Below are 115,343 nucleotides of genomic sequence, written 5' to 3'. Positions count from 1 at the left end.
CAAGATGTTTTTTTATACAGTAAGTGAAAGGAATGAGAGAATAAATCTGCTTAGCACTTTCCAATACTTATTTCCTACCTTTAATATCCTTTTTGTTTGCACACCAAATTACTTAATTGTGTATTTGCTTGCTGTGCTTTGACATTATCCGCAATTTGTTCACAAACCGTTTTGAGCTGAGTCAAAGCCGCACAATGTGGTGTAATGGTTATTTTGGGATGCGACCAAAATACATGTGATTTAGGTAAGGGCTCTTCGGTAAATACATCCAATACTGCTGCTGCAAGTTCGTCTTGTTCAAGTGCTGTTAATAAATCTGCTTCATTTAAATGTTTGCCTCTAGCAACATTAATTAGCAAACAATGAGCTGGTAACTGTTTGAACACATCTAAGTTCAAAATCTCTTCTGTCTGTGGCGTTAGAGGCAATAAACACACCAATACATCAAGTTCTTTAAGAAAATCAGGTAGCTGAGCGTCACCATGAAAGTGGGTAATATGCGCTAATTGCTTTTCAGAGCGAGACCAACCGCTGACTTTAAAGTTATTGTTAACCAGCTTGTTTGCAACACTTACCCCTAGCTCTCCCATACCTAAAATACCTACATGCTGAGTCGCATGTGCTCGTTTTGGCTTCCATTGCCCTTGTTGCTGTTTTATTAGGTACTCTTTAATACGAAGCTTATGCGCCAAAGTATGAGCTAAGACATATTCAGCCATATCTTCTGCCAGTTGTGTATCTACAATACGAGTGACTTGAACGTGTTCAGGAATAAGACTTAAGTCAATTGCATCAACCCCCGCACCATAACTCTGTACTATTTGCAAATTAGGTAGCTGTGCCCAAAGCGTTTCAGGTGCTTTCCAAGCCAATACAAATTCGATTTCTGTTAAGTTTTCGCAGTGCGGCCACTCATATATTTTAACATTGGGTAACTGAGCGCTGAGTTCAGCAAGGAGTTTGTCGTTATTACGACCTGTGACACAGACTAAAACTGACATTTGTTATTCCTAATAAAGCAACTTGTTAGTCATCATATTGGCCAAGCAATTAAGACTCAAGCGAGGGTTTCATTAAAACCATAAAACAATGTCGGCTGTCATAAAAGCACCGTAAATTTGCAACAGCCTTGTCACACAGTGTTTTTAATCTACCAAAAACACTTAGAGTTGAGATTCACTATGATCAGTGTCGATAAGGTTATCGAAGCAAACTTACCCCAGCTAGAAAAGTCCCCAAAAGTAAAAGGACTAGTAAAAAAAGGCTTAGGTTATTTACTTCATGAGCAGGAATTTGTGGCATTTGCTGATACCTACCCGCACTTACAAGGGTTAGAGTTTGTCGAGCAAGTATTAGACGAACTGGAGTTTGATGCCCGTTATACCACCAAGCAGCTTGAGCATATACCCAGCGAAGGCTCAGTTGTGATAGTCGCAAACCACCCTATCGGCTCTTTAGATGCACTCGCTCTAGTTAAACTTATCAGCAAGGTACGAGGCGATTTAAAAGTGGTTGCGAATCGAATGCTAATGTCGCTAACACCGATGCATTCTCTATTGCTACCTGTTGATAATTTATCTGGTACAAGTCGCAAACAAGAGCTTAGCAACATTCATAAACACCTCAAACAAGGTGGCGCTTTATTGATCTTTCCTGCTGGTGAAGTCTCTCGATTAAGCCCTACTGGTGTGAAAGATTGTAAGTGGAATACTGGCTTTTTAAGAATGGCCAAACGAGCTAACTGCCCTATTTTGCCAATTAACATCAAAGCCAAAAATAGCCCTTTGTTTTATGGCACTTCCATGATCTACAAGCCTCTAGCCAGCCTGCTATTGGTAAAAGAAATGTTTAAGCAGCGTCAAAAGTTTTTAGAGTTCGAAATCGGTGCATGCATACCGCCTGAGTCTTATCTGCATAACAATGTAAAAGACAAAGAGATGGTCGCACTTATCCGCAAACAGCTATATCGCATTGGTACTAAAAAGTCGCTGCCTCTCACCACACAAACACCAGTTGCGCCACCAGAGTGTAAAAAAGCCTTGAAGAGTGCCCTTGAAGCCTGTGAGCGTATTGGCGAAACGCAAGATGGTATGCAGATCTATCTTTATCATTACACGGGTAGCTCTGTCATTTTTAGAGAGTTAGGTCGATTACGTGAACATGCATTTAGAGCTGTCGGTGAAGGCACGGGCAAACGCAGAGACATAGATAAATATGACATGCATTACACCCATCTTATTTTATGGGATCCTAATCAGCTCGAGTTAGTTGGCGCTTATCGTCTTGCCAGTGCTAAAAAAGTACTCGATCAGCAAGGTCGCGAGGGCTTGTACACAGATACCTTAGTCGATTACGACGATAAAATGCAGCCATACTTTGAGCACGGACTAGAGCTTGGCCGCAGCTTTGTTCAACCTAAATACTGGGGGCGAAAAAGCTTAGATTACCTTTGGTATGGCATTGGTGCCTTTGTAAAACGTTATCCTGAACACCGTTATTTATTTGGCGCAGTAAGTCTATCAAATGCCTTGCCCGAAGAAGCAAAAGCCATGTTGGTGTATCACTATCAGCACTATTTTGGCCATTTGCCCGAACATGCTATTGCTAAACACAAATACCGTTTAGACAGCGCTCAACAAGAGAATTATAAGAAGCTATTTTTAGGTAATAATATCAAAGAAGATTTTAGCGAGCTTAAGCATATTCTTGCCAATATGGACGCTCAAGTACCGACGTTATTTAAGCAATATACAGAGTTGTGCGAAGACGGCGGCGTGAACTTCCTGTGTTTTAGCGTCGACCCCGATTTTAGCAACTGTATTGATGGGCTCGTATTGGTTGATTTAGAGAAAATAAAACCTCAAAAGGCCAAACGTTATTTAGGTGAGTAGCATTTTGTAAAAATGAAATATGCGGGGTCTTAGCCACTGAAACAGATAGAAACATGTTTTTAGTTTCTATCTGTAATTTTCGATGTTAACGTCGGGTCTATTAAAATATAAAGGACCCAATACATTTCAAAGATGATCAAAAAAGTACTTCAATTAGCCGTTTTTGTCGTAATATTTATCGCAGTCACGGCATACCAAGAACTCGGTATGTTAGCTGATAATGGCGAGCAACCGGCGCCTTACTTCTCATTACCCACACTCGAAAATGAGCACGAGCAGATCAGTTTAAGTGAACTCGCTGGACAGCAAACCGTTGTGTACTTCTTTGCGCCTTGGTGCAGTATTTGTAAGTTCAGCATGCCAAATTTAGATAAGCTTCATGAACAACAAAAACTCAATGCCGTTGCCATTGCCCTAGATTATGACTCAAAAGAAGCGGTTGAAGCTTTCACACAAGATTTAGACTTGAGCATGCCTGTGCTTATGGGAAATCATCAAATCGCCGCCAACTTTAAGGTCAAAGCCTACCCCACTTATTATGTGATTGATGAAAACCTAAAAATAACCGAACGTTCCGTTGGGTATTCTACTGAACTTGGTTTAAGAGCCCGCTTATAAGTTTCCTTACCTTAATGCCTTTATAAGCAACTTTTGTAATAAAGTGTAGAAGTACCGCTACACTTTATTACCTAAACCCGCAACACACTTACAACTTATCTCCTTAAACTAGTCGCCAATTCATACCAACTCAGCTTGCAACAAGGATCCCAAATGAACAAGCTCGGCGCATTTTCAACTACCCTATTTAAGTTTTCACCGCTATTTTTAGCCATTTCACTGTCTGTTCATGCTGCTGAGCAAAAGCCACAGAACAAAGAAATGGAACACATTGAAGTACTTTACAAACGCAGTAGTATCACCAGTGAAATCACCGAAGACACTGAAAAGTTGATTGAAATGCCCGGTGCTCTTGGCGATCCGTTAAGAGCCGTATATGCACTTCCAGGCGTGGTTGCTGCTGGCGGCTCAATGAGCGAACCTGCAGTACGTGGCTCATCGCCCAGTGATAATATTTTCGAAGTGGACTTTATGCCTGCAGGCTATATCTTCCATGACTTTGGTAGTTCTATTTTCAATCGCCATATTATTCAAGATTTTCAGCTTTACTCAGCCGGTTATGGCGCAGGTTACAGCAACGCCACAGGCGCAGTGTTTGACGTAACATTACGCAACCCTAAATATCAACCCATTACCACAACGCTCGATTTTTCGATGTTTAACGCCGGTGTATTTGTTGAAGGACAGGCCACAGAGAATACCGCATTTTACTTTTCGGCCCGAAAAAGTACTCTGCCGCTATTTTTCTCAGAAGGAGAAGAACTTGAAGATGATGACGGCGAATTAACGGGGGTAACAATCAATGATGCGCCCGATGACCATGATTATCAGGGTAAATGGCTTTGGGATATCAATGCCAATAATACCCTAACTTTTAATTTCACTGGTGCAGAAGACTCAGCCGCAGCAGGCTTTAATGAACGTGCTGAACTTGCACAAAAGACACCTGAATTTCAGGGCGATGCACGATTTATCCGTGAGTTCACCAGCCAAAATATCTTATGGGATCACTACAACAAAAATTATCACTTTAGAGTAGGGTTAGGTGTGCTAGACCATTCAGGCCGACTTGAATATGGCAAACGAGCCACGTTAACGGAAGGATATTTCGAAGAAGAATCAGAAAAGCAAACAACACTCAAGGCCCAATTAAACTATAAGTTGAATACACATCATCGTGTCGTGACTGACTTTGCTTACTTCGATAATGAAACCACATATAAGTATGACTCTTTTCAATATTTATGTACTGAGCTAGATCCTGATTGTGACCTGAAAAAAGGCGAACGCATAACCGGTAAACAAACTGCTGGCGCAGATAGCGGGTTTGTTGGTATTACCCATGTTTGGCAAATCAACGACAAGCTACAAACTGAAACAGGCGTGCAATTTCAGCATAACAAACTCACCGATGAAAACTTTGTACAGCCTCGCCTTGCTTTAAACTATTACTTATCTGATTCAAGTACCATCACAGCCAAGTTTGGACAATATAATCGTCAGCAAGACATTGATTATATTTTGCCTGAAGTCGGCAATCCGAATTTAAAATCACAATCGGCAAATCATACAACGCTAGGGTTCGCACAAGAACTTGAAAATGAATGGTCTTGGTCTGTTGAAGCTTATTACAAAACCATGGACGACTTACCACTTGCCATTGCGGATGACGCACCTGATGCGCAAAACCTATATGCCAATGATGTTGAAGGCCGAGCCTATGGGGTAGACTTTCTGATCAATAAAAACAAAACCGATAACTGGTATGGATGGTTGGCATTTAGTTATGCCAAAAGTGAGCGTACGGATTTAAGAAATAATGTCACGCGTGACTACTATGCCGATACCCCTTTTGTGTTCAATGCGGTATTTAACTATGAAATTAATGAACTCTGGCAAGGTGGCTTTAACTTTACAGCACGAAGTGGTCAAGCATATACACCGATTGTTGGCGTGAGGGAAAACCCAGACTTCGATAATCGCTTTTTACCTACTTATGGCGAACCATTCTCAGAGCGTCACGATCTGTATCACAGACTCGATATACGTTTTGAACGTAAAACACGCGTGTTTGGCCTAGACGGTAAGCTTATTCTGGAATTAATGAACGCATACGGTCAAGATAATGTCAGCAGCATCGACCTTGATTACAAAAAAGTGAAGTCAGTAAATGACTTATATATAGAAGAAGAAACCGATGACTTTGAAATGCGCCCATCTATTGGGTTTAGCGTGACTTTCTAATATCACTTTTAAATTAGTTTTCGACCCTACTAGGGCTTGCCATATGTTGGTAAGCCCTCTATTTAGGAATCATCATTTTTATTGATGGTTTTGATTCAATTAATCAACTTTTACTTCTTATAAATTCCTCTAAACTTAGTTGCAGTTAAACAAAATCATCAACGAGGAATTCAATATGTTTACAGTTATTTTTGGTCGTGAAGGGTGTCCATTCTGTGTTCGTGCAAAAGAACTTGCTGAGCGTTTAAAAACAGAGCGTGACGATTTTAACTATCGCTACGTAGACATCATCAAAGAAGGTGTGAGCAAAGCAGATTTAGAAAAGTCAGCAGGCAAACCTTGCCCGACTGTGCCACAGATTTTCTTAGATCAATCTCACATTGGTGGATTTACCGATTTTGAAGCCTATGCAAAAGAAAATTTAGGTTTGTACAGTAATTAAACAACCCGTATTTGCAGAAAAGTAAAAAGCCCTAAAAGCCTTGAAATTGTTACTTTGCTGTAAATTTGCACAAAACGCACTGATTAAATTTCGTACAACATCAGTCACATATAAATTAGTTCTAATTTATACAAGCAATTGCTGGGCTTTTCCTATACAATGCGCGCCTCTTTAAATTCGTTGAGGCGCATTAATGTCAGAACCAGTCACGTTTGAATCTTTAGATCTTTCACCTGCAATTTTAAAAGCAGTCGAAGAGCAAGGATATAAGACACCATCTGAGATCCAAGCTCAATGTATACCGTTATTGCTAGAAAGAAAGGACGTACTGGGACTAGCGCAGACGGGTACAGGTAAAACAGCAGCATTTGCATTACCACTATTAAACAATATTGACCCGGCTACGAAGCAGCCACAAATTTTGGTGTTAACACCAACACGCGAACTTGCTATTCAGGTAGCAGAAGCATTTGAACAATATGCTAAATACACTAAAGGCGTTGAAGTACTAGCGCTTTACGGTGGTCAAAGCTACGGCATCCAGCTAAGTGCTTTACGCCGCGGTGCACAGATTATTGTTGCGACACCAGGTCGTCTTATCGACCACATCAACCGTAAAACGATTGATTTATCGCAGCTGAAAGCACTTGTATTAGATGAAGCTGACGAAATGCTTCGCATGGGCTTCATTGAAGATGTTGAAAACATCATGGAAAAAACGCCTGAAAACAAGCAAACTTGTTTGTTCTCAGCAACTATGCCTAAGCAAATTCAGTCTATCTGTAACAAGTACTTAGACAACCCTGAGCAAGTGCATATTTCTGCACGTAACTCGACAGTATCAACGGTTGAGCAAGTTTACTGGCGTTCAACTGTTCATAAGAACAAAGCAATCGTTCGCTTCTTAGAAGCTGAAGATTACGATGGCGCAATTGTATTCGTTCGTACACGTAACGACACTGTTCAGCTTGCTGAGCTTCTAGAGCATGAAGGTTTCTCTGCGGCACCATTAAATGGTGATATGAACCAACAAGCGCGTGAGCGTACTGTTGATCGCTTAAAGAATGGTCTAGTAGACATCGTTATCGCAACTGACGTTGCGGCACGTGGTCTTGACGTAGAGCGCTTAAGCCTAGTTATCAACTACGATATTCCGCAAGACAGCGAAGCATACGTTCACCGTATTGGTCGTACTGGTCGTGCTGGTCGTACTGGTAAAGCAATCCTATTCGTGAAAGGCAATGAGCGTTACTTACTACGTAACATCATGCGTCACACTAAGTCTGAGATTGCTGAAGTTGAATTACCAGATGCGAAAACAGTTGAGCAAAAACGTATCGCAGCATTACAAGCTAAGCTAGCGAATGCATTAGAGCACAAAGACATTACTTTCTTTAATGAAGTTGCTGTAGACCTTGCTCAAAAGCTTGAACTAAGCCCTGAAGACTTAGCGGGCGCGTTACTAGCACTTGCACAAGAATCTTCACCATTAAAAGTTGAAGAAATTAAGCGCGAACGTCGTGAACGTGATGACCGTAAAGGTCGTGATGGTCAGCGTAATGAACGTGGTGGTGAGCGTCGTGGTCGTGAGCGTGGTGAACGCGGTGACCGTGGTAATCGCAATAGCAGCCAAACACCAATGGATACGTACCGTATCGATGTTGGTCGTGATCACGGTGTACAAGTTAAAAACATCGTTGGCGCAATTGCCAATGAAGCTGATATCTCAAGCAAGTTCATCGGTGACATTCGTTTATTCAACGAACACAGTACCGTTCAGCTTCCGAAAGATATGCCAGCTGACGTATTAGGTCATTTCAAGAACGTATTTATCTGTAAGCGTCCTATGAACATGACTAAGAGCACGCACCCAGCTGATCAAGCAGGTGGCGGTCAAGAGCGTGGCTTCCGTGGTGAGCGTAACGATCGTGGTAACCGTGGTGAAGGTAAGCGTAGCTTCCGTGATAACCGTGGTGGCGACCGTAAGCCTCGTCGTGAAGGAGAGCGTGGTGAACGCAAAGAGCGTCGCCCAGTAAGCTTCACAGCTTAATAGCACAGCTATAAAAAAACCCGCACATGTTGCGGGTTTTTTATTTCTTAAACCTACCCTCTAAATTTAGCGAACTATTTTGAGAATTGGAAATAGGCTAGTTTCTTAAAAGTGGAAGGAAAAATTAGCACCTAATGCACTCTCTGCGTGACTATTGCCATACCACTTAGCATTACCATGCACAAACTCCAACATCACCGACGACCAACTATTGAATTGATATTCAAACCCAACATTCACACCATAGTTTGTGCCATCTGTCTGAAAATCATTTAAAAAGCAGCGCTGTGAGTTACTATCCCAGTCGCAGTCTAACTCAAAATTAAATTTATAGTTTTCGCCTGTCGCCTCACCGCGCTGATAAAATACCCCACCATAAATAAGTTTATCTGCCGCAACGCGATATCCTGTGACCCAAGCTAAATCTAAATAATCATAGCGCTGTGACCACCTGCGATCTTTTTTGCTACCTGACTGCTCTGGTGACTTCACATACCCAATAGAAATAGCTTGAGAGACATTACCTACTTTTAATTGCTCTTTCGGTGCGCCATAAAATTGATACTTTAATGCAACCTTAGTATCTGTAGAATAAAGGTAAGAAACCTCAACACCATTGCCTAGCGTGACGGCAACATCGGCTCTTAATGGATGATTATTACTTTCACTTAAACCATCTTCAGAAACAATGTTCTTGCCTTCGAGCCCTAAGCTTGCGCGCATCTTAAATGCTTCAGAATGAACTTCAGGGCTGTCGAATCTTGATAAACCAGGCTCAACCGTTGGCGTTGACTCACACCCTGTTATGCCTACAACAGCGGCCAAAACTCCCATTTTCTTTAACACCCACACTTCCTTAATTGAATTTTCCTAAATAAGAAACATGGATATTACCATATGGAAAGCTGATAAAAAGACCAGTTTTAAAGCAAATTCACTTGAGAGTATTCAGCTTTTCTAGCAATCTTTCTACTTCAAACTCAGCACCACAGATCAAACCACTGGCTCGATTATGTTGCCAAGGCTGGCCTATTTTAAAAACTCCCAAGGTTTCAGCTCCGCTGATGTCAAACTTATTATTGTCTTGATATAACTGAGGAATATGAATAAAGCTAAAGTCATCTTTATAGCCAATCGCGTTAATCATGATATCTGGCGCAAGCTTTTCTCCATTATCAAAAGTAATACACTCATCACCAACTGCAACGACCCTAGATTTTAAATCGACTCCCAAAGCTAGAAGTGCTTTGTTATTAATATCTGTATCTGGGAAAGGATCTCTACTTTTTAAAAACTGAGCAATTTTAAAGCTCTTAGGAAGCCTTAAAAGACCAAACCATTTCAGCAATGAAAACGTTTTAAGTCCCAAAATGTGCTCAGGAAATAGATTGCGTTCTTTGCCTTGTGCCAAGTAAACCTTGTTTTTATCACTAAGCTTTTTCGCAATTTGCCGACCAGAAGCACCATCCCCAACAACTAAGATTTGCTGGTTTTTGAAGTCCATTCTCTGTAATTGCTCTAAACCTAGCTGTAAGAACTGAGTATCTCCATTAAATAGTTTTACAGGCACATTAAAGGCACCGGTGGCTAAAACAATTTGCTTCGCTTTGATCTCCCCATGCTCGCTAAAAACAGAAAACTCATTCATTCCATCATGAGTTACCTTTAAAACATGACAATTTGTTTTAATTGCCAGCTTATGATGCAAGGCAAACTCTGATAAATAATCAGCAAACTCGTCTTTAGTTAAATAATCACCTTGAGAGTGCGGGATATAAAAACCAGGGAGTCGATTTAACTTATTCGGGGTAAATAGGGTTAAGCCCTGATAACGTTTCCTCCATTGGTCGCCAACGTGCTTGTGTTTATCAAGGATCAAAAAATCAATATTTAAGACTTTTAAACGGCTTCCAAGCGCGAGGCCCATGTGTCCTGCACCGATAATTAACACATTCGTTTTTATTTTCATAACCACTCCTAAATAAGAAGCGGCTATCTTAAGAGGCCTATATGGTTAAAGATTGAATAAACTGGTTATCGATTAATTGAACTGTGAAGAACTTACCTTTGGAGAGTTTAAATTCGAGGCCGTTAACTTAACGAGCCTCTCATAGGTTTCATGATAACCATGGGAAAGATCACCAAAGTTTATTCTTGCCATAAGCTGAGCCAATTTATCTAGCTCATTGAGTTGTTCATAAACTTCTGCTGTACGAATTAGAGTAAGCGCTAATAACCTTGGGTTATTTTGCTTTAATAATAATTCTTCAATACGTCTAAAGTGCTCAAGCGCCAACTCATGTTTATTCATTAATTGATAAGTTCTTGCTAGATTAGAGTAAGCCACTACTTTTTTAGCATCATGCTCAGTGTCTTTAATCCAATCTAGTGCTAGTTTGTAAAATTTCGCTGCACGTTCATAATTTTGCCAAATAAAAAAGATATGACCTTTGTTGGTATGTAATTCAAGGTGAAATACAGGATCGCCTCGCTTGCCAAACTTGTTTTCGGCCAATAACAATAATTGGTAGGCCTTTTGTCTATCACCAAACACATACTCCAGATTCGCAATTTCGACCATACGCATAGGATCTTCAAAGATATGATAGATTTTCTCTAATTTAGAAATAGCCAATTGCGCATAGTGTTTCGCTTGTTTTCTCTTACCAAAATAAGCCAATGTTTTTGAGTAGTAATAATTAAGTTGCAGCTCGAAAACATCAGGCTTATTTTCAATAACCAAAAGCGGGACAATTGTTTGTTCTAACTTCTTAAACTCACGTTTGTCGTAATAATAGTCGAGCTTATAAGAAGTAAGCTTAAACCAGGCTTTAGAATAAAGGGGCACAGCGTCACTTTGCTTTTTTAGCAAGGCTAAACAAGCTTGCTCATCTTTTTGAAGGCAATAAGACTCGTGATCACTAAAGTGCTCTGAAGCATTTGCAGTAATAGAAGAAAATAAGAGAAAAAGCAGCAACAAAACAATCATAAATTTAGCGTATCAGCTAACACAACTGCATTAGTCTAGACTAAGCAAAGTATAAAACTGATAAGAAAAAACTATTAAATATTTAATTCATTTACACGTCATTACAATAAAGAAACCCTAAAGAACTAACCAAAAACAAAAAGCCAATCCTTTATAACCAACCAAAGTCATACTCGACAATGAGTCAAGGTTAATTTGCTAGCGAACTATTTCATTTATTGCCAATAAGAAAAGTAAAAGATTGTAAACATGCACCTGCTTTTATTTCAAAAAAGTGCTTAAATAGCCGCCCTCTAAATACAGAGGCTATTGTTAATAAAAGGAAAATAACAATGTTTAATTATTCTAAAGTTGCGTTAGGTATCGCAGCATGTTTCGCACTGTCTGGTTGTCTTGAAGTTGAAGATAACAATAACAATAACAATAACAATAACGATGCATTAGTACAGCAACTCGAGCAGCAAAATCAAATCTTACAAAATCAGCTAGACTACACAAAACAAAAAGCTGAAGCATGGAAAACGGCCATCACACTAGTAGGCTCAGTAGAGCTTGCAACTGAAGGTGATACACTTCCTAGCGATTTATCTGTTACTTTTTACTACAACGGTCAATGGCATGATGCAGTTTCTCTTGCTGCAGACGGTTCGTTTGAAGTATCTGAACTTCCAGCAAACACTGACTTTATAGCAAAGGTAAGCAGTGCATCAAATGCGATTGTTAAGCGTCATTTCTTCTTTAAAACTCCAGCTAAAGATGACAAGTTTATTCAGAACTTACTCCCTTTAACTGTTGGCCAGCCTGAAACTATTGAGTTCACTGTTTTAGATGAGAAAACAAACTTACCGTTCAAAGAACTTCACTTAGAAGCGGACCTTGACGCAAGCAGCTATGGTTTTAGTACACTTAAACAAATTGCTGGTGACAATTTATCTAAAGCAACTCTCAATTCTGAAACAGGTATGTATGAGTTGGTAGCGCCTAAAGGCTTTAGCCTACCTCTAGAGCAAGACCGTGACCTAGATAATGATGGCATAGATGACGTTGATAAATTAGAAGTTTATCGTACAAACGATTTAAGCAAAAATAAGTTATTTTATTTAGATAAAGTACAAGCTGAAGAATTCAAGCTGGTACTAAATTTCATCAACAAAGATGGAGAAACTGTTAAGCCTGAACATGTATTTGCGACGAATAATAGTTTTGGTCAAGCAAACTTTGTTTACGATGAAGCACTAAAGACACACTCAATTGATGCTAACTTTTATAACTCTCTGAGGATCAATATTCCAGCGTTTTCAATCGAAGATACACTTTACCGTAGTAAAACTCTCTATATAGGTAATTATAACGATCAAACTGAATCATATTCTGTTTCCGGTGCAGTAAGTAACTATGGCGACAAGCAGATAGCTTTAGAAGATAATGTGCTGAGTGTTGTTGTTGTTCTACAAGAAAATTCAGAAAAAGACATTTCATTAGACCTCGTCACTCGCTCTGAGGTATTAAACCAAGAACAAGCATTCACTTATTTCTTTAATGCCCCTATTGCTATCAATGAAGAAGCAGTAGTTTCAATACAACAAGAAAACGTACTAGTTGCTACTCCTGGTAATGCATCTAAGGATGATTCAATCGATCCAGGCACGACTTACTTTGAATATAAGAATGTTGAAGTCGAGTCAAGCAACTCTCTTAGCTTCAATGACACAGCATTAACTTTAAAGCCAAACGCAAAATTAGAAGAAGGCTATAACTACCGATTCAATGTAGAAAAGGTTGTTAATAAGAAATCAGGTAAATTAGAGTCAATAAATTACTCACATAATGAGACTATTGAAAGCTCAGAAACTTTCTCTGAAGATGCATTTGTGGCTGACAATATGAACTATCGCAAAGCTGGTAAGTTAATTATAGCTACTAATTCAGCTGGAGAAGTGGCGGGTAATTATACTTCAAATGAAGGTTCGCCTTGTCTGCTGCTCAACAAAAAGTATAACGTTTTCTTCGAAAGCATTACACCAATAAGCGCTGTAGTTAATGGCGTTAGCACGACTTTAAGCGCTTCTAAAAATTGGGGGTATAATGACTATACTCTTCATCAGTTAGCTGATAATGAAGGTACAATTAACAAGTCTTGGTCTGTTCGCACTGGTGCAGCTCAAAATAATGGACTTTATATCGCATCTTGTTTCAATACAAGGGACACCAATGGTAACTACATCAGATTTGAAGACCATAGTGCTACCAATGAAAACAGCATTACTGTTGAAATTGAGTACTTTACTGATGAAAACGGTGAAAGAGAATACAAAACAGTTGAGAAGAAACTTTACATCGACTAATTGACTCTTTTATTTAGAATTTAAGCCGCGTAAATCGCGGCTTTTTTAATGTTACTATCTACTTTTTAAAATAATACAGCTGCCCTCTGCGGGAGACTCAACCGTCAAATTCAAACCATTCACACCACATAAGCGCTCGACCAAAGACAAACCAATGCCAAAACCGCTACTATTTTTGGCTTTCACTCCTTGCTGCTTTGCGTGTTGAAAATCAAACCCACAGCCACTGTCTTTTATTTCAAACATACCGTTTCGAGTGCGAATTTTAATCCCGCCTTGCTCGGTATAACGCACCGCATTTTGCACCAAATTTTCGATGATGATCTGCAAGCTTTGTGAGTCTGCATTTAATGTTGAACCCGGCTCTATCTCACACTCAATTTCGAGTTGCTTTGCGCTGATTTGCTCAGCGTAATTTAAAATACTTTGCTCAATGAGGGGCTCAACAAGTACTGACTGTTTAGCAAGCTGTGTTTCGCCCCGTGCAACGAGTAATAAACTCTCTACTGTCTTTTGCATATTCTCAGCAGCATGGTGAATACGCATAAATACACCCCGCTGTTGGGTTGTTAGTTGCTTGTCAGCCTGTAATAGCTCGCATGCACCCAAAATACTGGTGATCGGGGTTCTCAGCTCATGACTGGCATCTCGGGTAAACTGTAGTTCTCGCTCGACAAACTCAGACACCTCATTGAGGGCCTTTTCTAAACTATTAGCAAACGCACCGAGTTCGTTATTTGCAAACGGCGCAGCAAAGCCTTTAGGAAGGTGCTCAGGGTCGCATGAGCTAAGCAACTCGCTGAGCTCAGTAAGTGGCTTTAAAGCCCGTTTTGAGAAGAAATAAGCCAATAACGCACTCAACAAAAGCATGATTGCCGCCATGACGCCTAACACAATAAGCGCAGGCTGCGTAAAGCCTCTCACAACCAATAACTTACTCACTTCTGATACTAATAAAGCATCATCAAACTTTAATCGTTCAATATGATAGTGCAGACCATTATCGCCAAAGATCTCTTTCTCTTTTGGATACTGCTCAAGAGAGCGTTGGATCTTTTCGGGCAATGCTTGTCGGTTGTTATAAACCCTAAAATAGCTTTTGCTGGGTGAACTATACTGCCCTGTTGCCTCGTAGCTTTGCTCTAGGCGTTGTCGCTCTCCCATGACCTCACGGTGAATAAACACATCTTCTACCGTGAACATAAAAATAAAGCTCATACCGACAAACAGGCCTGAGTTGATCAGGGTAAATAACCCAAAATAGGCAACAAAACGGCTTTTTATGGTGCGAAACATTAACTTTCTACCTTCAACGACTTTCAACCTTAAAAGCAAAGCCAACACCGTGCAAAGTCGCCAACATATCATAAGCAAACGGCTTATCGAGTTGCTTACGAATTTGATAAATATGTGAGCGAAGCGCGTCTGACTCAGGTGGCTCAGCCCCCCATACCTTAGTCATCAAGTCGCTACGACTTAGAGGTTTAGGGTGAGACTCTGCAATGGCCAGCAAGATTTGATAATGTAAATTCGATAAGGGGATGACACTCTGCGCACGTTCAACAGCTTGAGTCTGTCGGTTGATTTTCAGCTCGCCAATTTCGAGGACATGATCTGTCGCAACCCGATGGCGCATTGATAACGCTTCAATGCGTACCAAGAGCTCTGCCAGTGCGAAGGGTTTTGTCAGATAATCGTCAGCACCTTGTTTAAAACCACTGAGCTTATCATCTAGCGTATCGCGTGCTGTCAGCATAATAATGGGAATATGACGGGTACTTTGGGCCCTTAACTGCTGGCAAACCTGTAAGCCATCAAGACCGGGTAACATGACATCTAATACGATGACATCAAAATAGTTATTCAGCGCCTGCTCAAGCCCTTGCGTGCCACTATAAGCAAAATCAACTTCATGACCTTGTGCCATCAAGTAATCCCCTATGTTAGCAGCAATATCAGTTTCATCTTCGACCACTAAAATTGATAATGCAGATGTCATACCCAATCCATTCTTATTCTTTTTAACCTAATGCGATACCTCGAGTATGCCATGTCACACCGTGAAGGTAATGTGAAATTCACTTTCACATCGTTTTCACACCTAAGCCTTTAAGCTAATTGCATCTCATTAAAGGAGCAATTGATATGGTTAAGAAAATACTTTTAAGTTTATTGGCTGTGGTTTTAGTTCTTATAGCAGCCGGATACTGGGCATACAGCCTAATAGACAGAGACGCCTTTAAGCATGATTTCAAAAATACTCAAAGAGCAGATCTGCCTTACATTACAGAGAACGTGCCTGAGCACAGAGGAAAAATATTAGCGGTGGTTACCAGTCATAGTGAACTAGGTAATACAGGTAAAGCCGTTGGCTATGAATTGACTGAGTTATCACGAGCATATTATGTGTTTGAAGCCAATGGTTTTAGTGTCGATATCGCCAGCCCACAAGGCGGCAAGCCACCGCAAGTGCTGGATGGCGACGATATGAATCAATACGACTATGCGTTTTTAAACGATGCAGCGGCAAACAAAAAGCTTGAGCACACCTTTAAGCTAAGTGAAGTAAACCCAGATGACTATCAAGCCGTGTATTTTGTCGGTGGTAAAGGCACCATGTTCGACTTTGTTGATAACCCTGATATCACTCGTCTTGTTGAGCATTTTTACAATAATAACAAGGCCATTGCCGCTGTTTGCCATGGACCTGCAGCCCTGATCGGTGCTAAGAACGCTCAAGGTGACTATATCGTTGCCAATAAAGCCATCACTGCCTTTACCAACGATGAAGAATTACTGCTTATTCCAAATGCGCCTGAAGTTTTTGGTCAATTGCTACAAGACACACTGACCGAGCAAGGTGCAAAATTCAGTGAAGGCGCTATGTACCTTGATAATGTAAAAGTCGATGGCAACTTAATTACTGGGCAAAACCCTTGGTCTGTCTGGACTATGGCAGAAGCCACCATTAAACAGTTAGGCTACACGCCAAAAGCACGTGAGATCACCGCAGAAGAACACGCCGTCACCATTATGAACACTTATCACCAGCAAGGCTCTGAGCAAGCCCTTGCCGTTGCAAAGTCTTTATTAGAAAAGCAACAGCCTTACATGCGTAACCTAGTGTTTATACATTCGCTCATGGCATTTATGCAGTTTGATGTGATTGAAGGGGTAAGCCTATTAGTCTTCGTACAGCAGTTGAAGAACTTAACTTAAACTCTAGTTAAACTTTTTTGGCCGTATAGACTGCTTTTTATTGCAATAGTTTGTACACTTGCAGCATCAAAATAATCGTTAAAAGAGAATCGTCATGACAATTGAGCGCAAGCACACAAAACAACGAATGAGCCGTATTGTGGTTCACAACAACACTGTTTATCTTTGCGGCCAAGTCTGTGCAGATGCCACGCAAGGCATTAAAGAGCAAACGCAAACCATGCTAGACAAGGTTGATGCCTTACTTCTAGAAGCGGGTTCTGATCGCGAACATATGTTAAGTGCTACGGTATACATTAAAGACATGCAATATTTCGCCGAAATGAATGAAGTGTGGGATGCATGGGTACCTGAAGGCCATGCACCTGCTCGTGCATGTGTTGAAGCTGCGATGGCACGCCCTGAGTTACTTGTTGAGGTATCAGTGGTTGCTGCGGTTAAAAACACTTAACCTTTTATTCGTTCAAACGAGCAAAACCCGCAGCTTTTTCTCATTTAATTTTTACTAATTTAACCTGAGCTTTGGTTAAGAGATTTACTAAAGTATTGATATTGAAATGATAAGTACTTTTTTAAGTCTGCAGCCGGAGACTTTTAGCGATACCAAGGCGAATTTACGCATCAATAGCTGGCCTATTGTAAGTAAATTCAACGCTGTTAGCGCTGAAAGTAGCCGCTGGAGATAGATTTATTATCCAAAGCTCAGGTTAATTTACTTAAATCACAATATTTGTCGGACGTTTCAGCTGTTCAAACACCTCATCAACACGTTTGACGCCCAAATCGAATTCAGCACGACTACTTGGCCCACCAAGGGTAAAGCGTAAACCATTTAAAGTATTATCTGATGGCTGTTTAGGGTTTTCAAACACGTCTAATGTACGCACTTCGACTTTGTTGGCTTTTAATTGCCCCGCCAAAGCATGCATATTCAATTCACTTGCCAATGGAATAAATACATTGAGCCCAGCAAATACCGCCGTCATATGATGCTTCTCGAAAATGGCTTTGAGCGCAGCGATACGATAGCGAATTTCATCAGCCAGTTTATCTTGGTTATAAGCAAACTCTTTGCTTTTTAGCGAGCGCATCAAAAGCTCGAAGTTCATCATAGACACCGCCCAACACTGGCTGTGAATTTGTTTTAATAAGGTTTGCTGCCACAGTACCGGCGCAAGCACATAGCCGGCTCGCAAGCCGCCTGCAAAGTACTTAGAAAAGCTCGCAATATAAAACACTCTATCTGGTGCTTGCTGCCAAAGCGGTAAACGCCAATTACCCGGCAAGCAGTAATTCACATCATCTTCCAGAATAAAGAAGTTGTAGCGACGACTCAGTGCTAACAGTTGCTGTAACTTCTCATCGCTATAGCGCACATTGGTGGGGTTTTGGCAGTTTGGGGTAATGTAAATGGCTTTCACCGAGTGAGTTTTACACGCTTGCTCGAGTGTTTCTAAATCTAAGCCGTCCTCTTTTACAGCAATACCCAAGGTATTTAAATTAAGTGCGTCACAGGCGTGATAAAAACTTGGATAACAAAGGTTTTCATGCACCACAAAATCATTGGGCTGACACACAGACGCCAAACTTGCGTAGATACCCTGCTGCGCACCTTGGCAAAAAATCACCTCATGTTGCTCACATTCAAGTCCTTTTTGCTGTAACCAACTCTTAAAAAAGCGTTGATGATGTGGCAAACCGTTAAGCTTGTAAGTCATTAGCTGCTCTAACTCTACTGGCTCATTAGCAAGAGATTGCATGGCTTTAGCCAGCACTTGCTGCTGCCCCATCATGGGTTGCATGCTCGAAGCAAAATCTGTTTCAGAGGCAAACTCACTGACCTGCTCTTTGACCGCAACAAAAGTGCCCGCGCCAAGACGAGCAGTCACCACCGCTCTTTGCTCTAACAAAGCATAGGCTCGTGTCACCGTACCATGGGTGATCGATAGTAAATCAGCGAGTTGTCGTTGTGGCGGTAATTTCTCACCAAAGACCAGTGCTTCTTCAGCAATCGCCTGCTCGATTAACTCTGCCAAAGCGCGGTACTTGGGGTGAGTTTGTGAAAGTGTATTAAACCTATTTAGATCTGGCTGCCAAATTGTATTCATAACAATAAAATCATTGCTGCTTTTTATGTATTATGACAATTAATAAGGCAAGTACAAAACAATTAATTGTATCAATACAATTTCAGGAGTGTTTTACTATGAGTGCCGAACTGCTTACTTTAATACCTGCCCTTATTTTATTTTGTTTCGCCGCAGCTTTTACGCCTGGGCCTAACAATATCTTACTGACTTATTCTGGCGCTAACTTTGGTGTGAAGCGCTCACTTAATCATGTCATTGGTATTCGCGTCGGTATGACCGCAATCCATATCATTTTGCTGTTTGGCTTGGGAAGTTTGTTCTTAGCCTTGCCTGTACTTCATGCCACTTTGCAAGTTTTGGCATCGCTATATATCGTTTATCTTGCGATAAAAATAGCCCGCACCAGCACGCTTAAAAAACAAGACTCTCTGCTTGCCGAGCCGATGAGTATTAAACAAGCGGCGCTGTTTCAAATCGTTAATCCTAAATCACTCACCATGATCATCTCAGTCTGTAGTGCACTGACCTTACCTGGCGACTTGTATTGGCACTCAGCCATTATGGGCTTAATCATTTTTAATATTGTTGGGATCTGCTGTGCATTATTTTGGGTGACAACAGGTAAGTACATTAGCAAGTACTTACAATCACCTCAGAGTCTAAAGCGATTTAACCTGATCATGGCGGTTTTATTACTTGGCTGTTTACCCCTAATCTTTATTGCATAGGAGGCGATGATGCAATTAGTTCACCAATTGACCCCATTACAATTTAAAGAAGTCTTTAGTTTTTTGTCAGAGCGTAGCTATTGGAGTAAAGGCATAGACGAAACGCGACTAAAAAAGCGATCGATCATTCTATGTGTTTTGCGCTAGTCGATGGCAAACAATTATTGGCTTTTTGCCGTGTAGTCACTGATCACGCTACCTTTGCTAATTTATTAGATGTGTTTGTACTTGAGCCCTATCGCGGCCAAGGGTTAGGTAAGAAGCTGATTGATGCGGTGATGACACACCCTGAGCTGCAAGGGTTAAGACGTTTTACGTTGGCCACCAAAGACGCTCATAGTCTGTATCAGCAATTCGGTTTCAGTGAATTAGCCAATCCAGATATTGCCATGGAGAAATACGTGACTAACATCTACAGCCACTCACTTTAGCTCAAAAAATGAGTAGCTTAGTTTAAGTAGTTACTGCACTTTAAAGCTGCCTACAAGGGTGTATAGACCTTTGCTTGAATTTGCCAGTTGAGTTTGGCAGCTCGCAATTTCAGTACTGCCCTTAATTTGTTGCTCAACGGTTTGCTCTAATGAATGTAACACTTGGTCGAGCTCTGCACTGGTTTGCGCCTGAGCACTCACCTGATCGGTGATCTCACCATTGGCGCTCACACATAGACTCACCTGCTGGGATATATCCGCAAAAGCAGCGTTCAGTTTATCAGAGTGTGATTCAAAAGCCTGCAACTGCTCGGTGGCATGCTGCATCATAGTCGATGCGGTTTCTGAGCTAGTTTGCAATTGCTCAATAATGGCTTGAATTTGATTGGTCGATGACTCACTGCGCGCAGCCAATTGTCTTACCTCATCAGCAACCACGGCAAAACCACGACCATTTTCGCCCGCTCTGGCCGCCTCAATGGCTGCATTTAATGCCAGTAAATTAGTTTGCTCTGCCACTGATTTGATCACATTTAGCACTTCACTGATATTATCTGACTCGTCTCTCAATTGACTCATCACACTATTGGCTTGCGAGAATTGCTCGGCAACAACCGCCAACTCTTGTTGATTATCTTTGATCATCAACTGCCCTTGTGCAGCCATGTCATTGGCGGCACTGACCGCCTGCTGAGCATTATTGGCTTGCGACTGAATACTTTGTGCTGATGTAGCAAGTTCACTCACTGCGCTGGCTGTAGTTTGCATGCTCTGCAACATAGTACGATTCATTTTGTCTGACTCTTGCGTTAAGCCATCAACATAGTTGATAGCCGCATCTAACTCTTGAGTCGAGACCACAATTTGCTGCACCATCTCTTGTAGGTGTGCAATGATTTGATTCACCGCCAAACCGACTCGAGCTGTTTCATCTTGCCCTTTTACTTCAATTCGCTTAGTTAAGTCACCGTTACCTGCAGCGATTTGTTCAAGGGCAAGTTGCACTAGTGTCAAAGGCTGACACAGTTTTTTGGTGATCACGCCAACTAGCACACTCAATATCACCATCAATAAAACTGACAAGACAATAAGCTGATAAACCGCTTGATTAACAGGTTCATTCACCACTTGTTTTGGTACCAATAATGCCAAGTGCCAGCCTAAATCAAACGCATCACTTTGTACTTTTAAAGTCGCGGCATAGTATTCGGTATCATTGTAAAGTAGTGTCTGCAAAGTATCAGAGCGGGTACTGAAAAGATTTCTAAAGCCAGAATTACGCGCGCTGTTATCAAACTCCACAATCAATTGACTCAGTTTAAAGTTATGATCTCCAGATAAGTGGATCAAGCGCCCTTTAGCATCGGCTAATAGCGCAACTCCCTCACCTTGAAAGTTAAGTTTATCAACAAATTGACTAATGCTCGGCAGTAGAATATCCGCCCCGCCGACGCCTAAAAACTCTCCCTGATGCAGTACAGGAAAGTTAATTGCCGCATAATTCTGTTTAAATTCAGGGTGTAATAATACTTCTGAGATCACGGTGTTTTGAGTACGTTTTATATCTTCCCACCAAGGGCGACCAAATACCGAATAACCGTCTTTAGTGTATATGCCCTTTTCAAACATATATTCGCCAGTGAATGCAGAGCCAAAGAAAATAGATAACACCTCTTTATCTGCCGAAGACTGCGCTGTCAATGCCGCGTTTAAATGCACTACATTGCTGTCTAGCTCTCCTTGCATTTGCCTTGCTTTGATTGCAGCAAGATTACTGGGCGCGCGAAATAAAGTGTGAAGTGCGGTGATTTTGTTTTCAAAGAATTGCTCTATTTGCTCAGCACTGGCCTGCATTTGCGTATTAATTTGAGACTGCACCTGTGCACTTCTTTGCTCAGCTAAATAATTAGCAAGCGCAATCGTAACGAACAAAAAGATTGCAAATATAGTGATAAAAATAGCAATAACGAGCTTTCGACTCATCGAAGTAGCAGAATTAAATGACAGCATAATGAAAAAAGATAATAACCTGTTAATAATTGTATAATATATACATTTAAAATAAATAAAACAGGCTAAAAAAGGAACATATGATATCTATCTATTTTTAAATAAGATCTTTTTTGAAAAAATTGCAATAGAGATGATTTGAAGTGTATACAAAGAATGAAAAATGAGCAGGCCAGTGTTGCTTTTAACTAAACTGATAGCCTGCTCTAATACGCTCTACCTTACTATGCTAATGCCTGTGCTCGTTTAGCCTGCTTCTTTGCGAAGCTTGCCAAATAGGCTTTTCGCCACAAGGCTTCAAGCGGGCCCTGTTTGAATTGACGAAGATACCAATTAGCAAAAGCAAGCTGGAAGAGGATCATTCCCACAGCCATTGCCAAGTAATCGGTCATCGACGCAGTTAAGTGAACCTCAGGGAAAACCCAACGAAGTAAAACCGCTAAAACGACCGATTGCATAATGTAAAGCGTAAACGCCATGCGGCCTGGCGCTTTGAAGACTTCTACCCAACGGTGGTTGTTTTTAAGTAAATAGATCACACCATGAATATATAAAATGGCCATGAAGATTGCTGAGATGCTCGCCAGCAAAGAGCTCATTTCACTGCCTACACTAAAGTAGCTCAAACGCATAAAAATATCTAAACCAGTTAAAGCAGCTGCAGCCAATGCAAAGGTTTTAAATTGGCTTGCTGTTAAGCCTCGCTTGAAAAAACCGCTGCGATAGAAGTAAACACCCAAAAGCATTAAACCAGCGACTTGCCAAAACACCCAAAGTGGCGAGCTTATCACTAAGAATGCTGCAAATATGGCTTGTATTGTCACTTGATAACCATAATTACCCATCCAGCTGTTATATTCTTCCAAGAACGCCTCAGAACCACGCACCATCTCCGGCTCTAAACCTACGGCTAAAGAAGCCAATATACTAAATAGTACATTTATAACGGTCCCGATAATCAACCACTTCTTAGCTTTACGAAACACTTCACGGGTCGGTAAAGTGAGCTTTTTAATGATAAACAATGCACACACTGCATACAGAAATAAAATGTCACCACCAAAAATAAACACGCCGTGAATGATACCGAAAATCATCAACCAATTAAGTCGTGATTTTAAGAAGTCTTGATAATTTAACCCTTTCTTTTCGCAGCTTTTTATTTGAATGGCTAAACCAGCACCAAATAAGATACAGAACAGCGTTCTAAAGCGTCCATCAGCAAAAATAGCATTGAAGGTATCGACCCAAATGTCGCTTTGAGGTGTGATGTCAAAAGGCACATAGCCCATACTCATAATGCCATGAAAGTAAATATTCATAAGCAAAATGCCTAATATGGCAATGCCCCGTAAAACATCAATAGATTGAATTCGCATGTTTTCCCTTACAAATTAGATATATCTAGTTCCATCATATCGCTTAGCGCCTAAAATGGCACAGCTAAGTTGTAAAGATTTGTCAAAGATATAGAAACAAAAAAACGCCCGAACCTTAATAATCCGGGCGTTTTCTAACTTTTCTATATATGCGTTTTAACTTTCTTGTTTGTCTTTACTCTTGTTATAAAGAATAGCGACTAAAAATGCCGGTAAAAAGCTAATACTGAGTAAGGTCGACACCAAAATACCGCTTAATACTATGATACCCACACCACGATATAGCTCAGTACCTTCACCCGGGATCAACACCAAAGGCGCTAAGCCAAAGATAGTGGTCGCCGTAGACATTAAGATGGGCTTGATACGCTTTTCGACTGCTTTTCTGACTGCATCAACCACAGATAGGCCATTATCGATAATAAAACGACGGGTTTGGTCAACAATTAAAATCGGGTTGTTCACCACGGTTCCAAGCAAGATTAAAAAGCCTAACATGGTGATCATATCAAACGGTTGATGGAAGGTTTGCATACCTAAACTCGCAAGCCCTGAGTTTAAGCCATTCACCATCACAAGACCCAGTAAGCCACCCGCCATACCTAGCGGCACAGTCGCTAAAATGAATAACGGATAACGCCAATGGGTGAATATAGCCACTAACAGTAAGTAGCTCAGCACCAATGCAATCATAAAGTTGCCAGATAAAGATGCTTTGGTTGCTTCGAGCTGATCGGCAGCGCCGCTAATACTCACTTTAATGCCTTGAGCGATTTTGCCCTGCTGCCAAAGTGTTGGCAGTAGCTCGTTGCGCACCTTCTCTTCTGCAACTTCTAATGCCACATCTCTAGGCGGAATAATGTAAACCGTCACCGTTCGATTGCCATCAACACGCCTAACTGAGTTACTGTTTTTGCTTTCAACCAAATCTGCTAGTGCATTAAGCGGTAAGACTTCATCTTGTGGCGTCACAATTGGCATACTTTCAAGCTGCTCTAGGGTTTGTTTAGCACCTGCGCCACTGAATAAAAAGATATCCACTTTGTCGTCGTTTAAAATAAACTCATCAACAAACGCCCCATCACTCATGGCCGCGACAGCATAACCGAAATCTCGGCTACTGATCCCAAGCTCAGCCAAACGATGCCAACGTGGTTTTATTTCTATCAAAGGTTGATCAAGGGTTAACGAGCCTGGGTTAGAATTAATCTGTGGGTTATCAAACACTTGATTTGCTTGCTCGTATACGGCCTCTGCTGCACGGTACAAGTCTTCAATGTCATTGCCTGCAATGTCTACCGCGACGGCACGCGTACCACCATCATTACTAGAGATAATCGAGCCGCGTGCCGAGAACGCCCGCATGCCTTCATAGCTTCTAAACTTAGTGGTAATGGCATCCATCATCTCGTTGATATGGTCTGGATCGACTGGCGCACTTAAAAACCAAATACGACCAATTGATACTGACATCGAATAGTAAGAAAGCGGTGGCATATCTGTTTCACCATTGGCGAAAGCGGCACCATCCGCTTTTACGTAATCAGCAAAATAGGTTCTTAACTCACTGCCAATGCGTTCCATTTCAGAAAGGTTGTAATTAGGCGGGGCTATCATCATAGAGAAGGCTTTTGGCTCTTCCCCTTCTGGCAGATATTCCGCTGCTGGCATCAGGGTATAAGCAGCACCTAAAATGACCAAAATAAATGACGCAGAGGCAATACGCGCTCGTTGTTTTGATTGAGTAAAGAATCTCGCACATTTCAGCCAAACTTGACCGTAAGCTTTGCTTTGCTTGGCGCTTTCGCTGGTGACTTCTTGCTTATCTAAACGCGCTAAGGCGACAGGGACCACAAAAATGGCCACCAGCATAGAGGCGATAATTGCGCCACAAATCGCAATGGCAATATCTGAATACAGCTGCCCAGCTTCTTGTTGCACAAATAAGATTGGCGCAAATACCAGTACGGTTGTCGCAGTAGAAGCCAGTACAGCAGGCCAAACTTCTTTCACACCGCTAATGGCGGCTTGGCGCTTTCCTTTACCTTGTTTTTTGGCTTGAAAAATCGACTCAAGCACGACTATGGTGTTATCAACCGTCATGCCAATCGCAAAGGCAACTCCCGCTAAAGAGATCACATTAATAGTGCGACCAAAACTCATTAAGGCTAAAAACGCGGCGATGGTACAAATCGGAATACCCAACACACCAATTAAGGTAGCGCGTCCTGATCGCAAGAAGAAATACATGACTAAGGTTGCGAGCAAGCCACCGAGAATAAGGTTAAACCATACGTTCTCAAGGGAGCTTCGGACATACTGCACGTCATCACTCATGAGCGTCAGGCTCAAGCCGTTTTGTTTTAGTAGCTGATGATTTAATTCATCAACAATTGGCAGCATATCGTCTTTAATCGCCAAAACATTTGAGCCACTTTCGCGACGTACGGACAAACTCAGTGTACGCTCACCCACATTGTAAGACAGGCTGCGTGTTTCAAAGTGATCTAAAGTCACCGTTGCCACATCTTTGAGGTAAATATTGGCGTTGTTTTCACTGCGAATAATCAGGCTTTCAAGCTCTGTAAGTTGCTCAAAGCGCCCAACTACGCGCAATAAATATCGGCTAGTGCCACTTTCAATATCACCTGCAGAGGCATCTCGGTTACGATTACGAATGGCATTGCGAAGCTCGCTTAAGCTGATACCACGTTGAGCAAGTTGCTCGGCATCAACCTTTATTTGAATTTGTCTTTGCGCACCACCACCCACTCTCACTTCAGACACACCAGAAACGCTTTCCATGCGCGGTCGAATAAAGTCTTCTGCAAAATCTCTTAATAAGTCGACATCCAGATTAAGTGGATTACCCGGCAGTGGCTTAAGCACAAAATACATAAACGCATTGCCCGAAAAAGAACTCGAAAATAACCTTGGCTGATCCACGTTTTCGGGGTAACTGGGCACCTGACTTAAAGCATTGTTTACCCGAATAAGCGCATCATTGGCATCGACCCCAAACGGAAACTCCAACTCTATTTCAGCACTGCCCATTCGCGCATAAGACACCATACGTTTTAAATTTGGTAGGCTCCTTAAATAACGCTCTTGCTCAATTAAGATTTCTTTTTCAACATCTTGAGGAGTTGCGCCCGCCCAGCCTGTTTGCACAGTGATGGTGCGTACTTCTAAATCAGGGATCATCTGCACGGGAATGTTTAACGCGCCAACCAACCCCAGAATACAGCTAATTAATACCACTACGGTGACAAGCACACCGCGTTTGACGGCACCTTCAATCATAGGGCATTACCTGCAACGCTTTTCACCGACACTTTTGCACCGCTTTGCAATAACTCAACCCCTGCTTTGATGTATTGCTGCGAGGCTGATGCCCCTTTTACTGCCACTCGCTCAGCTTGCTGCTGCGTCACTTCAACAAATACGCGCTCAGCAGTATTGTTATTAATTGCAAAAATACTATAACCACCATCAGGGTGACGCTTTAACGCTGACTTAGGTAACCACACCTGCGCATTGTCAGCAGCGGGTAATTGAATGGTCACTTTAGCCGAGCTGCCCATCACAAAACCACTGTTTTCAGGCACCGTCACAAATACCTTAAAAGTACGATTTGCTTTATTTACTGAGGCAATAACGCGCTCTACTTGGCTATTAATGACTACACTATTATTTTGCTGATTGTGGATACTTGCTTGGATTGCGCTTGCTTGTGAAAACTCAGCAAAATATTGCTGAGGCGCGGCAAGCTCGATACGTAATTTATCATTTGAGATGAGGCTAAATACTTTGTCTTGTGTGCCAATCCATTCACCCACATCTACCATACGATCTGTCACCACGCCCGCAAATGGCGCTTTGATATGGTGACGAGTTAATAACTCTTGTTGTAGTGCGAGCTTAGCCTTAGCATTTTTTAGCTCGGCATCCGCTTTACTGATATTGGCTTGTCGTTCAGCCAGTAAAGTTTGTGCAACTAATTGGCGCTTCGATAATGCTTTTAACTCTTGATGTAAACGCTGTGCTTCTTGTAAAGCCACCTCAGCAATATTGAGCTCGGCACTGGCTTGCTCAAATTGCAACTGCGCTAAGGTGTCATCTAATGAGAGTAACAACTCACCTTGTGTAACCTCATCACCCGCTTCAACAAAAATGTTAGCCACAATACCTGATTGCTGACTCGCCAATTGCGCATTATGAACTGCACTGACCGACCCTGTTAATATTAACCCAGCATCTACTGCTCGCTCGGGATAAACCACATCTACTTCAATAGACTCAGCTTTTACCGAATCACTATAAAAACCGACTGCCACTATGGTTACAAACCAAAGCACCGACAACTGCACACAACGCATAGCAAACCTCAAATGATAATTATTAGCAGTAATGTAATAGATTCTTATCCAATACTCAGCAATTTTGCGATAAGACTCTATTTATTATCTATTAACCTACAATCAGTTATGTCAAATTAATGTCTAAACAACCTGAGCTCAGGTTTAATACAATTAAAGGGTTAACACTAGACGATGGATCACCTGCAAGCACATGAATATTTAATCTCCAAGCCCGAGACTACCGTTAGCCAGCCTTTCGGTGAGGGAGTCGATGTTTATAAAGTGAAAGGAAAAATGTTCGCGACTTTGGCACTGGGAAAAATGGGCAAAGGCACTGAAACAACCCCATATTGGTGGATGAACTTAGGGCGTGCTTACCTTTGAGGTATGAATTTTGTTCAAATCAAAGGCTTTCAATACGCGAAATGAGCTGCGCAGCAAAGGTTGCCCCGCATAATGGGTTATGTAAGTGGCGAATGACAAAGTCGTGGAAGCCTTTGGTTGAACTCTTCGAGCAGCGCGAGTTGGATATTTATTCGACGTTATCAGCTGACTTACATAGAATAACTATGCTACGCAACCTCTGCGGGGCAGCCCCTGCCTTGCCTAAACACCCAACTCACTGCTGCAAAAACACACAGCAAAGGTAAACACGCCCTTAATGTAACCCCGACGAAGCTCATATATTAAGGGATATTTTCGATGCCGTGATCCCCGGCTATCACATGAATAAACGACTTTGGAACACCATCATACTCGACGGCTCTATTCCACAAGGTGAAATCGAACGCATGATAGACAACTCTTTTATGTTAGTGGTCGAGAAAATGCCGAAGAAAGCACAGACTTCGATTTTATTGCAACTGTCACTTTGATTAAAACGCATGTTCCATTAAGGTAACAGGCTCCATATGCTTAAAAGTGCTTATTGTGCAGTATCAAACATCAAATTACATTATTGACAGCAATGCCTTAACCGTTAAAACCCGTGATGGTGAAACGTTGACGATACGTCCTAAAACTTGTCAGCTTTTACTTTTATTAATTCGTAATGCTGGTCAACCGGTAAATAAGCAGGCTATTTTGGATGAGGTATGGGGCGACTCCGTTGTTGCTGAGCAAGTCGTTTTTCAGTCTATTAATGAGCTTAGACAGCTCTTTCAAAATGAAGATGTAATTAAAACTATCCCCAAACAAGGCTATGTTTGGCTCCCAACGGTGACAGAAAAGCCCCCTAAGCAATCGTCACTCAATAGAAAAGCTGCATTTTTAACTGTTACCTTATGTGCTTTTCTTTCCACTTTGTTTTTTGCGCTCACATCATTAAATCAAGCACCCAATGAACAGAGCAAGGTTCAAGGCTCTATTGTTATTTTACCGACGCAAAATCAAATTGAAGGAAACGACCATAGCTGGGTTCGTTTAGGGTTAATGGACCAGGTCATACAGCGTTTACCCAATAATCAAGAGCATGGTGTATTACAGACCGATTATGTGCTGGAAGTGCTAGAGCGAGCAGGCGCGCCCTTGAGCAATGTTCAACCTGAGCATATTAGACAAATATTTACCGTCTCTGGCGCCGAGCTGGTTGTCTCCTCAAAACTTTCTGGCTCACCGCATGACTATCAGCTAAGTTATGCGCTGCATTATAAGAACACCCAACAAAAAGGCGTGCTATTTGGTCGTAACATTCAAGATGTGATCGATGAATTTAGCGATAAAGTGGCAAAACAATTAGGCGAAAAAAGCTCCCTACAAGCCAACAACTATCATGCCGATTTTAATCATGAGATGTTAGGGGTTGCCATTGACCTAAAGCTTGAAGACAACCATCTAGCTGCAAAACCTCTTCTTGAGAGTATCATTGCGAATGATCCTGAAAACCTGACTGCTCAAAGAATTTTAGTCAGTACGCTATTTGCCCTAAAAGACTACTCTGCAGTAAAAAAACACCTGATGTTGGCTATTCCACTCGCTCAAAAACTCAATGATAAAAATGAGTTAAGTCGCTTACATTATCTCGATGCCATTCACGCCATAATTGAGGGAGATGACGAACTAGCTAAACCAAGAGTTGAGCAAGCTTTGCAAGTAGCCCAAAGCAATAATGATTGGCTATTTATGGCCTACTCGAAAGATTTGTTGGCACGAATTGCTCAGCACCAAGGTGAATACGAATTAGCTAAAACGTATTACCTCGAAGCCAAAAAACATCACCAAGTTTTACGCTGCCCGGTTGGCGAAAGCAGTGTTTGGGCCAGCCTTGCTTTACTTGCCAAAAAGCAAAACAAACTTGATGAGTTCAACACTTCATTAAACAAAGCCAAGCAGATAGCTAAGAGTCGAGCGCTTACAAATCAACTCAAATACTTAAACACTCTAAATTATTAACAATAAAATCAATAACCTTAGATAATTTTAGAAAGCTTTAGTGGCTTTTATTACCTCATGTAAGCGACAAAGAGGTAATTCAAAAGGAGTCACTATGTCATTTTTTAATGCCCGAGTATTTATCGGCACCCTATTATTTTTAGCCTTCATTGTGATGTTGGTTACCTCTGTATTGTTATACAGTCAACAGCATGATGTTGTTGTAGCGCTTATTCACACTTTAATTGGCGCAGCCATGATGTTGGTCGTCGTATGGCACTTATTTAAAAATTCAAAACCTCTCTTCGCTTATTTAAACCCATTAAAGAAACATATGGGCAAAGTCAGTTTGGCCATGCCGCTAGCCGTTTTATTGGTAGGTTATTTGTTGGCATCACCATTTTTCGCTCTACCACCCGCAATGCAAGTTTACACTTGGGGCCAAACCCTAAAAGCCGCAGATAAAGCAGACCAAGATAAAGAACTAAAATATGTCGAGCGTGTAATTACCCCTGCAGATGCCAGCGGACAAACAATTACCTTAGAACTGAAAAAAGGCCCTTACTTTATGTGGCCACAATATGCGTTTTGGTTAGAAACATTAGACGGTGAATTTGTTCAGCCGCTCTATGTCACAGAGAAAATCGCCACTAATAATTTCACCAATAAAGTCTCTAAAATAAATCCTGATCAAGTATTCGATGCGCATTTACTTATCGGCGAAAATGCAATCGGTAGAGAGGCATTAACCGGTGGTGAAGATAGTGATTCAAAAGACACCCGCATGCGCCCAGAGTCGCTGCCTGTGTTTTTGCATCAACTTGGTGTACAGGCCAGTAATGGCTTCTACCTGCCAACCGATAATAAACTGGTTGTCGACGGCTTTAGTGGTGCAACCATGACAGATAATTTCATTTATTCTATTCAGCTGCCGACCTCACTAACAGGTCAATACCGTATCCGTTTTGAGATAAACCATTCATTCGATTACAACTCTTACTACAGTAGTGACCGATTCCCTGACGATCCTGTATATTCAGGCGACGGCTATACTGCGCAACCCTCGCTTATTTATCAAGCCATCGTCGATTTTGACCAGCCAAGTACACTACAGCAAATGCAGCTTATCGGTCATGGTCACCACTCAGGAAAAGATGGCGATGTTCGTACTGATCTCAGTAACTTCACCACCGCACTAGAGTTAGTTGACAGGATCTTAGTTTCTCATTCCCTATAACAGAAAAGCGCAGCCAACTGGCTGCGCTTTCGTTTTAAATGAAGTTTGATTAATTGAAGTGCCCATCAAATAAGCGCTAAGTAACTTGTTCCTAAGCAAATTACTGCTGTGCTTTTAAAGCACGCATATCTGCGATCAATTCATCGAGCTTTTTAAATTGTCTGCCGTAAATGATATCTAAGTCTAAACGATACAAAGCTTCTGAGTATCGCACGACCAACAAAAACATCACTGTGATAACCGCCCAAACATAACCTGGAATATCTAAAAATACATACTCTGTCGGATAATGCTTCAAAAGCAAAGCCATCACTTTACCACCTGCATTACTCGCTAGCCCTTGTGTCACCATACCGATGTAAAATAACGGATAAAAAAACCGGTAGTATTTCGAGTAAGCATTTATTGAGTCTTTAAGCCAAGTATCAAAGCTTTCTAAATACTCTAGACTGCTCTGCCCTTTCGATAAGTTATGTGACTTGATGAGCTCTTTTTTTGCTATCAGTACAAGCGGCGTTAACAATGCGCAGATATACACGCCTAGCCACGGTGCACCAATTAAGCTCATTACCACCAGCATGACTAAAGCACCAATCACAATGGCTTTAATATTCACTGCAAACATCTTTTGCAGTTTATCTACAGTATTTTGCGACTTTCTATTGTATAAGTCGTTCACTTTTGGCGCTGATAGCTCACCTTCACTCACAAAACCTTGTTTCCACATTGCTTCAATAGACTTACTCATGCGTTCACTCCTGCGCTTGTATAAACTTGTTTAATCTTTCTTTAATACGCGTAATGCGTACGCCAATACTGTTTGTGTTAGCACCAATAATTTCGCCAATCTCAACGTAAGATTTCTCTTCTAAATAAAGCAAAATCACTGCTCTATCTATCTCTGACAAATGCTTAATTGCGTTATAAAGCAGGTTAATGTCATCAGAGCCAAATGCCTTGGCATCGTCATGGACTTCATCTGGTAAAGCATCAGACACAAACTGCTGCTGACCTTTTTTGCGCTGTTTTAAATGGGTCAAACAAACATTTAGAGCCACCTTATAAATCCATGTTGACCATTTAGACTCAGCATTAAAATTGTCTCTGCTACGCCAAATTTGCAGGCACACCTCTTGGTAGTAATCTTCAAAATCTTCTTGGCTATGGGTATATGCCCGACAAATTTTGATGATGATCCCCGCAAAAGGCAGTATTGATTGCTGATAAAAATCGCTTCCCATTCACCTCGTTCCATTTTGTATTTTTCTAGTTAGTAGATATCTGATGGAATTTATTACAGCTTATGGGAATTTTTTTTTCGAAGGAAAGGTTTTGTCAAACTAATAAGTCGCCAAGCCACTAAATCTAAAAGATGGCTTGGCTATAACAGGGCTAGAGTGATAATAATGTGGGTGAATTGGTCTGCGTTTGCTGTAAGCGTTGTTTGTAATCTTTTATTTCAGGAAAACGCTCAGCTAAGTCGAAGCTCAACATTCTATCCCACCCTAATATCACCGCGAGATAATAATCAGCCAGCGTTGGTAAGCTGCCCGCTAAAAATGGTTGTTTCTGAAGCTGCTGCTCAATCAACCCGAATAACTTTACTAATTCCTCTTCGGCATTGGCTTTTACCACCTCCAGCTCATTGGCAAAACGCTCTGGTTGGAATACACGAGAAAAATGCCCATGTACCGTTGATGCAACAAAGTTTAACCATTTGAGCGCGTCAGCGCCCTCAGTCGTTGCTAAGCCAGGGATCAAAGCAGCCTCAGGATGCTTTTGCGATAGATGGATTAATATCGCTTCACCTTGGGTTAAAATGTGCTTATCGGTTTTTAACACTGGCACTTTACCAAGTGGGTTTACTGCTAAAAACTGTTCACTAAATTGTTCATTCTGAAACAGGTCGATGATCTCAACATTATGCTCTACACCAATAATCTCTAAAGTAATTAACACGGCTGTAGAACAGGTAATGGGGCAATGATAAAGGGTATACATAATTCTTCCTTTTAATAAGTCACTTAGCTTTAGGTTAATTTAGGATTAATTTACGACTTTTTTTGAGGAAAAAAATTACTACTTTTTGCATATCTTTTGTGCAAAAATGCACAGATGAACTTAGATGATGATTATCAATATATTCTTGCACTGGCTACTCATGGCAGCTTGTCGGCCGCGGCTAAACAGCTCAATGTGACGCACACAACGGTTGCCAGAAGAATTCAAGCATATGAAGCGCGCTTCAATGCGACCCTGTTTGAACGGGTTCCTAAAGGTTATCAATTAACTAAAATTGGCCGAGAAGTGCTGCCCGACATTGAAAGTTTGAAAAGCTTGCAAGGTCATATTGAGCGACAGCTCGTAGGGCAAAACCAAAGCTTACAAGGAGAGGTGAGCATCGCCTTAACCCCTGAACTGGCGCATGATTACTTACTCCCATTACTTGATGAATTTTATCAGTGCTTTCCACATATTCAGCTCAATTTAATGATGGGCACCAGTCAAAAAGACCTCAATGCCAGAGAAGCCGACATTGCGCTCAGGTTTACACCTGAGCCAACCCAATCGGACTTGATTGGCAAAAAACTGTTTGCATCTAATTGGGGCGTCTATGCCAGCGAGAGCTACTTAAAGAAGTCAAAAGAAGTCGATAACCTATTACTATGGAAGCTAGAATTTGATAAAGATTGGTATCAAGGCCACTTTGACAAAACCCAAATCATCGCTCGATTTGATAACTTAGCAGCATTGATCAGTGCAACAGATCAAGGCTTAGGTATTGCTAAATTACCCTGTGGCTTAGCCGACCAATCTAAATACAAAAATTTAAGAAGACTCCAAATCACCTCGCCTCCATCCATTTGGAGTTTATGGCTGCTTTATCACTATGATTTAAAAGAAGCCGCCAAAATCATGGCTATTAAATCTTTTTTAATTGAACACTTTTCACAATTTGAACGAAGATTTTCAGGCGAAACAAGTCGTTATTATTAGAAGCTTGAGCCATTTAAGTTCTTCGCTCTTGATTAAAAGTCAATCTGTTCGCCTTGCCAGAGCCAGAAATTGGTCAATACTTAGGAATACTATTTCGCTATTCGACCCAAAGTTATGTGGCTACTCTCAAAAAAGATAATCCTCTTTGCTTCTCTTTTGTTTCTCATATCTTGCAAAAGCGACCCACCACAAACGTTACGTATCGCCATCAACCCTTGGCCTGGTTATGAAGTACTCCATTTAGCCCAAGAGAAAGGTTTTTTTGAAAAAGTTGGACTTAATGTTGAGCTTGTCAGAGTTGCCTCATTAGCCGATACACAAAGAGTTTATTTGAATAACAAGGTAGATGGTCTCACCAGCACCTTGATAGAAGCTATTCAAATTCAGTCATTTGCAGTGAGGCCACTCACCATTGCCTTGCTAGCAGACTACTCATTAGGAGGAGATGTCATTGTTGCTCACAGATCGATTGCTGAAATGACAGATTTAAAAGAAAACACAGTCGGTACTGAAGTCTCTTCATTGGGTATCTACATACTCCAAAGAGGCCTACAAAAACACAACCTAAGTTTAGATGACGTCAAAATTAAAAATGTTGAGCAAATGTCTGGTATCAAAGAGATGAATAAAGGCGAAATTTCGGCGTTTGTTACCTACCCCCCCATTTCAACAGAGTTATTAAAAAATCCCAATTACCATATCATTTTTGACAGTAGTGAGATCCCAAGAGAAGTGGTGGATATTGTCAGCATCTCTCAAAGCTATCTAAAAAAGCACCCTGACACATTAGAAAAGCTCTGGCAAGTTTGGCAGCTATCCTATGAGTTTATCCAAACTCATCCAGATGAAGCTATGACAAAAATGGCTAAATTAGAAGGTTTAGAGGTTGCTGATTTCTCTGATGCCTTCAACAACCTTGAGATGCAAACAGGTGATACACAAGCAGAATTAATTTCTCATAGCTTTCTTAAAAGTGTCACTGAGCAAGTCTGCGAGACTTTATGGCGCATTAAATCAATCGATAAGCCATGTGGTTTTGTGCCAAGTATGTTTCATATGCCACTAGAACAAAGTAAATGATAAAAAACTCGCTTTATCTTAAATCGACCATACCTTTGCTTTTGCTTGGTATAAGCTCCTTTTTGCTTTTCACACGCTTTATTGCTGACGAATATCGATTACAACACGAGCGCTTTATTGATTCTTTGGTGGATAACGTGATCACCAGCATGAGTATCTCTGCAGAAGTCGACGCCTCTAGAGAGAATTTACAGCGCGTGCTTGCTGCGCTATCTAGCAATAGCGCTATTCGAGATATTATGATCATTGCCCCTGAATCTCTTGATATTGTGGCATCTAAAAGACTATATATTCAAAAGAGAAGCTTACTTGACTCTGAAACACTAGGAAAAAAAGAGCTCGACGAATTATTACAACATAAGCACCAGCTAAATGACAAAGTTAGGGTGATTTATCACCATGATGAGAATTGGTATGCATTGTCTTGGTTGTACCTGGTTGACCCTGAAATAAGAAGATTACGGGCTTATTATTTTTGGATACATATAGATTCCACTCAACATGAAGAAAAGCTGAACCAGCAATTAGGCAGCTTCACGTTTAACTTTTTAATTATTATTTCTATTATGGTTGGGCTGTCGTTTTGGCTACTTAATTACTTTGTTACCAACCCCCTCACTAAAATTGGCGCGACCATTCGAAAAGGCCTGCCCATCCCTAAAGATATCATCAAACAACAAGGTGGGGATGTCATTGCGAGAGTTGCAATATCTTACAATAAAGCCATTAAGCAAGCGCAAGAAAGGGCTGAGCAATTAGAAAAAACGCGGCACTATATTGATGGGATCACACAGCATGTTCCCGTGCTCCTTACCTATGTCGATCGCGAACAAAAATACCGCTTTGCGAATAAACTCTACTGCCAGTTATTTAAGTTGAATGAAGACGAAATCGTAGGAAACACCGTCAAATCGGTTCTACCCGTTGATATTTATGACAGAATTCAAGATCACCTCTTTAATGCTTTAAAAGGCAATGAAACTGCATTTGAGATTGATGTCACAATAGGCGGCGTTAGAAAGTATCTAATTACCACCTACACCCCTGACTTTGCACTTAATGGCGATGTTGAAGGGGTGTTTGCCTGTATTGAAGATGTCACTGAGCTCAAAAACTCAGAAGAGCAATTGGCCAAATACGCCTCTGATATGGAGTTTAATAATTGGGCATTAGAAGAAGCCAAAGAACAAGCCGAGAATGCCTCAAAAGCCAAAGCTGACTTTTTAGCGACCATGAGTCATGAAATAAGAACGCCCATGAACGGCGTACTTGGTATGTTAGACTCTTTAAAAAGCACTCCATTAAACAAAGAACAAACCGAACAAGTTGATATCGCCAGTCGTAGTGCACTCTCGTTAATGCGCATTATTAACGATATCTTAGACTTTTCAAAAATTGAATCAGGTAAATTGGAAATAGATATCAATGAATTTGATGTCGTGAAATTAATCAAAGAGACCGCTACTTCGTTTGCCAAGCAAACCCATGAAAAGAATATCGCTCTTATTTTAGATATTGATGAAATTACTCTACCGATCATCTCTTCCGATTCTGTCAGAATAAAGCAAATACTCACTAATTTAATCGGGAATGCTGTCAAATTTACAGAGTCTGGTGAAATTATTGTCAAAGCTCAGTATGTATACTCGAAAGACCATCACGCACCAGAAATAAAACTCCAAGTATCAGATACAGGGATAGGCATACCCGAGGATAAATGTGACTTAATTTTCGAGCATTTTTCACAGGCAGATACATCCACGACAAGACAGTTTGGGGGGACGGGATTAGGGCTCAGTATTGTCAGTAAGCTTTGCGAGTTATTAGGCGGTGAAATAGTCGTAAAAAGTAAACTAGGGTTAGGCAGTACTTTTACCGTCACCTTGCCACTCTCAAGTAAACACTCAGAAAATCAGCAATTCCAGCATTGTATATTCCATGATTTCACAGCAAAACATTTCCACTTTGTGGACATTAATTCAAGCTTCTTCAATGCGTGTGAGCGAACTTTAAGTAAGTTTGATATCGCCATACATAAACATAAAAACATTACTTTGCTTGAAGAGGACATTAAAAAGCTCAATGAAGAGCAATTATCTTCTCACTTTTATGTACTAAACTGGTCAACAGAAGATAACTACGATATAGACAGATTTGTCTCTTCATACATCGCTAATACAGTCACCTTATTACCTTTTAATACCTCGATTGAAGGGCACTTTAAACAAGCTGATGTGCAACAAGTTAAATACTGTAAAACCCCATGCACTCTACTCGATATCGTGCATAGGCTAGCGCAAACCGAAGATAGCTATGCAACTGTGAGTGCGACTGCTCAAACTAAAGGTCAAACAACTCTGTTTAAGCATGTCCTCGTAGTCGAAGATATGCCAATTAACCAAATCGTCGTTACACAGATGCTAAACGGTGCCGTTGAACAACTTGATTTTGCAAATAATGGTCTAGAAGCGCTAACTAAATTAAAAGAGCATGAAGATAACTATTATGAGTTAGTCTTGATGGACTGCTTAATGCCCGTGATGGATGGCTACGAGGCAACGCGAAGAATTAGAAAACGCGAAGCCGGTGAGCATAATCAATATATTCCAATCATCGCCATGACAGCTAATGCTATGAACGGCGATAAAGAAAAGTGTTTTGACGCGGGCATGGATGAATATATTAGTAAGCCACTGATAAAAGAGGATCTTATCGCATTATTAGAGCGCTTTTCTATATAAACTTTATTGAGCCTAATTAGAGAAAGAGATAAGAATAGCTCCCATATTAGGCTATCAATTTAACCTAAAAGGAACTCTCAGTGAGTAACATCACTTTAAATCGTTTACCTTTGTTATTTCTCCTCAGCCTAGTTGCTACTTATGCTTGGTTTTATAGTTCTTCCTCTTTTCTCAATGAATATGGTAGCTACAAGCCTGAATGGCCGTTACTCCTTGATACTTTCATTACGCTTCCTTTGATTTGCTATGTTTGTTTAGCAGATAAGAAACAAGCAACAATTAAAGCTATAACCTATTGTGCATTGATCATTCTATTTGGCGCTTACTTCATACCTACTCAGCAAAAATTTATTTGGCACTATTTAGAGCAAGCGCGATATCTAGTATTAGCGCTAGTACTATTTATTGAACTTGTAGTGGTTGCATCTGTGATAGCTGCAATTAAAACGAATTTAAATACTCACGCTGATCCTGATGAGAGCCTGATAACCCCTTTAAAACGCTGGTTAACGTCAGCTCCTGTATTGAACTTAATGCAATTTGATATGCGAATGTGGGTGTTTTGCTTATTTGCCCATAAAATAAAAGGTGAAAACTATATTGGCGAACAACACTTTTGGTATGCCAACAAAGATGACGCGAAAGGCAATGCACTTGGGTTTATCTTTTTGATGGCACTCGAGATCCCGATTGCACACCTGGTTCTGCATTTTGTATGGTCACCTTTGGCTGCCAATGTTATCTCGTTGTTATCAATTTTTGGGTTGGTACTATTTATTGGTGAGTATCGTGCTATGTCTCGCCGACCTATTTCTCTCACTCAAACTCACTTAATCGTTAGATACGGTATTTATAATCCGCTTCATATTGCGCTGGATAATATTGAAAGCGTATCGCCGCATCATGAATTTGTGCCAAGAAGCAATGAAGTTAACAGGTATAATTTCTCAGGCGTGCCCAATATCGAAATAAAGCTAAGAAGCCCAATTGGTGGAAAATCTAAGATTTATCTAGGGGTAGATAGTCCATCAATGCTGTTAAACAGCCTTAACAAAGCATCTGATAAAACCACAAACTAAAAGCAACTGAGCAAAGCATGTCAAAAATTAAATTTATTCCCTATCAGTTAGTTCCTGCCAGCTTTAACCCTTGGCGAGACATCTTTTTAGACCTTGCACAAGCGGTTATTGCTGAGCTCGCGCACCCTGATTTTGAGTTTTTACACTTTGGGTCAAGCTCTTTTAAAGTGGCAGGTAAAGGCATTATTGATATTTCAATATTGTATAAAGCAGGTCAGCTAACTGAAGCGGTCGAGCATTTAAAAAGTATTGGATTTAGCGACCAACACAGTAATAAACCCTTTCCAGAAAACCGCCCTCGCAAAGATATTGCTGTTATTTTTAAAAATGAAACCTTTCAAGTTCATGCGCATGTCATTGAATTAGGCAGAGAAGAGCATTTAAAGCAAGTTAACTTTAAAACACACATGCTCAATAACCCAGATGCGCGTGCCCAGTACGAAGCGACAAAACAGCGGGTTATTGCTGATGGGCTAACTGTGCAAGATGACTACGGCAAAGCAAAATCACCTTTTGTGAAAAATGTTTTACAGGAGATGGCAAAACTATAATTTAACCTGAGCTTTGGTTAAGAGATTTACCAATATATTGTTATTATTTTCGGTATAGCGCTTTTCTCGCGTTCAAAACACATAGGGATTAATTTGTGAAAACACTAAAACTTTGCGCTGTTACTGCTTTCTTATGCTCTGCAATTAGCGTTTCAGCTCAACCAAGCACACCAATCAAAGTCATCGAAAACAATAACGCACAATTTAAATCAGATTCTATGCTGAGTCGCCACGAAGGCTATACGCTCGTCAATTATATTGTTAAAGCTGATGGTTCATTAGGTGAAGTGACCGTTTTATTCGATTCTGAAGTAAAGCCGACGACTGAAAAGGCCAAGAACTACTTAACCAATCTAGAGTTCAAAGCAGCTACTTATCAAGGCAAAGCCCATGATGCGGCACGCTTTTTCTCTTATACTTACTCAACAGCGCCAACTAAAAACTCAAACAATAATCGTGCTTCTAAAGGGTTTGTTAACGATTATGATGTCATTGATAAACTGATTAAAGCTCAGCAACTAGAGAAAGCATACAAACACTTTGAAGAACTGCAAAGTCACACTAAAAATCTCAATGAACAAGCGCTTTTTGCTTGGCTGAAATCTCAATACTTTTATGCATTACAAGACTGGCATAACTATGAAGAACAGCTACAACGCGCTTATTTCTTACGAGAGCATTTACCAAAAGAGTTTGCTGTACCATGTATTCAAAATCTGATGCAACTGTATCTTTATCAACAAGATTTCTTAAATGCAAAACGCGCTTTATTAGCACTTAATCATGTACCAGGCGTGAATATTTCAGAGCAAGCACAACAAAAAGCGATGGCCGACATTGCTGGACTTTACCAACAAACCCCGTCGATTACACAAAGTGTAAAGCTAGATAAAAACACGCCAAAGAGTGTTGGCGTTTCTCGTAGTGAAGTGACATTAAAAGGTAAAGGTCAGGCCCAACTTAGATGTGATACTTATCTTGAGCCTCGTATAGCACTGCCGACAAATATTACAGCTAAACCAAGTTATGGTCGCTGTAACCTTATTCTAAGTAGCAGCCAAAATTCAGATGTGACCATTACGCAAACAGGTAAGGCCGTTGTTAGTTTCTAAGTCTTGAGCTATTTAAGTTTGCGCTAACAACATAAACATTCAGAGAGAGCCGCTCATAATGTGGCTCTTTTTTGTTCTGATCAAACAAAGTAAAATCGCAGGACTATTTTGCAAGGAGCATGAATTTCAATGAAAACAATCACTTTAAGCGCTTTATTCTTGTTACTCCTGCTAGGCTGTGCAAGACAAACCGATAATCTGCAAGAATCACTTACGTTACAAGTGCAAAGTAATGCCGAGACACACGGTTTATTGGCACAAGCTGTATTAGTTAAGCACAATAATAATCTGGTATTTGCTCACGCAATGGGTGATACGGATATATCTCGTGCTAATCCAGTGACCAAAGGCAGCATTTTTCCGATTTTCTCGCTCAGCAAACTGTTCGCTAGCACTTTGCTATTTCAGCTTGTAGAACAAAACAAAGTTAATTTAGACGCACCTATCGGCCAGTATCTTGAGCACCTACCTAAAGTTTGGCGACCTATACCAGTAGCCCATTTTTTAAACCACAGTACTGGGTTACCTGAATATTTTGACTATGATGACAAGCAAGTCTTTGCGCCAAACAGTATTGATGCTGTTATTCAATCACTGAGTAATACGCCATTGCAATTTAAGCCAAATAGCGCCATTCGTTATAATCAAACAAATTATTTAGTGATTAAATTACTGCTAGAGAAAATCACTAAACAGTCTTATTCAACACTGGTTCAAACGCGAATTTTAACGCCACTGGAAATGCATCATACATTTATCAAGGGAATGAATACGACGTTTCAATCTGTGACGGCTTATTTACCAAATAGCGGTGATGCGTTACAGGTAAATCCATATACATTCCCTCCCTATGCGAATGTACATTCTGACGCTTATTCAAATATTCAAGACCTTAGTGTCTTTCTTTCTGCATTAATAAATGGCGAGCTGGTTGCTAAACCACTGCTTAAAAGTCTCTGGCAACCTGCACTGTTAGAGAGTGGTTCAAAAAATTATTTCGCCTCAGGCTGGGAATATGAAGAAGTTGGCAATTGGCAAGCAGTTGGTCATGATGGCGGAGGTGTTCTGAGAGTAAAATTGCTCTTCAAAGAAAACATGACCGACAGCATCATTGTTATCTACTTAACCAATGGTAATTTGGATGGCGTTTGGAGCCGCACACTTGTCAACACAATCGAAAGTAAAGTGCTTCCAGATCGTTACTCTAAATTTGCATCATGGTTAGGTGGGCTGTTTGATTAAACAAGGCCTGTTCGATTAAACAAAATCTATAAATGTTCTCTAAATTTTTCCTAGTGGTGTGATTGCCTGCACCTCAAGGGAAAATTTACCCGCTTGCTTTTCACTGATCATAAAGCCAAGAGATCTGACATCATCAAAGTTGAGTTGATAGTCAGCGTAAAAAGTACGGCCACGGTACATGAGCGTAAAGTCGTCCTCTGTGACAACAAGTGTTTGGGTTTTATTTGCTGTGGTTTGAAATTTATAAACAAAGGCTGGGCCGTCGAGGTATTGGTCGACTCTTAGCCTGAGCTGGTACTGCTTTCCATCACCTTTTACAACAACACTTAATTGTTCAGCGTTTTTATTTTCTAAATTAAATGGCGCACGAACAGAAGCAAAACCGCCATTATTGCGCAAAGACACATCGCCTTTAAATTCTACAGAGTGTGCACCAACAACTAAACGACTTTCAGAAAGGCCACCCATGACGGTGTCATTAACCACAAACCAATCAAGTAGAGTCAGTTTAGTTTCTGCCAAGACTGAAGACGACGCCATTAAAATTACCCCAAACAACACAGGTTTAAAACACATAACAATTCGCACATTATTGAATATAAATTTCAGTACGACCTAAGTAAGCATTCAGATTGCATTTACATATCAAACGCACAGACTCCCCCCTAACCCGTTATGTTTGCTTACATTTAAACGCAGTCAAATAATAGAGTGTTTCGTTAAACCTGTTAAAATCATGCAGAAAATTATAACAAGGAAATCTAATGAAGAAGTTAGCATTACTTTTCTCTTTAGCGACATTAGCAGGCTGTTCTGTCAGCAATCAGGTTGAAACCCTCATTCCTGAAAACGCGGTAGTCAAAAACAAGACCACAGAAGGTTATACCGACCGTTTCAAAAATATTTACGATGACTTTAAAGAGTATCCCATCACCTGTGATGAAGATTGTTACCCGCCGAGCCCAGTGATTGAATGTAGTGCTGAGATGCAAAATTGCGCTTTCACCGGCAGCAACCCAAAAATAGCCATTAACGCCGGATTCTCAGTACAGTGGCTTGGTCATGCTAGCTTCAAAATAAATACCGAAAATGGTCAACAGTTTTTGTTCGATCCGGTTTCTGATGACTTTGACTGGCCCGTCAATTGGGCGTTTAGCCTAGTTTCTGATATTAGTCGTACACCCAATACAACACTCACACAAAGTCAGCTGGCTGAAACTGACGCCATCATGTACTCGCATATTCATTATGATCATTTTAAAAAAGACGACCTCTCACACATAGGCCAAAACAGTGAGTTTTTAACGCCGCTTGGATTCGCTGATCACTTTCCTAATGACGGTTATAAAATCACAGAGATGGCTTGGTATTCGAGCAAACAAGTGGGTGAAGTGAATATTCACTTTGTTCCGGCTAATCACTTCAGCAGCCGTATTATGGTGCCTTTTATTCATGAAGATCACGACGCCACACTCTGGGGCGGTTGGGTGTTAGAGCACCAAGGTAAGAAGTTATTTTTTGCCGGAGATACTGGTTACTCACCGCACTTCAAAGACATTGCCAATAAATACGGTGATATGGACGTGTGCTTAATTCCTATTGCCTCTTACCATAGTGAAGAACACCCTAAATGGTATCGAAAAGTGCACACCACACCAGAAGATGCGCTTATCGCGGCAGCCGACTTAAATTGTAAAGTCATGCTCCCATGGGGCTATGGTAATTCTTCATGGCAAATGGGTGATAAAACATCGCACTCAGCACTATTTCGATTAATGCACATGTATGACAAGATGAATTCAAACATTCCGCTGCATGTGTTGAATGAAGGTGAATCCGTTAAGTTATAAAACAAGAAAAGCCCAAGCAAATTAGCTTGGGCTTTCTATTTTCTTACATTCTTTTACGCGAGCGCTAAATTCGTCTTACCTTTTAATCAAGTAAGTTGTCTTCTAAACGCTCTAACAGCTCAGCTTCACTGGTTTTACGAGTCACAATGGTGCTTGCAGATTGAATATGGAGCTTTCTTAAAATCGCTTGTGTTGCAGTCTTATTAGCTTGTTCTAAACGCTCAGCCAATAAATGGGCTTTGGCTTGGTAATAATTTGGTGCGTGCACAATAAACTGCCCGGTATGCCAAGCTATAATTAATTGGTCGTCTTCAAGCTCCTGATTTAAAAGGTATAAGAGTTCTATTACGATATGTTCTACGGTGATAAAACCCAGTTTATTGCGAATTTCATCAAGCCCAAATACCGATATTAGAATAAAACCATGTTGTGGTTTTTCTTCTTGCGCAATCTGCTCAAGCACTGCAAACAAGGCTCGTCGGTTGGCAATGTGCGTAACCGGCTCAGTCAAAGACTGCTCTTCAAGATACTTACTTAAAAGTTTTATATCGTGCCAACGACGATAACTGAAATAGGCAAAGGCCAATACCCCAAAAAGTAATGAAGGCACTATCTCATCTAACTCATAATGCTCATATTGCCTTGAATACTGGTAAATCCACTCCAAAAAATCAAACTGGTGGGAAATGATAAAACCAAGCAATACCACTATGAGTACTACAACAACATCAAATTTAGCCCTACGGCGCAGGTTTGCTTTTAATTCACTCAACAATGCTTACGTTCTTTTTACCTACTTTAACTACAAGAAATTGTAACATAGAGTGATTTTTTTGTTTTAGTCAAAAATAATCTATTCTTTACCAAATCAAAATAAACAATAAAAAGAAGATACCCGATACCGACTGCGCCTTATTCAGTAAAAGCGCTCATACTCGTTAGCAGATCAAATTATAAAAAGTGAGATGGCTTCACGGGTTAAACCATCTCACTTTGCTCGAAAGAATCTTGCAGCTCTTATTTAAGAATATTTTCTTGTCTTTACTGCAGCAAAAGGCGCTGCATTTTTTTACCCAGTTCAACATGCGTATGCAGACCATTAAACTGCCTTGCTAATGCTTCAGGCCCTAAAACAAACACACCTACCGGCGTATGCGTGTGTGTGCCTGTGGACCAGACGATATTTTGTTTACTCGACAACGCCCTGCCGATTAAATTGAGTGGGCGCTCAGTTAAGTACACATAAAACGACGCAAAGTCATGAATTTTACTGGCTATTTTTAAGCCCAACGACTTATGACCCCGTTGGTAAAATGCGTTCTTTTGCACAGCTAAAATTTGCATAGCGTCATCTTTGTTAATTTCAAACTCGCTATACTTATTCACTGTTTTTACGAGCTTTTCTGATGTGGGTTTAAACGCATTGCCTTTGGCTTCATACCAAATATCGGAGTAACTTTTTTGTTGTGCATATAACTTATCTAAAATACTCAGCTCGCCGAAATTAAAGTTTGGCTTATAAACATCGTTTTTATGGTTATTTAGCTTCTCGGCTTTTGGTAAGTCTGCACCGCTATAGCTAAAACCAAAGCCACCGGTTTCGTGATCAGCAGTGACGATGACTAAAGTGTCGTCTCGATCTTTTGCCCACTCCAGCACCGTATTGACTGCATTATCGAACTTAATCATTTCGTGCAATAACGTGCCCGCATCATTGTTATGTCCAGCCCAATCAATCTGACCTCCCTCGACCATTAAGAAAAACCCTTTGTCGTTTTTCGACAAGGTATTAATCGCGGTTTGTGTCATATCACGCAGACTTGGCTGATCGTTTACGCGACCATAAGAAGTATCAACACCATTGGCCATCGCACTATTGGCAAACAGTCCCAGCAGCTTTGTGCTGTACACTTGCTGTAATTGCGACTTATCAAACGCAAGTTCATAGCCGTTACTACTGGCCTCAGCTAATAAATTTTTATCGTCTCGACGTTTTGATTTCAGCGAAAGTGCGCTGGCTTTTAAATTTGCTTCAAAGCCTTTGGGGTGTTCAGGCAAGGCATAATTTTTTGGCACAAAATGACGCAAACCGCCCGATAACATGACATCAACCACCCCTGATTGGATCATCTGCTCAGCAATCTCATTTTCCATTGAACGATGAATAAGGTGTGCCGCAAATGCCGCCGGTGTTGCATGGGTTAAACGGGTATCAGAGACTAGCCCTGTCGATTTACCCAGTCCTTTGGCTTTTTCTAGAATCGTCGGCACTTTATGCCCCGCGCGGTTTAGCCCTATCATTTCACTGCCCGCAGCAACGCCAGTTGCCAACTGGGTTGCTGAGCAAGCTGAGTCCACCACCAGCTTATCTGCTGGCCCATGCAGTGACAGCCCAGTGACGCCTAGGTTTGCCAACTTAGCAATGGCGCTATTGTCACCTTGGTAAATAGAGTTCGGTGCACGAGTCGCATACTCTTCTAACAGTCCCACTTGTTGCGGACCCATACCATCGCCAATCATCAAGATAATATTTTTAATTTTTGGCGGAGTATTTATATCTTGCTGAGCTGTATTTTCTGAGATTTTTAGTATCGAGCATGCAGATAAACTTGAGATGAATATAAAGGCACAGCTCAGTGCCCAAACTGATTTTCTAACTAACATATCACCGTTTTCCTTGGTGTTATTTAAACTGCAGCGATGACAGCGGCATGCTTTGCTTGTGGGTCACATCGCCGTTGATGTCTTTTAACCCAAACTCAATATTTGGATCTGCTTGTTGCCAATCTATTTCAATAAAACCGTAATTTACATCCGATGTGGATTCGCCCACCCTATGCTTATTAGGGCTCACATCTTTCCATTTTTGTGTAAGTCCCGAGCTGGTTACTTCCCACAAAGGATAGTTTTGTTTAGCTTGGTACTTTGACAACTCACCCCAGTGAGTGTCGCCACTTATCATGATCACACCACCAATTTTATGCTTTTCAATAAAGTCGAATAGTCGCTGTCTGTCTGCAGGAAAATTCGCCCAGCTCTCCCAGCCCGTAAAGTCAGGAATAAGCTGTAGGCTTGAAGCAATCACTTTCACTTTCGCAGGCTTTAATAACTCTTGCTCAAGCCATTGCCACTGCGATTCACCCAGCATAGAAGTAGTGTCATCAACAGGTCGATAAGGTCCGACATTGTTAAAGAAGCTATTTAACCAATAACGAAATTCGCCAATTGAACTGAGCGCAGGCCGGTTCCAGCGTAGGTCTGGCATGATCACCTGCACACGCTGTGATTCTTCACCATACATATACGACGTGTAAATACCTGAGTCTCTGGTTCTGCGCGGGCTGTCTTTCGGCTCTTGCCAAAAATCTAGCATGATTTTACGAGAGGCTTCTTTAAACGGATACTCTTTGCCCGCATCGTTTTCGCCGTAATCATGATCATCCCACATGGCTATCACAGGCGTATTTGTGCGTAGCTGAGCAAAACCTGGTTTAATGCCTAACTTATGGTACTTTGATTTAAGCACCGTCATATTCTCTGTGTCACCGTAAACGTTGTCGCCTAAAAACACGAATAAGTCTGCTTGCTCTTTGTTGATGGCATTGAAGATTGGAATATCTTTATCTTGGTGACTGCAAGAGCCAAATAAGATTTTATCAACCTGTGAATTGGCCATCACATTGGCCGAAAAGCCGCTCAATGCCACTAAGGCTGTTGCTAGTGTTTGTTTTAAATTCATAGCTTGATGATCTCTTTAATTGCTTTGCCTGCTTGCGGATTAAACTGTTGCGGATTTTCTCCCAAGATGGTCAATGCCGTTGCCGCAATTTGATCTTGTTTAAATTCTTTGTGCGCCTTTAATTCACCAAGTGGTTTGATGTCGGGCCCTATGGCTGCCATCCAAATTTCATCAGCGCCTATAATGCCTTGCTGAAAATGACTGAGCTTTTTCATATAACCCGATACCGCTTTTTTAGAAGCATGATGTTGCCAATCATCGGCGTTATAGCCACGGCCATGATCTGTCACTATCAGTAAAGTGGTGTTGTTTCTGTAACCCGGTGTCGACTGAATCGTGTGCCATAAATCTTTAAGATAGGCATCGGTGCGTTTGGTGGCGTGTAAATACCTGTCGTAATGGCCTTCATGGGCAAAGTCATCGGTTTCTCCCAACGAAATCACCATGGCTTTTGGCTGAATATGGGTTAAATAGTCCTTGGCAAAGCGATAAGTGAAGCTATCTGTTCTAACATTTTGCCAAGGGCTTGGCGTTTGCGCCTGAAGGTCGTTTAACAATGCCATCTCGGCTGATTGTGGCTGAATATGGTAACTATCAAATGTGGCGTTGACATATAAGCCACTGCGCTGCTCATTGAAAATATACGGAAATGCATCCCAACTGCCAAACGCCGCAAGTTTTTGACCGTATGCAGGCTTGTTATTAAGCCACTCTAAAAAGGTCACATTTTTATTGTTTTTAAGGGCATTGCTATCAATTTCAGGATCAGCCTGACCTGTGAGTATTTCGTTATACCCTGGGTATGAAAAGTACCAGTCATTGGCAACCGACATTTTAGACCCCAGTTCACGGTTGCCCACAACCACGCCTTGTTTAGCGATGGTTTGCCATAAAAACGGCATTAGTTTTTCGCGGCGCGTTTGCGCATTATCATTCCAATAGGCCTGCTTTAATTGCGCTGAGTCTTTGACAAAATCTTTATGTTCAATCAACTTACTATCCGCGCCCGAAAACACTTCTTGCCAACGTAGTCCATCAATCGTGACGACCACTACATTACTTGCCGCATAGGTTACAGATGAACACAGCGTTGCCGCGGCTAAAATCAGTTTTTTCATTGTCTACTCGCATGGTTTGAAGCAAAAAGAGCCTATATCGCATTCAAAATGAAATAAGGCTCTGTGTTAACTAATTAACTCAAACATTTGGTATTTAATCTTGATAGATAGTAGATCCCTTACCCAAAGTTCAGGTTCTTTCAAAAAACTGAGTAGCACGTCCTGTACTACTCAATTTGGAGATTAAAAGCGTGTTTGGAAGTTCAGCGCTGCTGTACGAGGTGCACCGATCCAACCGCCCCAACCACCGGCTACGCCGCCCATGTAGCTCTTGTCGAATAGGTTATTGACCGTAAAGCGAATTGATGCGCCTTTTAGGGCACTGCCGAAGTTTTCTAAATCAACGCCTACATATAAGTCACTCACCGCGTAAGCATCGATACGCTGAGTATTGGCTGAATCCATCCAACGCTCGCCTAGCCATTTTGTCGAAATACCCGCTGAGTAAGCTTCTGATTGCCAATCAAGTGATAACACCGCCATGTCTTCTACTGAACCAAATACCGTATTACCTGCGGCTATGCCCACTGTGCCATCAGTATATTCTGAGCTGTTGCTGGTATATGACATATACACAGATAGCTCTTGGCTTGGGTAGTAAGTTAATGAGGCTTCTACACCCGATGACTCGATACCACCGGTATTGATATAGCTGCCGTTTGTGCCAACCAAGTAGTCATTACCTGAATCAGAGCCCGGCGCAATGAAGGTTAAGCGGTTTTGGAAGTCGATGCTGTATAGGGTAATGCTGGCGTTGAAGTCTTGATTGTCGTAACGCACACCAAAGTCCATGTTTTCAGCGGTTTCGGCTTCAACGTTATCTAGTGCTGATGCATCTGCTTCTAACACTTGGTCTTTAATCGCGGCAAAGTTTTCTGCATAGCCTGCGAATACTTCTAGGCCATCAACTGGGGTGTACCACACCGCACCTGCTGACAACAATACATCTGAATCTGAGTTCACCGCTTTCGTGGCGCCTGTGTAAGTGTCTTTACTATCTAAATCAACAAGGTACTTTTTAAGACCTGCACGTACTGTGACACTTTCCATCTCGAATGAATCTTCAAGATAAAGCATGGTGGTTTCTACAGGGTAAGTACGGTCGTATTGGATCCAATAAGGTGTATGGTCGAACTCGTAGCTGCTTTTTGAATCAATGATTTTGTGCCAATCACGGTATTCTGAGCGCTCATAGTCTTCATACCAAATACCTGCACGAACCACATTGGTGTTATCGCCGATTTGCTTTTCCCACGTCAGATCTGCGTTAATACCGAATCTATCTTTTTGATAGTGCGTATTACGGTAAGAACCCACAGGGCGAGCGCCGTCTTCATAACAGTTAGGATCGTATTCTGCACCCGCACCACCGTAAGGGAATCCGATTGAGCTTTCACAGCCTGCAATTGGCGTCAGTGACTTACCATCGGCATCAACAAAATAGATTTTACCTAGCGAGCTGCCACCTTGTGCCGTATTGCCCGAAACCAGTTCACTGTGACCTTTAGAGCCATCATTTGTAACATCAACAAGATAAGGTGGTACCCAGTCACCACGGCCTTCGTTTTTATGGAAGTAAGCGTTTGCCGTTACTTCAACGTCACCGATCATGATATCCACTTCGATATAACCAAATAGGTTTTCACGTAGTGTTGACCAACCTTGACGATACACTTGGTCAATGTAAGGGACACCCGTCCATTCACCTAATAAGCCATCTGATTCTGGGTTTTGTTTAAAGCTCTCTAGTGAAACACGCTGATAGTTATCTTCGTGAACATCGTCGTAAGAAAGGTAAGCGGTAATTTCTAGATTGCTGTCCATGCCTTTCACAAACTTAGCGGCAAAGTGGTCTCGCTTGTTTTCCGCTGTACCTGTGATCCAGTCACTGTTGCTTGAATTTGAGTAGCTAAACCAGCCGTATGTGTCATCTAATACTTCACCCGTTTCAAGGCGCATGTAATATTTTTGCGCATCGAAGTTACCTAATGACAAGCTCGCAATGACCGCCTTTTCTGTGCCAGGGTCAATGGTGGTGAAGTTAAGCGTACCGCCTAGTGCTTCATTTGAACGAGATGCTACGTCAGCAGTACCTTGAGATACTTCTACGGCCATTAAGTTTTCAGTATCAATATAGCGGTTTGCCTTAGCACCACCGCCGTAGTTTGAGTTACCGTTGGCAATACCGTCAATGGTTATACCTACTTGCTGCTCATCTAAACTTAACTGGAAGCCACGAATTGAGACTGTTGTTGACCAATCATCAGAGCCAAATGTATCACCTTCATTGATTAAAACACCCGGTAGGTTATCAATCATCGCCATCGCACTGGTCATAGCCGATTGTTGCTTGAACATTTCATCTGATGTTGCGTTGTTAGCGTATGACACGCTTTTGCCAACAACGGTGATTTCTTCAATTTCTTGGTCTTTCTTTGCTTTGTCATCTTCTGCGTAAACAGGTGCAGATAACGCGCTTGCAACGGCAAGCGCCAGTAAAGATGGTTTAGTGATGCCAGTAGAGTATAAAGTTTTCATTATGATTCCCGAAAGTAATTGGTACATACCAAAGTAACGAACGGCGAAAATACTATCGGTGAATTATTACAGAGACTTGACAGAAATATGTATTATTTAAAAAATTGGTACAGACCAAAAAATCTATTTTTAGGTAAGCGCTTGTTCAGCTTTGACTGATGTGATACCTATAAATAAACCAAGTGAATTTGCGAATTAAAACCCTACATGAGTACCCAAAGTTTTGCCTACGCCCAAGTGCGTGAAGTGCTAACCAAACAGATAACAGAGCAGCAATTAACGGGCAGCTTGCCCTCAGAAAGGGAGCTCTGTGCAACGTTTGATATTGCCCGCTCAACACTTAGGCAGGCGCTCGGACAACTTGAAAATATGGGCCTCATTTACCGTAAAAACCGCAGTGGCTGGTATGTCTGCCCTAGAAAATTAAAATACGACCCCATGCAGCATGCCTCATTCTTACAATACACCACAGCGCAAGGGTTTCAGCCAAGTACCGTGCTGCTTGAGCAGAAAAAACAAAAACCCTGTAAAGAGATCGCCACTGCGCTTGAACTCGATGGCAGAGCCAGTCTAACCAGCATTTTACGTGTCCGCTCTGTGGATGGTCGCGCAGTGGTTGTCGAAGACTTAAACTTCAGTAACAAGCATTTACCTGACATAGACAAGCATGATTTATCGCTGTCTATCAGCATGTTACTTAAAAACACCTACCAACATCATAAAGTGCTTTATGATATCTCGGTGGAATCATGCTGCTTGTTTAATCCTATCGCACAGCATTTAGATACCTACGATGGTGCATTAGGCTTAAAGGTCACTCGTATCGTTAGAGATCAACAAGGCACGGCCTTTGAGTTCGACCGAGAATTTTGGCGCCATGATGCCTTAATGATTGAAAACAAAGCAAAACTTCAATTTTAATTACCCTGAGTTAGTACACTCGATTTGTTCAACGCGAAAAAAAGATTGTAAAACTACTGCAATACAAAGCCTCTACACTGAGTATTTATACCAATACTCTTAATTAAGCGTTCTATTTTGAGGCAAGGAAAACTTGTCGATAACGAGGCGGAAATTTTGCTATTTAGTTGTTCTAAACAAAAAATTCCCAACGAAGTTAGCGTCAGTTTTAATCCCTCAAAATGATTGTGTATTATTGAGGATTGGTATTGTACTAGCTAGTTTGGTTCATACCAAATTGGCGCATTTTTAAAAGGTGTGTCATATGCTCAGTGAGCTTAGCAGCAAGATAAAACATAAACTCAGCACTAATACCCTATTGTTTTGCATCTACGCCATTATTGCAGCCTGTAGCACCTATGCGTTTATGTATGGTTTTCGCAAACCTGTCGCTGTTGGTTTATATGCCGACACCTCATTATTAGGCCTCTCACTCAAAACACTGTATTTAACGGCACAAATTTTTGGTTATGCGCTCTCTAAATTCATTGGCATTAAAGTCATTTCTGAATTACAAAGTCACGGTAGAGCCAAAGCCATCCTCACTTTAGTGATTATCGCTTGGCTTGCACTGCTCGGTTTTGCGCTTACCCCACAGCCTTACAATGCTGCTTTTATGCTCTTAAATGGCCTGCCGCTCGGCATGGTATGGGGCATTGTATTTAGTTATTTGGAAGGCCGAAGAGTCACAGAAATATTAGCCGCAGGGTTATGCACAAGCTTTATTGTTGCCTCAGGGTTGGTAAAAACCGTAGGTAGCTATTTAATGATGGACTACGGCGTGACTGAGTTATGGATGCCATTTGCCACAGCCAGTTTATTTTTGCCCCTATTAGCATTATCTGTGTGGATGCTTGATCAACTTCCTCCCCCTAATCAAGCTGATATCGACCAGCGCTGCGCCCGTGTTCCCATGACCAAAGAAAGCCGCAAAGAGTTACTTCAATTACTTGGTTTTGGCCTCACATTATTGATCATAGGGTATGTGCTGCTCACCGTACTGAGAGATTTACGCGATAGTTTCGCCGCCGATGTATGGCTAGCAACCGGCCTTGATGGCGCCCCAGCACTTTTTACACTTACCGAGTTACCGATTGCACTGGTGGTGCTCGTCATTGTGGCACTGCTCAAACTGATTAAAGACAACCACCTTGCAATGGTGGTTAACCACTTACTCATTTTTACTGGGTTCACAATCACTTTACTAAGCTCGCTCGCCTATCAACAAGGAATGTTGAGCCCTATTTATTGGATGGTGTTAAATGGCATAGGCCTCTACCTCGCCTACGTGCCCTTCTCGACTACGCTATTTGAACGCTTAATCGCAACATTTAATCGCCCTGCTAACGTTGGCTTTTTAACTTATCTCGCTGACTCGTTTGGCTATTTAGGTACAGTCGGCGTGATGGTGTATCAAAGCCTTGTGATTACCCAAGTTGATTGGAATGACTTTTTGCGAGAGCTGAGTATTATCACTGGTGCTTTAGGCGCGGTGTTAAGTGCAGCTTCGCTTGGGTATTTTGTTTATAAAGAAAGAGAAAATAACCAAAAGCGCTTTCAATCACAGTTAAAAGCGCAGATAGGATAAAAATAAAAGTTAATTCCAATAGTAATTTAGCTTCAACTGCCAAAGTGTTTGCTCTGATGATTTATATATCAAGCGAATATCAGCGTCCTGGTTAACTGGCACCACAAGCTCAACATTTTTACTCAATTCAGCTGTTTGCTTATGATAGAAACGTTCAACGGCAGCACGCATTTTAATATCTTGGTAAATATCACTGATCACACCGACTTCAATAGATGCATCAATCACTTGTGCAGTACTTGCTAGCTCACCAAAATATCCGTTTACCATGCCATAAACTAAACTACGATCGTCATTAAATAGCATAGATTTACCAGCGCCACCCATTGCAAAGGTGCTTTTGCAGCCTTGGCAATTTGTTCTATCACGTTCAAATCCTAAATTCAGCTGCCAAGACCAGCCGCCTTCATTTACCCAGTCTGTATACGCTGGATTGAAAGATTCTAAATCGAGAATGTGGAGTTTCTCCACATACATATTCGAATCACGAACTGCGATTTCAACATCTAGCATCTCTAAATTCGAATAAGGTACTCGCGCAATATCAGATGCGAGTGAATCAAAGTAACTTAAGCGAAAACCCAGATTAGACTGAACTTTAGAGCCCACATCTAATGCTGAAACTGAATAATTTGATGGCTTTTGCGCTTTATGAGGCGCACTTTGAAGATAATTATCGACTTTTATCTCATTACCTATCGGCAATTTCAACCTTGCTCTGACCAAAGCTTTTTTCAGTGCTTTAACATGATCTGGCTCATACTGTTTTAATTGCTGAAGCTGAACAAATTCAAATAGCACTTCGATGATTTTTTTCTGAGCACGCACATTCAGTGATGTGAAGTCTGCACTTTTTAATAATTCTGCATTATTAAAAATACGCTTTGCGAGCGCATTTTCTTGGTCATTTAAATGTTGTTGATGCTGATAAAAAGCACTGTTTCGCGATGGCGTGAATTTGATATCTCGAACTAAGGGTTGGTTGTTATGCTCAGCAACTGCTAGCTTGGAAAAAATTGTCGCTGGGATCACCCAAGGTGACAACTCATTTGTTAGTTTATCGCCTGCGACCAACTCAATCACTTTGGCAATGTGAAACGCACAGTTTTCATCGGCAAAATAATACGTGTATTTTGCACCCATCAACTCCCAGATATGATTGCTAATTAAACGCACTTCATCAGCCGTTAGATTGAGTTCATATTCCCATAAATCTCTGAGCTCTACTTCACCATAATTATGCTGATGGCGATAAAATAATTGATCAGAAAAACCTGCAATATAGCCACCAAACAACCCTTTACTGATATACACAAGACCATTTTCGTTCTCAGGCACAATGGCACCATAATTGATGCTGTAATCAAGTAACTTGTTATGTGATTCTGTCGCCCTATTAAGTTTCAATAACATATGACCATAGAGCGATGCAGGATTACTCATATAGCCTGACGCAAAAACCAAACTAGCCGAGTGAATAGGTTGGCTCTCTCGCCACTGAGTTAACTCGTCGCAAGCACTGCTTGGCTGTTCAAACTTTAAACCTTGTTGCTGCAGCCATTGATATCTAGCGGGATACCGACATTGTTTTTCAGGCTGTGTGTTAAAGGCGTTAATAGTCGCTTGAAGTTCACGATAAGGATCTTCTTTACCAGTAGATGACAAGAAAAAATCATCACTGATGATATAACTTTCAAGGTCTTGCGGTGATTTATAGTGACCTAGTTTTAACCATGTTGGGTGTTGTGCGAGTTGCTCAATATCAGTTGCAGAATAAGTATTAAATGACAGAGCAGAGCAAATAAGAAAGGATGAGATACGTCGTAACATAGAGGGAAAGTGGGCATTACTGCCCACCTAATCGATTAGATTGCAGAACAGCTAGCAGCGAACTGGCTAGTTACTTTGCTTTCTACGATGTTGTAAAGTGCTTGAGCATCAGCAGCTGGCTTATCCGCATAATCGTTACGGATTGCAGAAACGATGTCAGCGTGTGCAGTCGCTTCACAGCCACGTACATTTAACATTGCAGCTACGTACTCACCTTCACCTTGTGCAATTTCTTGCTCAAGTACAGGGAAAGTTTGCTGAATAAACTGAGCTGTCTTAACATTTGCACCTTTACAAGTGTCTTGAGACGAAGCATTTGAAGTAACAGCTGTAGTACCAAGGTCCCAGATGATGTTTGATAAAGTTGCAGCAGTACCGTTATCAGGGAAAATCATTGCACCTAAGCCACATTGTTGCCAAGGGTTGATGTTTGCTTGTGCTGGAGCTGCTAGGAATGCACCCGCTAGGATAGCTGCAGAAAGAGTTGCTTTTAACATTGTGAAATCCTTATTTTAAATTTTATTTCCCAAAAGGGAGTCAAATTTTATAGTGTGAAAAAAAAATTAACAATCATTTAATTTTGATCTGAACTGCTTAAGCTTAAACTTTAGATTTTGGTGATGGCATTTTATGACATACACCTATTGAGCTCGTGGGTTTTTATGGTATTTGGGTGACTTTGGCCCAGGTAACAACCCATCATGTTTATTTGTCGACAACAGCCTATTTGTTGCTTTTTTTGACATATCAAAACCAACATCGAAAGCATTATCTAGAACTTGATTTACTAGCGCTGAAAATAGCATACCAGCCAACCCATCATTGCTCTGTGCCCTTTCCTCACTTGATGAAGCTTTAGCTTGACCTTGCCACAGTAATTCTCCTGTTTTTAAATCAATTAACCGAGCCGATAGCCTCACAACAGTATCACTGGCTAACACTGAATAAGACGTGCCGTAATTATGTATCTCAATAAACAAGGCCGCATCTGCCGCAAAAACTTCTTGTAGTTTGCTCGGTGCCAGTTGGTGAATTTCTTCTGCGATGGTGTAACCATTTTGTTTAAAGGTCTCTTCAACCAAAACCATTGGAAATACATAATAACCAGCTTCAGCCAAAGGTCGTGTTACATTGGCTTTTATTGAGGCTGCTGCAACTAGTTCATAAGAATGATTTACCGGAGGCAGTACCAAGATTGATAGAGGATCACTCTGTTTAAAAGCGGCATAATCATGGCTCGCTTTTTGTGTCGAACACCCTTGGGCCAAAGTGAGTAACAGCAATAACATGACTAACTTTAAGCTATTCATTTTTATTGCCTCTCATATTAGCCATCAAAAAATTAATGTAGCCTTCAGACTCTGGAAAATAGGCCTTTTCTAACTCGAAATTCTGTAAGCCTTCATTTTTATTACCAGCTTGCATATGCAAATACCCCAAATGCGCATAAACACCTGGTGCCACTGGCTTTGATTTTGCTTTCGCCCTATCAATTAGCGTATTTAATTCAGAAATTTGCTCAGATAATGACTGACCTTCACCTTTGAAATGACTATATAAGACTTGGTTATAATCACCGTGGTAATAAAGAGGTTGAGTTGTTTCGCACCCAGTAAGAATAACAAGACTACTGATAAAAATGAGTAACAAGTACTGTTTCATGGGTTACCCTCAATGACTAAAAGTGACCTTTATCCAAACCTGTAATTAAATTATTAACAGCTTCTCTCAGTGCTAAATCTAACACCTTGCCATTGAGTGTCGCGTCATAACTTGCGGTGCTACCAAATCCAACTACCTCACGGTTAGACAAGTTATATTCACCGGCTCCTTGCACTGAATAAACAACTTCAGAAGTATTTACATCCACAACATTTAAGCTCACTTTTGCATAGGCGATTTGTGACTTTCCTTTACCCAAAATACCAAATAGCTGGCGGTCCCCTTCTTGCTTTCTGCCAAACCCAGTAACGCCACCAGTAAGCACATAGCGTGCTCCTTGAATATTTTGTTTTGCATCAGCAAACTGCGCTTCTTGGCTTAAAGCCGATAAGTTGCTTCTATCTAAAACACTGAATCTTTGTGATTGCTGTAAGTGGGTTTTAAGAATGGTTTTTGCTTGCGATCCTAAGCGGTCTTCACCTGATGAAAAAATGCCATTGTGGTAGGTTGAGCGATTTTGAATATCACCAAGTGACACCTTTACTTTTTCGCCCTGATATTGCTCTAATGGCTGATTCACAGTTACTGGTTGAATGACTCGTGATGACTCTGTAGCTGTACAGCCAGATAAAACAGCCATAGTGAGTGAAGAAATTAAAATTAATTGTGTGCGTGTGTTCATGTCAAGTTTACCCCGTTCCTTATCCGACTGAGTTAAAGTATGACAACGTATACATCCAGATTCTGTGAGAGAGATGTTGTGAAGTGTTAAAAAATGTTTGAGTAATTGCTCAATCGAAATAAGTGACTCTATCTCTACCTAAGCGTTTGCTTTCATAAAGGGCTTGATCTGCCCGAGACACTGCGGTTTCAAAGTTCATATCCTGTTGCCATTTTGCTACACCAAAGCTGAGTGTCACCTTTAACTGTTCACGGCTGACCTTATGTTGCTGCAAAAGTGCGGTGATCAAATCTATAAAGCGTTGAACAGTATGCTTATCACTTTCATGCACAATTAATAAAAACTCTTCTCCCCCCCAACGGATCGCCAAATTCGGCTGTTCAAAACAATCAATAAATATGCCTGAGACGATACGTAAAACATCGTCCCCTCTTTCATGGCCAAACCTGTCATTAATACGCTTGAAATGATCAATATCAGCCATAACAACAAACACAGTGTCTTTGCCATAGCTTTCAAACCAGTTTGGACAACTTAAATGCTTTTGTGCAAAGCGTCGATTATGCAATCCTGTTAAGGCATCCTTACTTGCCATTAAAGTCAGCTCTTCCCGTGACTGAATACTCATTTCTCGCAGCGAGGCCAGTGCAAAAATCATTGGTAGCCCGCTGATCAATACATTTGAAAAATGAATGTAAGGTAATAAATTAGGGTAAGGAAAATGACTAATATTAGGAAATTCGAATGTGACCAAGATGGCAAAGGTAAACATCATCGTGATTGCAAAAGCGATTGAACGAGAAATTGGGATTGTCTGCTCTACCAGTAGAATACATGCGATGGCCCACAAATAGTAATGAAAGCCCAACTCAATACCATAGGTGAGGCTTACAGCAACCGAATGAACTAACACTTCAAGGCAAATAAGTTGTAATCCTCCTGCCACTTTGCCATTTGATAACAAATTCAAACCAACGGCCCAACAAACAACGCTGAGAATGTTTAACCCCGATAACCAATAAGCTTCAATGTAAGCAAAAAAGAAGACTAATGCGGCATGCAAATAGAGGCAATACCAAGCGACCTTGCTTAATATGGCGACCTTTTTTTGCTCAATCGAAAAAAAATCCTGACTTCGTATACTCACTATCGCTTCTTTATTTAGATTTTGTTCTTATCAAGTATAGGAAAGATTATTCCATTTATAACAACAAAAACACCAATTTATCAGCACAACCCTAAAGTTGAGTTTTATTCATATTAGAAATAGAAGTGAGTTGATGCTTTATTCCCAAGGCTATATCTTGAACATTGATTTATTAGAAAGGACTAAGACTAAAATGAAATATATTTTACCAATCTCTATTGCACTGTGTGTGTTCACCTCTTTTGCTAGTCACGCCTTTTATCCCAACAAAGCGAAATATGCTATTAGCCTCAGCTTTGATGATGCGAGGAAATCTCAAGTTGATATAGGTGTTCCGATCCTAAACAAACATGATGTGAAAGCGACTTTCTATCTTATGCCATACCATATGCAGGGCAAAGAACAGCAATGGAAACGAGCAGCAGAAGCAGGTCATGAAATCGCAAACCACACAGCGAGCCATCTATGCACAGGGAACTTTCGCTGGCTAAGAAAACAAAACAAAGGGCTTGAACAAAGTAGTTTAAGTTTTTTAAAACAAGACATTAAACAAGCCCAGCAATATATTGAGACACATACCGGTGCAGCCCCAAAAGGGTTTGCCTACCCATGTGGGCAAACATTTGTTGGCCGAGGTGCTGAGGTAAAGAGCTATGTACCTTTAATTGCCGAAACATTCAGTTATGGCCGAACCTGGAATGATGAAACAGCCAATGATCCTTTCTATTACGACCCGGCGCAGATACGAGCCTTTAGTATGGACGGAAAAACCTTTGAGCAACTGAAAGCGCTTATTGAGCAAGCTAAATTTAACAATGCATGGATTGTACTCGCCGGCCATGAAGTAGGTAAAAAAGGGCCTTACACGGTTGATGAACATGCACTTCAACAATTAATTCAATTTTTGAAAGACCCTAAAAATGAATATTGGCTAGCTACGGTGAGTGATGTACATGAATACATAAACAAAAAACATGAATAAGTTCGAATCAAAGCAAATGATTAAAGTTGCAAAAATGAAAACAAACAAAAATAAAATATTTTTTATTTAGTTTTTTTTATATTAAAAATCCATTTTTTTATACTAAAAGGGTATTTAATGTTTTATCCCTAGCACATTAGATTAGTGATGCGTAACTAAAAAAGAACCACGCATTAAGGGATAAAACATGAAAAATAAAACTCTAACGCACAGCTTGTTAAGCATCGCTGTTGCAAGCTCTTTGTATTCTGTACCTATGACTGCTTCTGCAGAAGAACAAGCAAAGGATGAACTTGAAGTAATCACTGTTACTTCACGTAAAAAAGTAGAAACGATTGTTGAGATACCTATGAGTGTATCAGCCGTTTCTGAAGTTGAAATGGCCAACCGAAACTATGTCGATGCCTCTGACTTATTTAGAACGCTAGCCGGTGCGGCGGCACCTCGAGGTCAACTTATTCTACGCGGTTTAAGTGGTGGTAACTCAGCAGCGCCTGGCACTACAGCTACATTTACCGATGATATTCCATTCGCATTTACAAACCTAGCTGATGTTGAACGTGTCGAAGTATTGCGTGGCCCTCAAGGTACATTATATGGTTCAAATGCCATTGGCGGAACCGTTCGCGTTATTACTAAAAAGCCAGTACTCGATGAATTCGAGCTGTTCGGTACCATGATAGGAAAAATGGAAAAGAACGTTGATGGCTATGATACTAGTATGTCACTGGGCATTAATGTTCCGCTAGTTGAACAGACCCTTGCTCTTCGTGTAAACGGTAACATCCAAAACGATCAACGCCCAATGTACAATGTTGCAACTGGTAACCAAAGCGAAAGCCAAGAAAACTTCCTTCGTTCACAGCTTTTGTGGCAAGTAGATGATAATACTGCAGTCACTTTTGGCTATGTGCGCACAGAAAATTCATCTCAGGGCACAACTTTAGGCGATACCTCTAAGCCGGGCGGTTACTACAGCCTACGCTACATAGATAACCCAGATACAAAATATGGCTATGACGTCGAGCATCAATGGAATGAATGTGACCCAGAGTGGGGTCGAGTACGTTGTGTTCAAGGCGGAGATTTTGTAAAAGGCGCTGTAGATAAATATGCTGTTTACAGTATATTCGATGGCTACTCTCAAAACGAGAATGATCTATTCACTTTAAATGTCAGCGTAGATAGCATCGCAGATATTGCCTCATTTACTTATGCAGGTTCTTATCGTGAGAACGAAGGAAGCTCTCTGGACGATTGGTCTCGTTTAGACGGCGCTGACATGTTTAAAACATGGATCGTCAATAAACGTGAAAGTAAACGCACAACTCATGAAATTCGCTTCCAAAACTATGACTTGAATAGCCCATTATCATGGACAGTTGGTATGTTTTACGACAAATATAGCACGCCTTCTATTCCTGATTATCAATGGCAATACCTAGAAAGTGGCGATGATATCTCTGCTGCTGCTAACTATTGGTGGTCTTGGTCTGGCTTAGATGTGCGTCAAATGGGTATCGATAAATTCGGCGATGGCAGCAAGATCTGGAACCTTCGAGAATACGGCTCATGGGATAGAGAGTTAGCGCTATTTGCCGATGCGAGCTATACCATAGAAACAAAAGATATGGGCGAATTTGAAGTTAATGCCGGTATCAGACGTTTTGACTTAGAAGATTATAGCCATAGTGAGAGTGAAGGTATTTGGTCAGAAGAAGTGACGCTCACTGGTGGTGAAGAAGATGGTAACCGCTTCAAGTTTAGCCTTTCATGGCGCCCTGAAGACAATTATTCAATCTACGGCTTATACTCTGAAGGTTACCGCCCAGGTGGTAATAATGGCCCACTTGCAGCTGCATGTCAGGCTGATCCGAATGCTAACCAAAGAAATGATCGTTACACGTCTGATTCTATCGATAACTATGAAATTGGTTACAAAGCCTCTCTATTTGACGGTCGTTTTAACTTCACATCGGCGGCATACCATATAGATTGGACAGATATTAGAACAAGCATTTATATGGACACTTGTGGCTTTAGTTACACAGCAAATGCAGGTGAAGCACAGTCACAAGGTTTAGAATTTGAATCAACAGCAACACTTACCGACACCTTACAGCTAGTATTCAACGCCTCTTACACTAAATCTGAGCTTACTAAAGATAATGCAGCGATCAGTGGTAAGAAAGGTGACGAAATGACAATGGTGCCTAAATACAATGCTTATATCGCTTTAGATAAAGAGTTTGAATTAAACGGCAAGCCAGTGTTCGTTCGTGCTGACATGAGTGCTTATGGTAAGTATAAAACTCACTTTAATACCAAAGAGGGTGACCAAGTTCCTGCTTACAAGATTTTTAACCTATCTGCTCGCTACGAAGTGAATGAAAACGTGAAATTAAGCTTACACCTTAATAACGTATTTAATAAAGAAACTGAACTTTATAAGAGAGACCGTAGCCGCTCTAACAGTGCAACGGCGCAAAAATACATAGAGTTCTTACCTGAGCGTACCGTATCAGTGCGTTTAGACTATGTGTTCTTTTAAAAGTACTTTATAACTTTATTTCCCCTAAAGCCTGCCCTGCAGGCTTTTTTAATCTGGTAATTTCTCTATTTCAGCCCATAAGCTTTCAGCCTCAGCGGTTAACATAGAATAAGTTCTGATATCACCATTACGCTGAGCATGCATCGCCTTCTCTAATAGCGCGTCATACTCTTTACGCATTTTCTTTTTCGGATTTCTTTTAAACAAACCAAACATTGACGCTCTCCTAAATAAAATCTTGAATACGTAACTGAGCGTTATCAGATCAACTTTAAGTTCTCTATATCGTGCTTGCTGAAAACTGAACCAAACTCGAACAAAAAACGTTCAATAATTGCTGAAAGGCTTAAAAGTTTAACGAAGTCATTTTATACCAGTCCTTTTGGCTAAGTATGCTTCATTGAAAAGTGATGTTACTCATAGAGGTGATTGCGATGCATGATGATGAATTTGATATCTCCGCCTTAAAACAGCTAGGCAACCATGACAAAGACGAAATTCTCAGCCGGTTAAGAAAGAAGCAACGAGATCTAGATAGCTCCCATGAACAGGCACAAATTGAGTCCCAACATGGCTTAGATTACCTGTTCGATGATTTAGACAACTTAGATTGAACTATTTTTTGGCGTAGGCGTATTAACAGTTGGGTTTCTCATCTCCCTTCTTGTTGACTTTCCCTTGAGAGTGCAGACAAGGAAGCTTTTATTAGCGAGTCAATGGGTGAATCATTCAAGTGGTTCACCCATTTTTTATTACAACCCCGCCATTTGTGCTTCGGCATCAATACCTACTTTAGCTAATCGCTCTTTTCGCCAATTTAACCACCAATATGACGCGTGATTGGCAATAAATTCTCTATATTCGGCTAACTCATGACTCTCACCTTGGCTTTGCTTAAGCTCTAGCAGTAATAAAGCACTGTTTAAGCTCAACCAATTCAAATGCTGACCACGGCCAATATTAAATGAGCGTTTAGCATAAGTGATGGCATTATCTATATCATCGAGTGCCCGATAATATTGTGCATGTAATAACGCAGAACGCGCAGGCTCTGTTATTTTTTCTACCACTTCAAGCGCTGCTTCAGGTTTGTCTAATCTTAAATATAACTTTGATAACTGATCAGCAGAAGAGAAAAACACCCAATAGTTTTCAGGTGTCACTGGCTTATCTAACACCTCATGATAAAACTTAATGCGCTCTTCCTCGGTTTGGGCAAACAAGGCAAAGTGATACATAGGCAGCATATAATGAGAGCCATCTAACTGGTATTCAGCCAGTAAGGTTTTCGCTTGAATAAGATAATCCATGCGTTCTTTTTTCATACCAAATTTACTGGCCTTGATAGAAAGCAAAGTATAAGCGCGAATTTCAGCGACCGGCTTTTTGCCCAGCCTTGCTAAGCTTGCAGCCTTGTATAAATAGCGGTGTATCGCATCATAATCTTCTTTAGTGTGCGCAATTGAATGCGCAAGTTCAGCCATCGATTTATTTACTTCTGCCTGCAAATCATAAATATGCGCATCAGAGAGTAATAGCTCAGCTTGTTCATAGAATGTTTGTGCGCCAATTGGGTCTCGCTTACCTTGATAAAGCTGCCCCTTTAGCCACTTACCATAGGCGTAATAAAGCGGATGTTTTAACTCACTCTCGGCCAATAAAAGTTCGATATAGCCGCTAGCAGAATCAAATTTATCCGCTTGAATAAGTTGATGTGCTAATAATGGTAAAGCATGCAATGACTCCTCCATGGAATCATTCATTAAAGAGAGCTCAGCCGAAAGTAATGACTCACTTTTCAAAATAAAGTAGTCACTCTTGGCTATCTTACTTAAAAGTGTATTGGTCTGCGTCGCAAGATCAGACATAGACCGACCATACAAGTAACTGCTCCAACTACGCTCAGGACCTTGTACTAGTAACTCAAGTAAATAAGGTACCTGCTTACGCGTGGCTGAGTCGCCATTATTTTTTAAGATCCCCGTAAATACCAGCGCGTTGTTAACGCTTAATTTTTGATACTGCATAAATGGTGAGTTTATAAACGCTCTGGTATCAAGCGCTTTATTCTCAAGCGCAAAATCAAGTTGAGTATGTAAAGCAGCTAATTCGTCTTTAAAATGTCTCGGACTGTCGGCCGTGAAAGGAATAAACTGCAAGTCACTGTGCACAGCTTGAGTGTCACTTTTAGAGTTTTGTTCTTTTACTTGCGGGCCTAGTTTGTTGCTAAAGATGTCATGTTCTGCAAGATAGTAAGCAGCACCTGAAATCAAAATAATAACCATCAAACATGCCATAACAATACGCTTGTCGAATGTTTTCTTTAAGCTTGTTGGCTCGACAGTACTTTCAAGGGGTGACTTTTTCTCTTCTAATTTTTGCTCTACTTGCTGACTGGTATTTGCTCTTTGAGAATGATTAGGCGTTTGCCGTTTCTCCGATGAGGCATCAATTACAATTAATTCTAGCTGCCATTGATAACCTTTTTTTGGAAAGGTTTTGATTGCATCATCACCTAAAATTGCACGTAATTGACTGATATTCTGAAAAACAACTTGCTCAGACACCACCTTTGAATGCCAGATTGCTGTGAGGATATCCTCTTTACTAAATATTTTTTGAGGGTTGGAAATAAACAGGGCCAGTAAATTAGATTGAGTACTATTAAGCGGAATAACCTCTCTAGCTTTATATAAGACAGACTGACTTTCATCAAACTCAAAACCTAGAAACTGGATCATACTGCGCGCAACCTTTGCTTTTATACCAACCCGCTTAACTGAGGTGGTATTTGTATTTTGTCAGTGTCGAAAACACGGCCCCGCTCAGTGTACGACAATCAGGGCCGAATTCAATCTAAGGTGTTTTCAATCGCTTATAAAACTGAGAAAGACTAAAGTTTTTTCACATCTAACCAATTAATTGAAAGACGTGTTCGCTCGCCGACAGGTTGAATTGTGAGCGTGTGCGTGCCTTTAGGTAAAGTCACTGGTACTGCACTTACCGTTTGCCAACCGTTTTCACCCGTTGTGGTGATGTCTTTCAACAACTGACCATTCAATAACACAGAAAATGTTTGTTTGTCGCCACTGTGAAATACTCTTGGTTCAAGTGTGTATTTACCTGCTTTGGTTACTTTCACTTGGTAGTCAGCACTGGTATTACGCATATTCGCAAACACCAAATCGTGTTTTGGCTCTTGAGATGAGTTTCGAACACTCACTTCAGTACCTTGACTGAATGCCTCGGCTTGAATGCGAGCCGGTAAGGTATGGGTATATACGGCATTTGAATCCGCTGTATTTGAAGCGAGTCCCTCTCGCTCTCCAATCTGAGGTGTCACTTTATAACGAGCTTTATTCTTGCTTGGCTTATTATCAACATATTTTAGTCCTGACACGCCTTCTGCAATCACTAGCTCTTCATTAGAAACCAAATCTAGACGAGTCACTTTATAAGTCGTACCAACCATATCTTGTTGATGCTGCCAAGTTAGAGTCACTTCTCTGCCTTTGTCTTTCAAAGAAAGCTTAGATACTTTACTTGGGTAATCCGCTATTTGCGCATGCACTATTTTGGCTTGCTTTTGTGCTTTCGCTAACCCGGTCACAAATTGGTCGCTACCAGCCTGTGCAGGGAGGGCTTTACCTTTTGTATCAAGTACCAAACGAAAACCTTCTATTGCCGCGATAAAATCATCAGCCATTTCACCTCTTCGGTCCAGATCTGGTACCTCCCAGTGCCAACTACTGCCTTTAGCAATACGTGAAGTACAATTAGCTTGAGTCACAGGAGCACCACCTTGGGGAAATCGCTGCTTGCCATCAACATAACAATCAGCAACTACCTCTTGAATGTTACCAAGCAAGTCATGCACACCATATTTATCCGCTTTATATAAGCCTACGGTCGAAGAAAGTATCTCTTTGTCATTACAATCCTCAATGGTATAAGCAGATGAATATGGGGCTTGATACACTTTGCCTGTCATCGCATTTGCGTGTTGATCTGCTAAGTTGGCTATTTCACATACTTGATGACGCTTTTTACCCTTTTCAGAAACATACTCGTCATACCCCCCAGTCCGCATCACATATAACCACTGCGCTTCTGACATAAGTCGATACTGCTTACCCGTTTTATCTGAAAGCCATTTAGCATACTCTTCAGCGCCCTTTGTCCCAATACATACCACTGGGTGATATTCAGAAAGATTAAAAAAATTGTTATCCCACGAGCCATCTCGCTCACCCGCACCAAACCATCCTGGGCCAATTTCGTGCATACAATTTGTTGGTGCTTTATAACCTGTATCTTCAATGAATTTTCTAAACTCTGCCACCGTGAGCTCATATTTTGCCATTTGAAATGGCTGCATAGACACTTTATATCGACCTTCCCCTGCATGGTCTTTAGCCATAAAGCTACCCGCAGGAATACTGGCTGTAGGCGGTTCGAAATATGCCACTGATTGGGTGTTTGCGAATGCTTGAGTACTACTCAAAGCAACGACTATTGAAAGGATCTTTTTAACCATTGTGTGCTCCGTTTACATCTGTTTTGTTATTGAGCAAACAATAGTGAGCACACAGTTTTTAGTCTTATTATTTTTCTAAAAAATTTTTCTCTCGTTATTTAAGCTTTAAATACAATGACTTTAGATTTTTTATAGCTTCTACTATGTTATAAAAACTAATATAGGCTTTTCGTAAACTCGCTTCGAAATCTTAGTCGAATAATAAAAGTGCGTCGTACACTGTTGAGTTTTTCACACATTTACTGCCATGTTCTACACTTAAAGCATATCTTACTGTCATTACATGCTGTGGAAATCTCCTTAAGGGTGCTATGAAATTAAAGACTGGGTTTATCATTTCCCAAGCCAGTATTATTATCAGCCTAATTGTGACCCTTGTTGGTGGGCTTTTTTTATATCAACAATCACAGCTTAATAAACAAATAGATCAACACCTTCTCCAATATAAAAATGCATTCACCCGCTTTCTTTACCTACAACCCGCATTTAGCCTGTATCGCTCGAAAGACATTGAAAGCGACTTAAAAAAACATAAAAACGATTATGCATTAGCCACAATGTCACTCAAACAGCACATTGAAGATGACAGCATTGCCCTACTACTACTTAACCAAATTCAGGTGGGGGTTGGTGAGTTTGAAAAAAACTTACTTGAACAAATCAAACTTCAAAGGCGTTTAGGGTTCAATGAAGACAGAGGATTAAGAGGTTTTTTTCGTCATGCCGTCCATGAGCTACAGGCCATTACTGAAAAGTTAGAAGATGCCGAGTTTGAAATTCTAATTTTAGAACTGAGACGCAGAGAAAAAGACTATCTACTTCGTTGGGACCCTAAATACCTCAAACTACACACTCAACTGATTGCACAAACACAGCAGTTAATTAATACCCGTTACCCCTTAAAAAATGCTGATTTAAATTTAAGGCTCAATGAATATATTCAAGGTTTTAATCAATATATATATCATTTAGAAACCCAGGGGCAGCACGCTTCGCAAGGATTAAAAGGTAAAAATAACGCACTATCAATAGAGCTGGGAGAACGTTTTGATACGCTATACCAGCACCTCAATGAGCAACAAGCTGCAACGTCGCCAAATTACCTTAGAAAGATTTTTTTACTTATTTTAGCAACCACCATTATCAGTCTCTCCATTTCATTTGTGATTAACCGCAGAGTGACTTTTTCACTGATTGCTGTCACAAAATTTATCAGAAAACTGTCTAACAGTGATGATTTTAGTGAGCGATTAGAACTTGGTGGTAATGACGAGCTATCTCAGTTTAGTGATGATCTAGGCATATTATTAAGCCATATTGAAACACTCATAGAAAGGCTCTCACTAGCCCAAAATAGGCTTGTCGAAGATGCCAAAATGGCAAGTTTAGGCGGCCTCGTAAAAGGTTTTGCGCACGAATTAAACACCCCCTTAGGCGTTGCAATAACCAGTGAATCTTTCCTTAGGGAGAAGGTGGGCAAGCTTAAAAATGACTTCAAACAAGGCAAGATTTCGAAAGCAAACCTACAAGTTTTATTACAGGAGTTTGATGACTCACTTAATTTAATAGAAAGCAATTTAACTCGCTCTGCGGAGCTCATAAGCAGCTTTAAGCAGGTTGCCTCACATCAAGAATATGATGAGCTCGTCGAGTTTGATATACACGAATTTTTAGACAATCTTGTCATCAGCCTAAGACACGAAATTGATAAACATGATGCATGTATCTCTCTCGATATTCCTAAAGGAATGATTGTAAAAAGTTACCTTGGGGCTTTTGGGCAAATATTCACTATTTTTATCGTAAACAGCCTACGCCATGGTCAAGTTGAAAATAGAGTGCTCAACATTGAAGTTTCGTGCAAGTTTGTCAGTGGCGCTATTCATTTCAGGTTTAGCGATGACGGCGTGGGTGTAAAAGAAGATCTACTTGATAAGGTGTTTGAACCCTTTGTGACGACAAAACGAGGTGAAGGCGGAACAGGCTTAGGGCTAAGTATAGTTTATAACTTAGTCACCCAGCGCCTAGGAGGCCATATTGAATTACAAAGTATTGAAGGCAAAGGCATCTGTATTTATATGCACTTCAATGACATCCCATTTCGTCAACACTTTGAGTAAGTTACCTAAAATTATGAAAAGGCCTTTATTAAACTTTGAAAGTAACCTTCAACGGAGTCTTGTTGAGCCGTATGCTGAACTAAACAGGTATGGACCGCTGAACGCACGCGTTCAGCTTGTTGATGGTATTCATAACAGGCATTTACTGGGTTAATAATAGTGCTAATATCCGTATTGATTAAAATACAAGCTTGAGCAAGTACCACCTTGCCACCACTATTTTTAAGCACCACGCGCTGTGCTGTTCCAACCACTTTTTTGCCTGCGATATTAAGATTGTAATCACCATCACAATAAGAAAACTCAGTGGCATGCACATCTACTTTCACATTGTATAACGCAAAAAACCGAGATAGTTTGTCACAAAAATCTTGATAGGCTTTTGGTATCGAATAAGGCGTTTGCTTATCCCACACATACATATAAGAAACATTAATCACTCCAGGTACTTGCGGTACTGGTGCGCCACCTGTTTTGCGACTAAACAGCTGCCACCCCATTTGCATAAGCTGTAGATGCAACCCCTCTGAGCTTTGCCATTTATTACCTGACGGCAAAACTAATGTTGGCTTATCTGGTTGCCACAAAATCAAAGCTTCATTTAACTCCCCTCTTTGCAATTGACCTAAGACTTCCGTTTCTTTTGTAAATACATTTTCAACCTGAATATTTGGATACAATAAGAGTTTAGGTTTCATAAGCTAATGATCTTATTTTAATAATTTTATCAGTAATATATAACAAAATAAGAGTGAGTAAAGGTAAGTTTGTTAACACAAAAAAGCGCCCAAATTGGGCGCTAAAATAAAGTGGGCCAGGGAAGCCCATTTGATGCTCTAGTCAGACTAGGTCTGATTAGAAATCAAGCTTGAAGCTTGCAAATAGACGACGACCGATTGTGTCGTATGTACCTGGTGCCGTATTTGCGTTAAAGCCACTGTGATAACGAGGTGCATCTTTATCTAACAAGTTGCTAATACCCACACTAAAGCGAGCATTATCCATGCTATAGCTTGCGCTTACGTCGTGATAAAGTACCGCATCTGCGATATTATCATCAGTAATCGAACCTGGACGTAAAGCATCAGTCGTTTCACTGATATAGCGAAGGTCATAGTTCGCATCCCAGTTATCACCACCAAAGATGAACGAGGTTGTGAACTTAAGCTCTGGGTAGATTTCGAACGGATAAGCATTACCTACCATGTCACGCTCAAGGCCTAACTCAACCCATGTTTCAACACGCTCAATGTTATACGTACCACTTACACGTACACCAATACGATCAGTGAAACCTAAGTCAGCTTCAGTCGAGTAGTCTAATTCAAAGTCGATACCAGACGTGTCTAGCTCACCAACATTACCGAATGCAAACGTTGCATCATTAGGAAGACCAAAAGATGCGATTGGCATCGCTCTACCGTTATCATCTTTCGGGAAAGCCGAACATGAAGACGCAGAGTAATCTTTTGAATCCATACAACTATTGAACAGTAACTGGTATGGCGTCGAACCAATTAAGTCTTCAATACTGATTCTCCAATAATCAACACTGAATACTAGGTTATCGTCCATTGGCACTGTGTATACAAAGCCGATGTTTGTGGTTACCGATTCTTCAGGGATCAGGCTTTTCTCTGGTGCTTCTGTTGTATAAGCTGGTTGCCATGCAAAACCTAGCTCACCTGTATCAGCATCCGCTTTACAATTAGTTCTTTGTTGATCGGTGATATCATTACGGATATCTTCAAACTCACAAATAAAGTCAACTGTTGGGAAACCAGTAGACTGGTTTTGATTCATCTCTGAAATATTTGGTGCTCTAAAGCCTGTTGAAATACCACCACGTACTTTAAGTGAATCTAGTGGACGCCAATCAACTGACACCTTAAAGTTTGTTGAATCGAAAGTTACGCCTTTATTATTCTCATAATCAGAATAACGGATTGCCGCTTCAATCGATAGTGAATCAGCAACAGGGATGAAGGTCTCAAGGTAAATTTCGTCAGCTGTAAAACTACCAAGTTGAGGATCACTCGAACCACTGGTTGTTAAACCTTCTGATGAGAATTCATCTGGAATTGATTCGCCTTTTTCTTTGCGATTTTCAAAGCCTGCAGCCCAGCCGATGAAACCACCACCAAAATCTGTTTCAATTTCACCAGATAAAGTCGCGATGATGTGACGAAGCTCACCATAGCTGAAATCTTTCAGTGAATTCGCACTTAGGTATGCCATTTGCTCAGGCGTGATTGCACCAAAATCAGCAAACGGGTCTAAAACACCAGCATCAGCACAAGTTCCAGTACATGATGCTGCATTAGTTATATTCTGCCAACGATCAAAACGGTGATAGTTTTTGGTGTTATCAAGCTGTTCATTATAACCATGAGTGAAAGACACATCGTAGAACATACCATCACCGATCTCACCTTCAAGACCCGCTAAAATTCTGTAGGTATGCGCTTTTTGGGTAAAGATACGACCACCAGACTCTGTGAAACGGCGGTTAATATGAATACCTTTCATAGGATCTGTTTGCGCTTCAGTTAAGTCAGATGCCGAGAAGTCTACGCCCCAAGGGTTACGATCTGCAGCACCAAATGGGTTATTCGGGTTATCCCACACATACTGTAATGGGCCACGACCAAATGAAGCATCAGGCGCTAAACGTTGCAGAGATTCACGTTGCGTATAAAATGCGTCAACATACGCATTGGTGCCATCAGCCACTTCGTATTTACCATTTAAGGCAATTTGAAAACGGTCATTTGGCGTGATTAACGCATTGACTGGTGCATAGTTATAAACATCTGTTGAAGCTTTAAATGGTCTGATCTCACCTGTACCAGCATCAACAATCCAACTCGCAGCATCTGGACCACCTGCTGCTACGATTGCAGCTCTTTGGTCACCGGTTAAACGAATGGTTCTTGAGTTCGAGCTACCACTTGCTACTGCTTTAAAGCCGGTCACATTTCCTGCATCATCACGAATAGCTTCAGGGTAAAGCGCATCATGTGCCCAATCACGTGCTTCTTGTTTTAACTCTTCTTGAGAGTTGTACTCTAATGCAACAGTGATTGAGCCTTTGTCACTGGCTGTACCCATTAAGACAGAGAAGGTTTTTTGCTTTGCATCCCATTCAGATGTACCTGCACCAGCACTACCCGAAACGCGTACACCCTCGAAATCATCTTGCAGAATAATATTTACAACACCTGCAATTGCATCAGTACCATAGATAGTTGAAGCGCCATCTTTTAAAACGTCAATACGCTTAACCATTGACATAGGCACTTGGTTTAAATCTACTGCGCCGTCAGAGTTTACGTCGCCGATTGAACGCTTACCATTGATAAGAATAAGAGTACGGTTAAAGCCCATACCACGAAGGTCAATTTTCTTTGCACCATCGTTACCATTGTTAGTTGTCGCACCGAGTTGGAAACCAGATGTCGCAGGAATGAACTTTAAGAATTCATCAACACTTGTCACACCTGATTTGGCAATATCATCTGCATCAAAGCTTGCAACTGGACTTGCCGATTCAAACTCAGCACGTTGAATACGTGAACCTGTTACTTCGATTCTTTCAACATTTTTGCCTTCAGTGTCTTCATTTGCGATAGCAACACCGGTAGACAGTCCTGTAGAGATCACTGAGCAAGCAATCGCATATTTTACTGCTTTAGCTACTTTATTGTTTTGCATTATTTCATCCATCTTAACTTATAGTTTTTATAAAACGCATACACCCACCCCTGAGGAAGAGAAGGATTAACAGAAGCGATACAAACCTGTTAACAAGCATAAAAATATGCATATAAATATGCACAGTCAAGACCGCAAAAAACAAGCAAACACTTATTTAAAATATTATTATTGCAGAAAACGCACACAAACAAACCAAAACAAAAAACAAACAAACCATTTAAAATCAACAGTTTAAAAATTTAAAAAATTAGCCTATTAAAAAACCCGCCAAATAAAACGCTTAAAAACCTTATGAAACAAGATGTATATTGCAATAAAAGGGACAGTTACAATTTTAAAAAATAATAAATATTTTTGATTTAGATACTGTTAATAGGAAGGAATTTAAAAAAACAAAACAGGACAGATTTAAGAAATATTAAATATAATTGCCACATTATTGAAATAGATCATTTCCAAAACCGGAACAATCTATGTATTTTGGTTATATAAAGAAAGTTTTACACTTTGATTTTGTATAAATACTAGACTATCACTTAGTATTGCATCTTTTATTGGTACATTTTAGGAAGCTAAGCATGGACACAGCAACCCCCTCTTTTGGCATTTTCAGCACACTCAAAGCAAAACTCATTTCAGCCTTTACTTTAATATTGTGTATTCTTGCGGCAATCGGATTGACCGCGTATTTGGCATTGACATCAGCAGATGAAGGATTCAAAAGCTATCGAGAGCTAGCAAGAGACTCTAACCTTGCGAGCACCTTACAATCGAACATGTTAATGGTGCGCATGAATGTAAAAGACTTTCTTCTCACAGGTAGTGAGAAAGACCTTCGCGAATACAACCAGTACTTTGAACAAGTTGATAAGCTCATTCTCGACGCCAAACAAGAAATTAATAAGCCCGAACGAGCACAGATGGTGACTAAGCTCATTCAAGAAATTGAGCAGTACAATGCGACGTTCGAAGTTATTAAAGCGTATCGGGTTGAGCGCAATGAGTTGGTGTTAAACCAATTAGATGTTATTGGTCCTAGAATGGAGCGTGAGCTAACGCAAGTCATGCAAAGTGCCGCACAATCAAATAATACGCAGCTGGCTTATGTCGCAGGTGAGGCTATGCGTAACTTATTACTTGGCCGATTATACGTTGTGAAATACCTTGAAAATAATCAAGTATCAGCGTCTGAGCGAGTCAATCAAGAATTCTCCCGCTTCGAAGACCAACTCATAAATTTAAGCACTTTTAGTTTGAATACTGAAAATCAAACTAGGCTAAACAACATCAATAGCATGTTCCTTGATTACACAAGCGCCTTTAATCAAGTTCAAAGCCTTATTATTGATAGAAATGACAAAGTAACCAATGTATTAGATGTAATAGGTCCACGATTTGCAGCTTTAGTAACAGAGCTAAGTAACTCCGTGAAATCTGATCAAGACATTCTAGGTCCACAATTAAAAGCCGCTAACGAACAAGCCGTATCACAAATTTTTGTTATGTTCATGGCAGCGCTTGTAATTAGTGCAGCTATTATATTTTTCTTACTTAGAATGGTGATGAAACAACTTGGTAAAGATCCAAGTGAACTAGACAATATTGCTACCGCCATATCTGAAGGTGACTTAGACCAAGAATATGATGAACGAGCACCGCAAGGCGTCTTCAAATCTATGCTAGAAATGCGAGAGAGCTTAAAACTCATCCGTGAAAAAGAAGAAAAAGAGCGTCGTGTGGCAAGGGTCAATGCCCGCATTAAAAGTGCATTAGATAACGCCAATTCTAATGTCATGATCACCAATACTGAGCACCAAGTCATTTATCTAAATAGTTCAATCCAACTCATGTTTGAGGAAGTTGAAACTCAATTACAGACAGAGCTGCCTAACTTTAGCGCCCATCATATTCTAAATGCGCAAATCAATGGTTTAATGCCTTACTTTGAGCAACACCTAGCACAGATTGACAGTCTAACCACCAGCCTTGAAGAGCAATTTGTTATTGCAGGTAGAACCTTTAAACTGGTCGCAAGCCCAGTCATTGTTGAAGCGCAACGCGTTGGTACGGTATTCGAGTGGCAAGATAGAACTGAAGAGCTTGCCGCAGCACAAGAGAAAGCACGTATAGCCTCTGAAAACGCACGTGTAAAATATGCTTTAGATGGCTCTTCTGGTCAGGTGATGATTGCTGACAAAGACCTAAATGTGATTTACATGAATAACGCCATTCATGACATGTTTAAAGTTGCCAGCCAAGATATTAAGCAAGCCATTCCACACTTTAATCACGAAGCCATTATTGGTAATCGAGTTGATGCGTTTTTTGAACATTTCAGCAATAAAGTGGAAGACTTCAAAACTCAAACAGCAAGCATTGAAACTGAGTTTGTGATTTCTGGTAGAACCTTTACTGTAATCGTGAGCCCGGTCAGTGTAGAGGGTGAACGCGTTGGTACGGTATTAGAGTGGCAAGATAGAACAGACTGGTTAGCTCAAGAACGTGAAAAAACACGTATTGCAGCCGAAAATGCCAGAGTCAGATATGCCCTTGATAGCGTCTCGGGCAACGTCATGATTGCAGACAAAAATTTGAATATAATCTATGCGAACCAAGCCCTTAAGAGCACCATAGAAAGTGCTGAACGGGATATTCAAGCCCATATAGGGCAATTCGATGCCAACAGTCTCATTGGCTTCCCTGTTGATCAATTCTATTTAGAGCCAGAACAACAACGCGTTTTATTTAATAACTTGTCTCATGCCCACAACAGTACTGAATACATTGGTGAACGAGTCTTCTCAGTGACCTCCAATCCAATTTTCGTAAATAACGAACGTATTGGCACTGTACTCGAGTGGACCGACAGAACCGCAGAAGTAAATATTGAAAAAGAAATCGATAACTTGGTGCAATCTGCCGCACAAGGTGACTTAAGCCAGAAATTATCTTTACAAGGTAAGACTGGCTTTTTTGAAAAACTCAGTACAGGTTTGAATGACCTAGTGTCTACCGTGGAAGTGGCACTTGATGACGTCACCAAAGTGCTCAGTGCATTAGCTCAGGGAGATTTGAGTAAACGCATTACCAACGATTACGAGGGCTCTTTTGGTCAGCTAAAACAAGACACCAACAGCACCGCCGATAAACTGACTGAAGTCATTGAAAACATCACCCATGCCTCTGGCAGTATTTCTCAAGGGGCGAATGAAATCGCGCAAGGTAATGCGGATTTAAGCCAGCGTACTGAAGAGCAAGCCAGTAGCCTAGAGGAGACCTCGGCTAGTATGGATGAAGTCACCGAGATTGTTCGTCAAAGTTCTGAAAAAGCCGAAGATGCAAATACGCTGTCAATGACCGCAGAAGACAAAGCCAGTCATGGAGGTGAGGTCGTGAAACTGGCTGTAAGCGCAATGCGCGAAATCAATCAATCGAGTAAACAGATCACCGAGATCATCAGTGTGATTGATGATATTGCATTCCAAACGAACTTACTTGCCTTGAATGCGGCTGTAGAGGCTGCCCGTGCAGGTGAACAAGGTCGAGGGTTTGCTGTGGTTGCCGGTGAAGTACGTAACCTAGCCCAGCGTTCATCAAATGCAGCAAAAGAAATCAAAGATCTGATCAGAGACAGCCAATCTAAAGTTGAAGAAGGCACCGACTTAGTAAACCGCTCTGGTGATACCCTAAGTGAAATCGTTGAAGCCACCAGCAAAGTACGTGTCATGATGGCTGAGATTGCTCAATCAGCAAGACACCAGTCTGAAAGCATTATGCAAATAAATACTGCAATTACTCAGATGGATCAGATGACACAGCAAAATGCCGCTCTGGTTGAAGAAGCAGCCGCCGCCGGTGAAGCCATGGCTGAACAAGCGCAAATGATGAACCAAACGGTCGAATTTTTCTCATTAACCGAGAGTAAAGCTTCATCTCCAGCTTTAGAGCAAACCTATCTACCCGATGAGCGTTATTTGCCAAATTTGGCGTAATACTCGACTCAACCCCAAGGGCTGTTTTGTAACAGCCCTTTTTTGTTTTATCGAAACATTTAGAAATACTTTTTCCATATTGCTAGCAGTCCGTTAGGCGTACAATAACCGTAAGTTGTGCAAGGTTATAACGACCTGAACATCATGTAAGTAAATCTGATATTTACAAAGGATTGTGCTCAGCTCTTTATAACTTTTTAAAGGGCACAACTATGATTAACACGCATCCCAATATTGTCATCATCGGCGGCGGCGCTGGCGGCCTAGAACTGGCAAGTAAATTAGGGAACAAACTTGGGAAGTCTCGTCGCGCAAATATTACTTTAATCGATAAAAACCGTACCCATATTTGGAAGCCGCTCCTACATGAAGTGGCGACAGGCTCGCTTGACACTAGCTTAGATGGTGTCGTTTATTCTGCCCATGCGGCTCGGCATGGATTTCAGTTTATTCTGGGTGAGTTCATCAATTTAGACGCAGAAAAACAAGCGATATACCTTAAAGAGCAATACGATTCAGACGGTGAATTGATCTTGCCGCAACGTACCGTTCACTATGATGAGTTAATCATCGCCATTGGGAGTGTCAGCAATGATTTTAATACCCCTGATGTTAGCAAACATTGTTATTTCTTAGACTCTCACCAGCAAGCCGAGCGCTTTCAACATGCGCTACTTAACTGCTTCACGCGTGTACACCAAGCTGCAAGCCAATTACCCGAAGAACAAAACCGTCTTTCAATCGCCATCGTTGGTGGTGGGGCAACCGGTGTTGAGCTCAGCGCCGAACTTGTTCATGTCGCTCAACTTCTAAAGCACTATGGTATGAGTGCATTTACCAGCACCAAGCTCACCATTCATTTAATTGAAGCTGGGCCAACTATACTACCCGCCCTACCGACTCGAATAAGTAACTCTGCGCGAGACGAGTTGCGTCATTTGGGTGTAAATATCTTAGAAGGCACTAAAGTGAGCAAAGCAACTTCTGAGGGCTTTATCACCGATGACAATACCTTGATCCAAGCTGATTTAATGCTTTGGGCGGCGGGTGTAAAAGTGGCAGACTTTATTAAAAACCTCGATTGCTTTGAATTCACTCGCAACAATCAAATTAAAGTAGACGAATACTTACAAGCAAAAGGCACTTCACACATCCATGTATTGGGTGATGCTTGTGCCTGTGAGCAAGAAGATGGCACTTTCGTGCCACCACGGGCGCAAGCTGCACACCAGATGGCAAGTAATGTCGCTCACAATATTTTAGCCAAATTCAGCGGCAAGTCGCCAAAACCTTTTGTTTATAAAGATCACGGTTCACTGGTGAACCTTTCTCGCTTTAGCGCGGTAGGAAGCTTAATGGGTAACCTGACGAACAACACCATGTTTATCGAAGGTAATTTAGCGCGGGTGATGTATTTATCGCTTTATCGTATGCACCAAAATGCCATTCACGGCCCAGTTAAAACCGCTGCACTTTGGTTATCTGAAAAGTTACTGCGTATTGTGCGCCCTAAGATGAAATTGCATTAAATCTAGAAGCAGCCTGAACATAGAGTAAAGTTCAGGCTGCTATTTTTTTGCACTTTTTTTCTACTTTTTTATTGGGCTTTTTATTGTGCTTCGGCCAGTGCTAACACCTCATTCAATGCCGAGACAGAAAACCCTCTGTCGTAGAAGTAGATAATTTTGCCGTTTTTATCGAGTAGCATCACTCTGGCGTTATTCGGATTTTCATTGCCTGTAAACGCTTGGATTTTTTCACCGTCTTCATAAATGGTGATCACCCCACCCCATAGCTCTTTAGGAATACCACGACGCATGCCCTCATCGATTTGTGTACTAAACATTCTCGGGAACATACCTGCAATGGTAGGTAACTCATACGCTTTAATATCAGCGCCTTTCATATCCAGACCAATCAACCAACGATCAATGTCAAACTGGCTGTCTTGCTTGTAGCCAACCAAAAATAGCGCAACCTCACCTTTAACAAAATCAGGTAGGTTAATACGCTCTTTTTCTAGACTTCCACCAGAGACACTAGGAAAAGCTTTCCCCGTCACATCTTGGTTTGGGTACTGGGCTGCACAGCCCGTTAGAAGAGCAAATACAAATATAAGTAAAAATTGTTTCATCAATTTAATTTTCCTTTTTAGTTTTACTGAAATTGCTTGGCAATCACATCCAGTTTTTTCAAAAATTCTTCTTTCAATTTATCGTGCTCGTATTCAAGGTCATATTTATTGTGAAAACCAAACCTAAGTAATACACCATTGCCCTGCAAATAGATGGTGTAACCATCAATGTCAGAGAATGCCGTGATCCCTTCTAAATGCTTGCCTTGTTCATAAGGTTCACCATGTTGTTGAATATGCTCATACACACGCAAAATATGTTTCGACTCTAAATTATTCTTCATATGCCACCTTTATTGCACTCATCGGTGTTTTCTACGTTTTACACTGCCATTAAGTTTAGTCTTATTTTGCTTTCACATTGATTTCACACCTGACCTGCGACCATCAAGTAAAATTAAGGAGCAAAGCTATGCGAACTATCTTTCAACTTTTACTACTTATTTGGTTGTTATTTTTAAGCAATCAAACCAATGCAGCACAATTTGAAGCGTCACACTTAAAGTCTGTCGTTCAGAATGCGATCCAGCGAATTAAAGACGTCGACAAAACAAAGTGGGCGTTTGAGCTACACAGCTTTGAGAACGAAGAAGGAGAAATCACCGACTATACGGCAGCATTTAACGGTGCACTGCCCGAAGGTCAAAACTGGCAACTGCTCACGAAAGACAAAAAGCCTGCGACCGACAAACAAAAACGCGCTTTTATAAAACAACGCAATAAAGACCAGAAAACCTTCAGCATTAAACTTGAGCAGCTCATTACTTTGAATTCATTACAGTTACTCGATTCAACAAACGAAGCGATTACGGCAAGTTTTGATGTTAATATCCCAAAACTCGGTGATGACGCCATTGGTAAACTCAAAGGCACATTAATCGTCTCGCCCACAAGCAATTTACTTCAACAAATCACCATCACGAATTTAGATGAGTTCAGCCCAATGACCATGACAAACATAGAACAATTTAAGATGGTGCTAACTTTCGCCGAAGTGTCAGAACAAGTTCTGCCGACAAGTGCAGAAATGACGATGCGCGGCACCTTCGCCGGCTTCATGGAGCTCAATGAAACCTCCAAGGATAACTATACAAACTATCGACTTCTTGAATGATGGATAGCCTGAGCTCAGATTTATAATAAAAAGGCAGCCTAGTGCGATAGGCTAGGCTGCCGCGGTACCAATCCTCATTAATATTAATTTAGAGGATTGATATAAATTCAAGCTCCGAAAAAGCGCTTCAATAGATCAGCAACATGAGCAATTGCGTTTATGCTTTTCCATCTTACCCACCCCAGGGTTAAAGCGGTTGGTCGGGTCTAATGAGCGATAAAATGCTTTTACATCTTCTTCGGCTTCATAAAGATGACCGACATTGTGCTCAGCCGGGTACTTAGCGCCTCGAGAATCTAGTAGAGCCAACATTTGCGCTTTCACTTTCTTAGCATCAGCACCTTTTTTCAGCACATAGTCCTGATGAAATACATGGCAGAAGAAATGCCCATAATAAAGACGCTTATCGACCTGACTGGCAATGTCTTCTGGCAACTGTTCAACCCAATCAAAGTCATTTCTACGCAGAGCAATATCGAGCGCTAAAATGTCTCCGACTTTATCTTCATGTAATGCTTGATAGCGAATAGCCGCACCTGCCGCTGCAAAACGTTGTAAATACGCCTTGCTTGCTTCATCGGGCGTACATTCAAAATACCCGCCCGCTTGTGGGTTTTGAGCAAAATACGACTTTAGAAACTGTTTGGCTTCGGCAATACCGCCATCACTCATTTTTAAAATTAAGTGATGCTCATATTTGTCTCTAAATTCAATCATGCGCTTAGGTAAATGCTGAGGGAATAAGTAGCTTGCAAACTGCATCACCTTGTCGGTGAAATTGCTTGGCATAAAGCGCCACTTTTTAAAAGTCGCATCTAACCGCCCTTTTAAGGCAAACAACTTAGGTAACCTATCCGTGCCTAAGTGCTGAATACTTAAGAAGGTATCTTTGCCATATTTTTCAGCGATATCGAAGATTTCGCGGTGTAAATATTCTCCCACTTCGGGCAAGTTTTTGAATTCAGATAATATGTGACGTCGTAAATCACTTAAGGTCTTAGGGTCATTGGTGCCCACATAAAATGTCTGCTCTTGGCTCGGTACTGCAAAGGTATCAAGGCGCACAGCAAACACAGCTATTTTGCCAGCACAGCCACTGGCCTCATAAAGCTTTGAGGTATCGGCATTAAAACGACTGGGCGTATCAGCATTTACATCGCGCAATAAACCTTCATAGTCTGTCGCACTGGCTTTTTTATCGGTAACTAGGTTGTTATGGGCAAAATTACCCGACATCAGGTTTTTTAAGATCTCTTCAGGGGTTTCGCCCAATTCAATGCCTAAGTGGTTCACTAAATGCAATTGGCCTTTTTCATCTACGCGGGCAAAGAGTGACAACTCAGTGTACGCTGGCCCACGCTTTACCAATGCGCCACCTGAGTTGTTTGCCACTCCGCCAACAATCGATGCCCCTAAACAAGAAGAGCCAATTACAGAGTGTGGTGCTCTTGATAACGGCTTTAAGGTTTTTTCTAACTTATGTAGCGTAGTACCGGGAAAGCTTAACACTTGTTTGCCCTGCTCTAGCACCACTAAGTCATCCATCGCCAAGGTATTAAAGATCACTATGTCTCTATCATAGCCATCACTCGAAGGCGTTGACCCTTCGGTTAAGCCAGTATTCGCTGCTTGCATGATCATAATGCAGTCAGCTTCAACACAAAGTTCTAACGCATGCCAAAATGCCAATAAGTTTTGCGGGAACAGAACAGCCAGCGCACTACCGCCACCCGAGCGCCAGCCCGTTCTATAGTGCTCGGTTTTATTTGCTTGAGTTTGTATATTCTCGCTGCCTAACACTTTGCTCAAAGCGGCCAATAGCTGCTGGTTGTTCATATTCTTCTCCATTTTAATGACTTAACGGTCCTGCAATATTCAAAACATATAAGGCAGTCATCACTAAGGCGCCTGACGCCAAAACATAATATAAAGTTGGCACGATTGTGCGTCTGAGTGTGGCCCCTTCTTGACCCAATAAGCCAACTGTTGCACTTGCCGCGACCACATTATGAATGGCAATCATGTTACCTGCCGCAGCCCCCACTGCTTGTGCTGCGATAATTAATGCTGGCGATAACCCTAAACTCATTGCCGCTTCAAACTGAAATTGGCTAAACATCATATTTGATACGGTATTGGAGCCTGCAATAAAGGCACCTAGTGCACCAATGGTTGGGCTTACAAGGGGAAAAGCCTCACCAAACCAAGTGGCAAACATCTGGGCACTGGCCATTGGCATACTAGGTAAATCGGATAGGTTCACACCTGAATTAATAAATAGGCGAACCATAGGCACAGTAAACATTAAAACAAAGCCAGCACTGATCACGGTTTTAGTCGATTCACCAAATGCATTTCGCACGATTTGACCTTTTTGACCCGACTGACCTTGTAAAATGAGCGCAACCAAAGCAGCAATCACCATTAATCCACCTGGCAAATATAAAGGAGCAAAAGAAGCGCTTACCCCAGTTTCACCGAGAATATTACTGAAGCTGATACTCAAACCAGTTAAAAGCCCTTTAAATTCTGTAAATACACGAGAACAAACCAATAAAGCCGCAACGATTAAGTAAGGTACCCAAGCCACGACAATAGACATTGAACGACTACCGCTGATGTTTTCAGCTTTAATCTCTAGATTGCCCAACCACTGTTTAGGCCAAGTCTCTTTATTGGCAAAATCCCACTGTGTTTTAGGCACTAAAAACCCTTTTTTAGCGGCGGTAACAACTATGGCAATACTCACTAAACCGCCAAGGAGCGATGGAAATTCAGGACCGAGAAAAACCCCAGTTAATGCATAAGGAACGGTGAAGGCAAAACCCGCAAAAATAGCAAACGGTAACACCTCAAGACCTTCTTTCCAGCTTTTGTTTTGTCCAAAAAAACGAGTCAGCATCATCACCATAAATAGCGGCATCACAGTGCCCACAATGGCATGAATAATTGAAACATTGGTGGTAATGAGCTGCAGATATTGCTCCCACGTCCAGCCTTGAGTCGCAAGCTGTTCAGAAATTGCGGTGGTATCTAACCCTTTATTTACTCCGATGATAATAGGTGTGCCCACAGCACCAAAAGAGACAGGCGTACTTTGGATCATCATGCCCATTAACACAGCCGCTAGAGCAGGAAAGCCGATTGCAACCAATAATGGCGCTGCAATTGCCGCTGGCGTACCGAAGCCAGAAGCGCCTTCTATAAATGTGCCGAAGCACCATGCAATCACAATGGCTTGAACACGTCTATCGGGTGAGACATGCATAAAGCCTTCACGGATGACGCCAATGGCCCCCGTATGCTTTAGCATATTCAATAAAAAAATTGCGCCAAAAACTATCCACAAGATAGAGAAGGTGATCCCCAAGCCTTGTAGAATTGACGCTAACACGCGATTAGTTGACATATCCCATACAAAGAGCGCCAGTGCGGCAGTCGTTGCTAGCACCACAGGCATGGCTTTCTTCGCAGGCCAACTTAGGCCCACCAGCAGCAGAGCTGCTAATGCAATTGGCAATAAAGCCAATGCACCTAGTGTTAATTCGTTCATATTACTTTCTCTTGTTGTCCAGTTTTTATTGTTTTACTTACCCACAACGTGCTTATTTGTGATTTATTTAATTATTGATACATAAGCATCGAGTAAACAAAATTTATAGAAATGTACAACTCTGTTAACTATTAATATATATTCATTAAAGAGAATGTTTTTTTCCTTTTTTGACATAATCAATATCGTTGAAAGAGGCTGTTAGGTGTATTTATGGTTAAATCAGATGATATTTTCTTGTTTGTTCAAGTCGTTGATGAAGGCTCTTTTTCTAAACTCGCTGAAAAACTTGAGATGACCAATTCTGTGGTGAGCAAGAGGATCAGCCGCTTAGAAAAAGCCTTAAATGTACAATTATTGTATCGCACTACCCGCAAACTCAGCTTAACCGATGCAGGACAAGCCCTTTACGGTAAAGCGCGCTTAGCCAAGCAAGCACTGCAAGATGCTCAAGATACAGTGACAGGCTATGGTGATGCAGTGCGCGGTAAAATACGCGTGACTGTGCCATCTGTCTCAGCCAATCTATTACTCAGTAAAGCCATTGCTGAATTTTGCCAACTCTACCCTGATGTTGAGGTTGAACTTCATGTCAGCAATCGATTGGTGAATATTCTTGATGAAGGCTTTGATTTAGCCATCAGAACCGCTTTTCTTGAAGACTCTTCTTTGGTCGCAAGAAGGCTTATTGATTCCCAGTGGATTGTATGTGCCAGCCCAAGCTATTTGAATCAGCATGGTATTCCTCATAAACCCAATGACTTACTGGATCATGAATGTTTGATTTACAAATATGAAGGCGTTGGCCCTGATAACTGGCTCTTCCAACAAGATGGCGTAGAAGCAAACGTACAGGTGCAAGGGCGTTTTTATACCAATAGTCTTGCGGCCATTCGCGATGCAGCCGCAACCAATTTTGGTATTGCTTATTTGCCTCGCGCACTGGTTCATGATGATTTAATGTCAGGTAGATTAGTATCTTTGCTAGCTGATTACACAGCAAAGGAGCTTGGGGTCTATGCGGTCTATCCAAAATCGCGCCAGCCTGACAAAAAGCTTAACCTACTCGTCGAGCATTTGCGTGACGCATATTTAGCAAAAAAAGAGTATCTTTATTAAATAAAGATACTCTTTTTACTTTAGACTAACTTATAGAACTTTTTGCTTAAAAAGCGCGCTTATAAATTACGCTTATAACTCTTAATTAAAACCTTTAGTTAGAACTTTAGCTTAGCACTGAATTGTAAGTAATTTGAATCAATGCTGTGCATGCGCTCGTCGTCAACACTAAAGTTACCTAGCTCAACCCCTAAATCTAAGTATTCGTTGTAGCTGGTGATCAAGTTCACGCCAAAATGACTGCGCTTGCGCTCAAGCACATCTGTTGAGGCACTGCCAGAAAACACCGATGAACGTAACTTTGGCGTCCAAAAGTGTCTATATGCTATCGCATAGGCCACCGTACTTTCGACTTCAGCTGTTTGCTTACCCTCTGCGGTGACTATGTCAGGAGTAATGCCCGCTGCAACATAGCGCCCAGCGTCTCCACTGGTTACCTGAAAACGTAAATCATCTTTACCAACAGTGTTAATTTTTGCCGCGATGTTAAATGCAGTCGCCGTTTTATCTAGGCCGCCTTGGTCAACTTTACGCAACAGGCCAGCGACAGATACCCTGCCCCAATCCGCTTTATGGTTATAACGGGCAATAAAATCTGGTAGCGATTCATCTTTATCTGCCTGAGCACCAGTCACTCCCACACCACTGACACTGCTACCGACATCTCCGTCACCATTGGTCTCTGGGTTTTCAATGGCAAACTGCCAAGCACCATGAGTGTATCTCAGTTGAGTTTGACGAATAAAGACCTCACCGGCATGTGGGCCACCAAAATCAAGTGATTCTGGCAGTGCATGCAATGGCATAAAGGTGGTCCAGTTTTGACCCGCCATCCAGTTCTTATACTGAATATATAAATGTCTTAAGCGTGGATTTGATGAATTACTTACCACTTCATTACCACCGCCGCCATAGAAATCCATCTCAACAAAGCCTTTAATGTCACCATGCTGCACGGTTAAATTCACCCGAGATTCTTTAACATTAAATGCCGTATGTGAGGTATCTTGTGCAGCACCTCCGGGAAAGTTTGCTAACCAATAATCTTGATAAGCCACATCACCAGAGACATGACGAATATCGACCTTACCGTAACCGCCAATTGCCACCTTAGTTTGCTTTTCACCCTGTTTAACGTTCAGTATTTCTTCAGCTTGCGCTTGTGATGCTAGGCTCAGTGCACATGCACCTAACCCTAAAACGACTTTACTTGATAAATGTTTCACCACGCACTCCTCAGTTTAGGTTTATTGTTATGGATGAAAATTTACGGGCAGCTAACCTTTCGATAAATGGACATAAAGCCAAAGACTTTTTCCAAAAGGTGCAAAATAGAGAAATCTCCAGATGAGCTGATTTAGCAAATCATTAACATTAAACCGAGTCTTTATCGAAGATTAAGTAAGGGTCGCGTATTCTATTCAGCTGTGTGTTAAACCATTTAACATGGTTAGGTTGCCAATTTGGCAAAAATGCTTTTCTATTATTGCTATTAACGCTTTGTGGTTTTCAGCCATACACTTCGCAAAACACAGCAGTGCTCATACTTCTGATAACACTTAGGACACCTGTTATGCGCCTTAATCAATGCTACAACTTTCAAGACTTTAGAAAACTGGCAAAGCAACGCTTGCCCGGGCCAATTTTTAATTACATCGATGGTGGCGCTGACGATGAGACCACTTATCGTCGCAATACAGAGGCGTTTGAAGAATGTGATTTACTACCAAGCGTACTGACGGGAGTCGAAGATATTGATTTATCTGTTACTGTCATGGGCCAAAAGCTCGACATGCCAGTGTATTGCTCACCCACCGCATTACAAAGACTATTTCACCATCAAGGCGAGCGCGCAACTGCGGGTGCCGCTGAGAAATACGGCACCATGTTTGGCGTGTCTTCTCTTGGCACCGTCAGTTTAGAAGAGATTGCCCAGCAAACCTCGACCCCTCAGGTTTATCAATTCTATTTTCACAAAGACCGAGGTCTAAACCGCGCTATGATGGAGCGTGCCAAAGCGGCGGGTGTACAAGTGATGATGCTAACTGTTGACTCAATCACTGGTGGCAACCGTGAGCGGGATTTGCGCACGGGGTTTTCAATTCCGTTTCGTTTAACACTGGCAGGCTTGATCCAGTTCGCCATTAAACCAATGTGGGGACTGCACTACGTATTCCACGAAAAATTCAGTCTGCCGCAGCTTGATGCGCACATAAATATGGGTAGCAGCACCAGCTCAATTGGTGACTACTTCACAAATATGCTCGACCCAACCATGAACTGGGACGACGTCGCCGAAATGGTAAAGTTTTGGGATGGTCAGTTCTGCCTAAAAGGCATTATGACCGTTGAAGATGCCAAACGTGCTGTTGATATTGGCTGTACGGGGATTGTGATCTCTAACCATGGTGGTCGACAACTGGATGGCGCTCGTAGCTCATTCGATCAGTTAGCTGAAATCGTCGATGCCGTCGGTGATAAAATTGATGTGCTATTCGACAGCGGCATTCAACGGGGTACTCATGTTTTAAAAGCGCTTTCACTGGGTGCTAAAGCGGTTGGCATTGGTCGTATGTATTTATACCCCCTTGCCGCTGCTGGTCAGCCAGGTGTCGAGCGTGCATTAGGACTTATGCAACAAGAGCTCATTCGAGATATGCGCCTAATGGGGTGTAAGTCCATTTCTGAGCTTTCTCGAAAAAATTTAAGATTTAGGTAGTTTCAAAAATTCATAACACGTTGTCATACTTGCATTATGAAACTCAAGCCAACCTTTTAGGTTGGCTTTTTTGTGCCTTTAAATAGACCTCGAAATAACGCTCTTCATTTAGTGATTTAGTATAAAAAACGAAATAATCGACTTTCTTTGCTGTATTCAAAAATAAAATAAGTATAATGTATACAAAATTCACATTAAGCATTTGGATACTTGGAGCAATGAAAGCAAAAATAATAACCGCAGTTCTATCTCTTGCCGTGCTTGCAGGCTGTCAAACCACGAAACAACCAGCCGCTGTCGTAGATTACAGTAAAGTAAAGCTGGCATATGGCAATGTCGTTAAAGAAGGTGAAGTCTATATTCCAGCTTGGAAACGCAATGAAGCGAAAATCAACCAAGTGCTTGCAAATCAGCATTATTGTGCTGATAACCTGGTCTTACGCTTCCAAGCCATGTCACAGCAGAATATCGAAGATTCTTGTAAATTACTGCTAGAAACAGAAAAGCGTTTTCATACGCTATTCAATACACGTGGCAAACCGCTGCTACATGACAACAATGATGTGTTGCGCGCCAATATTTACGCCAGCCGTGAAGATTACGTAAAGTATGTCACCGATCATTTTGACGTACCGTCTAACAATGGCGGCATGTACCTCGAAGGTTTACCGCATTTAGAAGACAACAGTGCCGAGTATGTGGCCTATTTGAAAAAAGGCACTGTATGGAACTTAAACCATGAGTTTGTGCACTATTTAGATGGTCGCTTTAATACTTATGGTGATTACTGCGCGCCGCCTCACGACAATCATTATGGTCCGGAATACTGTCCAGAGCCGGCTGCTGAGCCACCTTATTTAATTTGGTGGGGCGAAGGGCTAGGTGAATATGTTGCACACATGAACAATAACCCGCGTGCACTTGCGTTGGCCGGCGAGAAAACCTATCAATTGAGCGAATTGTTTTATAACAACAGCGCGAACTGGAATACCGACCGTATCTATCGCTGGGGCTACTTAGCAGTGCGCTACATGATGGAAAAACAACGCGATAAAGTCGAAGAGATGCTATTTCATGTGCGTCGCGGCGATTACCCGCGCTATCAAAAAATCGTAAAAAATTGGGGTACCAGCATGGACGCTGACTTTCATGCTTGGTTAGATACGGTCGCAACCAAATAAGCTAACGTAGTTACCTGCTTAAGTTTGGTTAACGCTTATTGACCCAAGTAACACTTTTAAGTGTCGATCCAATAAGGTGCAGTATGCCTAGGTATTTACTCTGCACCTTATTTTTTCTTATCCGAATCAGCCTCCACAACATCTAACCTTTTCACTCATTGTTTACATTTCATCACATTCCAAATTATCTACATTCTTTCACCCAACATTCGAAAGTGAGATAATTTATTCAATAAAAACAACATAAAAGATAAGTAATGAAAAAATATTTACTCACTCCTCTTGCAGCAGCATTAACACTCACTTTAACGGCATGTGGCGGCGGTTCATCTGGTGAAGATGCTCCTTCTGAAGGCACAGGTAGCGGCGGCGTGACTGCACCACTACAAAAAATATCTTTAGAAGCCTACACTTACTCTTGTCAAACCGAGACACCTTATTCAACCGATATTGTTTTCCACAACAAGGAAGGCAAGCCTGTGGGTACAGCCAAAACAAATGCTGATGGTGTATTTTCTGGTGAAGTACCAAAAGATACGAAACACGTTTCAGTATTAGGTGATGAAGTTGAGTATGATGACGGCGAGTATAAAAAGATTCGCACCGTTTTAGATATAGATAACAGAACCAATTTGGGTAAGTTTTATTTTAATCAGTTCAAATCTGATTGCGGCTGTGAAACTTACACGCTAGACACCAGTGAACTTTCGTATATGGAAACAGGCTACTCACTTTATGCGGGTTATTTTAGCTCTGTTACTGACACTTTAAGAGTATGTACTGATGAAGACATTTACTTCTCAGTTGTCGCAAACGATTCAAATGAAGCCAAGGCTACTGTCATGGCCTTGCCAACAGATACAAAAACAATCAAGCTCACTGATGCTGACTTTAACGACCAAGGTGTCTGGGTAGACCATCAAGTCAGCGCAGGAACTGAGTACATTACGACTGCTGGATATTTTGAAGCAACAAACAAATTTAAATTCTATCAATTTAGACAAGTCGAACAACTTACACCTGTATTTATTTTCCCGACCTTAACCGAGCATAACTTCTACCGACAATACTTTGACGAGGAAAGTTATGTGGGCGATGTATACGTTCGCATGATAAGCCAAGCGCGAAGTAGAATAAAAAATGACGGCTCGTTTGATCTTACTGAGTTACCTGTCATATCACCCGATCTAAGCGCCGATATTGTGGCTTTTGCAAATGCCAGCGACTTGAGCTACGACTTTAGCTCAGTTGATGATCGCCTCACAAATGTTGAAATTGATTTCAGCTTCTTAGTTGATGATGCAGCCGAAACACGATTTGATATGAATATTAGGGGCTATATCAGTGGTAAAGTACCAGACTTATCATTTGGCTCTGTATTCCCTGAACCTGCAGGCAACGCGACTCTTGAGCAGCTTGATATCTTTTTATCAGGATATGCTGGCAATCCTACTGATAAGAAAAGCGTTGATGCCTTGTTAGAAGAAAGGGCTCAAGGTAAGCACATCACAAAAGATAAATTTAGTAATTATGTTTTTATAGATTTAGATGCAGCACTAGACTAAGCATTTTAAAAAGGCCACATTCGTGGCCTTTTACTTCTCTTCTTTCAAGTAATACACTGCTCAGTGCTTTTATTCTTCAAATAACAATAAATCATGAGCAAATATTACGACCCTATTAGCGCACAACACTGCCAAAACCAAGCCTTCGCACCTAGTTATTGGGCCAGTACCCAAGCATTGCCTGACCGACTCCCTGCTATTACGTCTGATACAAATTGTGATGTCGTCATTATTGGCGGTGGTTTTAGCGGTTTACTTACCGCCTATTATTTAGCAACTGAGTATCAGCAAGAATGTATTGTGCTTGAAGCAAACCAAGTTGGTTTTGGTGCCAGTGCACGCAATGCGGGTTTTGTACTTAAAGGCTCGGGACGTTTGAGCTACCCACAAATGGCAAATAAATGGGGCATGGATGTTTGCCAAGGGATTTATGGCGAATTTACAGAAGCGGTGCAACGAGTAGAAGATCTGATTCAAAGTCAACAAATAGCCTGCGAACCACAACCAAAAGGCTACCTAAAAATAGCGCATAATCAGCAGGCCTTTGCAGGTCTTAAAGCGCAAGCAGAGTTCTTACAAAAACACCTTTCAAGTGATGCCGAGTTTGTGTCAGTTGAAGAATTAAAAGCAGGTTACATGAATAACCAGCAAGCCTATGGCGCGATGCGTTTACCCGATGGCTTTGGTATTCACCCGCTTAAGCTTGTGCTGGGTTATAAAAAAATGGCCATGAAGGCTGACGTTAAAATATGTGAGCATACACTGGCAAGTGATATTAATGACACAGGTAGCCATGTGACCCTTAAAGCCAATGGCTTTAATATCCAAGCCAAAAAGTTGGTGATCTCCGGGAACGCCTATAACAGTAAGTTAACTTCGCCAGTTATTAATAACCGCTATCTACCTATCCTCAGTAGCATTATGGTAACCAAGCCACTCACTCAAGCCCAGCTCGAAAGCTCAGGGCTAAAAACCCACCAAGTGACGATGGATACGCGCACCTTAAAATACTATTACCGTTTATTGCCTGATAATCGCTTGTTATTCGGCGGCCGTGGCGCAATTTTTGCCAAAGACCAAAATAAGCCAACCTATTTAAGTAACCTAAAGAAAGGCCTGGCTGATTGCTTCCCGACTCTAAGCAACATCAGTCACGACTATTATTGGCATGGTTATATTGCGGCTGCGCTCGATGATATGCCTCACGTCACTGTGCAAGGAAATATTGGCTATACGCTTGGGTATTGTGGTGCAGGCGTCTCTTTTAGTGCACAAGCCGCTTACCGACTAGCGCAACAAATCGCGGGAGTCACAGTACCAAACTTACCTTTATATCGAACACCACTGCCTTATTTGCCATTTCCTAGCCTGAGACGCTTTGGGCAATGGGGGTATTATCAATACGCTCAATTAAAAGATAAGCTTGGTTAGCATATAAATTCTTGTGTCAGTCTATGGCTTTGCAAAAGGCTGACACTTTGTGCACATTTACTGCACAATTAAGACCTACAGTTAATTCATAATCCAATTGAAGCTTTACTAATCGGAGTGATTGTGATGAAACTGACCAATCTCATAACACCTAAGTATCTCCTTCTATTCGCAACCACTTTTACACTATTTGGTTGCGGTAGTTCTGACAGCACTAAGAACGAGATCATAGCTGATAACTCATCAGCTAGTGACGACACAAGTAATAACGCTACTCAAGGTAACTCTAATAGCTCTACAGACTCTGACAACAGCACTTCTTCCAATAACGACACAGACAATGGTACTGCATCTATAAATGGTTCTACTGACGGTGTACTATGCGATTATTATTACAATGAATACAATGATTCAGCTTCTGTCCAAGCCACCAGCAACGCTCAGTGGTCATGCGATGGCAGCAATCGAACGTTAACGGCCAATGGTCTACCAGACCACGCTACGGGGCAATTTCCCAATGCCAATAACCCCAATGAAATCAGTGAGCAAAACGTTTCTATAGCCTATACGCTCACTCCCAATGAAAGCACAACAGCAAGTACTTTAGGTGGCCCTCGTGATGCGACTGGCTATGTTTTAAATGGCGTCAAGATTGACGCCAATACTGCTGGTACCTGTGATGATTCGGGTAATAACTGTAGCCTGATTGGCAATGAAGGGAGTTGGCATATTGAAGCGCTGGGACAAACCAGTTTTAACTTCGGCACCGACGACAATAACGCTCATGTGCAACCTGGTGGAGCCTATCACTATCATGGCATGCCGGAAGGGTTTATAACGCTCAGAGGTGGCAATAACACAACCATGACTTTAATTGGCTGGGCGGCTGATGGCTTTCCTATATACGCAAGATATGGCTCTAGCGAAGCAAGCAATGCTAGTTCGCCAATAAAAATAATCACCGGCAGCTATCAGTTGATTGAAAATATCAGCGCTAGTCGCCCATCTGTTGAAGTGTACCCTTTAGGCACCTTTGCCGAAGATTGGCAATATGTAGCAGGATCTGGAGATTTAGACGAATGCAATGGTCGCTTTGGTGTAACACCTGAGTTCCCTCAAGGTATTTATCATTACTACGCCACCGATTCTTACCCGTATTTTCAACGCTGTGTAAAAGGCATACTTTAGTTAAGGAGCGCGAGCTATGAATAGAATAAATCATTTAAGTGCCATGGTCTTTTTTACTTGGTTTTTAAGTCTTATTTTCAGTACGGCTAGCCATGCACATTTAATGGCACCGCATAAAGGTACGCTTAATTTTGATGATACTGGGGGCTATTTAGTACTTTCTTTACCTTCCTCTGCATTCTTAAAATTTGATGAAAATAACGATAATCAATTAACAATGAAAGAGATAAAAACGCGACAACAAGAGATCATTTCATTCATCACCAAATCGATTTATTTAACAGAAAAAAATAAAAAAACGTATTTGAGTGGCGCACTATTAGCGCCGCAGAAAAGCCATACAAAGGAACAAAACACCGTAGAACAGATAGTGGTGATTGGTAAGTTCTTATCACCATTATCAAATAGCACAACATTGAATGCGTCTTTATTTGGCGACACAGAAAAAAGCAAAGAGTTAACAGTCATGGCATCAAATAAGAGTAGTAATCTGAAGCATATATTTAAGCTAAATGAACAACAAACCAGCCAACGATTATTTCATTGAAGTGTAAGGAAGCGATAGCTTCTTTACACTGCTTTATTTGACTCCTTCATCAAGGATTCAAAATCTTTTAACTTCATAGGTTTTGATAACAAATAGCCTTGAATTGCGTCACATTTCGCATTTTTCAGGTAGTCTAGCTGCTCTTGTGTTTCAACACCTTCAGCGGTGGTAACCACTTTTAGCGACTTAGCTAACGAAATAATATTTTCTAGAATTGCCTGCCCTTTTACTGACTTCATACCTAAACGAATAAAACTTTGATCTATTTTTAAGTGCTTAATGGGCAGTGATAACACGGTTTCTAAATTTGCATGCCCGGTACCGTAGTCATCAATCGCCACTGAAATACCCGCCTTCTCTAAACGCATCATATTAATGGCTGTTTTTTTATAATCTTTTATCAAACCATACTCAGTGACTTCTACTTCAAGCATATGTGGTGGAATATCAAACTCCCCAACGTGCTCAAAAATAACAGCGATGGTTTCTTGCTCAAATAAATGTCTTGCCGATAGATTGATTGAGATTGGCAAGACTTCTAACCCCATATCAAGCCATTGACGGATCTGCTTACATACAGTTCTGATCACATACCTGTCTAACTGAGGCATCATGCCTTTTTTCTCTGCCAAGGTGATAAACACCCCAGGGGAAATCACCTCTCCTTCACACTGCCATCTTATGAGTGCCTCAGCTGCACAAGGCTTTAACGTTTTTGTATCGAATTTTGGTTGGTAATCAAAGTATAGATCTTGTTCTTCTATCGCTTTTTCAAGCGCTTGCTTGAGCCAAGCCTGGTATTTCAGCTCTTCCAAAAAGTCCACATCAATCTTAACAACAGAGCCATAACTTCGATTATCTAGATCCCGTAAAGCCAAATCACATTGACCAAGTAAGTCACTGAGACTTTCACTACTTAAAAGCTTGGCAGTACAACGAACAAATTTTAGCTTCACATAAAAGTCATCTAATTCGACTTCTTTTTTGTTTAGCTTATGAAACTGCTTACTCTCTTCTTTAAGTGAGCTTTGATGAAGCACGATAAACCGGCTAGAGCGCACTCGCGCAGCTATCATGCCCTGTAGAGGAAGCTCTGTTAACGCGTTAGCAAAAGCACAAATATATTGGTCGCCGATTTTTGGACCATAAACGTCATTTAAATCTTGCAGCCCTTCAAGCTCAATCACTGATAGTTGCATAGGTAATTTGAGCGCTTTTAATTGATGAATAACGCCATTTAAATTCTGGAGCTCAGTTAATGAATCAAAATACGCGAGTTTTTTTATTGATTGCTCATATTTTGCAACATCACTAAAGTCTCTGACAAAGGCAATATATCGCTGCTGTTCATTGACTTTATATTGAGAAATAACAATTTCTACTGGGAAAGCTTCGCCATTTTTTTTAACCGCTGCCACATTTCTGATCGTGTTGAGCACTTGCTCCATGTGCTTCTTACCGGAGTGATTCATCATGCTTTGGCTGTGTTTGCGCTGATATTGTGTCGGTATTAATACAATGACATTACTACCCAATAGTTCAGCCTCATGACTATAACCAAACATGGTAACTGCGGTTTTATTAACATGGGTGATCATGCCTTGCGCATCTGTTTCTACAATGGCATCCGTTACCAAGCCATTCACCAATTCGGAAAATTGTGCCTGCGCATTTAAATAGCTTTGCAAGTATTCATTTAATGCAAAAGAGTCGTTTAAAGTACATTGCAACGGAAAAAAATCACTTTGCTTATTTTCGGTGATCCTGGCGCTATACGCCCCATCATTAAATTGTGTAATGACTCGCTGGATCTCAAAGATGGCCCTTTTGAGCTCTTGCCTTTTAACTTTTAAATATAAAAAAAAGAAAAATAAAAATAGACTAATTAACATCACTGACAAGTAGAATACTTGTCGTTGCAACTGCTCAAGCTTGTTACTTATATTACGTTTAAGGTATAAATAATGACTCGCTTTATTGGAACCCAATTCATAAATAGGTTGAACCAGCTGCAACCAATTCTCGTCCACATCTAATCGCGTATCTGAGGAGACAAAATTAAAGATATTTGCATCTATTTCCAATAATGGCTTGCCCTCATCAGCAATTTGATTCGATGCCACCACAACTTTATTCGCGGTGACTAGAATTACTCTTTCGACATCTCTTAGTTCGCTTTTTAAAGTAAGCCAGTTCTTGCTTTGCTCAATGTCATTATGACTAAAATTATACGCAAGTATCTCTGCACTAAAACTTAAACGCGCCAAATTATCTTCAGCAATACTATCGACTAAGCGTTGTTTAATAACCAATTGATAGGCCAGAAAAATACAACTAACTACAGCTGTAATAATGAGTAAGACAGATATCAGCAGTTTACTTTTCATTTCGTACCATATCTAAAATTTCCGGACTGATTAAATCATCACAGTCGCAATCTTGTGTGGTTATTTGCTCTTCTTTCAATACCGAAGAGAACCTTTTAACGAGCTGCTTTTGAGTGTCAACTTGGGTATACCAGTCTGTTACTTTATCTAGATCAAATAAATGTAATTGTTGGTAGGACGCATAAAACTGTGCTTCAGGTAAGTTAAGCCTATTATTTAAAGAATGAAAGTAAGGTGTAATGTTGTGATTTATTGCGGCCACTGTTTTTGAGTTAGCTGCTAAAAAAGCGCTCAATACAGTTTGCTGATTAGCATTAAAGTCATGCTGATTAACAATTAAAACATCAATGATTTCACCCGGGATCTGGGTGCTATCAAATAGGTTTGCAGCCCCTGCTGCAAGTAGTTTACTTTTTACGGGGTCAAAGGTGAGAACAGCATCAACTTGCTCTTCAATCACAGCAGAATAATGGCGGTTTACTTCTAAATTAACAATTTCAAAGTCTGATTTTTTTAATTGGTTTATTTCTAAAAATCGTTTTAAAAAGTAGGCCCCTAGTGCTGAGGTTTCTACACCGATTTTCTTTCCTTTAAGCTCTAAAATAGAGTCATAGTGCAGTGACATTAACGCGTCAGCACCAAATGACTCATCAATAACCCAAACTACTTGGATATCATAACCTAAGGTTTTAATTTTTACCGCTTCATCAAGCGTCACGGCAGCGACATCAATCGAGTTATTTATTATCCCGTTGAGTACCTGAGAAGCATTCCTGTACTCTACAAACTTTATCTGTGTTTGAAATTCTGGATATTTCTTTTGAGTAACATATAAAGGCTCATAGCCAGGCCAAGTATTGGTTCCTATCCTCAATGGTGTTTGAGCTTGCTCAGTACAACCCAATAGAAATGTGCAAAAAAGTATAAGTAAGACTCTGAAATACATAGGTTCATACACAAACAAAACTGATGTATTTAAGTGTAGATGGTATTTCTAAAAGTGATATTAATCTTAATATTAGAGGTAGATTTTTGCGAGAAGCACAAGCTTCCCGCCATACATCAGTTACTGAGCGTTTAATGCATCCTGTTCAGTAAACTCTGGATAACCCACTGGTTTAAAGCGATTTATATTATAAACAAACCGGCTATCTTTAACTGGTAAAGTGGCAGAGCCGTAATCATACTGATTCAGCTTTTCACGTAAGCCATGGTTATCGATGCCATCTCCTTGCATCTCGTACCAACTAATAATAGGTGGCGTTACAAAGCGGTTATAGGCCGTTTCAGCAATTTCATTGCTTTTGGCAAAGCGAAGCGCATGAGTCAAAATGCCATCTTTGTGATAAACAATTTTTAAATGGCCATTTTCCATAGGCAGCTCAGATGCGGGCTTAGTAAACAAGTCTCCATGCGCACTGTAACTGCCATGCGTCACTAATCCATCTTTGGTCCATACAGCTGCATATTCCCAATCATGACGATGCCCTCCTCCAAAGTATGAAAATACTTGGTCTTTTTTAAAATAAAGTGCATAGAAATGCGCGCAATACTGCCCACTTGGGGTATCTTTGCACGCATAACGGTGTACGGTATTAGAGGTATTAAGAAACCAAGTATCTCGGCAGTTTCCGCTTAAACTGCCTGATGTTTTCAACCCGGCATTTTGCTGCCCGGTACGGCTTATACCTGCGCTCGGCAAGCAACCATCACCATCAAAATCGAAGATGGGTTCTGTACCATTGATAACATACGAAGCGGGTAATGCTTCATCTAAAGCGGCAAAGTCATTCGCCATGAGATTGGTTGAACTTAAAGCACAAGCCATAGTTAGGCTTACTCTGAGTAACAGAAATGTCTTTGGTGTTGTCATAATGATTGTCCTTAAATAAATCCAAAATGAAAATACAACAACTTTGTTACATTTAAAATTTATTTTCTCAATCCAAAAACTGATACTTAAACCTTATTTTTATTAGGGACTTCGTCTAATCCCTTATTCCTAAAACCGCACAATGTAAAATAAATGTTATAAATAAATTGACGATATAAAGTTGTTACTCTATTTTATCGTTACACCTCGATGGGTGTTGTGAACAACATAGACACGGATTATTTCAAGGAAATCTTATGAATCACTTAATTAAAACAGCCTTAATGGGCTCATTATTGGCAAGCTTTTCCAGCTTTTCAGCAGACCTCGTTAAAACCACAAATGCGCTCTCTCCGCACCCTGAGCTCGACATAATTGACCAGTTTAATCATAGTACTATGCAGGTCACTGACATAAAGCGCGTACTGGCGAGCAATGTCGCGAGAGACTTAAAATCACAAAATAAGCATTGGTTAAACATGCTTAATAAAAACCACACTGCTAAGTTAAGCAAACTGCATTTAACCCAAAATAATCAGCAGTTGATGCAAAGCGCCAACGCTCGTACGCGTTCTCTAAAAGGCTTGGAACAAGAAAGCACTAACCTTTACCAACTTAGACTTGCCTCTGAAAAGATGCTTGAGCAATGGCAAGACGGTCAACAACCCATTATTGCGTTTGCTCCTAAAGGTGATGATAAAGATTGGATATACATTGAAGCATTTGACGCTGAGGGCAATGTACATCTGCTAGATGCGCATACTATGCCCTCTCAACCTGTTCTGATTTTAGAATTAGACGGTCAGCAAGTTAAAAAAGAAGGCCTTGCTATTATGCAGTCTATTTTTGAGCAAGCACGCAATCAGCCTGAAGCGGAATTTATGGCACAGCAAACAATGCAAGCGTCATCTATCTCTACATCAAAGCTCGATAGAATTCGCTTGAATGATGATGAAGAGCCTTGGATCTCTGGTAAAGCAGAAGTCTATGCGGTGGTGACTGGCGTAAGTCCATCTCGTGATGAGCCAATCTTAGACATCGTCGATATGCCATACCTAGATCATGATGGCACTGACTATACGCCAAACCAAATTCTGATCCATTGGGAGCGCTACCGCTGGCAGGCTGCCGATGTCTTGTTGATGGAGCAAGATGATAATACTAACTATCAAGACTTGGCGACGACATTTTTAGATATTGTTACTCAGGTGATGCGCGCAATACCAGACCCGAATGTACAAGGCTATGCGATTATTCCGCAATTAACTAACCAGTTAATTAAAGCCATGCCAAGTCACTGGTTTAGTAATGATGATGATTACCTAGATGTGTTCTACACACTATTTGAGGGTCAAACCTACAGTAATCATATGGGCGCCAGCAATAACGCAAGAATCACCTTAACACCGCTGACAATTAATCCTAGAAATTAAAAAACAATGATTTGAAAACATAAGCTTTAAAACTAGCAGCTAGACTCCCTGCTCTAACTGTAAAAGGCCTTAATTTAATGTTTAAGGCCTTTTCTTATTGTACAAATGCGTTTCTATTTAGCCATGTTGGTAACATCTATATGGCTTTGCTGTCTTGCGATTAATAATTTGTACTTGATCATGTTCTAAGCCTTCGAGACTGGGTTTAATGGCGCGTTCAAAACGCATTGACGCCGCTTCAATTCTTCTCGCTTCTTTTTCAATTGCACGAATATCGGCTTCGTGATGTCTCACTATTTGCTCTATTTTGCGTGCTAGCTGCTTTTGCTCCCGTAACTTCTGCTTATCTATTTTTAGCACATTGTCATCTTCATAGGTCACCGCATCAGCCAGCTCTTCTAGCTGCTCTTGATACACTTCTAGCTCTTCATCCATATCACGAACGGGCTTTTCAAGCCCTGTCATTGTGTCTTCGATATTTTGCAGTGCCTGATAGGCAGAAATCTGTGATTTAGACATAGGCATATCTTTTACTTTTTCACAGTCTTTAAATACTTGGATACGGTAATCAGAATCTACTTGTTTCTCTGGTGCAGCATTGGCAGCAACACATGCTGTTAAAACTGCGCTGCTTAATACGGTTATGAGGGCTTGAATTTTCATGGCAGTCACCTTTCCTGTTGATGTCATTGTTAATCAGTGTTTGAAAGGTTAGTCGCAGCGGTTTTGAAAAAAGTTTGAATAAATAAAAAAATGATAGAAACAAAAAAGCACAGCGCTTAAAGAGCTCACTGTGCTTTTAGCTTTTAGCTTTTAGCTTTTAGCTTTTAGCTTTTAGCTTTTAGCTTTCAAAATATTACTTCTTAACCCACTTGCCATTTACTTTTACAAAGTGGCCTTTCGCTGTTTTTTGCAATGCTTTTTTGCCAGCTTGTTGTTCGACCTGCGCTAAGGTAATACCGTGTTTTTTCGCTAACTGCTCATACTTTGCTTTACGCTTGGCATTGATTGAGTCAACTAGGCTTTTTGCATCAGCACTGTTTTTAACTGTAGCTAAATAACCCGATGCAGTTTCACCTACCAGCCCTTGAGATTTAGCCGCAGTTAAATCTAATGCGAAAGCTGAAAAGGCAAAACTTAAGGCTAAAATTGGCAATAAAAATACACTCTTTTTCATAACGTTCTCCTTAGAATAACTCACTGTCATCGCTAAATAAGTCATCTAGCTCTTTATCTACTTTTACTCGGATCTCATGATCTACTTTTACATTCAAATTAATGGTGATTGGTTCTTTGGTTTCTACTTGTACCTTGTGCGTACATCCCATAAGCACTAAGGCACTGAATAAAGCCGCTATCCACTTCATGGTGTTCCCCTATTGAGTTAAAGCTTTCTCTACTTGTTGACTAATTTCATCATTCAATCGTAACGCCTTAAATAAGGTGTAAATGTTTTCATGATGCGTGTAATTAAAATTCACAGGCTGTGCTTGGCTTTTGTTTTCGCCTTTAATATTCACACCCAATGTTAACCAACCGTCTTCTGTTAATGCCACATCACTGTGCAGCGTATCTATATCTAAATTATCTAGTAAGCCAATCACAGTCTTCAGTTGCGGCTGTTGGGCTTTGAGTGCATTCACTGATGCATTTTCTGACACACTCAACAAGCCCGCGCCTAAATTGTAGAGCTTACCTTCAGTGATACTCACTTTGCCATCGCGCACTTCAATAGGCAACTCGCCCGATACACGCCCAGTAAGCGTTACGCCCGCTTCACGACCCGCTTTAGCTAAAATTGCCAAATCTAAGTTTTCAGCTTTTGCTTCAATGCGTTGTGCCGCTTGTGAGAGTCGAACCTGATCCGCTGTAAGTAAACCATCAAACGCTTCTGCGGTAATGCTACTCAACCACGCCTTATTAGCTTGAGCCTGTAGATCTGCGGTAATGTTTGTTAGCACAGCACCTGAACGAAACTCGTCGATTGTCACTGTAGTTTTTGGAATATTAATCACACCTGAATTGACCTGCCCGGTGATTTTGCCTGATGCATTACTTATATAATGCATATCAAACAAGGCGGATACGTCGAATTGCACATCAAACTCAACATTCTGTGACACCAAATCACCACTTGCCACAACACTAGTGCTACCCGTTTCTATTTTTAATTTAGGTGCTACTTGTTCCAAGACTGGCTGTAAACCGGTAAGGTCTTGCTCAATCATGACAAGCTGAAAAGGCTGCGCTTTATTCGTTAATTCATGGCGAAACGATAGATTCATGTCGAGCACATCAATATCATGCTCAAAACGTATACCTTCATTAAAATTAACTTGAGAAGTGATATTCATATCTTCTACGATCAGTTCTGGAGTTGCAATCGCATCAAGTTGTGTTGTCAGTGCGAGCACACTGGTATTCATAAAATCTGGCATACTGCCTTTTAAGTTCAAGCTTTGTTGTATACCTTGAATTTGATTGTCTGCTTGCTTAATACCTTTTAACTGCCAGTCAGCCTCGAGGTGAATCGCATCATCGATGAGCTTTGATTGCCACTTTGCTTTGAGGTCTCGCCCCTGTACCAAAGGATGATTGAACGATACAAGTGATAGCTCCCCATCTGCTATCGCATTTATATGCTCTGAAAGGTCACCCTCTACATCAAGATTAAGTGTTAACTTGGGTAGTTTAAGTGCTTGACCTTGGCCGTCGATAAAGTCTACTTTTAGAAGCTCAAGCTGGTTACTTGTTTTAAATGATATGTCGCCGCCAAGCCTACCTTTCACATCAAGCTTTGAATCAAACTTGATATTCGCTTGTTCTATAGATGAGTTATCGATAAAAAAAGCAGGCATATTAGGTTGAATTAAACTAACAGATATTTGGCTTTGAAACGCTTCACCACTGATACCAATGGGCCCATCTAGCTGTAATGTGCCAATTAATGCTGTTTGATGCTTTAAACTAAACTGAGACCTAAAATTCTGGGTAAGCAATTCAGCCTCTACACTATCTAATTGAATCTGGGTTAGCGCACCATTTGAAAGTATGACTTGATCTGTCGACAAGACATTATTACGTAAAGACAACACGCTAGGTAATTGCAAAGTAACCTGCTCGGCCATTAAGTCAACAGCTTGAACACCCTGTGGCAAGTGTGTTTGCAATGCTTCAATGCATGCTAAGGCCTTTACTGTGTTGGTAAGCTCACTCAAATCAGCAACTGCCGCTCGATTTAACAAATCGACTTCACCGCTAATATTACCGAATGAATTTGCTGACACCGCGCACTCAGGTAAATGCTGCTCAGCCAGCACTTCAATATCACCATCAAATTTCAACTGTTGACCGTCAAATGCTGCGTTCACCGAACCTTCTAACAGCTTGACTTGCTCAGGCTTAAAAGCTTGTATTGCGTTACTTGCTAATGAAACTTGGTTTAGCGTTAGCTTATTTTTAAATATATTAACTTGGCCAATAAGATCACCATTGATTTCAAAGCGGTTGAGGCTTGGTTCATTAAGGCTCATTGATACAGGCTTTATTAATGGAGTACCTGACAAACTAATTTTTTTTACATTCAGCAGTGGACGCTCGTCAGGTAATACAAGATTAAGAGGTTTAAGTTGAGATGTCTCAGCGCTTGTCTCATTTGCTTGCTTTAGCGCAATATTCAACTCTGCTAAAACAATATTTGACAAGTTGATGTCTGCATTTATTAATTCAACGTATGCTGCAGAATGTTCAATACATGCCCGCTCAACCTTGATAGAACCCAGCCCGGTAAGCGACCAATCTATACAACTGAGCTCTACATTGGCATCAACCAAATAAGGCGAAGCTATTTTGGCAACCAATGCATTTCTAAATCCATAAAGACAAATTAGGGCTGTAAATAAAAATACACTTACCCAAAGCAATCCCTTTTTAAACATAGCACCCTGACTAATAAGAATTAAACGCCGCTATTTTACCTACTTTTGTGATGTTTGTATCAGCAAAAATGTAATCAGATGTAGGTGTTATAAAAAATTTCTCGCTTGTATTATTTCATTCATTTTTAGGCAACACAAAAAGGCCGCTTTCGCGACCTTTCTAACGAGTTATAAATTAACTCAATTAACACACATTTTTACGTGCATTACGGAACAAACGCATCCATGGGATATCATCGTTCCACTCTTGTCGTAGGTATCGCTACCAAGAGTTAGCTTTCTTCAAGAAACAAAAAAGGTCACCGAAGTGACCTTTCAATTAAATCAAATTGAGGCAGTGCAGACTAATTCGTCCTGAAGCTGCGGCCCGGTGCGTTACGCAGTAATCGTCATCCATGACTCGCGTAAAACACGCTGCGAAACTTCGATGACTTCAGGCATCCTGCCTTTCGCCCTTCGGGCCAGCTTTGCTGTTCAAAAATATTCCCGATATTTTTGTCGGTCTTAATTTTCATATACAAAAAAGGCCACCTTAGTGACCTTTTTTCATCTAACTAAACGATTAGCCGATGTTCTTTCTAGCGTTGCGGAACATGCGCATCCATGGGCTGTCTTCTTTCCACTCTTCTTTTGGATATCGCTGCCTAGAGTTAGCTTTCTGTAAGCAACAAAAAAGGCCACCGAAGTGACCTTTTTTCATGCTACAGAATTCTCAATTAACCCACGTTTTTACGTGCGTTACGGAACATACGCATCCACGGGCTGTCCTCTTTCCACTCATCTGGGTGCCAAGAGTTAGCGACTGCACGGAATACACGCTCTGGGTGTGGCATCATTACTGTTGCGCGACCATCAAGTGATGTAATACCTGTGATACCTTCTGGAGAACCGTTCGGGTTGTTCGGATATTGCGTAGTTGGGTTACCAAAGTTATCAACGTACTGAACTGCAACTGTGCCAGACTCTAGTGCTGCTTTAACTGCTGCGTCGTTTGCAAACTCAGCATGACCTTCACCGTGAGATACTGCGATAGGCATACGAGAACCAGCCATACCTTGGAAGAATACTGACGGGCTTTCTTGTACTTCAACAAGACTGAAACGTGCTTCAAAACGCTCTGACTTGTTAGTTACAAAACGTGGCCAGTGCTCAGTACCTGGGATAAGCTCTTTCAGTGTTGATAACATCTGACAGCCGTTACACACACCTAAGCTAAACGTGTCTTGACGCTCAAAGAATGTTTGGAACTGTTCGCGTGCCATGTCATTGAATAGGATTGACTTAGCCCAACCTTCACCAGCACCTAGTACGTCACCGTAAGAGAAACCACCACAGGCTACAAGGCCTTTGAACTCTTCTAGCGTTAGGCGACCTTCAAGAATGTCACTCATGTGTACGTCAACTGCTGCAAAGCCTGCACGGTTAAATGCCGCTGCCATTTCAACGTGTGAGTTAACACCTTGTTCACGTAGGATTGCCATCTTAGGCTTAGCACCCGTTGCGATGTAAGGTGCAGCTACGTCTTCGTTTAGGTCAAAGCTTAGTTTTACATTAAGACCTGGATCTTTTTCGTCAAACTTTGCATCAAATTCTTGCTTAGCACATTCAGGGTTATCACGAAGTGCTTGCATCTTGTAAGTTGTTTCAGCCCAAATAGTACGTAATTCAGTACGTGTATTTGCAAGTACTGCTTCGCCGCCACGGTTGAAGATTACTTTGTCTTCAGTGTTTAGTGCACCGATAGTATGGCTGATTGCCGCAAGGCCGTTATCTGCTAAAACAGCTTCAACTGCTGCAAGGTCAGAGTTGCGAACCTGAATGACCGCACCTAGCTCTTCGTTATAAAGTGCTTCGATGTCAGAACCTGTTAGGCTATCAAGGTTTACAGTTACACCTGTACGACCGGCGAATGCCATTTCAGCAACAGTTGTGAATAAACCACCGTCTGAACGGTCGTGGTAAGCAAGTAACTTCTCGTCAGCTACAAGTGCTTGCATCGCGTTGTAGAAGCCTTTTAATAGCTCTGGGCTATCAACGTCAGGCGTCTTATCACCAAGCTGCTTGTAAACCTGTGCAAGGCTTGATGCACCCAGTCGGTTTTGACCTGCACCTAAATCAACTAGGATTAGGCTTGAGTCACCTTTATCAGTGCGAAGCTGAGGTGTTACTGTTTTACGAATGTCTTCTACACGACCAAATGCAGTGATTACTAGAGAAAGTGGTGCTGTAACCGCTTTGTCTTCACCGTCATCTTGCCATGTTGTCTTCATTGACATTGAGTCTTTACCAACTGGGATAGTCAGACCTAGTGCTGGACATAACTCTTCACCTACTGCTTTAACTGCTTCGTAAAGACCTGCATCTTCACCAGGGTGACCTGCTGCTGCCATCCAGTTTGCAGATAGCTTGATGTTCTCAAGACCACCAATGTTTGCGCCAGCAATGTTCGTTAACGCTTCTGCTACTGCTAAACGTGCTGATGCACCGTAGTTTAGAAGTGCTGCAGGTGTACGCTCACCCATAGACATTGCTTCACCGTGGTATGTGTCAAACGCAGCTGCTGTTACTGCACAGTTTGCTACTGGTACCTGCCATGGACCAACCATTTGGTCACGAGCCACTAAACCAGTCACCGTTCGGTCACCAATGGTGATAAGGAATGTTTTCTCAGCAATCGTTGGTAGACGAAGTAAACGCTTAGCTGCTTCTTCTACGTTGATGCTGTCAGTGTTAAGTGCTTGGCCTTCAACTTGCTTTGACTCAACGTCACGGTGCATCTTAGGTGCTTTACCAAGTAATACTTCAAGTGGCAGGTCTACTGGGTTGTTATCGAAGTGACTATCAGCAACTGTTAAGTGACGCTCTTCTGTTGCTTCACCAATTACAGCGTACTGTGCACGCTCACGCTTACAGATTTCTTCAAAACGTGCGAAGTCTTCTGCTGCTACTGCCAATACGTAACGCTCTTGTGATTCGTTACACCAAATTTCGTGTGGTGCCATACCCGGCTCATCGTTCGGGATGTTACGTAGTTGGAATTTACCACCTCGGCCACCGTCGTCTACAAGCTCAGGGAATGCGTTTGAAAGACCACCCGCGCCCACATCGTGAATAAACGCGATTGGGTTTTCGTCACCTAGCTGCCAACATTTGTCGATAACTTCCTGACAACGACGCTCCATTTCTGGGTTTTCACGCTGTACAGAAGCAAAGTCTAAATCTTCGTTTGACTGACCAGATGCCATTGATGATGCAGCACCACCACCAAGACCGATGTTCATCGCAGGACCACCTAGCGCGATTAGCTTAGCGCCAACTGGGATCTCACCTTTTTGAACATGCTCAGTACGGATGTTACCAAGGCCACCTGCAAGCATAATTGGCTTGTGGTAACCACGCACTTCTTCACCATTATGGCTGTTAACTTTTTCTTCGTAAGTACGGAAGTAACCAAGTAGGTTAGGACGACCAAATTCGTTGTTGAACGCCGCGCCACCTAGCGGGCCGTCAATCATGATATCTAGTGCATCAACGATGCGGCCTGGCTTGCCGAAGTTAGTTTCCCAAGGCTGCTCGAAGCCAGGAATACGAAGGTTAGATACAGTAAAACCAACAAGACCTGCTTTTGGCTTAGAACCACGACCTGTTGCGCCTTCGTCACGAATTTCACCACCAGAACCAGTTGATGCGCCAGAGAATGGTGCAATCGCAGTTGGGTGGTTGTGCGTTTCAACCTTCATCAAGATTTCAATATTCTCTTGATTGTAGCTGTACTCGCCTTCTTTATTTGGGAAGAAACGACCCGCTTTAGAACCCTTCATTACTGCTGCGTTATCTTTATAAGCAGACAGTACGTTTTCTGGGTGCGTTTCGTAAGTATTCTTGATCATTTTGAACAGCGACTTAGGCTGTTCTACACCGTCGATTGTCCAATCGGCGTTGAAAATTTTGTGACGACAGTGCTCAGAGTTCGCCTGTGCGAACATGAATAACTCGATGTCGTTCGGGTTACGACCTAGTTTTGTGAAGTTTTCTACTAGGTAGTCAATTTCGTCGTCAGCTAGTGCGAAACCTTGCTCAACGTTTGCCGTCACAAGTGCTTCACGGCCACCGCCAAGAATGTCTACTGATGACATTGGGCGCGGCTCTTCAACGCGGAATAACTGACCTGCATCTTCAAGGCTGTTGTGAACAGACTCAGTCATGCGGTCGTGTACTAGCTTAGCAACGTCATTTAGTTGCTCTGCGCTTAGCTCACCCTCAAAATAATAAGCAATACCGCGCTCAACACGGTGAACCTTGTTTAAGCCACAGTTGTTAGCGATGTCAGTTGCTTTTGATGCCCACGGAGAAATGGTACCAATACGTGGTGTTACTAGAATAAGTGCACCTTGAGGCTCGTGTTCGGCGATAGTTGGGCCGTACTTAAGTAGTTTATTTAGCTTGTCTAATTCCGAGTCGCTCAGCTCTGCAGTTAAGTCTGCAAAATGCATAAACTCAGCATAAATACCAGTTACTGGTAAATTCGCGTCAGAGCAGGTTTTAAGGATTTTTTGAACTTTGAAATCAGAAAGTGCTGGCGCACCACGTAAAATCAACATAGGTTATTTCATCCGGGGGTTAAGGATTGAACGATATTTAGGGCCGCTATTATAGTCGAATTCATGGCTAGTTTTAACTGTAAAATTATAAAACTGCCAAAAATCGTAGAAGGTTCTTTAATAGAGCTAAAAAACACTTTTACTTCATAGTGTTAGATTTCTCATTTTGCATCTACTCAGAACTTTGATAGTTTAGTTTTATTAATAATCTCACGCTTTGTCTTCATGCAGTTAAAACCATTGCTCGCACTCATCATTTTTATATGGGTTTTAGTCGGATGTGATAAACCGCCTATGACGCAGCTTGAGCGCGTGCAACAAAAGCGCGAATTAAAGGTGGGCACGCTGGCGGGACCTGCTAATTTTTATCAAGCGCAGCAAGGCGAACAAGGCTTTGAATATGAGTTAACACAAGCGTTTGCAAAGTCACTTAACGTCAAACTTAATATCGTGCCGTTTTATAGCTTGCCAGAGCTTTTCCAACGTTTGGACAGTGGTGATTTAGATCTTATTGCCGCCGGACTCAGTTACCACCCACAACGTGGCGAGCATTATCGCTTTGGCCCAAGTTACCGAGCCATTAGCCAAAAGCTAGTTTATAAACAAGGACCAAGACGACCAAGAAACTTTGAACAAGTCGATGCACCTATTACTGTATTAGCAGGCTCAAATCACTTAATTAGCTTACAAGAAGCGAAAAAAACATATCCCAATATTGAAATAAATGTTGTTGAAGATGTGGATGAAGAAGAACTACTACAAAACATCATTGACGAAAAAATTAACTACACAATTGCTGATTCTCACTCTCTTGCCCTTTTCCGCCGCTACCACCCAGAAGTCAGTATTGCTTTTTCGGTCACAAAACAAGATTCGATCAGTTGGATAATGCGAAAAGACCCCGATGATTCGCTCTACGCACTACTGATGCCATTTTTTGACAAAGTAAATCAAAACGGGAAATTAGCAGAGCTTGAAGAAAAATACTTTGGCCATGTAGAAACATTTAACTATGTAAACACCCTCGCCTTTGTTGAGGCTACGAAAGAAGTACTCCCCAAGTACCAAGCATGGTTCGAAAAATACTCAGAACAAAGCAAATTAGACTGGCGATTATTAGCCGCATTAAGCTACCAAGAATCCATGTGGAAGCCGCGAGCAAAATCACCCACAGGAGTACGAGGGATAATGATGCTAACGCAACCAACAGCAAAACAAGTCGGTGTAAAAAACCGCCTTAAACCTGAGCAAAACATTAGAGGGGGGGCAATTTACTTAAGTAAACTGATCAAACGTGTTCCCAAGTCCGTACAATATCCTGATAATGTTTGGTTTGCGATGGCGTCTTACAATGTGGGCTGGGGGCATGTGAATGACGCACGTAAAATTACAGAGCAACAAGGTGGCGATCCAAGCCGCTGGGCCGATGTGAAAAAACGACTACCACTGTTGGTTAAAAAGCGCTACTATCGAAAAACACGATATGGATATGCACGTGGGGATGTGGCAGTTCAATACGTTGATAACATCCGCCGATATTATGATGCGCTGGTTTGGTTAGACGAAAACGGTGCGCTCAATTCAGAAAACGGACAAAAGTGACGCTTTCGGTCGCGTTGTCACATATTTGCAATCATTCCCTGTAATTCTGCCAATCGTAATATCAATCAATTTTCTTAAGTAATGAGTTATCTTGATTGATATAAGTACCAAAGACATTGGTATGGTTTAATCTCTCACAATTAGGAGGTGTCGATGCTTAAAAGACGTCGTACTCACCAATTTAAACGAAACACTTCTCATACGTCACCAAATCGTAGACGTGTTTTGACTAAAAATTCGCACAAGAAGGTGCTAAATCGAAGAAAAGCGTTCGCCATCATGCAAATGGATGAAATGGCAGAAAAAAATGAATCAGCAGCTCAGCCTTCTTGAGCTGCTTGTTTTGCTAGCTTTTTCGCTTCTTTAATTTCTTTTCTGCGGCGACGAAAAAATGCCGATAATTTTTCTGCACACTGCTCAGCCATCACGCCTGAAGTCACTTCTAACTGATGGTTTAATTTAGGCTCTCTAACGATATTCATTATAGACCCTGCAGAACCCGTTTTTGCATCAGCTGCACCATACACTAAGCGCTTAATACGGCTATGAACAAGCAAACCAGCGCACATAGGGCAAGGTTCAAGGGTGACATATAAAGTGCAATCAATCAGGCGATAATTCTCGATTTTTTTACCGGCTTCTCGCACAGCCATCATCTCAGCATGGGCTGATGGATCATGGTTACAAATAGACTGATTCCAACCCGCGCTGACAAATTCACCATCTTTCACTAACACAGCCCCAACAGGAATTTCATTCTGTTGCTCAGCTTTATCAGCATATTCTAGCGCCTTTTGCATCCAGTATTGATCTTGCTCGATTTCTGTCATTAGTGTCTGTTACTGCTACTATTTAGGAAGTTTAAGCGCAAATATACCACATTTAATTGCAATATTTGTCGATTTGGCATGGCTCAAGCTCCCGCATTTAGGCTATAATTCGCCGCTTTTTTTATTTCTTGAGCTATTATACCCGAACAATCTCAAGATAAATGACTCAGAGCGTGGCGTTCTGTTTCAGTTCGAGGAAAAGGACGCAGCGTAATGACTGGTCCTTTCCAAGTTCTTTGACGAAGAAATGGGACTGAAGACGCGCTCCGAAGGCGAGCTTGATTGGCTTTCATACTGCGTTGTCGATTTTCGATTTAGTCCACTAGATCTTCAAATCGATGCCTTGCCTGAAAGCCAATCAATTCTCGCTGAGCCACGTATCTTGAGTTCGTTTGGGTATACACACACACGGGTAACACATGAAATTTCCGGGACGCCGCAGGCATAAACATTATTTTCCGGTGGAAGATAAAGACCCACTACTAGACCAGATCAGTAGTGAAGATGGGCTTAAGCGCAGTTACATTTGCGGCATAGACCAAATCGTTGTCGATATCGAAGCCAAAGTTGATCAAGCATTTCTTGATGAATTTGGCCTGCAACGAGGTATGTCACAAGTCATCGAAAGTGAGGTGACAAACGCGTTATATGACCGTCTTAAACGCGAAAATATGATCGATTATGAATTTGCAGGTGGCACCATAGGTAATACCATGCACAATTACTCGGTGTTAGCCGACGATCGCTCAGTACTGCTTGGTGTAATGAGTGAAAACATAAAGATTGGTAGCTACGCATACAAGTTTTTATGTAATACCTCTAGCCGAGTTGATCTGGATTATTTGCAACCAGTTGACGGCCCTATTGGTCGCTGCTTCACATTAATTGACGATACCGGGGAGCGTACATTTGCGATCAGCCCTGGCTTAATGAATCACTTAAAACCTGAGTCAATTCCAGAGCAACTTATTGCAAATGCTTCAGCACTGGTGATTAGCGCATACCTAATGCGCACATCTGGTGATGAGACGATGACAGAGGCAACACTTCAAGCTGTTAAATACGCCAATGAAGCCAACGTTCCGGTTGTTTTGTCACTTGGTACCAAATTTTTAATCGAGCAAGATCCTAAGTGGTGGGCTGAGTTTGTTGAAAAACATGTCGACATCTTAGCGATGAACGAAGAAGAAGGTGAGGCAATCACGGGCTTCAGCGATCCGCTATTGGCTGCTGACAAAGCGCTTGATTGGGTTGACCTTGTTATCTGTACCGCCGGCCCGAAAGGCCTCGTCATGGCAGGTTACGTTGATGATGAATTCAAACGTGAAACAGAATACCCGCTATTGCCTGGTGCCATTGCTGAATTCAACCAATATGAATTTTCGCGATCTATGCGCAAAGATGCATGTGTTAACCCGATTAAAGTTTACGCACATACAGCGCCTTATATGGGTGGTCCTGATTCAATTAAAAATACCAATGGTGCGGGCGATTGTGCGTTAGCTGCAGTATTACATGACTTATCAGCCAACGAATACCATAAAATGAATGTGCCAAATTCAGCAAAGCACGAGCATACTGCTATTACTTACTCATCATTAGCTCAGATCAGTAAGTATGCAAATCGTGCAAGCTATGAAGTGTTAGTACAGCACTCTCCTCGTTTATCGAGAGGGTTACCTGAGCGTGAAGATTCATTAGAACAAGCGTATTGGGAACAATAAGCAGATTTGTACTAAAACAAATTAAACTTATAAAGCCGACTAATCAGTCGGCTTTATTATATATATCATTGCGTATTAATTATTAAGTAAATTCTAATGGTTAACATGCTCAGCAAGATATTCCAATGCAGCAATACCTGCGACCGAATTGCCAAAACTGTCTAAACCTGGAGACCATACAGCAACAGTAAACTGTCCCGGCAACACTGCGATAATAGTACCTGACACGCCTGACTTCCCCGGCATACCAACACGATAAGCAAAGTCGCCGGCTGCGTCATAAAGACCGCTGGTAAATAATAACGAATTGAGTTGTTTCGTTTGCTTTGCCGATAACACTTGCTCACCACTTTGCAAACAAACACCTTTATTACTCAAATAAGAAAACGTCTTAGCAAGTTCAACCACGTTCACCTCTATGGCGCAGTAATTAAAGTAACTCCAAAGCACCTTTTCGACGTCATTATCAAAGTTACCAAAGGACTTCATTAAATAAGCCATAGCAGCATTGCGATACCTATGCTGATATTCGGAGTTAGCCACAGTACGATTTATCACAACATTACTGTTACCTGATTGAGCTCTAAACTTCTCTAGAACAGCATGAATAGGCGCGCTCAAACGAGAATACAGTGCGTCTGCTGTAACGATTGCACCGGCATTAATAAAAGGGTTTCTTGGTTTACCTTGCTCGAATTCAAGCTGAGTCAATGAGTTAAAAGCTGTTCCAGATGGCTCTTTACCAACACGTTGCCACAACTCATCCCCATAACGCTGTAATGCCATGGTTAAGGTGAGTGCCTTTGACACTGATTGCACTGTAAATTTATTACTGACATCTCCAGCTGAGTATACTTTGCCATCAGAGGTTTGCAGCGCAATAGCAAACTGACCTTTCTTCTGCTCGGCCAACGCAGGAATATAGGTCGCAACTTCTCCCTGGTGAGAGAAGGGCTCAACATGCTGGCATGTTTTTTCTAATAAAGTTTGATAATCAAGCACTAAATAAAGACCATAATTTTTTTCACAATATAGCCGATGTTAAACCACCAAAACACCAGCCGATATTCGTAACTAAGAATATTAATTCAATACAAAAAACTTATTTTACTTATAAACGAAACAAGCCCGATAAATCGGGCTTGTTTCGTAGTACTTGCAATAAACTTATTGGCTTAAGTTCATCTCTTGAATAATTTCGTGGGCGATAGGTGGTGTGGTACTCACTGGTTTTTCATGCCTATCTGCTTTTAACTGACCTTTTCTATGCTTAAGGGCTGCATCTAGTTTTTTTGCGGCATTTGCAATTGCCGGATACATAACTTCACCTTCTCCTTTTACCGCTACGCGTGCGCCTTCATAGTTAGTGCTAATTTCAGTATAAAACTGGTTGTGCTCTTTGCTAATAATGATGTCTAAGGCTATCAATGAAGGAAAATGCGTTGCGATTTTGGCAAACTTTTCTTGGACATGCTGTTTTACGGCGTCGGTTACATCTACGTGATGACCAGAAAGATTTATTTTCATAGGGTATCCTTTTTTTGTTTACCTCAACTACAGTATTGAGGGCAAAATTGGATTTCACAAGCAAAAAAATAGAAATTTTATTTAAATGAGAATGGCACTTGATTCAGATCAGCGCCACATTGCAAGTGCCTAAAAAGAAAACACCTTTCTATGATTTTGAGTTGACTGAGGTTTATTTTGCTAGAAATGAAAAAGCCTCGCTACTGCGAGGCTTTTCAATGATGGTGCCCAGAGGCGGAATCGAACCACCGACACGAGGATTTTCAATCCTCTGCTCTACCGACTGAGCTATCTGGGCTAAATATTTGCTAGTTTTACTTCTTAGCGAGAAAATGGTGCCGACTATCCGAGTCGAACGGATGACCTACTGATTACAAGTCAGTTGCTCTACCAACTGAGCTAAGTCGGCAACACCGAAAATAAGTGGTGCCCAGAGGCGGAATCGAACCACCGACACGAGGATTTTCAATCCTCTGCTCTACCGACTGAGCTATCTGGGCAAATTATGTTTTGTACTGAAAACCTTAATGGATGTTCAATACTATTCCCTTAAGCTCTACCGAATGAGCTATCTGGGCAAACACATCACCTAAACGTTTAAACTTGGTAACCGTCTGGGCGTGCGGCGTATTAAACGAGTTTTGCCCCTTCAAGTCAACCCTTTTTTTAAAAGCAACGTTTGCTTGCTTAGTTTTCAACCACCAATAGCAAAGTTTGTACAAACAGTGTCTTAATTGCTCAAAAGTACGTCACTAAAAAGAGATAACCATGCATACAGGTTGAATGGAAAATGCTTAAAAACGGCGAGCTTTAATAACAAGACAATGTTACGATTGGGTACTTAATAAACCAATAATAATCAAATTCTAGAGCAGTTAAATCGGACCTTATCAATGCCAAACTCTGAGAATATAAAACTATCAGGCTTTTTACCTCTGGTGCTAACAAGTATATTAACTGTTGGCTCTATTTGTGCTGCAGCCGCGTACTTTCTTCCTAAATCACAACAAGCACCACAAATTGATTTTGCCAATCAAGCACAACAGCTTTCTGAACCACTTGCAAATACTATGATGAAACAAGGGTTCAGTCAGGTTAAGAAGTTACTGGCTGGTATTTCAGAGGCTGATCCTAATACCCAATATTATCTATATAGTATGACGGGTATGGCAGAGCCAGCTCTCATCTTCCAAAGTAATGAAACAGCAATTGCACCGATTTCACAAGTGAAGCAATTTAAAGTTGGCAACACACTCACTGTACATCAACCTTTAAAGCTTGATGGGCAATATGTTGGCGAATTGGTTATACAGCACAAAGTAAAAACCAGCAGCAACACAAGCAATATCGCATATGGTTTATTTGCACTCGCTTTATTGCTGGCATTTGGTTTCGCACTTTTTGCACAGCGCCGTCTCGCTCAACAACTTGCGACTGACAAGCAAAAGCTAAAATCAGAACTTAAAAAAGTATCAGAAGAGCAAGATTATAAAAGGTTCATTGATAGCAACTTAGGCTTTGGTTTTGACGAAGTAGCTCAATCTATTAATGATGTTCTACAGCAAGTACAAACTTCGATAGACAATAATCAAACTTCTGAAAAAGAGCTCAAGCAGCTTCAAACTAGCTTAGAAACTGAAGTACAAGCTAGAACACTG

The 115,343-nt window shown here is 41.2% G+C and carries 88 protein-coding genes, 3 tRNA genes and 2 pseudogenes (1 of these 93 running past the window's edge); 43 read left to right on the top strand and 50 right to left on the bottom strand.

Annotation, left to right across the window (positions count from 1 at the left end; genetic code table 11):
• Window positions 1–80: 80 nt before the first annotated feature.
• Window positions 81–1,001, bottom strand: coding sequence for a 2-hydroxyacid dehydrogenase (locus AAEU28_RS09210; protein WP_421963842.1), 921 nt, complete (start codon window positions 999–1,001; stop codon window positions 81–83).
• Between the two features lie 180 nt (window positions 1,002–1,181).
• Here AAEU28_RS09210 and AAEU28_RS09205 point away from each other — a divergent pair, with 180 nt between their 5' ends.
• From AAEU28_RS09205 to AAEU28_RS09185, 5 genes are all read left to right on the top strand, one after another.
• Window positions 1,182–2,891, top strand: coding sequence for a lysophospholipid acyltransferase family protein (locus tag AAEU28_RS09205; protein WP_421963841.1), 1,710 nt, complete (start codon window positions 1,182–1,184; stop codon window positions 2,889–2,891).
• Window positions 2,892–3,023: 132 nt separating this feature from the next.
• On the top strand, window positions 3,024–3,509 hold the full coding sequence (locus AAEU28_RS09200) for a TlpA family protein disulfide reductase (protein WP_421963840.1): 486 nt from the start codon (window positions 3,024–3,026) through the stop codon (window positions 3,507–3,509).
• Window positions 3,510–3,662: 153 nt separating this feature from the next.
• Window positions 3,663–5,753 (top strand): TonB-dependent receptor plug domain-containing protein, encoded by a 2,091-nt coding sequence (locus AAEU28_RS09195; protein ID WP_421963839.1) that lies wholly within the window; start codon window positions 3,663–3,665, stop codon window positions 5,751–5,753.
• A 175-nt stretch (window positions 5,754–5,928) separates the two neighbouring features.
• Window positions 5,929–6,195, top strand: coding sequence for a GrxA family glutaredoxin (locus AAEU28_RS09190; protein WP_138633340.1), 267 nt, complete (start codon window positions 5,929–5,931; stop codon window positions 6,193–6,195).
• Between the two features lie 193 nt (window positions 6,196–6,388).
• Window positions 6,389–8,245 carry a DEAD/DEAH box helicase gene (locus AAEU28_RS09185; protein WP_421963838.1) on the top strand — a complete coding sequence of 619 codons (1,857 nt, stop codon included), beginning with the start codon at window positions 6,389–6,391 and terminating at the stop codon, window positions 8,243–8,245.
• 105 nt (window positions 8,246–8,350) lie between these two features.
• Here AAEU28_RS09185 and AAEU28_RS09180 read toward each other — a convergent pair whose 3' ends face one another.
• The 3 genes from AAEU28_RS09180 to AAEU28_RS09170 form a co-directional block, all read right to left on the bottom strand.
• A complete protein-coding gene (locus AAEU28_RS09180) occupies window positions 8,351–9,091 on the bottom strand; it encodes a hypothetical protein (protein ID WP_421963837.1) in 741 nt (246 codons plus the stop codon).
• 88 nt (window positions 9,092–9,179) lie between these two features.
• The gene (locus tag AAEU28_RS09175; protein ID WP_421963836.1) at window positions 9,180–10,214 is read right to left on the bottom strand and encodes an NAD(P)-binding domain-containing protein; all 1,035 of its coding nucleotides are present in this window, start codon (window positions 10,212–10,214) and stop codon (window positions 9,180–9,182) included.
• A gap of 72 nt (window positions 10,215–10,286) precedes the next feature.
• Window positions 10,287–11,234: a tetratricopeptide repeat protein gene (locus AAEU28_RS09170; protein WP_421963835.1), complete on the bottom strand. Its 948-nt coding sequence runs from the start codon at window positions 11,232–11,234 to the stop codon at window positions 10,287–10,289.
• A gap of 332 nt (window positions 11,235–11,566) precedes the next feature.
• On the opposite strand from AAEU28_RS09170, the gene AAEU28_RS09165 reads away from it, so the two are divergent.
• Window positions 11,567–13,579: a hypothetical protein gene (locus tag AAEU28_RS09165; protein ID WP_421963834.1), complete on the top strand. Its 2,013-nt coding sequence runs from the start codon at window positions 11,567–11,569 to the stop codon at window positions 13,577–13,579.
• Between the two features lie 54 nt (window positions 13,580–13,633).
• Here the strand turns inward: AAEU28_RS09165 and AAEU28_RS09160 are convergent, their stop codons facing one another.
• Window positions 13,634–14,875: a sensor histidine kinase gene (locus tag AAEU28_RS09160; protein WP_421963833.1), complete on the bottom strand. Its 1,242-nt coding sequence runs from the start codon at window positions 14,873–14,875 to the stop codon at window positions 13,634–13,636.
• 13 nt (window positions 14,876–14,888) lie between these two features.
• On the bottom strand, window positions 14,889–15,578 hold the full coding sequence (locus AAEU28_RS09155; protein ID WP_421963832.1) for a response regulator transcription factor: 690 nt from the start codon (window positions 15,576–15,578) through the stop codon (window positions 14,889–14,891).
• Between the two features lie 146 nt (window positions 15,579–15,724).
• Between AAEU28_RS09155 and AAEU28_RS09150 the strand changes: the two genes are divergently transcribed.
• Window positions 15,725–16,798 (top strand): type 1 glutamine amidotransferase domain-containing protein, encoded by a 1,074-nt coding sequence (locus tag AAEU28_RS09150; RefSeq protein ID WP_421963831.1) that lies wholly within the window; start codon window positions 15,725–15,727, stop codon window positions 16,796–16,798.
• 94 nt (window positions 16,799–16,892) lie between these two features.
• On the top strand, window positions 16,893–17,249 hold the full coding sequence (locus tag AAEU28_RS09145; protein ID WP_138483704.1) for a RidA family protein: 357 nt from the start codon (window positions 16,893–16,895) through the stop codon (window positions 17,247–17,249).
• 265 nt (window positions 17,250–17,514) lie between these two features.
• Here the strand turns inward: AAEU28_RS09145 and AAEU28_RS09140 are convergent, their stop codons facing one another.
• Window positions 17,515–18,906, bottom strand: a complete 1,392-nt coding sequence (locus AAEU28_RS09140; protein ID WP_421963830.1) for a PLP-dependent aminotransferase family protein — start codon at window positions 18,904–18,906, stop codon at window positions 17,515–17,517.
• A 98-nt stretch (window positions 18,907–19,004) separates the two neighbouring features.
• Between AAEU28_RS09140 and AAEU28_RS09135 the strand changes: the two genes are divergently transcribed.
• On the top strand, window positions 19,005–19,616 hold the full coding sequence (locus AAEU28_RS09135; RefSeq protein ID WP_421963829.1) for a LysE family translocator: 612 nt from the start codon (window positions 19,005–19,007) through the stop codon (window positions 19,614–19,616).
• 131 nt (window positions 19,617–19,747) lie between these two features.
• Window positions 19,748–20,047 carry a GNAT family N-acetyltransferase gene (locus tag AAEU28_RS09130; protein ID WP_421963828.1) on the top strand — a complete coding sequence of 100 codons (300 nt, stop codon included), beginning with the start codon at window positions 19,748–19,750 and terminating at the stop codon, window positions 20,045–20,047.
• A 30-nt stretch (window positions 20,048–20,077) separates the two neighbouring features.
• Here AAEU28_RS09130 and AAEU28_RS09125 read toward each other — a convergent pair whose 3' ends face one another.
• The 4 genes from AAEU28_RS09125 to AAEU28_RS09110 all read right to left on the bottom strand — a co-directional run bounded on the left by AAEU28_RS09125 (window position 20,078) and on the right by AAEU28_RS09110 (window position 27,815).
• Complete coding sequence (locus tag AAEU28_RS09125; protein ID WP_421963827.1) at window positions 20,078–22,030, bottom strand: methyl-accepting chemotaxis protein; 1,953 nt, start codon at window positions 22,028–22,030, stop codon at window positions 20,078–20,080.
• Window positions 22,031–22,281: 251 nt separating this feature from the next.
• Window positions 22,282–23,436: a DUF418 domain-containing protein gene (locus AAEU28_RS09120; protein WP_421963826.1), complete on the bottom strand. Its 1,155-nt coding sequence runs from the start codon at window positions 23,434–23,436 to the stop codon at window positions 22,282–22,284.
• 156 nt (window positions 23,437–23,592) lie between these two features.
• Window positions 23,593–26,739 (bottom strand): efflux RND transporter permease subunit, encoded by a 3,147-nt coding sequence (locus AAEU28_RS09115; protein ID WP_421963825.1) that lies wholly within the window; start codon window positions 26,737–26,739, stop codon window positions 23,593–23,595.
• A complete protein-coding gene (locus AAEU28_RS09110; RefSeq protein ID WP_421963824.1) occupies window positions 26,736–27,815 on the bottom strand; it encodes an efflux RND transporter periplasmic adaptor subunit in 1,080 nt (359 codons plus the stop codon). The genes AAEU28_RS09115 and AAEU28_RS09110 overlap by 4 nt, the downstream gene beginning before the upstream one ends.
• 174 nt (window positions 27,816–27,989) lie before the next feature.
• Here AAEU28_RS09110 and AAEU28_RS09105 point away from each other — a divergent pair, with 174 nt between their 5' ends.
• The 4 genes and pseudogenes from AAEU28_RS09105 to AAEU28_RS09090 all read left to right on the top strand — a co-directional run bounded on the left by AAEU28_RS09105 (window position 27,990) and on the right by AAEU28_RS09090 (window position 31,404).
• Window positions 27,990–28,181 (top strand): hypothetical protein, encoded by a 192-nt coding sequence (locus AAEU28_RS09105; protein ID WP_421963823.1) that lies wholly within the window; start codon window positions 27,990–27,992, stop codon window positions 28,179–28,181.
• A 278-nt stretch (window positions 28,182–28,459) separates the two neighbouring features.
• Window positions 28,460–28,672: pseudogene (locus AAEU28_RS09100) on the top strand (MmcQ/YjbR family DNA-binding protein); the annotation flags it as partial.
• A 55-nt stretch (window positions 28,673–28,727) separates the two neighbouring features.
• Window positions 28,728–30,188 carry a winged helix-turn-helix domain-containing protein gene (locus tag AAEU28_RS09095; RefSeq protein ID WP_421963822.1) on the top strand — a complete coding sequence of 487 codons (1,461 nt, stop codon included), beginning with the start codon at window positions 28,728–28,730 and terminating at the stop codon, window positions 30,186–30,188.
• Window positions 30,189–30,282: 94 nt separating this feature from the next.
• Window positions 30,283–31,404, top strand: coding sequence for a DUF4405 domain-containing protein (locus AAEU28_RS09090; RefSeq protein WP_421963821.1), 1,122 nt, complete (start codon window positions 30,283–30,285; stop codon window positions 31,402–31,404).
• Window positions 31,405–31,504: 100 nt separating this feature from the next.
• Here the strand turns inward: AAEU28_RS09090 and AAEU28_RS09085 are convergent, their stop codons facing one another.
• The 3 genes from AAEU28_RS09085 to AAEU28_RS09075 all read right to left on the bottom strand — a co-directional run bounded on the left by AAEU28_RS09085 (window position 31,505) and on the right by AAEU28_RS09075 (window position 33,405).
• The gene (locus AAEU28_RS09085) at window positions 31,505–32,152 is read right to left on the bottom strand and encodes a hypothetical protein (protein ID WP_421963820.1); all 648 of its coding nucleotides are present in this window, start codon (window positions 32,150–32,152) and stop codon (window positions 31,505–31,507) included.
• A 4-nt stretch (window positions 32,153–32,156) separates the two neighbouring features.
• Window positions 32,157–32,645 carry an RNA polymerase sigma factor gene (locus tag AAEU28_RS09080; protein ID WP_421963819.1) on the bottom strand — a complete coding sequence of 163 codons (489 nt, stop codon included), beginning with the start codon at window positions 32,643–32,645 and terminating at the stop codon, window positions 32,157–32,159.
• A 151-nt stretch (window positions 32,646–32,796) separates the two neighbouring features.
• Window positions 32,797–33,405 (bottom strand): glutathione S-transferase family protein, encoded by a 609-nt coding sequence (locus tag AAEU28_RS09075; protein ID WP_421963818.1) that lies wholly within the window; start codon window positions 33,403–33,405, stop codon window positions 32,797–32,799.
• Window positions 33,406–33,519: 114 nt separating this feature from the next.
• On the opposite strand from AAEU28_RS09075, the gene AAEU28_RS09070 reads away from it, so the two are divergent.
• The 7 genes from AAEU28_RS09070 to AAEU28_RS09040 all read left to right on the top strand — a co-directional run bounded on the left by AAEU28_RS09070 (window position 33,520) and on the right by AAEU28_RS09040 (window position 42,206).
• The gene (locus AAEU28_RS09070) at window positions 33,520–34,401 is read left to right on the top strand and encodes a LysR family transcriptional regulator (protein ID WP_421963817.1); all 882 of its coding nucleotides are present in this window, start codon (window positions 33,520–33,522) and stop codon (window positions 34,399–34,401) included.
• Window positions 34,402–34,515: 114 nt separating this feature from the next.
• Window positions 34,516–35,481 carry an ABC transporter substrate-binding protein gene (locus AAEU28_RS09065; RefSeq protein ID WP_421963816.1) on the top strand — a complete coding sequence of 322 codons (966 nt, stop codon included), beginning with the start codon at window positions 34,516–34,518 and terminating at the stop codon, window positions 35,479–35,481.
• Between the two features lie 62 nt (window positions 35,482–35,543).
• Entirely contained in the window at window positions 35,544–38,222 is a 2,679-nt protein-coding gene (locus AAEU28_RS09060; RefSeq protein ID WP_421963815.1) for an ATP-binding protein, read from the top strand.
• 80 nt (window positions 38,223–38,302) lie between these two features.
• Window positions 38,303–39,301, top strand: a complete 999-nt coding sequence (locus AAEU28_RS09055; RefSeq protein WP_421963814.1) for a hypothetical protein — start codon at window positions 38,303–38,305, stop codon at window positions 39,299–39,301.
• 17 nt (window positions 39,302–39,318) lie between these two features.
• Window positions 39,319–39,852 (top strand): GrpB family protein, encoded by a 534-nt coding sequence (locus tag AAEU28_RS09050; protein WP_421963813.1) that lies wholly within the window; start codon window positions 39,319–39,321, stop codon window positions 39,850–39,852.
• A gap of 95 nt (window positions 39,853–39,947) precedes the next feature.
• Window positions 39,948–40,964, top strand: coding sequence for a hypothetical protein (locus AAEU28_RS09045; protein WP_421963812.1), 1,017 nt, complete (start codon window positions 39,948–39,950; stop codon window positions 40,962–40,964).
• A 129-nt stretch (window positions 40,965–41,093) separates the two neighbouring features.
• On the top strand, window positions 41,094–42,206 hold the full coding sequence (locus AAEU28_RS09040; RefSeq protein WP_421963811.1) for a serine hydrolase domain-containing protein: 1,113 nt from the start codon (window positions 41,094–41,096) through the stop codon (window positions 42,204–42,206).
• Window positions 42,207–42,245: 39 nt separating this feature from the next.
• Here AAEU28_RS09040 and AAEU28_RS09035 read toward each other — a convergent pair whose 3' ends face one another.
• Entirely contained in the window at window positions 42,246–42,746 is a 501-nt protein-coding gene (locus tag AAEU28_RS09035) for a CIA30 family protein (RefSeq protein WP_421963810.1), read from the bottom strand.
• 224 nt (window positions 42,747–42,970) lie between these two features.
• Here AAEU28_RS09035 and AAEU28_RS09030 point away from each other — a divergent pair, with 224 nt between their 5' ends.
• A complete protein-coding gene (locus tag AAEU28_RS09030) occupies window positions 42,971–44,056 on the top strand; it encodes an MBL fold metallo-hydrolase (RefSeq protein WP_421963809.1) in 1,086 nt (361 codons plus the stop codon).
• An 82-nt stretch (window positions 44,057–44,138) separates the two neighbouring features.
• On the opposite strand, the gene AAEU28_RS09025 is transcribed toward AAEU28_RS09030, so the two are convergent.
• From AAEU28_RS09025 to AAEU28_RS09005, 5 genes are all read right to left on the bottom strand, one after another.
• Entirely contained in the window at window positions 44,139–44,831 is a 693-nt protein-coding gene (locus tag AAEU28_RS09025) for a diguanylate cyclase domain-containing protein (protein WP_421963808.1), read from the bottom strand.
• A 266-nt stretch (window positions 44,832–45,097) separates the two neighbouring features.
• Window positions 45,098–46,720, bottom strand: coding sequence for an alkaline phosphatase (locus AAEU28_RS09020; protein ID WP_421963807.1), 1,623 nt, complete (start codon window positions 46,718–46,720; stop codon window positions 45,098–45,100).
• A gap of 19 nt (window positions 46,721–46,739) precedes the next feature.
• Window positions 46,740–47,795 (bottom strand): alkaline phosphatase D family protein, encoded by a 1,056-nt coding sequence (locus AAEU28_RS09015; RefSeq protein WP_421963806.1) that lies wholly within the window; start codon window positions 47,793–47,795, stop codon window positions 46,740–46,742.
• Window positions 47,792–48,913, bottom strand: coding sequence for a phosphoglyceromutase (locus AAEU28_RS09010; RefSeq protein WP_421963805.1), 1,122 nt, complete (start codon window positions 48,911–48,913; stop codon window positions 47,792–47,794). The genes AAEU28_RS09015 and AAEU28_RS09010 overlap by 4 nt, the downstream gene beginning before the upstream one ends.
• A 183-nt stretch (window positions 48,914–49,096) precedes the next feature.
• On the bottom strand, window positions 49,097–51,451 hold the full coding sequence (locus AAEU28_RS09005; protein ID WP_421963804.1) for a TonB-dependent receptor: 2,355 nt from the start codon (window positions 51,449–51,451) through the stop codon (window positions 49,097–49,099).
• Window positions 51,452–51,658: 207 nt separating this feature from the next.
• On the opposite strand from AAEU28_RS09005, the gene AAEU28_RS09000 reads away from it, so the two are divergent.
• A complete protein-coding gene (locus AAEU28_RS09000) occupies window positions 51,659–52,372 on the top strand; it encodes a UTRA domain-containing protein (protein ID WP_390447127.1) in 714 nt (237 codons plus the stop codon).
• Between the two features lie 304 nt (window positions 52,373–52,676).
• The gene (locus AAEU28_RS08995) at window positions 52,677–53,999 is read left to right on the top strand and encodes a DUF5690 family protein (protein WP_421963803.1); all 1,323 of its coding nucleotides are present in this window, start codon (window positions 52,677–52,679) and stop codon (window positions 53,997–53,999) included.
• 9 nt (window positions 54,000–54,008) lie between these two features.
• Here AAEU28_RS08995 and AAEU28_RS08990 read toward each other — a convergent pair whose 3' ends face one another.
• From AAEU28_RS08990 to AAEU28_RS08965, 6 genes are all read right to left on the bottom strand, one after another.
• Window positions 54,009–55,829 (bottom strand): DUF4105 domain-containing protein, encoded by a 1,821-nt coding sequence (locus AAEU28_RS08990; RefSeq protein ID WP_421963802.1) that lies wholly within the window; start codon window positions 55,827–55,829, stop codon window positions 54,009–54,011.
• Between the two features lie 35 nt (window positions 55,830–55,864).
• Window positions 55,865–56,326 (bottom strand): DUF3015 family protein, encoded by a 462-nt coding sequence (locus AAEU28_RS08985; protein WP_421963801.1) that lies wholly within the window; start codon window positions 56,324–56,326, stop codon window positions 55,865–55,867.
• Window positions 56,327–56,470: 144 nt separating this feature from the next.
• Window positions 56,471–57,139: a DUF799 domain-containing protein gene (locus AAEU28_RS08980; protein WP_421963800.1), complete on the bottom strand. Its 669-nt coding sequence runs from the start codon at window positions 57,137–57,139 to the stop codon at window positions 56,471–56,473.
• Window positions 57,132–57,491 carry a DUF4810 domain-containing protein gene (locus AAEU28_RS08975; RefSeq protein ID WP_421963799.1) on the bottom strand — a complete coding sequence of 120 codons (360 nt, stop codon included), beginning with the start codon at window positions 57,489–57,491 and terminating at the stop codon, window positions 57,132–57,134. The genes AAEU28_RS08980 and AAEU28_RS08975 overlap by 8 nt, the downstream gene beginning before the upstream one ends.
• A gap of 16 nt (window positions 57,492–57,507) precedes the next feature.
• A complete protein-coding gene (locus AAEU28_RS08970) occupies window positions 57,508–58,173 on the bottom strand; it encodes a CsgG/HfaB family protein (protein ID WP_421963798.1) in 666 nt (221 codons plus the stop codon).
• A 109-nt stretch (window positions 58,174–58,282) separates the two neighbouring features.
• Window positions 58,283–59,320, bottom strand: a complete 1,038-nt coding sequence (locus AAEU28_RS08965) for a GGDEF domain-containing protein (RefSeq protein ID WP_421963797.1) — start codon at window positions 59,318–59,320, stop codon at window positions 58,283–58,285.
• A 193-nt stretch (window positions 59,321–59,513) separates the two neighbouring features.
• Between AAEU28_RS08965 and AAEU28_RS08960 the strand changes: the two genes are divergently transcribed.
• Together AAEU28_RS08960 and AAEU28_RS08955 are read left to right on the top strand one after the other, a co-directional pair.
• The gene (locus tag AAEU28_RS08960; RefSeq protein ID WP_421963796.1) at window positions 59,514–60,302 is read left to right on the top strand and encodes a polysaccharide deacetylase family protein; all 789 of its coding nucleotides are present in this window, start codon (window positions 59,514–59,516) and stop codon (window positions 60,300–60,302) included.
• A gap of 187 nt (window positions 60,303–60,489) precedes the next feature.
• Window positions 60,490–62,853 (top strand): TonB-dependent receptor, encoded by a 2,364-nt coding sequence (locus AAEU28_RS08955; protein ID WP_421963795.1) that lies wholly within the window; start codon window positions 60,490–60,492, stop codon window positions 62,851–62,853.
• 48 nt (window positions 62,854–62,901) lie between these two features.
• On the opposite strand, the gene AAEU28_RS08950 is transcribed toward AAEU28_RS08955, so the two are convergent.
• Window positions 62,902–63,069 carry a DUF6435 family protein gene (locus AAEU28_RS08950; protein WP_138483643.1) on the bottom strand — a complete coding sequence of 56 codons (168 nt, stop codon included), beginning with the start codon at window positions 63,067–63,069 and terminating at the stop codon, window positions 62,902–62,904.
• A 194-nt stretch (window positions 63,070–63,263) separates the two neighbouring features.
• Here AAEU28_RS08950 and AAEU28_RS08945 point away from each other — a divergent pair, with 194 nt between their 5' ends.
• Entirely contained in the window at window positions 63,264–63,467 is a 204-nt protein-coding gene (locus AAEU28_RS08945; RefSeq protein WP_421963794.1) for a hypothetical protein, read from the top strand.
• A 138-nt stretch (window positions 63,468–63,605) separates the two neighbouring features.
• Here the strand turns inward: AAEU28_RS08945 and AAEU28_RS08940 are convergent, their stop codons facing one another.
• Together AAEU28_RS08940 and AAEU28_RS08935 are read right to left on the bottom strand one after the other, a co-directional pair.
• A complete protein-coding gene (locus tag AAEU28_RS08940) occupies window positions 63,606–65,594 on the bottom strand; it encodes a winged helix-turn-helix domain-containing protein (RefSeq protein WP_421963793.1) in 1,989 nt (662 codons plus the stop codon).
• A 152-nt stretch (window positions 65,595–65,746) separates the two neighbouring features.
• A complete protein-coding gene (locus tag AAEU28_RS08935) occupies window positions 65,747–67,390 on the bottom strand; it encodes an SUMF1/EgtB/PvdO family nonheme iron enzyme (RefSeq protein WP_421963792.1) in 1,644 nt (547 codons plus the stop codon).
• A 311-nt stretch (window positions 67,391–67,701) separates the two neighbouring features.
• Here AAEU28_RS08935 and AAEU28_RS08930 point away from each other — a divergent pair, with 311 nt between their 5' ends.
• Window positions 67,702–69,510 carry an ATP-binding protein gene (locus tag AAEU28_RS08930; protein ID WP_421963791.1) on the top strand — a complete coding sequence of 603 codons (1,809 nt, stop codon included), beginning with the start codon at window positions 67,702–67,704 and terminating at the stop codon, window positions 69,508–69,510.
• Window positions 69,511–69,521: 11 nt separating this feature from the next.
• Here AAEU28_RS08930 and AAEU28_RS08925 read toward each other — a convergent pair whose 3' ends face one another.
• The gene (locus AAEU28_RS08925; RefSeq protein WP_421963790.1) at window positions 69,522–70,208 is read right to left on the bottom strand and encodes a lipoate--protein ligase family protein; all 687 of its coding nucleotides are present in this window, start codon (window positions 70,206–70,208) and stop codon (window positions 69,522–69,524) included.
• Between the two features lie 157 nt (window positions 70,209–70,365).
• On the bottom strand, window positions 70,366–73,224 hold the full coding sequence (locus AAEU28_RS08920; RefSeq protein ID WP_421963789.1) for a TonB-dependent receptor plug domain-containing protein: 2,859 nt from the start codon (window positions 73,222–73,224) through the stop codon (window positions 70,366–70,368).
• Between the two features lie 581 nt (window positions 73,225–73,805).
• Between AAEU28_RS08920 and AAEU28_RS08915 the strand changes: the two genes are divergently transcribed.
• Window positions 73,806–77,219, top strand: coding sequence for a methyl-accepting chemotaxis protein (locus AAEU28_RS08915; protein WP_421963788.1), 3,414 nt, complete (start codon window positions 73,806–73,808; stop codon window positions 77,217–77,219).
• A 212-nt stretch (window positions 77,220–77,431) separates the two neighbouring features.
• Window positions 77,432–78,748, top strand: a complete 1,317-nt coding sequence (locus AAEU28_RS08910) for an NAD(P)/FAD-dependent oxidoreductase (RefSeq protein WP_421963787.1) — start codon at window positions 77,432–77,434, stop codon at window positions 78,746–78,748.
• 80 nt (window positions 78,749–78,828) lie between these two features.
• Here AAEU28_RS08910 and AAEU28_RS08905 read toward each other — a convergent pair whose 3' ends face one another.
• Both AAEU28_RS08905 and AAEU28_RS08900 read right to left on the bottom strand, forming a co-directional pair.
• Window positions 78,829–79,353, bottom strand: coding sequence for a hypothetical protein (locus AAEU28_RS08905; protein WP_421963786.1), 525 nt, complete (start codon window positions 79,351–79,353; stop codon window positions 78,829–78,831).
• A 23-nt stretch (window positions 79,354–79,376) separates the two neighbouring features.
• On the bottom strand, window positions 79,377–79,637 hold the full coding sequence (locus AAEU28_RS08900; protein ID WP_421963785.1) for a DUF3081 domain-containing protein: 261 nt from the start codon (window positions 79,635–79,637) through the stop codon (window positions 79,377–79,379).
• Between the two features lie 128 nt (window positions 79,638–79,765).
• On the opposite strand from AAEU28_RS08900, the gene AAEU28_RS08895 reads away from it, so the two are divergent.
• Complete coding sequence (locus AAEU28_RS08895) at window positions 79,766–80,467, top strand: hypothetical protein (protein WP_421963784.1); 702 nt, start codon at window positions 79,766–79,768, stop codon at window positions 80,465–80,467.
• A gap of 135 nt (window positions 80,468–80,602) precedes the next feature.
• Here AAEU28_RS08895 and dld read toward each other — a convergent pair whose 3' ends face one another.
• Window positions 80,603–82,303: a D-lactate dehydrogenase gene (gene dld, locus AAEU28_RS08890; protein WP_421963783.1), complete on the bottom strand. Its 1,701-nt coding sequence runs from the start codon at window positions 82,301–82,303 to the stop codon at window positions 80,603–80,605.
• Window positions 82,304–82,316: 13 nt separating this feature from the next.
• Entirely contained in the window at window positions 82,317–84,020 is a 1,704-nt protein-coding gene (locus AAEU28_RS08885) for an L-lactate permease (protein WP_421963782.1), read from the bottom strand.
• 213 nt (window positions 84,021–84,233) lie between these two features.
• On the opposite strand from AAEU28_RS08885, the gene AAEU28_RS08880 reads away from it, so the two are divergent.
• Window positions 84,234–85,139 (top strand): LysR family transcriptional regulator, encoded by a 906-nt coding sequence (locus tag AAEU28_RS08880; protein WP_421963781.1) that lies wholly within the window; start codon window positions 84,234–84,236, stop codon window positions 85,137–85,139.
• Between the two features lie 98 nt (window positions 85,140–85,237).
• Here AAEU28_RS08880 and AAEU28_RS08875 read toward each other — a convergent pair whose 3' ends face one another.
• On the bottom strand, window positions 85,238–86,365 hold the full coding sequence (locus AAEU28_RS08875) for a DcaP family trimeric outer membrane transporter (RefSeq protein ID WP_421963780.1): 1,128 nt from the start codon (window positions 86,363–86,365) through the stop codon (window positions 85,238–85,240).
• A gap of 347 nt (window positions 86,366–86,712) precedes the next feature.
• Between AAEU28_RS08875 and AAEU28_RS08870 the strand changes: the two genes are divergently transcribed.
• From AAEU28_RS08870 to AAEU28_RS08845, 6 genes are all read left to right on the top strand, one after another.
• Entirely contained in the window at window positions 86,713–87,858 is a 1,146-nt protein-coding gene (locus tag AAEU28_RS08870; protein WP_421963779.1) for an alpha-hydroxy acid oxidase, read from the top strand.
• Between the two features lie 218 nt (window positions 87,859–88,076).
• Window positions 88,077–89,039, top strand: coding sequence for a collagenase (locus AAEU28_RS08865; protein ID WP_421963778.1), 963 nt, complete (start codon window positions 88,077–88,079; stop codon window positions 89,037–89,039).
• A gap of 257 nt (window positions 89,040–89,296) precedes the next feature.
• The gene (locus tag AAEU28_RS08860) at window positions 89,297–90,604 is read left to right on the top strand and encodes a hypothetical protein (protein ID WP_421963777.1); all 1,308 of its coding nucleotides are present in this window, start codon (window positions 89,297–89,299) and stop codon (window positions 90,602–90,604) included.
• Between the two features lie 93 nt (window positions 90,605–90,697).
• Window positions 90,698–92,035 carry an NAD(P)/FAD-dependent oxidoreductase gene (locus AAEU28_RS08855; RefSeq protein WP_421963776.1) on the top strand — a complete coding sequence of 446 codons (1,338 nt, stop codon included), beginning with the start codon at window positions 90,698–90,700 and terminating at the stop codon, window positions 92,033–92,035.
• 126 nt (window positions 92,036–92,161) lie between these two features.
• Complete coding sequence (locus tag AAEU28_RS08850) at window positions 92,162–93,223, top strand: YHYH protein (protein ID WP_421963775.1); 1,062 nt, start codon at window positions 92,162–92,164, stop codon at window positions 93,221–93,223.
• 16 nt (window positions 93,224–93,239) lie between these two features.
• Window positions 93,240–93,770, top strand: a complete 531-nt coding sequence (locus tag AAEU28_RS08845) for a hypothetical protein (protein ID WP_421963774.1) — start codon at window positions 93,240–93,242, stop codon at window positions 93,768–93,770.
• 23 nt (window positions 93,771–93,793) lie between these two features.
• On the opposite strand, the gene AAEU28_RS08840 is transcribed toward AAEU28_RS08845, so the two are convergent.
• The 3 genes from AAEU28_RS08840 to AAEU28_RS08830 all read right to left on the bottom strand — a co-directional run bounded on the left by AAEU28_RS08840 (window position 93,794) and on the right by AAEU28_RS08830 (window position 98,030).
• The gene (locus AAEU28_RS08840) at window positions 93,794–96,157 is read right to left on the bottom strand and encodes an EAL domain-containing protein (protein ID WP_421963773.1); all 2,364 of its coding nucleotides are present in this window, start codon (window positions 96,155–96,157) and stop codon (window positions 93,794–93,796) included.
• On the bottom strand, window positions 96,147–97,031 hold the full coding sequence (locus AAEU28_RS08835; RefSeq protein ID WP_421963772.1) for an ABC transporter substrate-binding protein: 885 nt from the start codon (window positions 97,029–97,031) through the stop codon (window positions 96,147–96,149). Before AAEU28_RS08835 ends, AAEU28_RS08840 begins: the two co-directional genes overlap by 11 nt.
• 192 nt (window positions 97,032–97,223) lie before the next feature.
• Complete coding sequence (locus AAEU28_RS08830; RefSeq protein ID WP_421963771.1) at window positions 97,224–98,030, bottom strand: NPP1 family protein; 807 nt, start codon at window positions 98,028–98,030, stop codon at window positions 97,224–97,226.
• A gap of 257 nt (window positions 98,031–98,287) precedes the next feature.
• Between AAEU28_RS08830 and AAEU28_RS08825 the strand changes: the two genes are divergently transcribed.
• Complete coding sequence (locus AAEU28_RS08825; RefSeq protein ID WP_421963770.1) at window positions 98,288–99,463, top strand: DUF3103 family protein; 1,176 nt, start codon at window positions 98,288–98,290, stop codon at window positions 99,461–99,463.
• Window positions 99,464–99,580: 117 nt separating this feature from the next.
• Here AAEU28_RS08825 and AAEU28_RS08820 read toward each other — a convergent pair whose 3' ends face one another.
• The 5 genes from AAEU28_RS08820 to purL form a co-directional block, all read right to left on the bottom strand.
• Window positions 99,581–100,126 (bottom strand): hypothetical protein, encoded by a 546-nt coding sequence (locus AAEU28_RS08820; protein ID WP_421963769.1) that lies wholly within the window; start codon window positions 100,124–100,126, stop codon window positions 99,581–99,583.
• 193 nt (window positions 100,127–100,319) lie between these two features.
• A complete protein-coding gene (locus AAEU28_RS08815; RefSeq protein WP_058029036.1) occupies window positions 100,320–100,640 on the bottom strand; it encodes a YdbL family protein in 321 nt (106 codons plus the stop codon).
• Window positions 100,641–100,650: 10 nt separating this feature from the next.
• Window positions 100,651–100,830: a YnbE family lipoprotein gene (locus tag AAEU28_RS08810; protein ID WP_058029035.1), complete on the bottom strand. Its 180-nt coding sequence runs from the start codon at window positions 100,828–100,830 to the stop codon at window positions 100,651–100,653.
• A 9-nt stretch (window positions 100,831–100,839) separates the two neighbouring features.
• Window positions 100,840–103,401, bottom strand: coding sequence for an intermembrane phospholipid transport protein YdbH family protein (locus AAEU28_RS08805; RefSeq protein WP_421963768.1), 2,562 nt, complete (start codon window positions 103,399–103,401; stop codon window positions 100,840–100,842).
• Between the two features lie 716 nt (window positions 103,402–104,117).
• Window positions 104,118–108,002 carry a phosphoribosylformylglycinamidine synthase gene (gene purL / locus AAEU28_RS08800; protein ID WP_421963767.1) on the bottom strand — a complete coding sequence of 1,295 codons (3,885 nt, stop codon included), beginning with the start codon at window positions 108,000–108,002 and terminating at the stop codon, window positions 104,118–104,120.
• A gap of 225 nt (window positions 108,003–108,227) precedes the next feature.
• Here purL and mltF point away from each other — a divergent pair, with 225 nt between their 5' ends.
• Both mltF and AAEU28_RS08790 read left to right on the top strand, forming a co-directional pair.
• Entirely contained in the window at window positions 108,228–109,604 is a 1,377-nt protein-coding gene (gene mltF / locus AAEU28_RS08795; protein ID WP_421963766.1) for a membrane-bound lytic murein transglycosylase MltF, read from the top strand.
• Between the two features lie 153 nt (window positions 109,605–109,757).
• A complete protein-coding gene (locus AAEU28_RS08790) occupies window positions 109,758–109,937 on the top strand; it encodes a hypothetical protein (RefSeq protein WP_421963765.1) in 180 nt (59 codons plus the stop codon).
• On the opposite strand, the gene tadA is transcribed toward AAEU28_RS08790, so the two are convergent.
• Window positions 109,925–110,434: a tRNA adenosine(34) deaminase TadA gene (gene tadA / locus AAEU28_RS08785; protein WP_421963764.1), complete on the bottom strand. Its 510-nt coding sequence runs from the start codon at window positions 110,432–110,434 to the stop codon at window positions 109,925–109,927. The two genes, AAEU28_RS08790 and tadA, sit on opposite strands and share 13 nt — an antisense overlap.
• 419 nt (window positions 110,435–110,853) lie before the next feature.
• On the opposite strand from tadA, the gene AAEU28_RS08780 reads away from it, so the two are divergent.
• Window positions 110,854–112,158, top strand: a complete 1,305-nt coding sequence (locus AAEU28_RS08780; protein ID WP_138483571.1) for an inosine/guanosine kinase — start codon at window positions 110,854–110,856, stop codon at window positions 112,156–112,158.
• Window positions 112,159–112,251: 93 nt separating this feature from the next.
• On the opposite strand, the gene glsB is transcribed toward AAEU28_RS08780, so the two are convergent.
• From glsB to AAEU28_RS08755, 5 genes are all read right to left on the bottom strand, one after another.
• A complete protein-coding gene (glsB, locus tag AAEU28_RS08775) occupies window positions 112,252–113,160 on the bottom strand; it encodes a glutaminase B (RefSeq protein ID WP_421963763.1) in 909 nt (302 codons plus the stop codon).
• Window positions 113,161–113,325: 165 nt separating this feature from the next.
• Window positions 113,326–113,685, bottom strand: coding sequence for a ribosome hibernation-promoting factor, HPF/YfiA family (gene hpf / locus AAEU28_RS08770; protein WP_058029027.1), 360 nt, complete (start codon window positions 113,683–113,685; stop codon window positions 113,326–113,328).
• Between the two features lie 222 nt (window positions 113,686–113,907).
• Window positions 113,908–113,983: transfer RNA gene (locus AAEU28_RS08765), tRNA-Phe, on the bottom strand.
• 35 nt (window positions 113,984–114,018) lie between these two features.
• Window positions 114,019–114,094: transfer RNA gene (locus AAEU28_RS08760), tRNA-Thr, on the bottom strand.
• 15 nt (window positions 114,095–114,109) lie between these two features.
• Window positions 114,110–114,185: transfer RNA gene (locus AAEU28_RS08755), tRNA-Phe, on the bottom strand.
• Window positions 114,186–114,578: 393 nt separating this feature from the next.
• Between AAEU28_RS08755 and AAEU28_RS08750 the strand changes: the two are divergent.
• Window positions 114,579–115,343 (top strand): annotated as a pseudogene (locus AAEU28_RS08750) (ATP-binding protein); its annotated part runs 1,584 nt beyond the window's last position; the annotation flags it as partial.

The sequence above is a fragment of the Pseudoalteromonas sp. SS15 genome, from assembly GCF_049257195.1.
Classification (GTDB): Bacteria; Pseudomonadota; Gammaproteobacteria; order Enterobacterales; family Alteromonadaceae; genus Pseudoalteromonas.
The sequence above is the reverse complement of the archived record's forward strand: the minus strand, read 5'-3'. Positions and strand labels throughout refer to the sequence as shown.

Coding starts and splice junctions, on each gene's coding strand:
- AAEU28_RS09210 (WP_421963842.1), bottom strand. CDS start 1,001: ATGTCAGTTTTAGTCTGTGTCACAGGTCGTAATAACGACAAACTCCTT.
- AAEU28_RS09205 (WP_421963841.1), top strand. CDS start 1,182: ATGATCAGTGTCGATAAGGTTATCGAAGCAAACTTACCCCAGCTAGAA.
- AAEU28_RS09200 (WP_421963840.1), top strand. CDS start 3,024: ATGATCAAAAAAGTACTTCAATTAGCCGTTTTTGTCGTAATATTTATC.
- AAEU28_RS09195 (WP_421963839.1), top strand. CDS start 3,663: ATGAACAAGCTCGGCGCATTTTCAACTACCCTATTTAAGTTTTCACCG.
- AAEU28_RS09190 (WP_138633340.1), top strand. CDS start 5,929: ATGTTTACAGTTATTTTTGGTCGTGAAGGGTGTCCATTCTGTGTTCGT.
- AAEU28_RS09185 (WP_421963838.1), top strand. CDS start 6,389: ATGTCAGAACCAGTCACGTTTGAATCTTTAGATCTTTCACCTGCAATT.
- AAEU28_RS09175 (WP_421963836.1), bottom strand. CDS start 10,214: ATGAAAATAAAAACGAATGTGTTAATTATCGGTGCAGGACACATGGGC.
- AAEU28_RS09170 (WP_421963835.1), bottom strand. CDS start 11,234: ATGATTGTTTTGTTGCTGCTTTTTCTCTTATTTTCTTCTATTACTGCA.
- AAEU28_RS09165 (WP_421963834.1), top strand. CDS start 11,567: ATGTTTAATTATTCTAAAGTTGCGTTAGGTATCGCAGCATGTTTCGCA.
- AAEU28_RS09160 (WP_421963833.1), bottom strand. CDS start 14,875: ATGTTTCGCACCATAAAAAGCCGTTTTGTTGCCTATTTTGGGTTATTT.
- AAEU28_RS09155 (WP_421963832.1), bottom strand. CDS start 15,578: ATGACATCTGCATTATCAATTTTAGTGGTCGAAGATGAAACTGATATT.
- AAEU28_RS09150 (WP_421963831.1), top strand. CDS start 15,725: ATGGTTAAGAAAATACTTTTAAGTTTATTGGCTGTGGTTTTAGTTCTT.
- AAEU28_RS09145 (WP_138483704.1), top strand. CDS start 16,893: ATGACAATTGAGCGCAAGCACACAAAACAACGAATGAGCCGTATTGTG.
- AAEU28_RS09140 (WP_421963830.1), bottom strand. CDS start 18,906: ATGAATACAATTTGGCAGCCAGATCTAAATAGGTTTAATACACTTTCA.
- AAEU28_RS09135 (WP_421963829.1), top strand. CDS start 19,005: ATGAGTGCCGAACTGCTTACTTTAATACCTGCCCTTATTTTATTTTGT.
- AAEU28_RS09130 (WP_421963828.1), top strand. CDS start 19,748: ATGTGTTTTGCGCTAGTCGATGGCAAACAATTATTGGCTTTTTGCCGT.
- AAEU28_RS09125 (WP_421963827.1), bottom strand. CDS start 22,030: ATGAGTCGAAAGCTCGTTATTGCTATTTTTATCACTATATTTGCAATC.
- AAEU28_RS09120 (WP_421963826.1), bottom strand. CDS start 23,436: ATGCGAATTCAATCTATTGATGTTTTACGGGGCATTGCCATATTAGGC.
- AAEU28_RS09115 (WP_421963825.1), bottom strand. CDS start 26,739: ATGATTGAAGGTGCCGTCAAACGCGGTGTGCTTGTCACCGTAGTGGTA.
- AAEU28_RS09110 (WP_421963824.1), bottom strand. CDS start 27,815: ATGCGTTGTGTGCAGTTGTCGGTGCTTTGGTTTGTAACCATAGTGGCA.
- AAEU28_RS09105 (WP_421963823.1), top strand. CDS start 27,990: ATGGATCACCTGCAAGCACATGAATATTTAATCTCCAAGCCCGAGACT.
- AAEU28_RS09090 (WP_421963821.1), top strand. CDS start 30,283: ATGTCATTTTTTAATGCCCGAGTATTTATCGGCACCCTATTATTTTTA.
- AAEU28_RS09085 (WP_421963820.1), bottom strand. CDS start 32,152: ATGAGTAAGTCTATTGAAGCAATGTGGAAACAAGGTTTTGTGAGTGAA.
- AAEU28_RS09080 (WP_421963819.1), bottom strand. CDS start 32,645: ATGGGAAGCGATTTTTATCAGCAATCAATACTGCCTTTTGCGGGGATC.
- AAEU28_RS09075 (WP_421963818.1), bottom strand. CDS start 33,405: ATGTATACCCTTTATCATTGCCCCATTACCTGTTCTACAGCCGTGTTA.
- AAEU28_RS09070 (WP_421963817.1), top strand. CDS start 33,520: ATGAACTTAGATGATGATTATCAATATATTCTTGCACTGGCTACTCAT.
- AAEU28_RS09065 (WP_421963816.1), top strand. CDS start 34,516: ATGTGGCTACTCTCAAAAAAGATAATCCTCTTTGCTTCTCTTTTGTTT.
- AAEU28_RS09050 (WP_421963813.1), top strand. CDS start 39,319: ATGTCAAAAATTAAATTTATTCCCTATCAGTTAGTTCCTGCCAGCTTT.
- AAEU28_RS09040 (WP_421963811.1), top strand. CDS start 41,094: ATGAAAACAATCACTTTAAGCGCTTTATTCTTGTTACTCCTGCTAGGC.
- AAEU28_RS09035 (WP_421963810.1), bottom strand. CDS start 42,746: ATGGCGTCGTCTTCAGTCTTGGCAGAAACTAAACTGACTCTACTTGAT.
- AAEU28_RS09030 (WP_421963809.1), top strand. CDS start 42,971: ATGAAGAAGTTAGCATTACTTTTCTCTTTAGCGACATTAGCAGGCTGT.
- AAEU28_RS09020 (WP_421963807.1), bottom strand. CDS start 46,720: ATGTTAGTTAGAAAATCAGTTTGGGCACTGAGCTGTGCCTTTATATTC.
- AAEU28_RS09015 (WP_421963806.1), bottom strand. CDS start 47,795: ATGAATTTAAAACAAACACTAGCAACAGCCTTAGTGGCATTGAGCGGC.
- AAEU28_RS09010 (WP_421963805.1), bottom strand. CDS start 48,913: ATGAAAAAACTGATTTTAGCCGCGGCAACGCTGTGTTCATCTGTAACC.
- AAEU28_RS09005 (WP_421963804.1), bottom strand. CDS start 51,451: ATGAAAACTTTATACTCTACTGGCATCACTAAACCATCTTTACTGGCG.
- AAEU28_RS09000 (WP_390447127.1), top strand. CDS start 51,659: ATGAGTACCCAAAGTTTTGCCTACGCCCAAGTGCGTGAAGTGCTAACC.
- AAEU28_RS08995 (WP_421963803.1), top strand. CDS start 52,677: ATGCTCAGTGAGCTTAGCAGCAAGATAAAACATAAACTCAGCACTAAT.
- AAEU28_RS08990 (WP_421963802.1), bottom strand. CDS start 55,829: ATGTTACGACGTATCTCATCCTTTCTTATTTGCTCTGCTCTGTCATTT.
- AAEU28_RS08985 (WP_421963801.1), bottom strand. CDS start 56,326: ATGTTAAAAGCAACTCTTTCTGCAGCTATCCTAGCGGGTGCATTCCTA.
- AAEU28_RS08980 (WP_421963800.1), bottom strand. CDS start 57,139: ATGAATAGCTTAAAGTTAGTCATGTTATTGCTGTTACTCACTTTGGCC.
- AAEU28_RS08975 (WP_421963799.1), bottom strand. CDS start 57,491: ATGAAACAGTACTTGTTACTCATTTTTATCAGTAGTCTTGTTATTCTT.
- AAEU28_RS08970 (WP_421963798.1), bottom strand. CDS start 58,173: ATGAACACACGCACACAATTAATTTTAATTTCTTCACTCACTATGGCT.
- AAEU28_RS08960 (WP_421963796.1), top strand. CDS start 59,514: ATGAAATATATTTTACCAATCTCTATTGCACTGTGTGTGTTCACCTCT.
- AAEU28_RS08955 (WP_421963795.1), top strand. CDS start 60,490: ATGAAAAATAAAACTCTAACGCACAGCTTGTTAAGCATCGCTGTTGCA.
- AAEU28_RS08950 (WP_138483643.1), bottom strand. CDS start 63,069: ATGTTTGGTTTGTTTAAAAGAAATCCGAAAAAGAAAATGCGTAAAGAG.
- AAEU28_RS08945 (WP_421963794.1), top strand. CDS start 63,264: ATGTTACTCATAGAGGTGATTGCGATGCATGATGATGAATTTGATATC.
- AAEU28_RS08940 (WP_421963793.1), bottom strand. CDS start 65,594: ATGATCCAGTTTCTAGGTTTTGAGTTTGATGAAAGTCAGTCTGTCTTA.
- AAEU28_RS08935 (WP_421963792.1), bottom strand. CDS start 67,390: ATGGTTAAAAAGATCCTTTCAATAGTCGTTGCTTTGAGTAGTACTCAA.
- AAEU28_RS08930 (WP_421963791.1), top strand. CDS start 67,702: ATGAAATTAAAGACTGGGTTTATCATTTCCCAAGCCAGTATTATTATC.
- AAEU28_RS08925 (WP_421963790.1), bottom strand. CDS start 70,208: ATGAAACCTAAACTCTTATTGTATCCAAATATTCAGGTTGAAAATGTA.
- AAEU28_RS08920 (WP_421963789.1), bottom strand. CDS start 73,224: ATGCAAAACAATAAAGTAGCTAAAGCAGTAAAATATGCGATTGCTTGC.
- AAEU28_RS08915 (WP_421963788.1), top strand. CDS start 73,806: ATGGACACAGCAACCCCCTCTTTTGGCATTTTCAGCACACTCAAAGCA.
- AAEU28_RS08910 (WP_421963787.1), top strand. CDS start 77,432: ATGATTAACACGCATCCCAATATTGTCATCATCGGCGGCGGCGCTGGC.
- AAEU28_RS08905 (WP_421963786.1), bottom strand. CDS start 79,353: ATGAAACAATTTTTACTTATATTTGTATTTGCTCTTCTAACGGGCTGT.
- AAEU28_RS08900 (WP_421963785.1), bottom strand. CDS start 79,637: ATGAAGAATAATTTAGAGTCGAAACATATTTTGCGTGTGTATGAGCAT.
- AAEU28_RS08895 (WP_421963784.1), top strand. CDS start 79,766: ATGCGAACTATCTTTCAACTTTTACTACTTATTTGGTTGTTATTTTTA.
- dld (WP_421963783.1), bottom strand. CDS start 82,303: ATGAACAACCAGCAGCTATTGGCCGCTTTGAGCAAAGTGTTAGGCAGC.
- AAEU28_RS08885 (WP_421963782.1), bottom strand. CDS start 84,020: ATGAACGAATTAACACTAGGTGCATTGGCTTTATTGCCAATTGCATTA.
- AAEU28_RS08880 (WP_421963781.1), top strand. CDS start 84,234: ATGGTTAAATCAGATGATATTTTCTTGTTTGTTCAAGTCGTTGATGAA.
- AAEU28_RS08870 (WP_421963779.1), top strand. CDS start 86,713: ATGCGCCTTAATCAATGCTACAACTTTCAAGACTTTAGAAAACTGGCA.
- AAEU28_RS08865 (WP_421963778.1), top strand. CDS start 88,077: ATGAAAGCAAAAATAATAACCGCAGTTCTATCTCTTGCCGTGCTTGCA.
- AAEU28_RS08860 (WP_421963777.1), top strand. CDS start 89,297: ATGAAAAAATATTTACTCACTCCTCTTGCAGCAGCATTAACACTCACT.
- AAEU28_RS08855 (WP_421963776.1), top strand. CDS start 90,698: ATGAGCAAATATTACGACCCTATTAGCGCACAACACTGCCAAAACCAA.
- AAEU28_RS08850 (WP_421963775.1), top strand. CDS start 92,162: ATGAAACTGACCAATCTCATAACACCTAAGTATCTCCTTCTATTCGCA.
- AAEU28_RS08845 (WP_421963774.1), top strand. CDS start 93,240: ATGAATAGAATAAATCATTTAAGTGCCATGGTCTTTTTTACTTGGTTT.
- AAEU28_RS08840 (WP_421963773.1), bottom strand. CDS start 96,157: ATGAAAAGTAAACTGCTGATATCTGTCTTACTCATTATTACAGCTGTA.
- AAEU28_RS08830 (WP_421963771.1), bottom strand. CDS start 98,030: ATGACAACACCAAAGACATTTCTGTTACTCAGAGTAAGCCTAACTATG.
- AAEU28_RS08825 (WP_421963770.1), top strand. CDS start 98,288: ATGAATCACTTAATTAAAACAGCCTTAATGGGCTCATTATTGGCAAGC.
- AAEU28_RS08820 (WP_421963769.1), bottom strand. CDS start 100,126: ATGAAAATTCAAGCCCTCATAACCGTATTAAGCAGCGCAGTTTTAACA.
- AAEU28_RS08815 (WP_058029036.1), bottom strand. CDS start 100,640: ATGAAAAAGAGTGTATTTTTATTGCCAATTTTAGCCTTAAGTTTTGCC.
- AAEU28_RS08810 (WP_058029035.1), bottom strand. CDS start 100,830: ATGAAGTGGATAGCGGCTTTATTCAGTGCCTTAGTGCTTATGGGATGT.
- AAEU28_RS08805 (WP_421963768.1), bottom strand. CDS start 103,401: ATGTTTAAAAAGGGATTGCTTTGGGTAAGTGTATTTTTATTTACAGCC.
- purL (WP_421963767.1), bottom strand. CDS start 108,002: ATGTTGATTTTACGTGGTGCGCCAGCACTTTCTGATTTCAAAGTTCAA.
- mltF (WP_421963766.1), top strand. CDS start 108,228: ATGCAGTTAAAACCATTGCTCGCACTCATCATTTTTATATGGGTTTTA.
- AAEU28_RS08790 (WP_421963765.1), top strand. CDS start 109,758: ATGCTTAAAAGACGTCGTACTCACCAATTTAAACGAAACACTTCTCAT.
- tadA (WP_421963764.1), bottom strand. CDS start 110,434: ATGACAGAAATCGAGCAAGATCAATACTGGATGCAAAAGGCGCTAGAA.
- AAEU28_RS08780 (WP_138483571.1), top strand. CDS start 110,854: ATGAAATTTCCGGGACGCCGCAGGCATAAACATTATTTTCCGGTGGAA.
- hpf (WP_058029027.1), bottom strand. CDS start 113,685: ATGAAAATAAATCTTTCTGGTCATCACGTAGATGTAACCGACGCCGTA.